Genomic DNA, 115,343 nt, shown 5'->3' with positions numbered 1-115,343 from the left:
CAATATTGACCAGTTTGGCGGCGATCCTGAGAATGTAACGATTTTTGGCCAATCGGGTGGAGGAGGTAAGGTAAGCACTTTAATGGCTACTCCGGCTGCATCGGGATTGTTCCAAAAAGCTATTGTACAAAGTGGTTCTATATTAACTACTATGGAAGCCGGTTATTCCAGAAAAATAGGTGTGGCAACCATGGAAGAGTTGGGACTGAAAGCATCACAAATAGATGAGTTAAGCGCTGTTCCTTATGAGAAACTTCTTGAGGCCGGTAATAATGCCATCAAAAAAATTGAGGTGGAAGCAAAAAATAATGGTTTCAACTCACTAATTTTTGGTTGGGCTCCAACAGTTGACGGTAATGTGTTGCCATGGCAGCCATTTGAGACAAAGGCGATCGAGCAATCGAAAGAAATTCCTTTGTTAGTGGGAACCACTCTGCACGAATTTACGGCCAGTACTTACAATCCTTCAATAAGAAATATAAGTATGAGCGGTGCAAAAGCAACGCTTGAAAAAAAGTATGGCGCTAACCTTAGTACTTTTCTTAATGCATTTGAAAAAGCATATCCCAATTATCAGGCGAAAGATCTGCTTGATGTAGATTTTATATTCCGGCCAGCCGCTTTAAAACACGCTGCTTTAAAGTACACGCAGCAGGGAGCGCCCGTTTATACCTACCTGTTTACCTGGGAATCGCCCGTTTTGGATGGTATGTTCCGCTCAACGCATTGTATGGAGTTACCTTTTGTATTCGACAATATTTCGCGCAGTAAAAAAATGACAGGTGGGGGAAAGGCAGCATACGAACTGGCCGAAAAAATGAGTTCGGCCTGGATAAGTTTTGCAAAAAACGGAAATCCGAACACAGGGAAATTGCCTCACTGGGAACCATTTTCTATTCAAAAAGGCGCCACAATGCTTTTTAATGAAGATTGTGAAGTCGTCTACAATCACGATAAAGAACTAATGGAAGTGGTGAACTCATTTCCAACATTACAGAACTAATACAAGAAACTAATAAAGAGAACTATTCAAATTTATAGTAACTAAAAATTAAATTATGAGGAATTACAACGTAAGCTCCGTACGATCTTTACTAAAATCGTATCGGCTTTTATCTAAAATGCTAATCATTGGGTTTTTAATGATTTCCACATTAGCATTTTCGCAAACAAATCTAGAGGTGTCAGGAACTGTGGCAGACAGCGGTGGCGAATTGCTACCCGGTGTTACGGTTGTTGTTAAGGGTACAACAAACGGTACCATTACCGATATAGACGGAAACTATATGCTTAAAAATGTACCATCTGACGGAACGTTATTGTTTTCGTTTATTGGTATGAATTCGCAGGAGGTTGCGGTAAATGGAAAAACCAGCATTAGTGTAACTTTAGAAAGTGCCAACATCGCCATCGAAGAGGTGGTTGCAGTTGGTTATGGTGTTCAGAAAAAAAGCTCGGTTACCGGTGCTATTTCGCAGGTTAAATCTGAAGACATGGAGAACCGTACCATTACGAACCCACTTCAGGCAATTTCTGGTAAAACAGCCGGTACGCAGGTTTATTCAAACTCTGCAGCGCCAGGTAGTTCACCAACTATCCGAATCAGGGGTATCAACTCCAATAACTCAAGTGATCCTTTGTACGTAGTTGACGGACGTATTGCTTCGTCGATTGCAGGTATCGAGCCAAACGATATCGAGAGTATGGAAATTTTAAAAGATGCTGCATCGGCTGCTATCTATGGTGCACAAGCCGGTAACGGTGTTGTACTTATTACTACTAAAAAGGGTAAAAAAGGTACAGGTACACTTTCTTATGATTTCCAATACACTATTCAAAGTATTGGTCAAACGCCTCACGTAATGAACTCGGAACAATTTATTGATTACTGGACCGAAGCCGGTAAATTCAGTATGGACCGTGTTTACCAGTATTGGGATTTTGAGCAAAATACCGATTGGGTGAACGAGATTTTCGAGTCGTCGGTAATGCAACGTCATAACATTAGTTTCCAGGGTGGTAACGAAAAAGGAAGTTATTATTTGTCGGGAAGTATTTTGGATAACAACGGTATGGTAATTGGCGATGCCGATACTTACAAACGTTACACCGGTATGATTAATACCAACTACCACATTAAACCATGGTTAGAAGTTGGTACAAACAATCAGTTGGAGTACTACGAAAGAAGATCGGTTTCTGAAGGTTCGGAATATGGTTCGCTTATTTTGAGTACACTTCAGCTGGATCCGATGACAGCGGTAACTTACACCGAAGATAATATGCCTGATATTATGGCAAATGCTTTGGCTAATTACAGGGCCAACGGTGTTGGCGAACTTTTAAGCGATGGAAACGGTAACTATTACAGTGTATCGCCATTCCTAACCAGCGAAAACCTTAACCCTTTAATTTTAAGAGATAAATCTTATTCGAAAAGTGCAGGTTTTAACATTAATGGAACAGCTTTCTTAAATCTGAAACCAATTGAAGGGCTTGTAGCAACTTCGCGTTTCTCGTACCTTCTGAGCGCCGGCGAAAGCTATGGTTATTCGCATGATTATTTCGCGAACTCAATGTCATATCAGAACTTTATGTCGTTAAGCGCATCAAGCTCTAACAATATCCGCATTCAGTGGGAAAACTTTGCCACTTACAACCGTTCTTTCGGTGAGCACAATTTATCGGCAATGGTTGGTACATCGTTTACCAAGATGCGTTACTTTGGCGTTTCGGGAAGCAAAACCGGTACCGACGATAACTTAGGTGTATTACGTGATGACCCACGTTACTACTATTTTGGTTATGCAACTTCGGAAGCGATTAAAGATGTTAGTGGTGGCGAGCCTACCTTACGCACTCAAAATGCATATTTCGGACGTTTGGGTTACAACTACAAAGAAAAATACCTGGCAGAAATTGTAATGCGTACTGATGCTTTCGACTCTGCTTACCTTCCGGTAGATAACCGTTGGGGATATTTCCCTGGAGGTTCGTTTGGTTGGGTAGCCTCTAAAGAATCGTTTATGCAAGATGCTTCATCGTGGATAAACTTTTTGAAATTGCGCGCCAGTTGGGGACAAAACGGTTCGTTGGCCGGTTTGGGAAGTTATGCTTACCTCACTTCGGTAACCAGTACCGGAAGTTATCCGTTTAGTTCTGATCCAATCTACAGTGTTGGTTATAAGCCGTCTACAACGGGTAACGAAGAGTTAAAATGGGAAACTGCAGAACAAACCGACTTAGGTATCGATGCCCGTTTCCTTGAAAGCAGATTATCGCTGACTTTTGATTACTTCAATAAAAAAACCAAAGATCTGATTGTAACAGGAATTACACCTTCTACAATTGTGGGTAACACCGCTTCACCAATCAACGCAGGTAACATCGAGAACAGAGGTTTTGAACTGGAACTTGGCTGGAAAGATATGAAAGGTGATTTCTCTTATGATGTTCGCGGTAATATCTCGTCCATTAAAAACAAGGTTACCAATATTCACGAATCATTGGATTACATTGCCGGAGCAGGTTTCCATACCACAAGTGGTATCACTCGTTTCGAAGTGGGAAAACCAGCATGGTACTTCTATGGTTACGAGTTCCAGGGTATAGATGCAGCTACAGGAGATCCTGTTTTTGTTGATCAAAATGCTGATGATCTCATTAACGACGATGATAAAGTTGATTTAGGTAAAGGTATTCCTGATCTTACCTACGGTATTACTTTAACTGCAGCTTACAAAGGATTCGATGCAATTGTGTTTGGACAGGGATCGTACGGAAACGATATTTTCACTTGTTTGAACCGTACCGATTATGCAGTAAACAGCCTGACTTATTTTACTGAAGACAGATGGACAACTGAAAACACAAACGGAATCAGACCACGCGCAGGTGCCAACGATATGGACAAATATTATACTTCATCGGCTGCTGTTTTTGATGGATCTTATTTCAAAATCAAACAAATTCAATTGGGATACACACTTCCGGGCTCACTTCTCAACAAAATGGGATTGAAAAAGCTAAGAGTTTATGCTTCGTTGGAAGACTACTTCACTTTTACCAAATACATTGGTTTCGATCCTGAAGTTACCGGTGTTGGAAACGCGCTGGGAGTGGATAAAGGAAGTTATCCGAACTCAAAGAAAATCATCTTTGGTTTTAATGTGTCATTCTAATCTTAACCAAAAATTCGAATAAAAATGAAACGAATAACATTAATATATTTAGCAGCCGTGGCCATGGTGTTTACCACGCTATCGTGCCAGGACCAATTGGAGATTGAACAAAAAGGAGCCATCAGTCTGGAAGAATATTATGGTTCCGACGAAAGTGCAGAGGGAGCAGTTACCGCTCTTTACAGCGAACTGATCGGCTTGCAGTACAATTATAAATTTCTGAAAAACATTTGCTCCGATGATGTTTGGGCAGGTGGTGCCGATCGCGGCGATAATAACGAACTGGAGAAAATGAACGAGTTTACCTTCAGTGCCGAGCATGGTTTCCTTTCGGGTTGTTTTCAGAGTTACTACAACATTATTTACAATGCAAATATTGTAATGCAATACATTCAGCCTGATACAGACGTTAAAAAGCAAATGATTGCTGAAGCGAGAGTATTTCGCGCTTTTGCATACATCGATCTGATTTCGTTGTGGGGAACTCCACCGCTAGTGGATCATCCGCTTGAGCCTTCTGAATATCAAATGGCAAATGGCGACCCTACAGAATTATGGGCCTTTGTTGAACAAGATTTAACTGAAGCGATTGCATCGGGTAATTTGGTTGAAAAATCAGGCGTGAACGATAAGACAGTTTACCGTGTTACCAAACAATTCGCACAGACTTTATTGGGTAAAGCTTACCTGTACCAGGAAAAATATTCTGAATCAGCTGCTGCATTTGAGTCGGTAATTAACTCTAATCTTTATGCGCTTTACGATGGTGAATACGAAGATATCTTGTTGTTCAGCAATAAAAACAACAGCGAATCGATGTTCGAATGTAACCGTGTTGTTGATGATAATAATATTTGGAACAACTTCGATTTTTACCATTTGATGATTCACTGGCGTACCGACCGTTTTACAAATACACCTGTAACAGCGTTAGGTTTAGCTGACCTTGGCTGGGGATTCTGTGCTCCACAAAAAGGTTTGTACGAGGCATTTGTCGCTGAAGAAGGTGCTGATGGTTATCGTTTGAACCAGAGTTTAAAAACCTATGAGCAGGTGCAGGAAATGGGTGTTAGCCTGGATGCCGGTAAAACAATCATTAATGAAGGTTATTTCTTTTGGAAAAACAGAATCACCAAAGACGGAGTTCCTGCAGCCGGTTACAACTACACATGGGATAACAACGTAAGACTTATACGTTATGCCGATGTATTATTAATGGCATCGGAAGCTAACCTGTTGGCAGGAAATCAGAGCAAAGCTGATACTTACCTGAATGAGGTACGTACACGCGCTAAACTGGGTAATAAAACCGCAACAATGGACGCTATTAAAACAGAACGTAGATTGGAACTTTGTTTCGAGGATGTACGTTACCAGGATTTAATTCGCTGGGGTGATGCAAAATCATTCCTCGACGGACAGGGCCAGACCTATCCTGTTATGTCGTCGAACGGTATTATTTCATACAAATCTACCGGAAACAGCGAAGGAAAATATGGTTTCCAGGACAAGAACTATTTGTTCCCATTCCCGTCAACCGAAATTCAGTTAAACAAAAATATTGTTCAAAATTCAGGTTGGTAATCACAGGATTTTATGCAGGATCTTAAATAGAATAATAAAATGAATCAGGTAAAACATAACATATTCTTACTGGCAACATGCTTCATTCTGATTTTTACGGCATGTAGCGAAGATGAAGAACCTGAAGTGGTAATAACCGATAATGTTAGTATGCTAATTGATAAGACGATAAACAGTACAGTATTAAGTCAAACCATGAAGTATAACATTATATTACCCAACGATTACTATACGAATACCGAACGGTATTATCCTGTATTATATCTTTTTCACGGGATGGGTGGCAATAATCGCGATTGGGCACTCCAAGGCAATGCACGACTGACTTTGCAGAATGCATTTAAAAACGGAGTTACAGCCCCAATGATTGTGGTTATGCCCGATGCATTCAACACTTTCTATGTCGACGGCTATCAAAACGGGTTAAAATACGAGACCTACTTTTGGGAGGAGTTTTTACCCTTTATTGAAAGCGAATACCGTGTTACTGCTTCGCGCGATACACGTTTTATTGCCGGTTTGTCGATGGGAGGTTTTGGTGCTTCGTATTATGCATTTACCTATCCTGAGAAATTTAAGTATTGTTATTCGATGAGTGGAGCTGTTGAGGGTGTTGGTGCTGCCAGTACTCCTTCAATTGCCGATATTATTAGGGCATACGATTCGTTCAGCGATCTACCGGCTTATACCATGGATTGCGGAACTGCCGACCCGTTGGTTTTTACTTCAAATCAATCGGTACACGCAAAATTGCTTGATGCCGGATTCGATCACGAGTATATCGAACGCGAAGGAACGCACGACTGGGTATTCTGGACAAAAGCACTCGAAATGGCTTTGGAACGCATCGGACAATACACCAACTAATTAGAACTAAAAAAATTAAAAAATAAAACATATGAAATGAGCATGTAAGTTAATTCACTCTTTTGATGATGACTTTAAATCATGCGAATTCCATATGATACCATTTAAAAACAAATAATAATAATCATATGAAAACTACATGGAAATTATTTATGTTTCTCCTTACCGCCACTATTGCGCTGGTATCGTGTGAGGATGATACACTTGACCCACTTACCGGGATGTATACACCTCCCGAAGTGTACGACGTTACTGTTCTGGAATCGCAGGACAGGGTAAAAGATGGTTCGCTTTATACATTCTCTATTAATTTGATGGATGAGAACGCGAATACACTGAGCATGAAACTTTTTGCAACTGATTATATTTTACCGGCTTCGGATTACACTCCAAGCGAGGAAGCCTCGAAAAAAACCTACCTGGTAGGTAACGACGGTACAACTTTTAACGGTCAGCAAATTATTGACGGAACCTTGAGTATTGCACTTCAGGACAGCAATTACACGATTAGTGGAATTCTTTACCTGGCCGATGCAACCGTACTTAAATTGAGCGGAGCTTTTACTTACGCTTATCAGCCTGATCCGTATATTCCGACTTACACTTATTCTGACGAAATGGTAACACCAGCAATGGGTGGTTCACAGGGAACAACACCTATCGAAGGAAGTACTATGCATAAAATTACAGTTTATGCTGATGATGTATTTTATGCTTATCTGGAGGTTGTTGCCGATGCAAGCGCAAGCTCGCTTTCGGGTACTTATTCCATCAAAGACGGACCGGATGCAGTTGGTCAGATCGGTAACGGTTACTACCTCGACTGGTCGTGGTGGGGAGGCGCCGGCGTAATGGAAGGTGGTTCTTTCTACATGAATGGCGATGAAAAAATGTTCCTGCGCGAAGGTGACGGAGCTGTGACAATTGCTGATAATGGCGGTGTACTTTCTATTACAGCTGATAATCTGGCTATTCTTGATCTGGAAACATTGATTTCTTCAAATGGAGCTACCTGGACTGTTCTTGGAACTGCCGGAACAATGAATATTGTAGAGGCATCAATTTTGGCCGGACCACAAAGCTATAGCTATACCAATACCATTACAGCACCTGCTACCTACGGTTGGGCTGGTACTGCAGTTGAAGGTTCTCAACTTAACGTGATCACTGTAACTAACGAGAACGACGAAGTAGTAGGTTCGTTTGAACTCATTACTGCTGAAGGAGCTACTGATTTGAGCGGTGATTACAACGTTCTTGACGGAAGTGCTACTGCCATGGCCATTGGCGACGCTAATAACGGAGCTTATGTTGATTATTCATGGTGGGGAATGGGTACCGATATCGCTCATACAGGATGTTGGTATGTAACCAACGGTACAAAAAATTACGTTCGTGCCGGAAGTACCATTCACGTGGTTGACAACGGTGGTGTACTTTCTATCTCAGGAAGTGGATTGGCGCTTCTGGATGTGGAAACACTTATCGGTTCAAGTGGTGCAACCTGGCAAAACCTGGATGCAACAGGAAGTTTCTCTTTCGCTGAAATAGCTGCCGGTGGCAGTGCTAATAACGGTATTGCATTAACCAGTGTAATTGCTGCCTCAGCAATGGATTTAAGCGCTTATGGCGGAACAGGCTATAACGTAACATTAAAACTGGCTACCGACGGAGTTACCGGTACATACAATGCTGCTACCTGGGGATACGACTTCGCAGGAACAGGTAATTACATTTCGCTTGATTTTAGCCGCGATGCTGCTTCTCTTACTGCAGGTACATACAATGTGGTAAGTAACGAAACTGCTGCTGTTGGCGATTGTATTGCCGGTTACCCAAATCCATACGGAGAAGGAACCTGGGGATCGATATGGAGCACTGTAACTGATGGAGCAACTGCTGATGTTGCCGTTACCGGAGGAACTGTTGATGTAGCGATAGATGGTGAAACTTACACCATAACAGTTGATATTACTACCGATGAAGGAGCTGTAAAAGCTACTTATACCGGAGCAATAACAATTGAATAAACGAACTCAAAGAATGAAACCCATCCTTCAAAGGGTGGGTTTCACTCTCCTCATAAAACGTATAAACAATTTTATTAAAATGAAATTAAAAATCTCAATTACAACTATTCTGATCTTATTGCTGGGGATGAACATCTATGCGCAGCAAGCCTTGTTTGGTGGTCAGAATATTATTTCACCTGAAATTAACAGCGATAACAGTGTAACATTTCGCTTTAATGCGCCAAGTGCTGATACGGTTTTAGTTACCGGTGATTTCTTACCAACTGAAAAAATTAAAACGCAGTGGGGTGTATTCGATGGCCCCGGAAAAGCCTTATTGACAAAAGATGCAAACGGAGTATGGAGTTTTACTTCGCAACCGTTGGAATCCGACTTGTACAGTTATTCATTTGTTGTTGACGGTGTAACTTCAACCGACCCGAATAACGTTTATATGATTCGTGACGTGGCCTCTATCACCGACGTATTTATTGTTGGTGGCGGAAAAGGCGATTTGTATAACGTGCAGGACGTGCCACACGGTTCGGTTACCCGTCGTTGGTACGATTCTCCCGGAAACGATATGAAACGCCGCGTTACAATTTATACACCTCCGGGTTACGAAGAAAGCAAGGATAAATATCCTGTTTTGTACTTGCTACACGGAATGGGTGGCGACGAAGAAGCTTGGATCGCTTTGGGACGCAGCTCACAGATTTTGGATAACCTGATCGCGCAGGGAAAAGCAGAACCAATGATCGTTGTAATGACGAACGGTAATGTTGCTCAGCAAGCTGCTCCTGGTGAATCGCCAAAAGGTTTGTACAAACCAAGCATGCAATTGCCACACACAATGGATGGTAAATTCGAAGAGACATTTACCGATGTTATAAAATTTGTAGAGAAAAGTTACCGCGTAAAAGCCGATAAAGCCGATCGTGCAGTTGCCGGACTTTCAATGGGTGGTTATCACTCAATGCACATTTCTCGCTACTATCCGAACACTTTTGATTACGTTGGTTTGTTTTCAGCTGCAATTATGCCAAACGAAGGTGTAACTGCTAAAGTTTACGAGAATATTGACGGAACATTAAAAGCTCAAATGGATAATGGTTACAAATTGTACTGGATTGGAATCGGTAAAACTGATTTCCTATACAAGAACAATACAGACTACCGTGCGAAACTGGATGAAATGGGTATGAAATATACTTATATGGAAACTGAAGGTGGACACGTTTGGACCAACTGGAGAGTTTACCTCTCGGAATTTGTACCACAGCTTTTCAAATAAATATTAGTGATCATTAAGTCAAAGGGGGAGTACTTCTCCCTTTGATTTTGTGAAAGCTGGTAAATGGAATTCAACGAATTATAAACAATCAAAAAACTACCTATGCAGCGTTTAATCTTATCACTTTTACTGATTTTAAGTCTTAACTCATTTGCACAATTTCCCGGAATGCCGGCTCAGGGCAAAGCTTCAATTGATAGTATTCAAAGCGAAGTACTTGGAGTTTCACGTCATTATTCCGTTTATCTCCCCAAAAGTTACACCACCGATACCGATAAAAAATACCCGGTGCTGTATCTTTTGCATGGAGTTTTTGATAATAACAATGGATGGATACAACGTGGACACTTACAGGATGTTGCCAATAAATTGATCGATGCAGGAGAAGCCGTTGAGATGGTAATTATTGTACCCGATGCAGGTCGCGAGTGGAATGGCTATTTCGATATGGAAGGATGGTCGTACGAAACGTTCTTCTTCACCGAATTTATGCCTTTCATCGAATCGAAGTACCGAATTATTGGCGATAAAAAACACCGTGCGGTTGCCGGACTTTCAATGGGAGGTGGCGGAACTACTGTATACGCTCAAAAACATCCCGAACTGTTCGCATCGGCTTATGCCATGAGTGCTTTAATGGGATTGGAAGAAGGAGGAGGTCTTTCTCCACAGGATCCAAAATTCGCACAACTGAATAAAACAGTTATCGAGAATCACTGTGTAAACTTTGTTGAGAATGCCGATGAGGCCACCAAAGAAAATCTGAAATCTGTAAACTGGTTTGTAGATTGTGGCGACGATGATTTTCTTTTCGATGTAAACATCGCTTTTTGTCAGGCCATGCGTAAAGCACAAATACCTTATCAGTTACGTGTTCGTGATGGAGGTCACGATTGGGAATACTGGCATTCGGCGCTGTATACAGCCCTTCCATTTGTTTCAAGAACCTTTCGTTAATAAATAGAATACAAATCTAATGTTGTTAGTTAAGTCAGTTACTTCAGAATCAGGTTGTCAGTCACCCTTCGACTACGCTCAGTGTGACAGTCAGGCTGAGCGTAGTCGAAGACTGATCTTGCCGATTCAACGACATCAAATACTAATCTTAAAATAACTTACTATGCATTTAAAAAAATTATTTACAGCACTAATGTTTCTGGCATGTTTCTCGATTGGCCATGCACAGGAATTGACCAACTTTATGAACCGGGAACCCATTATTTCACCGGAAATAGGGGAGACTGAAGTTACATTTCGTTTTATGGCTCCTAAAGCCGACACGGTAAAAATTACCGGAGGATTTACTCCAACAGTTAAAATGAAAACTGCCTGGGGAGAAATGGATGTTCCGGGAGCGTTAGACCTTACAAAAGATGATAAAGGTTTGTGGTCGATAACATTGCCATTACCCGAACCTGAATTGTATACCTACAGCTTTATTGTGGATGGTAACACTTTAAACGATCCGACCAATACTTTTATGCAGCGTGATGGTTCGCGTTACCTGAGTGTATTATTGGTACCCGGAGAAAAAACTGAAAACTATTTTGAAGCTGAAAAACGCGGAAATCTTCATCAGGTATGGTACGATTCTCCTACCTTGAAAATTAACAGGAGAATGTTTGTTTACACGCCGTATGGTTACGAAACCAGCAACAAAGATTATCCGGTTTTATACCTGCTTCACGGTGCCGGTGGCGACGAAGATGCCTGGAGCTCTATGGGACGCACCCGTCAGATACTGGATAATTTGATTCAAAAAGGTCTTGCAGAGCCTATGATCTGTGTGATGCCAAACGGTAATCCAAATCAAATGGCTGCACAAACTACTCAGTTGCCTGTAAGCGAAATGGATTACAGAGATCCTGCAAACAGAAATAACTATGTACACAGTATTGTAAACGATATCGTTCCTTACATTGAAAAGAACTACCGTGTTATTGCCGATCCTGATCATCGTGCTATCGCCGGACTTTCAATGGGTGGTGGTCACACCATTGCTGTTGCAAACGAATATCCGGGAATGTTCCAGTATATCTGCCCGCTAAGTATGGGAATTTGGGGCGAGCAGCCTGATATCGACGAGAAATTGCAGGGACTAAAAGAATCAGGTTACAAATTGTACTGGCTGGCTTGCGGTAATACCGATTTTGTTTATGAAAGCGCACAAAAGCTGGATGCAAAATTAACTGAGAACAAGTTGGAACACACTTTCTTTGTTACTGAAGGTGGTCATACCTGGGCCAACTGGCGTGTTTATTTAAACACTTTTGGTCCGCTATTATTCAAATAACATTGATTTATACTTAAGTAAAAAAGGCAGCAGCATACAAATTTATTAAACGATAAATTTTAATGAATTTGTTGTTGCCTTTTCTCTTATCAGGATGAATAACGGTTTAATTCACATATAGTAGTTTTTGTTAGTAGTTAGTTTATAAGATTCCCGGCAATAATGCCGGGAATCTTTACAATTATCAGGCTTTGTGTAAAATTAACACAATATTATACGAATTCAGTTCATTATTAAGGAGTACAAAAGCTTTATATCAAACATCTTTTATAAATTTACCATATTGACGAACCTAAATTAAGACTATGAAAATCCAATTTTTATTAATCATTGCATTTATTTCTGTTTCTCTATCTTCTTTCGCACAAAGCGATAAGGGAACAGTTGTTACCGATACGATCTATTCAAAAAACCTTGAAAACGAACTTGGCGAGAATCCAAATCGTGCAGTATCTGTTTATCTTCCTCCCAACTATGAAAACAGCGATCAACGTTACCCGGTAATTTATTTTCTACATGGTTTTATGGGCGATAATAAAATGATGGCAATGATGTCTGATCTGCTCGATTTTGCCATTGCCACAAACAGAATAAAACCTTTTATTATGGTTATTCCCGACGAAAAAACAACCTACCAGGGAAGTTTTTACAGTAACTCGGGAGTGTTTGGAAACTGGGAGGATTTTACTGCTTTTGATCTCGTAAAATACATGGACGAAAATTACCGCACTCTTGCTAAAAAAGAAAGTCGTGGAATTACAGGTCATAGCATGGGTGGATATGGAGCAATTAAAATTGCCATGCATCATCCAGATATTTTTAACACGGTTTATGCCATTAGTCCGGGCGCTTTAACCATTGTTGCCGAGTACGGACCAAACAGTACTACCTTCAGAGAATTGTCTACAATTAAAACTATTGAAGGTTTAAAAAAATCATATTTCGGTAGTGTGATGATGGCTTTTGGCCGCTCGTGGTCTCCAAATCCCGATAATCCTCCTTTTTACTGCGATTTTCCATTTGTGTATGAAGGCGATAAACTGATTGTTAATCAGGAGGTATTGCAGAAATGGTACGATAATATGCCGGTTCATATGATAGATGATAACCTAGAAAATCTGCAACAACTAAAAGCCATTAAACTCGACTGGGGAAGAAATGCAGGTGACCGGTTTACACTACAGTGCGATATGTTTAGCCAGCGTCTCGAAAATGTTGGTATCACTCACTTTGCAGAGGAATATATTGGTACACACGGAAGTGGAATTTACACCAAAGACGGACGTATTCCGCAGCAGGTGTTGCCATTCTTCGATTTCTATTTGGAGTTCGAATAAGAATGTTCGGACTGTTGAAATACGAAACCGACAGCTTGATTTTAACTATACGTAGTAAACTTTTAAAAGGAGATCGATTTTGATTTTATTCACAGGGATTTTTATAATTGTGGCGGTACTTGCTTTAATATTAAGCAAGAAAGTGTCAGCACTAACCGCATTAATTGTGGTGCCAATTGCAGGTGCTTTAATTGCCGGCTTTGGGCTTGAAACTGCAGATTTTGCCATCGCGGGAATTAAAAAAATCGCTCCGGTTGCTACCATGTTCATTTTTGCCATTCTGTTTTTTGGTGTACTCACCGATGCCGGAATGTTCGATCCAATCATCAATTTCATATTAAAAATAGTCGGGAACAGTCCGGTTAAAATTACTATCGGAGCTGCAGTTTTGGCAATGATCGTCCATTTGGATGGATCGGGAGCAGTTACCTTTTTAATTACTATCCCTGCGATGTTGCCTCTTTTCGACAAATTAAAGATGGACAGAAAAATACTGGCGGCAGTGGTTGCACTCGGGGCCGGTACAATGAACCTCGTTCCATGGGGAGGCCCAACGTTGAGGGCTGCTACCGCGCTTCATGTGGAGATTACAGAACTATACAATCCGATCATGATTCCTCAGTTATGCGGACTTCTGTTTGTTGTTCTAATAGCAGGAATGTTGGGACGAAAAGAGGCCAGACGATTAAAACTGGATTCAAAAAATATTGATATTGAAATCACCTCGAGGCAATTGAGCGAGGAAGAATTAAGAACAAGAAGGCCAAAATTATTTTGGTTCAATATTGTTCTAACAATAGCCACCATTGGCACTTTAATCTCAGGGATAATATCACCGGCTATCATTTTTATGCTTGGTGTTACCATTGCTCTGGTAGTAAATTATCCGAGTTTAAAGGATCAGCGCGAACGGATAGATGCACATGCAAAAGCATCGTTGTTAATGGCGAGTATACTTTTAGCAGCAGGTGTTTTTACGGGTATTATGCAGGAATCGGGAATGATCTCAACGATGGCCCAGGAAGCAGTTAAAGTGATTCCACCTGAGTTTGGGAAACACATCCCTGCAATTGTTGCATCGATAAGTATGCCGCTTAGTTTATTTTTCGATCCTGATTCTTATTATTTTGGTGTAATGCCGGTATTGGCAGAGGTCAGCAGCGGGCTCGGTGTCGATCCGATTTCCATTGCTCATGCATCTTTACTAGGACAAATGACCACTGGTTTTCCTTTAAGTCCGCTAACGGCAACCACATTTTTACTGGTTGGACTTACCGAAATTGATTTGGCCGATCATCAACGTTTTACATTTAAATATGCATTTCTAACCACCATTGTAATGGCTATTGTTTCCATTTTAATCGGTGTGTTTCCATTATAACTGATATGAATATGAAATCACAAACCATAAGAATAGGATCAGGTGCAGGATACTCCGGCGATCGGATTGAACCGGCTTTGGAGTTGGCAGAAAAAGGAAACATTCAATACCTCGTATTCGAATGTCTGGCAGAGCGGACCATTGCACTGGCACAGCTGGCTAAAAAGAACAATCCTGAAGCCGGATACGATCCACTTTTGGAAGAAAGAATGCGGGCTGTCCTCCCCACCTGTAAAAAGAATGGAGTAAAGATAATTACCAACATGGGAGCGGCAAATCCTGTTGCTGCAATGAATAAAACCATTGAAATTGCCCGGGAATTAGAGCTGGATGACTTAAAAATAGCGGCTGTTACGGGTGACGATGTGTTTGACCTGGTGAAAGAAAAGAATTACAAAATCCTTGAAACAGGCGAAGACTTATCGACGATAAAAGATTCAATGATTTCGGCCAACGCTTACCTTGGCATGGAGCCGATAATTGAAGCATTAAGCAATGGTGCGGATATTGTCATAACAGGACGAGTTGCCGATCCTGCCTTGTTCATGGCTCCTGTATTTCACGAGTTTGAATGGCCCCTGAAAAACTGGGATCTCGTTGGAAAAGGAACAGTACTTGGTCATTTGCTGGAATGCGCGGGTCAGGTTACCGGCGGTTATTTTACCGATCCGGGAGTGAAAGATATTCAGGATCTGGCACATTTGGGTTTCCCGATTGCCGTGGTGAAAAATGACGGTTCTTTCTTCATTACAAAAGTGCCGGGCACGGGTGGACAGGTCACACTGGCAACCTGCAAGGAACAGCTTTTATACGAAATTCACGACCCGGCTCAATACATTACACCCGATGTAATTGCAGACTTTTCGAATGTTACGCTGACACAAATTGGCAAAGATGAAGTGGCAGTGAAGGGTGCAACTGGTAAAAAGAACACCGGCAAATTGAAAGTTTCGGTGGGTTACAAAGACAGTTTTATTGGCGAAGGACAAATGAGTTACGGCGGTCCTGGTGCTGTTGAACGAGGTAAACTGGCGCTTGAAATTGTAAAAGAACGTTTGCGTTTGAAAGGTTTTGGTGAGAATGAAGCAAAATACGATTTGATCGGTAGCAATGCTTTACATGGCAACGAACGTTCGGTAAATAATGAACCTTATGAAGTTCGGGCTCGGGTAGCCGTTCGTACGACTACGCCGGAAGATGCTAAAGTAATTGGTAACGAAGTGGAAACACTTTACACCAACGGACCGGCAGGTGGCGGAGGCGCCACAAAATCGGTGCGCGAAGTAATAGCGGTTAAATCGGTTTTAATCGATATTGAAGAAGTAAAAACAGGAGTTGTATATAAAACAGTTTAAGATGAAGCTACGCGATATTGCACATTCAAGAACAGGCGATAAAGGAAATATTTCGAATATATCCGTCATCGCTTTTGATGAGAAAGATTATCCGCTTTTGCTTGAAAAAGTGACAGCGGAAAAAGTAAAACAGCATTTTTCGGAATTGGTACATGGTGAAGTTATTCGTTATGAATTACCAAATATCGGGGCGCTGAATTTCGTATTGTTCGACGCACTTTCGGGTGGCGTTACCCGCTCGTTGGCGCTCGATATTCACGGAAAATCTTACTCTTCGGCACTAATGGACATGGACATTTAAAATACTATCAATGAAAAATAAAATAAAACAATCAACTGAAGCGCTAAAAGTCGTAAAAGATGGAGACACCATCATGATTGGAGGCTTTTTGCAATGCGGTCAGCCCGAGCATTTGGTAAGAGAGCTTGTCGCCACCGACGTAAAGGAACTGACTACCATTTCGAGCGACACGGGGTCGATGGTAACGGCAAATCACGAACTTTTTAAAAGCGGAAAAGTAAAAAAACTAATGGCCTCCTACATTGGTGGAAATCCAATGGCCGGGAAGTTTATGCACACCGGTGAAGCTGAGGTAAAACTTTTTCCACAGGGAACGCTGGCTGAAAAAATCAGGGCTGGTGGTGCCGGTTTGGGTGGTTTCCTGACTCCGGTTGGTTTGGGAACTATCGTTGAAGAAGGAAAAGAAAAAATAACTGTCGACGGGAAAGAGTTTATACTGGAACTTCCGTTAAGAGCGAATGTCGCCCTTGTTAAAGCGGATAAGGCCGATAAAGCCGGAAACCTTTTTATCTCGGGAGCAGCACGAAATTTTAATGTGATGATGGCAACAGCGGCAGACCATGTAATTGCTGAGGTAAGCGAAATTGTGGAAGTGGGAGAGATCGATCCGAATCATGTAACCGTACCAGGAATTTTTGTTGACACACTTGTAAAAATATAACTATGGACAATAGAGAATTAATTGCACGGCGAATTGCAAAAGAATTAAAGGACGGCGATGTGGTAAACCTCGGAATTGGGATGCCAACATTGGTCGCAAACTATATTCCCGAAGGAGTCCAGGTTATTTTACAATCGGAGAATGGCTTGTTGGGACTTGGTCCGAGAGCCACTGAAGAAAACATGGATCCAAATATCGTGGATGCCGGCGGAGCACATGTAACGGTGTTAAAAGGAGCTTCGTTTTTCGACAGCGCAACTTCATTCGGAATCATTCGTGGCGGACACGTGAACGACACAGTTCTGGGAGCACTCGAAGTAGATCAGGAAGGAAACCTGGCCAGTTGGATGGTTCCGGGAAAAATGGTTACCGGAATGGGTGGCGCGATGGATCTTGTTGTTGGTGCCAAGAAAGTGATAATCGCCATGGAACATTTAAATAAAAAAGGTGCACCAAAAATCCTGAAAAAGTGTAACCTTCCGTTAACAGCCGCAAAACAGGTAAATATGATCGTTACCGAAAAAGCTGTTTTTGAGGTTGTAAAAGACAAGGGTTTGGTACTAAAAGAAATTGCTCCGGGACTGGAGATTGAAGATATTAAAAACACCACGGAAGCTGATTTTATTGTAAGTAAGAATTTAAAAACTATTGAAATTTAAGTCGTTATGAAGGAGGTTGTAATTGTAGGAGCGGTTCGTACCGCCATTGGAAAATTTGGAGGAACTTTGGCAAATGTTCCTGTTCAAAAGTTGGGAAGTACAGTCGTTTCAGAAGCGATTAAAAGAGCGGGATTAAAACCGGAAGATGTGGATGAGGTTATCCTTGGAAATGTTCTTCAGAGTGGTCTCGGTCAGGGAACAGCCCGCCAGGCAGCTGTTCAGGCAGGTATTCCGGACACGGTTCCTGCAATGAATATCAATAATATTTGTGGCTCGGGTTTAAAATCAGTTAACCTGGCTGCAGCAATGATCAGTGCAGGAGATGCCGATGTTGTTGTTGCCGGTGGTATGGAAAATATGAGCGCTGCACCTTATGTTCTCGATAAAGCAAGATGGGGCTACCGTATGGGAAATGGACAGTTGATCGATACCATGGTTTACGATTCGTTGACCGATGCTTTTGAAGGTTGTCACATGGGTATCACTGCGGAAAATGTAGCTGAAAAATACGACATCTCACGTGATGCTCAGGACGAGTTTGCAGCGTGGAGCCAGCAAAAAGCAGAAAAAGCACAGGCCGAAAATCGCTTTCAGGATGAGATCGTTCCTATGGAAGTTAAAATCAGCCGCAAGGAAACTGTTGTCTTTGATAAAGATGAATTTCCACGCGCAGGTGTAACAAAAGAAGGAATTTCAGGATTAAAACCGGCTTTTAAAGGCGATGGAACTGTGACTGCTGCCAATGCCTCGGGAATAAACGACGGAGCTGCTGCCCTGGTTATTATGAGTGCTGAAAAAGCCAAAGAGTTGGGCGTAAAACCACTTGCAAAAATTATTTCGTATGCATCAGCTGGTGTTGATCCGCAGTACATGGGAATCGGGCCTGTTTTCGCAACTCAAAAGGCATTGCAGAAAGCCGGGCTTTCAATGGATCAAATCGATTTGATTGAAGCAAACGAAGCTTTTGCTGCACAGGCGCTGACAGTTGGCAAATTGCTGAATTTTAATAACGACATATTAAATGTGAACGGTGGTGCGATTGCACTTGGTCACCCGGTTGGAGCAAGTGGAGCCAGAATTCTGGTAACCTTACTTCACGAAATGCAAAAACGCAAATCAAAAGTTGGTTTGGCAACTTTATGTGTTGGCGGAGGAATGGGCGTTTCAACGATTATAGAATTGATTTAGAAAAAGGTGCAATGAAAAAAATAATCTATTTAGTTCTGATTTCGGCATTTTTTGCCGCTTGCGGAGGCGCTGATAAAAGTCCGAACGATACGAAAGTAAAAACAAAAAGTGGAGAGCTATCCGGAGTTCTTGCGAACGATATTTATACCTATAAGGGAATTCCATATGCCCAGGCCGAACGTTTTATGCCACCGGCAGTTCCGGCACCCTGGACCGGCGTGAAGGAAGCACTGGATTATGGTCCTGCATGTCCGCAGTTGAAACAATCGATGGAGGGGATTTCAGCAAAAATACTTCCGGGAGAGAGTGAAGATTGCCAGACATTAAATGTGTGGACACCGGAAATTAACGGTAAGGAAAAACGCCCGGTAATCGTGTGGTTGCACGGTGGCGGTTACCGCACCGGTTCAAGCTTCGAACAACCTTGTTACGACGGTGAAAACCTCTCACGAAAAGGAGATATGGTGGTGGTTTCAGTAACTCACCGCTTAAACGCTCTGGGCTTTTTAAACCTGGCAGAATACGGCGAAAAATATGCAGCCTCGGGAAATGTCGGGCTTCTGGATATCGTTGAGGCGCTGAAATGGGTAAACCAAAACATTGAAAAATTTGGTGGAGATCCCGATAACGTAACCATTTTTGGCCAGTCCGGCGGAGGTGGAAAAGTTACCAATTTGGTGGCCATGCCCGATGCAGTTCCGTTATTTCACAAGGCGATTGTGGAAAGCGGATCGTTAAATACTTCGATGGCTCCGCGTTATTCGGGAATGATTGCCGACAGCGTACTAAACCGACTGAATATCTCTCCGGATAATATCGATGAGATTCAAAACGTGCCTTACGAGCAGTTAATGATGGCAGGTGAAGCTGTTATTCCAAAAATCAAGCAGATTGCCGCACAGGAAGGATTTGTGATTTACCAGTTTGGCTGGTGTCCGACAGTTGACGGTACAATTATTCCTGAACAACCTTTTGATGGGAGTGCGCCGGAAATTAGCAAAGACATTCCGATGATTATCGGTACTGCCAAAAATGAATTCAACTCGTTTTATTCGCAAGCCAAAGATACAACTTTGGAAAGTGTGCGCGAGGTGCTGGTCCAGCTGTATGGAGACAGAGCAGATGAATATATTGAGGATTTTGCCAAAGCTTATCCTGAATTTAAACCGATGGATTTGATTCAGCAGGATCTGATTTTCAGGACAGCAGCAGTTGATGAAGGCTTGTGGAAAGCCGAACAGGCTGAAGAAGGTGGAGCGCCGGTTTACATGTACATGTTTAACTGGGAATCGAAAAATAATCCGTTACGCGCGTTTCACTGTCTTGAACTGCCGTTTGTTTTTTACAATACCGACATGGATACCTCTTTGGTAATGGGGCCTTTCAATGTTAAAATTGATGACTCGGAGAAGACACAGCAACTGGCTGAAAATATGAGCCAGGCATGGATAAACTTTGCACGTACCGGTGATCCGAATGTTCCCGGCAAATTACCGGAGTGGGATCCTTACACTCCCGAAAAAGGAGCAACCATGATGTTCGAAAGGGATAGTAAAGTGGTGTATCATCACGACAAACAGCTGATGGAATTTATGAAGGATTTTCCTTTTGCGGGTTTCGATTAATTTGACTTGTCTGTCAATTCTTCTTAGGAATAAAGAAGGAAACAGCAGACTACGAAACAAGACATTAACTAACTAAAATAGATCTAAACTTATGAAACGAATCGTATTTTTCTTATTCATTTTTGCTGCTTTTATTTCAGCAGGACAATCCGGTGTTGGTCCAACAGTTAAAGTAAAAAATGGTAGTCTTCAAGGTATTAACACTTCAGGAATTGGCATTTTCAAAGGAATTCCATTTGCCGAGCCTCCTGTTGGAGAACTTAGGTGGAAGGAACCACAACCGGTAAAAAACTGGGAGGGCATATTAGATGCCACTAAATTTGGTCCGTGCCCGATGCAGGCAAAAGTGTACGGCGATATGTTCTTTCGTGCCGATACCATGAGTGAAGATTGTTTGTATCTGAATGTGTGGACACCGGCAAAAACGTATGAAGAAAAATTACCTGTTCTGGTTTATTTCTATGGTGGTGGTTATCGGGCAGGAGATGGTTCAGAACCAAGGTACGACGGCGAAAGTATGGCCCGAAACGGCATTGTTTCCGTGACTGTGAATTATCGCCTGGGAGTATTTGGATTTTTGGCACATCCCGGCTTGTCGGCAGAAAATGATTACAAGGGCTCGGGTAATTATGCTTTGATGGATCAATATGCAGCCCTAAAATGGGTACAAGAAAATATTGCAGCGTTTGGTGGCGATCCTAATAGAGTGACAATTGCCGGAGAATCTTGTGGATCGCGTTCAGTTTGTGCACAAATGGCTTCTCCATTGTCGAAAGGATTAATTGCCGGAGCAATTGGTGAAAGCGGAGCTTTAATGAATTCTACTTTAGTTCCGTCATCATTAAAGAAAGCTGAAGAAACAGGTCTTCAGTTTCAAAAACTGGCCGATGCCGGTTCCATTGCTGAATTGCGGGCTATTCCTGAACAAGAATTACTTGAAATAAGTGGCAAGCCCGGTGCGCCTTATTTTGTTCCGAATGTTGATAATTATTTCTTACCTGATTTTCCACTCGCAATATTTGAAAATGGAGAGCAGGCAGATGTTCCGTTCTTAGTTGGCTGGAATTCGGAAGAGATGAATTTCCGTTTTATTTTTGGTATGAAGGAACCAACTTTGGAAAATTTCAAGGAGGTTTTAGAAGGACTTTACGGCGACCGTGCAGAAGAGGCATTTGAGCTGTATCATCCGGAATCAGATGCAGATGTAGAACAAATTGCAACCGATTTGGCCGGTGATAGATTTGCCGGATTTAACTCGTGGAAATGGATGGAACTACATCATAATACAGCATCGAGCCCTCTTTATCGGTATTTTTATTCACGTCCCCGTCCGGCAATGCGAGCAGAAATGGGAAATGCACAAGCTGGTTTTGCCGGAGGTATTACACGAAATGCCGAAGTGGTTGTAGAGAAGAAAAGAAAAACTGGCGCTGTACATTCTGCCGAGATTGAATATGCGCTGGGAAATTTGCCAACCAACCGTGTTTACGACTGGCAACCAGAGGACTATAAGGTTTCTGAGATCGTGCAGGGCTTTTTTATAAACTTCATAAAAACAGGTAATCCAAATGGTTTTGGTGTGCCTTACTGGCCATCAACAGAAAAGGATATGAATGTGCAAATGCATATTGATGTGGAGTCAAAAGCAGAGATCGATCCAAGTGCGAAACGCTACGAATGGCTTAATCAACTTCCCGATGAATTGGTAGGGATAGAATAGATCGGGAAGTATAAATTTAAGCTTGAATAAGTTAGTCATCTTTTTTTCTTTTATCAGTGCCAACATTCGACTTGTCGGCCAAAAGGCTTTTAGAGAGAACACAAATTAATTAAATAGTATAATATGAAATTGAAAAGATTTTTGAAATCAGGAGCGGTTGCTGTTGGTATTGCTGTGACACTGGCAAGTTGTACACAGACACAAACAACATCACCACAGGATATCCTGACAATTCATGATGAAGAAATCAACCAGATCATTTCGGGGATGTCCCTTGAAGAAAAAGTTGAAATGCTTCATAGTAAGACAATCATGTCTTCAGAAGGTATTCCACGGCTTGGTATACAGGAGATCAGATATGCTGATGGTCCTTTTGGAATTCGCGAAGAAATTGGTGACATGTTCAGGCCTAAAGGCTGGACAATCGATTCGGCCACATATTTTCCAACCGGATCGGCCTTAGCAGCTACGTGGTCGCCGGACCTCGCCTATAAATATGGTACAGGTATGGCACATGAAGCAACGCGTCGTGGAAAAGATATGGTTTTAGGACCTGCAATGAATATTCAACGAATACCGGTAGGTGGACGTACATACGAATACTTCAGTGAGGATCCATTGCTGGCCGGCGCATTGGCAGTTGGTTATGTAAAAGGTGTTCAGGATGAGGGAAGAGCTGTTTGTTTAAAGCATTTCGCTGTAAACAACCAGGAAAACGACCGTGGAACTGTTAATGCCATTGTAGATGAACGAACTTTGCGTGAAATCTATCTGAAACCTTTTGAAGTTGCCGTAAAAGAAGGTGGCGCCTGGGGAGTAATGACTGCTTATAATAAAGTGAATGGAAACTGGTGTAGTGAAAATCCTTACCTGAACAATAAAATATTGCGAGGCGAATGGGGTTTTAACGGTATGACTGTTTCTGACTGGGGAGGAACGCATAGCACAATGGGAGCTGCTTTAGGTGGACTCAACGTGCAAATGACCGGTGATACTTATCTTGGTCTGGCATTAATCGACTCGGTTAATATTGGTAAAGTTCCGGAATCAGTTGTTGATGACAAGGTTCGCGAGATATTGAGAGTTCGTTACACTGTAAGGGCCATTCCTGAAAACGAAGCAAATATTGAAATGGCATCGCAACCGGAAGAACAACGCATTGCATACGAAGTGGCCAGCAAATCTGTTGTTTTGCTCAAGAATGAAAATAACATTCTTCCAATCGACCTGAACAAGGTAAAAAACATTGCAGTTATTGGGCAAAATGCTGTTTTATCTACAGCTGCAGGAGGTATGGGAGCCGGTGTAAAAACAATTTATGAAATTTCACCTTTGCAAGGCTTGCAGAATAAAATTGGGAATGCTGCCACAATTAATTATGCTCCCGGCTATAAAAACTATGTACGGTCTTGGGGACCTCCCGTGCCAAATCCAAACAACGCCGAAACAATCGACGAAGCTGCCGATCCGGCATTTGTAGCAGAAGCGGTAAAAATTGCAAAAGAAGCTGATTTGGTTCTGTACTTTGCAGGTACTAATAAATCAATCGAGACTGAAGGTAAAGACAGAGAAAATATTGACCTGCCGGTTGGACAAAATGAAATTGCAGAAGCACTCATTCAAGCTAATCCAAACCTGGTAACAGTAATTATCTCTGGTGGACCTTGTGATTTGAGGAAAGTGAATAATTTGTCAAAAGCGATGGTCCAAGGCTGGTGGAATGGTTTAGAAGGTGGAAATGCACTGGCCGATGTTTTGCTTGGTAACATCGCACCATCAGGAAAATTACCATTTACTTTTCCTTTAAAACTGGAAGATTCGCCAGCTTATGCAATGGGAACTTATCCACAGAAAAAAGAAGTGGTAAAGGAAGAGGATGTTTTTGTATCGCAGTACAGGAAAGATGATATCAAAAAAGACTCTGATGATAAGAAAGAAGTTGATTTTAGTGCATTCTTCCGCCGTCCGGTGAATGGTCCGGATGCTCCTTACTCTGAAGGTTTATATGTAGGCTATCGCTGGTTCGATTCAAAAGATCTTCCGGTTCTTTATCCGTTTGGCTACGGCCTTTCATATGTCGATTTTAATTATTCAGAATTAGAAACGAATAAAAAATCATACAAAGCTGACGATGTGATTGAAGTTAGTTTCAACATTCAAAATAATGGATCGATGGAAGCAGATGAAGTTCCGCAAGTTTACCTTCACCGCGTTAATCCTTCGATTGACTGGCCGAATAAAGAATTGAAGGCATTTTCGCGTGTAACGCTTCAACCTGGAGAAGTGAAGACAGTTTCGCTCGAAATTCCTGTTAAGGATTTGCGTTATTGGGATGAAGAAAACAAAACCTGGCAAAACGATATGTGTGATGTTGAGCTTTTAGTGGGGTCTTCAGTAAACGATATTCTACTGACAAAGAAACTTTCGTTGATTGAATAATAAAAAATAATAAGCCGGAACCATTTGATTTGTTCCCTTATCATTTTTGAACAAGCCGTAACCGATATTTGATTGGTTACGGTTTTTTTGTTTTTACACAAAAAATTACGCTAATTAGCTTTACAACAGATTAAAACTGTTATCTTTTGCTTTGTTTGGATAAAATTGAACCTAAAGAAAATATATGAAACCTAAACTTTTATCCTTCGCGGCAGCCGTCTGCCTGTTTCTGGTTGCTTGCACAAGTACCCAAAAGGAAGAAAGACAAGAACAACCCAAACCACGTGTTATAGTTACCTGCGATCCTGAGCTGGATGATAACAATTCACTGATCCGCTTCTTGCTTTTTAGCACCGACTTTGATGTTCAAGGACTCATCTATGCAAGTAGCCGCTTTCATTGGAAAGGAGATGGAAAAGGAACAACCCAGTATATTCCCGGTAGAGAATATTCTTCTAATGGACGCGATCTTGGTCCTCAAACTTCATGGAGATGGGCCGAAAGCGAGCGGTTTATTGATGATTTGGTTGAAGCTTACGCGTCGGTTTATCCAAATCTAAAAGTTCATAATCCAAATTATCCTATACCTCAGGACCTCAAATCAAAAATATACGTCGGCAATGTAGAGTTTGAAGGGGATATTTCTCATGACTCTCCCGGCTCCGACAGGATAAAGGAAATTCTTCTTGATGATGATCCCAGACCTGTTTTTATCCAGGTTTGGGGTGGACCTAGCACAGCTTCAAGGGCGTTGAAATCAATTGAGGAAGAATATAAAGACACGCCCGAATGGGAAAGTATTAAAGCAAAGGTTTCGGCAAAGGCAAAATTCTGCCTTTCCGGTCTGCAGGACTTGTCTTTTCAGGAATATGTACAACCAAACTGGCCGGAGGTTGAGTCTGTTTTGCTCAATGCAGGGGTAGCAAGTTTGGGGTATGGTGCCAAACGTTCAGTTGCCGGTACTAAAGATACCCTCTATTTTTCTTCAGCATGGACATTGGAAAACGTAAAAAGCAAAGGTGTTTTTGGCGAACATTATCGTGTATGGGGCGATGGCCGTCAAATGGCACCCGGCGATTTTACCGACTACTTTGGTGAAAAAGGATATACAGCAGACGAACTTCGTGAGATGGGTTATTGGGTATGGACACCGCCTCAACAGGAAGGTAATTTTATTAGCGAAGGAGATACGCCAATGTATCTGAACCTGATCGGTAACGGATTAAGGGCTCACGAGGGGCAGGAGTATGGAGGATGGGCCGGACGCAAAAAAGAGCTTTCGGAAGAGGAGAAGGCTGCCGGGTACACTGCGCCGTATGCAATGAGGAGAGAAAAAGATGAAGTACTTCCTGATTTTTTGCCGGCCATCCAAAATAGCTTTGCAGCACGTTTAAACTGGTCAGTTACTTCGGAGTATGACGATGCAAACCACGAACCCATCATTGAAGGGCCTCTCGAAATGTCGGCAACTGCGGGCAGTACAGTTAAACTTAATATCACAGTTTCTGATCCTGATAACGATGCGGTTTCAACAAACTGGATGCAATTCAAGGTAGGGAGTTACAAAGGTGATGTTTCATTTGCCGGTATTACTGATGCAACTACGTCCGTAACCATTCCGGCCGATGCGAAAGCGGGCGAAACCATTCATTTGGTACTTCAGGTAGTTGATGATGGTAGCCTGGCACTTACAAAATATCTGAGAACTGTAATTACAGTTTTATAGTTGAATTCCTGCGGTTGTTATTGCCAATATTTCCGTTAATTTTATAACTGTTTATTAAACTATACTAAATCAGCTAAAAAACTAAAAATGAGAATCAAACCTACTTCTCGGAATGTTCTTTTATGGGGCGTGTTACTGGCTATTGGTTTTGCCTGTACCAACACAACAACTCAAGAAGAAACCAAACAAAAACCAAACATCATTTTAATTTTTGCCGACGATATGGGTTATGGCGATGTGGGTGTTTTTGGCCACCCAACAATTAAAACGCCTAACCTCGATCGCTTAGCTTACGAAGGCCAAAAGTGGACCAACTTTTATGTGGCAGCACCGGTGTGTACACCATCACGTGCTGGTTTAATGACAGGCCGCTTGCCAATTCGCTCTGGAATGTGCAGCGACCAACATCGGGTTTTGTTCCCCGACTCAAAAGGAGGACTTCCGGAAAATGAAATTACCATTGCTTCAGCCTTAAAAAAAGCAGATTATTCAACGGCTATGATCGGGAAATGGCACCTGGGTCACTTATCATCCTTCGATCCAAACGCGCATGGTTTCGATTATTATTTTGGTATTCCGTACAGCAACGATATGGATCAAACTTTACCGGAGGGTGTAGGTTATTATGAGGCTTGTGCCAATCCGAAAGTGAGTTATTTTAATGTGCCTTTAAAACGAAACCGCGAAACGATAGAGCAGCCTGCCGATCAGAATACGATTACAAAACGATATACCGAAGAAGCTGTAAATTATATAGCCGCGCATAAAGACCAGCCGTTTTTCCTGTACATGGCTCATTCTATGCCACATGTACCGCTGTTTCCTTCAGCTGAATTTAAAGGGAAAAGCCTGAGAGGAATTTATGGAGATGTAATTGAAGAGATTGACTGGAGTGTGGGGCAGGTAATTGATGCACTAAAAGAAAATGGTTTGGATGATAACACACTGGTGGTGTTTACATCGGATAATGGTCCGTGGTTGATTTTTAATGAAAATGGCGGAAGTGCAGGTTTGCTTCGTGGAGGAAAAGGCGGAACTTATGAAGGCGGAATGCGTGAACCGACCGTTTTTTGGGGACCGGGTATGGTTGCTCCCGGCGTTGTAACTGAATTGGGAACAACAATGGATTTACTTCCAACTTTCTGTAAACTAGCTGGTGCCGAACTTCCTGACGATCGTGTTTACGATGGTTACGATATTTCGTCAGTGATTTCGGAGAAAGGTAAATCGCCACGGAATGAAGTATTTTACTACCGGGGTCAACAGGTTTATGCGGTTCGGAAAGGGGCTTTTAAAGCGCATTTTATTACTCAGCCCGCTTACGGCTCGGAAGGACCAACCACAAATGAAACTCCTGAACTTTATAATCTGAATGTTGATCCATCGGAAAAGTACAACATTGCAGAGCAGCACCCCGATGTAATTGAAGAGTTAAGAGAATTGATGGAGGAACATAACGCTACAGTGGTTCCGGTTGAGAATCAGCTTGAAAAAAGATAGAAGGTCCGGTACTTTTTTAATTTGGTTCAAATTGATACCAGATAAAATCTAAATATTCTAAACTAAACCAAAATGCAAAAATTGAATAAGATAAGAATCAGACGGATAATATTATTATTTGCGCTATTGTTGAGTGTTCAGGTTAGAGCGCAACAAGATCGGCCAAATATTTTGTGGATCACCAGTGAAGATAACAGTCCTTTTTTAGGGTGTTACGGCGATGCCTTTGCAACTACACCAACGCTTGACAAACTGGCCTCTGACGGATTTCGTTACACAAATGCTTATGCGAACTGCCCGGTTTGTGCTCCTGCCCGAAATACAATTATTACGGGTGTTTATGCTGCCTCGAACGGGAATGAACAAATGCGGAGTACTTATCCAAAATCGGAGTCGGTAATTCCTTATCCCGAGCTGTTACGAAAAGCCGGTTATTACTGTACCAACAATGTAAAAACCGATTACAATTTTGCAGGCGATTACAACAGCATGTGGGACGAATGTAGCAGAACTGCACATTGGAAAAACAGTCCTGAAGGTAAACCGTTCTTTGCCATTTTTAATTTACTGACGACCCACGAAAGTCAACTCTTTCCTTATACGCCTGATGCGGAATTGAGACACAAACCTGAAGATGTGGTTTTACCGCCTCATCATCCCGATACAGAAGAAATGCGTCACGACTGGGCACAGTATTACGACAAAATAGAGGATATGGATGCGCAGGTTGGCGACTTGTTAAAAGAGCTGGAAGAAAGCGGATTGGCTGACAATACTATCGTCTTTTATTATGCCGATCATGGCGGAGTGTTGGCGCGCAGTAAACGTTATGTTTTCGAAACCGGAACATGGGTGCCATTTATTGTTCGTATTCCTCAAAAGTACAAACAATATTTTCCGGCCGAAAGACCGGGCGATGCAGTTGACCGCAACATTAGTTTTGTAGATCTGGCTCCAACCTTGTTAAGTATAATCGGAGCCGAAAAACCGGATTACATGCAGGGTAACGCATTTCTTGGAAAAGCGGTTGAGCCGGAACCTGAATATGTACACTTAACAAAAGGCCGGATGGATGAACGAATTGACATGAGCCGTGCCGTGCGCGATAAAAAGTATCGATACATTCGTAATTATATGCCTTTCCGGATCTATTTGCAGCATTTGGCTTATTTGTTCAATGCCCGTTCTGCCCGGTCGTGGGAAGATTATTACCTGGCCGGGAACTGTAACGATTTGCAAAGTATTGCCTTTCAAACCAAACCTGTTGAAGAGCTTTACGATACAGATAATGATCCGAACGAACTTTATAACCTTGCCGACGATCCGGCTTATAAAGAGGTGCTCGAGCGCATGCGAAAAGAGAATGTACGCTGGATGAAAGAAATCAGGGATGTAGCGCTGATTCCGGAAACAGAATATATGGAAAGGGCAGGAGAAGGCTCGATGTACGATTATATGCGATCGGAAACTTGTCCGTTTGATGAATTGCTGGCGGCTGCTGAGCTGGCAACACAGTCCGGAAACGGAGCAATTCCGGATTACATTGAGTTACTAAAAAATGAAGATTCAGCATTACGTTACTGGGGTGTTACAGGTCTGCTTATTCATATTGAAAATGCTAAATGTGCATTGCCGGCTTTAAGAGCCGCGGTCGACGAGGATGCAACAGCGACAGCCGTTTTAATTGGTGAGACACTGTATCGTCTGGGAGAAAAAGAACTGGCAGAAAAGATCTTCCTACGTATTTTAAACGACGAAAACCGTACGATGATGGAGCGCAACTGGGTGTTAAACAGTGTTGATGCAGTAGATTTCAGAACTCCAGCAATTGAAAAGTGGATTAAGGACTTTTACGATAGCAAAAGTGAAGAGCTGACAGGTTTTCTAATTTTCAGTAACTACGATTTCTCGATGTGCAAAATCATCTTGGAAAGATGGAGTGTAATTTAGAAACTTAAAACAGAGCTCCCTAATATTGAGTTATATGTCTTTCTAATAAATGAGTTCTGTTAATGGCACAAAATCCTTTACGATTTATCTATTAGAATTTTAAACGAAGAGTTATTCCGGGGGTGTAGTTGTGTGTTTGCGTACAATACAAACCTCCGGGAAGTAACTCCAGTTGCATTGCATAAGTTCGTCGGACTTTATTTATTCTGTCAACACGGGTAGATCCTGCCATAAATAGCGTAAATCCAATTATTGATGCTGCCGACCCTACGGCCATTAATGTAGCCGATGTAGCTACTAAAAAGTCTGAATCTCCACCTCCGGCTAACGAACCGGCTACAATTCCCACAAGTGCCATGGGTACACCGATAAAAGCCACATATTGTCCCTTGTCTTGCAGGTTTAGCGATTTTTGATAATACAGAAACAGCTCCTCGCTCGAAAGACGCTCCAAATTTTTTGTAGAGTAAGTTCTTTGTGCATTGGCTGAAAACATTGCCAATATTAAAATCAAGCATAATACAATGTGTCTAGACATGGTTGTTCATTTTTGGTTTACTATACAAGTTACAAAATAACATGCTGATATTCAATGCGAATTTTGTGGGTAATGGATTGACATTGGATCTTCGTGATTTTTGATTTAAATTGATCGTAGAAATATACTATATGAAGTGTAGTTGATCTAACTATAGTGTATTATGAAGGCTTGTGTCCGTTAGGATATGATTGTTAACTCACTGAACAAGGTAATGTCAGGTAGTTAAATTATCAATTTGTTCTGAAAAAAGTGGAGCTGGCGGGAGAGGTGTCGAACTCATTGCAAAAAGATTTTGATGCTATTTTTAATCATTTGCAAAGTGAAAACCAAAAGAGAGCATTGAAATTGTAAGGAGCCCTGATGGACAGTTCTTATTTCCTTTTTACCATAAAGATTTAATTCATTCTCGATAACTAGTTAATGTTTTTCTACTGAATTTCCGTCAAACTTTTCAAAATTTACTACCAATTCTTTTGGGATGATATGAAAGTGCCTATCTCTTAATTCATTAACATTTAACTTTGGTTCTTCTAGTTTTTGACAATATGTGCTAAAAGTTTTCTCCTTGCTAAGCTTTGGAATTACCTATAATAATTATTTAATATCTGAAGCTTCTAAAACATAAACATTATCATTGCCATTCTCCTGGATCAATGAAATTGATTGCTCAATAAATGCTCCTGGGCTAAAATCTTTGTTACCGATAATTAATAATATACAAAAGTCATCACTTGAGTCAGCAATTTCATTTAAAGATTGTAAATCTTTGATGCTTGGAGCAGGTATCACCTCAGGGTGCGTATGCCATTCTCCTAGATAACGGAGTTGACACTTAGAGTTTGCAACTTCCATATCAATGAACATATCAATAAAATTGGGATCAGCTCTAAAGTAGAGTAATTCGTGAATTGCGTTTGTACCCCCATTTGATGCTTTCTCAACATAAATAGTATCTTCCGACGTGTTACCAATAAGGACTCCTCCCGTTTCTATTCTACCATATTCAAGTATTTCTGAGTTGAATAAGTTAAGCGCTTGGGAGCTAAACTTAATTCTTGTTAGTGGCATATTGGACAATCTTTATGCTTTTTAATGTTTTTCATTTCCCAAGTAAAAGGTTCTTTTTCTGATGAGCCATGAGGACCATGCCAGTAATATTGCTTATTTCTTAAACTAGGATAAGTTGATTTTTCTCCTTTAAGCAAGCATTGCATTGCAACACGTGAAACCTGAAGTGCAATTTCTTTCGTATCTATTTCTGACCCAGGAAGAGCAGGACTGGAACAACTTCCATACTCAGGAGGTAGTTCGGCTAACTTTATTTTACTAATTGGTTTCGGCAGCGTATCGGCGTTATAAAGACTTAAACATTTTAAACAAGCACTCTGAGAATCGACTACTTGAATCGCTCCGGAAAAAGCTCCCATTGATGCTCGCGAAAAGATAAACGGAATGTTATAATTCTTTTGATAATAATCATTGATAAGATATTCAACAGAATCTTCAGCCGTTAAAATAATGCATAAGTCACTTTTACTAAAGCTATTTTCTAATAAACCCGTATCATTTAACACATCTACGTTAAAAGTATTAACTGTGATATTGGGGTTAGAGCGAAGAATCAATTGTTTTGCAACATTAACTTTATGCTCTCCAATATAAAATAGGTCGGCGGCATGTCGAACAGAATTCCCAATTTCAAATGTATCCATATCGAATAAGTTGAAATGGCCAACTCCATTTTTTGCTAATGACAAAGCAACTTCGCTTCCAATGGCTCCGAGCCCAATAATTGTAACTCTTTTTTGAGATAATAGCTCATTATCAAAAATGTCTTTAGTTCTTAGATATAATTCATTACTTACAGTTCGACCAATGAAATATTGGTGAACGATGTTAACCTGAAGACCATTTTGTTGAATATTTAATTTGAAAAAGTGCCATGGATTCTCATCATCAGGTAAATAAAATGCAATATTTCTATTTTGACCTTTTTCCACTATATTCAGACCAAAAAAATTACTAAAAATATCTACTAACCGTTGTGCGTTGAAAACAGGAAACAACTTCTTAAAAGTCATCCCAGCTTCAAAAGCATACCAACGAAATGATTCGACTCCAAGGCTAAGTTTAAAAGTTGATTGTACAGACTTATTTTGCTCAAGGATGTAGTAGTTGGGTTTAAATTGTGTGAGAAAGAAGTCACCAGATAGCGCATTGTCAGGCATTGAAATTTCCGTAGGAATGATAACTTGACCAATAGGTCTTATTGGCGGAAGGTATTCTTCTACAACTTCGTCAGGTTTAAATCCTTCTTTTGTATTTGCAGAACTTAGCCATTTTTGCGCTCTACGAAGTGTCCACCCAACATTATGAATTTCTTTATTCCAAAAATCTTTGCGAAACAAACACATTGAGCCATCATCATATTGGTTTCCTTTTCCAAAATGATGAACCTGCATTAGAGCGGGTAGTTTATTATCTACTAATTCCCCTTGAATTGAAATTACTTTAGGAGGCGCGAATGGATATTTAGGCGGAAAAAGAATTTGTACTATCTGTTTTTGATTTGTTCCAAATTTTAATTCGCCTATTGCAGTTACCTTTTCATTTGGATGTGTTGGAATATGATACTCAATTAATTCAAAATCCCCTTTCAAGCCTCTCTTTAAAATATCAATTTCACTTTCAAAAAGGTTCTTGAAAGAAGGATGCTTGTGCCATTCGTGTGTCTCCATTATGCAAATCCTTTATCACGGTCAGGTTTTGAACTTTTTTTGAAAAAACGAAGTGTTTCTTCATTTTCAATTCCGGCTTCAGCAAGTGTCTGATTGAAGTCGGTAATTGGAGTTCCGTCTTCGTGACGTAATTCACGACCTTCGTCATCTATTTTTAAGTTAGTTAAAGTTTTGTTTAGAATAACTTGTACTTTCTGATTCGGATTATATTCTTCCAAATAAACTTTGTCGTTCTCTATCAGAACTTTTACTGTTAATTTCCCTCCTTGTGGTTTCATAATAATTTACTTTAAATGATTAAACACTTTCACTATGCAAATAAAATACAGCATCACGAAATGGAATTTCGTGATGAAAAAAAGTCCAGACTTGCTGAAAAGATTAGCTATAATTATCAGACATGTTTTTAATTTTTTCCTTCATTTCATCATATACACTTTGTGGAGAGATTACTTTAACAGTATTACCATAACCTAAAATCTTTTCATAAAACTCCCAAGAAGGTTTGACAAAAACAGAGATGCGAAATTCTTTTTCATTGTCAATTAAGGTTTGTTGACTGTGATGAATTTTTAAGGTTTTTAAATAGTTCCCCTGAAAAGGAGTAAATGATAAAATTATCTGAACAGGAGCTTCTTCAATTACTGTTATCCCAAATGAGTATTTATAATATTCTTCAAAATCGAATTTTATTGGTACAAATTTCTCATCAAGAATTCGAATGTTAATAATTCTGTCTAAGGCGTATGTAGTTGTCGGTTGACTATATTTCTTTTTTTTACCAATAATGTACCAACGATGTCTATCTTCTTTTAATAAATAGGGTTCAAGTTTTACAATCTTGGATTCTGCATCATCAAATTTCTTATATTCAAATTCAATTATCTTTTTATTATCTACTGCTTCTACTAATAGCGGTATTAATTCGCTGCCGGTCAGTTTAGGTGTTATTTCTGTCTGAACAACTGTTCTGGCTTGTTCTTTATTGGAGATTCCTTTTCGAATATTGACAGCATCCAAAATCTTTTCTATTGCGTTTGAAAAGTCTTTAAACACTTCATATTCCTTATACTGATTAATGGTTTTAGCATAAAACATTAGGGCATTAATATCATTGTCACGAAGCCCAAATGCTTTTATCGTATAAGTTGGATCCTTGTAATAATATGCTTTGTGAATTTTGTCATCACCAATTGGGGCATAATAGCCTAGCAACGAGTCATAACGCATATCGTTGATGTCATTATTTATAGTTTTTTCGGAGACAGATATTGACAATTCATCCTCAATAATTTCTTTAAGTTCTTTAGTTTTAACCCAGTCTCTTCGGCAAAGTTCCCGGTCGATAATCTGGTATCGTCCAAATGGATGTTTTATCATCGCCATAGCTTTAGTTTCTTTTAATTTTTTTTGAAATTCACTAATATCATTACCAATGCTAACTTTTAGAAATCGCAATATTTTAAAGAACTTTTGTTAATTCATCTCGTTCTTTATCATCCATGTCCATATATCGCAATTAACCATAAGAGTCAATGTCGCACTACCATCTGCAGTATCCGCAACTTTAGAAGGATTATTTTCAATATGGTCTTTTGACCAATACTGAGACCAGGGATGAAGGAAATATTAGGTATAAATAATACAATTATTCTTTTCAATGATTTCGCACCAGATGTACTTTTTTAATCATCCTTACTGCTTAACTGCCAGCACCAGCTGCACAATCCGCCATTAAATTCAACTGCCGACATTTCGCACCAAGGAACCTCGCAGCCACATCGTTTACACTCTGAAACAACATATGGATCAATTGAATTTTCAAATACATAGCCTTGTTTGTCGGATAATGCTTCGAAACCTTTATCAACAACTAATCTGGCAATACCTTCTTCTTTGCTATCAGAAAATCGATGACTATCTATTAGTTCTTCTATGAAGGCAGCAAAATCATCTCCTGTATAATTTAATTCTCTCATATTTCATTCTCACCTTATAATTCAATAATCTGCTCTTTGTGTTGTGTAATATTCTCAAAATAGTTGCTTTAGGGCGTTCTCTGAACTATAAAGTCCGTATGTAATAATCCCGTTTTCCCTGACGAATGAACAGAGGTAGTATTAAAAGGGAAATCATTTCTGTACTCAGTATTTAATGGCGGCTTATGCTCAAATATGTATGCTGCCTCTACTCTGATTCTGTCGTTACTTTCAACAGGACCAGTAGCAAAGCACAGTGTATTGCCATGACGAACCAGGTTTGCCCATTCTACATATTTCTCATGATCCTGTATCCTCTCATTTACATTCTGCGATTCTCCAATATAAAGCAGGCGCTTTAAGGTAACTGTACCTTTTCCGTCTTTACTTGGATTATAAGTGCATTCGTACACAAAATATACACCAGAGTGAGCTGGGATACTTCCTTTATTCACGTCTCTCCAGTAGCCGTCAATTTTTACATTAAAAGTTTTTGCTGCCATATAAATGTATTTTCATAATAAAATTCAGCAACAAATATATATTAAAAATATATGGATAGAAAAAATACTTATTTTTTTGTTGAAAACTTGTTTTGACTTTCTCAAAACCACTTGATTGTTGCACAGGAATTATTCTGAGAAGTAAAGGGATTACATCGAATGTATTGGGTTGAAGTTAGACCTTATTTGAGGTTTAAAGTTGATTTATTAAGAGCGTAGTGAAAAAAATTACCCCTGACTATAAAAGTCAAGGGCAATAATTTTATATAATGAATTGATTTTAGATTCTGCCTAAAACAGCAAACCCACAATTCCAATTCCGATAGCAAAAATATTTCCGCTGTAGGATGTGTCGGATTCCTTTTCTTTGATATCCATCATATGGTAGCCGGCTTCGAAGGTGATTCCCAGATGAGATTTAACCGGTACAACAATGCCGGCACCAAGAAATATGTCTGTCCCGGAACCTTCTGAATTACCTGAACCATAATCAACACTCATACCATAGTACCTTAAGCCCACATCAAAATAGGGGAATGCAGTACTGTTCTCGTTACCAAAGGCATAACCTATTTGCGGTCCAAGGCCGATGTTATTGCTTGTGTAATCGCCTTGTTTCTCATGGGCAAACTCAAGCCCACCACCTATGAAAAAATTCTTGGCTACAAAAAAGTTAACACTTGGCGAAAGATTAAATATACTGGCATTATTGCCATCGTAATCTTCGAAAAGTTCGCCGCCCTGACTGGTGAAACTTGCCACACCGGATATGAAAGTTGCACCTTTGTCTACGGCAAATTCTTGTGCGAATAAAGTGCTTGTACTTATTAAAAATACAAATGCAAAAAATAATGATTTTAATTTCATTTGATAATTTTAAAGTTAATTGCGTTTAGTTTTTATTGAAGAATGCGAACAAGTACGTGCCTGTTCACATTCTTTGTATTATGAAGAGAAAGTTACTCCTTCAACCTCATTAAAATATTCCTCCTTTTCATAGAATTTATGAAGATTTTTCCCACAAAAAGGGCAAAAATCTATATTCATTAAAGGTGCTAATAATTTAAATGTATTATAACCTGGTGTTATAAAGAATTTTATATCCTTTCTTTTTGATTTAACTCGTGTAATTGATTTCTTAGAGACCAAATATTCAGAATTAAATTTAACAATTCGAATATTTGGAGCAAGTTCATTTTTAACAGAGTAAAATCCTTCAAAATCTGAGCAACAAAATTTCATCTTAATTATCTTTAAATAGTTTTAAAATGTCGGGTACTACGCTTGGCGAAAATTGATATTCCAAACCAAACGAGCTACCATGTATACCCTTAAAGATATTTAAATGTCCATTAAATTGCATCTTTTTGTGAGATAGTGGCCTTTTTAATAGCTCCTCCATTCTTAGCATAAGTTGCTGCATGGTCTATATTGTCCTTCATTAACAGAGAACCTCTGTAATAATTCCTTCACCATATAGGCTTGAGACTTCACCAAATTTAAATTTCGAGCCTATTTCTACAAATGGAGATACTAAATTGCCATATGGAAATTTTATAATAGCTTCAATATCCTTTTCACCTGCATAAACTTCTTCCTTATTCAAGAATTGAATTTCTCCAGAGTTATGCATATCTTCTCTAATTTTAAAGTCCGTAATGAGGTAGGTTCGGAACTTCCTTTTTGAATGAGTTTCACCTTGTGGGTAAAATGATATGGTCGCCTTAATGATTAAAGATCTCATTTGTTATTTTTTTAGTCTTAAAAGATACAGATTTTCACGATTTATACGTATTACGTTAAAACCATCCATGTACCCATTGTTATAAATTGAGGAATTTCCAGGCCCCCTTAACTGAATTATCCTAGATTTTTGACCGTAAGCTGCATCATATGCTGCTGTATTTTCAATTGCATCAGTTCTTGATCGATAGAACAATTTTTCATGCTGATAACCTTCTCCATTTGGATTATTTCTCACGCCATGGTTTTGAATATCAATATATTCATTTTCTGAAACAGCCCTAAAAAGGATTTTTTCTCCTGTTAATGGATCTAATCCGTTAGATTTGGCATAATTGTATCCTCTTACACCTCCATTCATAACCCCCACGCCTAGTCCCCATAGTGCATTTTCCCTTCCTGCTCTCCATGATTCTTTCCAGCTTTGACCGCTAAGCTTGGATGTTCCAACCCCTAAAACAAAACCTGTCGATGAATTAGTTAATCCATCAGTAATGGCACCTTGCAGAACAGGGCTATTTGAAACACGTGAGCTTAAATTGGAAAGGGGTTTTGATAGTTGATTTCCAAGTTGACCGCCAAGGTAACTTGTTGCCATACTCATTGCTGTCGCTCCCCCAACTTGCCACCAGTCAATATTTTGCCACCCATTTTGTGAAATCTGTGTTGTTAGATTATTCCCTGCACCTAATACTGCAGCTCCGGCCAATGGACCACCATACATTGTTGCTATGGTTGCACCTGCACCAGTTGCAAAGTATCCACCTGCCGCTCCCCATGATTTCACATTTCCTTGAATAGCATTAATTGTTAAGTTAACGACGCCTCCAACGATTGCGGCAATTGCATCATCTATCCCAAAGTATTCACCAGTCAGGTCGTTATACCTAAGTGGATTATTTAAACAATAACTATATCTATTAAAGTTTTGCGTAAAATCAGGCAATTGCACATTCTCATCAGGACTCAGAAACCTACCTACCAACGGATCATACAACCTCCCGTTCATATTCACAATATTAAAATACGAAAGGTGTTCGTGCCCTGTAAAGCCACGATCTGCCGTTAAATCCGGTTCGCTGTTTAAGGTATAGCTCCAGTCGTCTTTATCTCTTCTTCTTCCCCAGGCATCAAAACTGTACTCGGCAGTTACCGTATTCGATGTATTTACCTTATGGGTAATATTGCCAAGGTAATCACGCAGTAAGTAATAGTAGTTAGTGGTTGAGCCAACCTTTTCGGCAACTACGGGTGCAGAGTAAGCATCTCCACCAATCCATGTAAATTCTGTAGTTGTACTTCCCTCCGTTTCTTTGATATAGCGGCTGCCTATATACCATCGGGTAAGTACGGTACTTCCTAAATCGGTAATCAGCATTTTGCAACGTTGGTTGTCGCTGTTATAAGTGAATGCAGCGTGATAGTCGTCTTCGTCGATCGTACTTACCTGCTCAAATGAGTTGTAAGTTGCCACCTGGTCGGCCGATGGTATAACCTGGTTGCCCGAGTTAATTTCGGTAACGGCAAAAGGTTTGGTGGCATGTCCGTAGGTATAAGTGCCCGGCCCCAAATCGCTTTTGGTCGATATATTGCCATTACTTTCGTAGGCCATGGTAAGGTTTTGCGGCCCGCTAACCCCTGTTAACCTGTCGAGGTTATCGTAGGTAAAGGTTTCGGTTTTACTGCGCAGGTAATTTTGCCGCGAGTAAAGGTTGCCGGTGGAAGCCGTAAAGCTGTAGCGGTAATCCTGCCGGTAAGTAGAACTGACCTTGGCTTTTGAGTAAGTCGGGTAACCGTAACTATCGAAACCAAACTCGCCAACTAAGCTGCCTCCATAGGTTGCGCCTGTAACCTGCTGACGAGCATTCATGGTATTGATGGTATACCGGGTTGAACCACCTGCCGAAATTGAAGCCAGGTAACCATAGCTGTTGTAATTATTGGTTTCTACAATGCCCGAAGGGTGGGTGCGTGTGCTTAAACGCCCTTTTGTATCGTAAGTAAACGAAGTTGACAATGCCGATTGCCCCGGAATGGTTTCGCCAATGGTTGAAACCCTGCCTTTGCTGTCGTATGTATAACTGCGGCTTACGCTGCCCGGCGAAGAAATTCCGGTTAATTGTTCGTTACTGTTATAGGTGTACGAAGTGGAACCTTCAGGTGTAACCTTTGAACTTACACGGCCATCGGTATGATAGTTATAGGTTGTGGTCTGGTTACGTGCATTCTTTTGGGTTTTTAAATTCCCAAAAGCATCGTAAGTATAAATTATTGTTCCGGCACTTGGATCAACTAGTTTGGTTTGGTTGCCTGCTACATCGTATTCCATACTTGTAACTGCCCCGCCCGGCGAATTAATCGTTTTCAACTTCCCGTTGGGGTAGTAGGCATAGGTAATATCGCCTCCGTTATCGTGGGCTGTGGTCAACAAACCCTGGCTGTCGGTTTCTTTCCAACTGCTTTTTCCACCGGTTGTCTCTGTCACCCGGTTCGAAGAGTAGGCATAGGTTGTATTCTTTCCTGATGGACGGGTAATTCCGGTAATCCTGCCATAACTATCGTACGAATGGGTATTCCATTGCGAGAGTGAAGTAGAAGTACTGGGTTCAGAAACACGGTACAACTGGCCTTTGGTATTGTATTCCGTAGCAGTATAAATGTATGAGCCACTAAAACCACGCACATCGCTCCTGATTTCACGCCCCAGTTTATCGTGCCATATTTTACTCAGGGAACCATCGTTGCCCGATTGTTGAACGTAGTAGCAAGCATACGACGGGCCACCCGATAAGCCCCAGGGGTAACTGGTTGTGGAAACAAAACCATCGGCCTGCGTTTCGGTAAGCTGCCGCCCCATGTTATCGTAAGTATAAGAGGTGGTGTTGTCCAGGTAATCTTCTTCTGACGATAACCTGCCATAACTATCGTAAGACATCGTTGTAACATGGCTCATAGGATCAGAAATGGTTTTTACCCTGACTCCGTTGGTTTCGTAAGTGTAATTGGTCTGTTGGGCTCCAACACCACTGGCATACACATACAATTGTTTCAGGTTACCATTACTGTAATAATCATGGTTTTTATAAGAATACTTGTCAGTTCCCTCATGATATCTTATGAAGTCTGGTTTTAAAATACCGTCGGTGTAATACGTGTAAGTTACCGTATTAGTAATCGTTGTTTCACCTGATTTTTGATATTCAACTTCTGAGCTGTTCAGTTTACCGATATACCAGTTAGTGGCATCGTTGGTGTAATTGTTTGTTGTAGTTTCAGTGACACCATTGTTGAAACTCTTCTCAATTTCTGTTGCATTACCATAAGTATCGTAGGTAAACGAGGAAGTTGCACTATGACCTGTTAAACTGTTTGTTTGGGTTGATGAAGAAATGTATGGTAATATAGCGCTACCCGTTGTGGTTTTATAAGTCCAGGTATTCGACACTGAATTTAAGGTAGTACTACCGGCTTTATTAACAGTTGATGTCAGGGTGGGGAAAAATTTACTGGTATTGTAACCGTAACTGGTTTCAGTACTCATATTATTGGCCACATCAGTAACAGTTTGTTTGGTGTGGCACAAGAATCCTTTTCCCTGACGGTGTATTTTCGCTCCCTCAAATTTGTAGGTTGTCGTATTTTGTGAGCCTCTGCCGTTATCAGATAATACTGATTTTACAACCTGCAGTGGTCCCTGAAAATCCATGACCGGAAAGGATGCCCCTGAACCTTTCACATAGGTTGTCCCATATTCTGCAATCGATTGGTAACTGATCTCTGTTAACTGATCGAGGCCATTACCAACCTTTTCTAATAGAATATTGTTTTTGCTTCCCGATTTATAAATCTGATAACCGTTCCACCATGCTGGTTCTCCATCGGTACAGAGGAAGTCAGTCCTTCCGTCCCCATCGTAATCTGCAAGGTAATAATTATGAGTGGCCAGCGGATAGTTGGATAAGGAATGAGAATAAAAATCAGACCCTTCATCTTTAGAAATATAGTAATAGGAGCCATCCCAGCTGTCATCCGCAGATGTTACCATTAAATCTGAAGCTCCATCGCCATTAAAATCTCCAATTCTTAAATAGTCATCTTTCAGGTTGCTTCTCTTTTGTGGGATTGAATTGATCTGAAAATCAGTACCGGTTGATAACCTGACCTGCCAGTTTGACCAATCATATTCTGTGCTGCCATTATCATAACCATAAACAAAAATATCAACTTTGCCATCTGCATTAAAATCACCGAGAGTAAAAAAGTGATTTTTTGTTGGAATGGTAGAACTGTATATTTGTACTAAGGTTGATCCGTTAAATTCCCAGATTTTTACTCCGTTATCATCAAAACTCCATATGTCTGCTTTTCCATCACCGTTAAAATCTCCACTAATAACTTCTCCCGATAGTGAGCTGTTGGTTCCTGATGCTTTAAGGGACATTGTTAATGTCAATTGACCTGAAGAGTTGGCAAAGGAATAGATCCTCCAGTTACCGTCAGGGTCATTGATAAATGCGTCATTTATACCATCACCATTATAATCTGCTCCCGATAATTGGTTGTCATTTTCTTGTTTTGAAATCCATCTTTTTAGCTTGCCTATAAAACCGGTTTCGTTCCCATTTGCCATTGTCCCAAAAGCTAATGAAGACGTAAATGCAGAACCAGTTGTAGTAATAAATCGATATGTAGACGTAGTAGATCCTTTGGTCTCATAGAGAATATCGTCCTTTCCATCAGCATTTAAATCAACAACTGTTAGGTCACCTACGGTACCAAAATCAAATAAACTATTACCATATTCATAATTGAAATTGTCATTTCCATCTCCATAATACATTTTGTATCCAGTCCATGATGTATGTTCATTTGGCAGACAAAGAAAATCTGCTTTCCCATCACCATTAAAGTCACCATTGAGCATGGTCGATTTGTAGCTTACATCGTGATCTGATGTATTATACTCTGTTCTACTGAATGAAACATCATCAGGAGTTTGATAACTAAATGCTGTAGAGTTGTACCTGGATGAACCTATACCATATTCAATTATTTCATTGAGTACAGAATGTCTGTTATAACTGCTGCTTGGATAATTGTATTTAAATTCATATTTCTTAACAACACTGGAATTGTATTCAATCTCAACTTTATCAAGAATGAGTTTTTGCTCCAGCGTTGCACCAAGAAGATACGAAGTGCTTATGTCAGATCTCTCTTTGTAAAAGAAAGTAATAGTATTGGGACCGTAGGTAATTTCACCTATATAATTATGGCCATTTTGTTTGAAGTAGGAATAATTCATTGTGTTGCCATAAACATCCGTCGCTTTATTGATGTACCAGCTAACAGTTTCGTCGTAGCCATCAATCGTTTGGTCCGCATCACTATCGTATCCATACTGACAGGTAATACCTCCTTTTGTTTTTACTTCAAATTTGTCTGCTCCGTAAGAACCGGTATAACATGTAACTTTACTTATGGCGTCATTCTCCGTTCTATACTGCGAGCCGTTTCCTCCATATGTGCCGGAAGTACATACCATTCTTTGACCGTCAAGTGAAAATCGATCAGTTAGTGTTAAATCCACTCCTTCAAATGCCGAGTCATAATAATAAGTTTTCGGGCTTCTGGTAATAACCGAAAGTCCATTGATCTGCCATCCATAGCCTGCAATACCAGATCCGGCCAGGCTATTGTAATTTATAGAAATGGAAGGCTGTAGTCCTGCTACTCCGGGAGGTACATCTAAAGGAATAGAATAAGTTGCTCCACCTACAGGATTTACATTGAAGCTTCCATTTGTGGTTCCAACCATGTAGGAGGTATTTAATGACCTGGTTTCCGGATCAACTACTGTATAGTTGTACGAAACGCTTCCTGTCACCACTGGATCAACAATTTCAGCAGTCATAGTGCCACCACTCGGGGTGTAAGAATAGTTCGGGCCAAATGTTATGCTGTTCCTGGCCTGATGGGTTTGAGTACCGGATTCGGAAGAAGTTAACGTAATGTCAAACTCTTGCGCATAACCAGTGCTAATACCCATCATTAATATGATGAATAAAACATGTATTTGCTTCATTTTAATTGAATAAATGTTTGTTAGGTGATTTAGTCTTTAATGATTTTCCAATCCAGCGATTCTGCTCCGTTTACAATTTTCATGATGTACATTCCCGGAGGTTGCTCGGAAAGATTGATTGTACTGATTTGATTGGAAACAGTTTTATTTACAAGCTGTTTTCCTTGCAGGTTATAAACGACCAGTGTAGGTTTAATATCTCCAATTTCAGGAATTTCAACTTTTAATACACCTTTTGTCGGGTTTGGATATATCTTAATATCAAGGCTGGACAGTTCGGCTTCAATTAGTTTTTCTTCACTTAAAGAGGAAGAACTTGCTGTAATTTCAGCACTTTTTGTTAGATCAATAATCCGTTCCGTGCGATTACCGCTGGCATCGTAGGTAAAAACAAATGTAGTATCACCAATACCATAAGAAGGGCTAATCTTTAGCAGGAACAATAAAGATATTGCGAGAATTATGTAGTATTTTGACTTCATGACTCATCCTCCTTTATTCTTTTGATTCAAGTTTTTCTATCCTGTCAATTAGGTCGTCGATGGTCTTTTGTTGATCTTGATAAGCTTTAATCAAAATAGTAATGAATTCATTATACTTAATCCCCAACGTTCCTTCATCATCTTCAGAAACTAATTCAGGATAAACCTTTTGTACTTCCTGAGCTATTAATCCAATATGGGTGGCTTCCGGATCATAGTTCTTTTGGTCCGTTATGTTCTCTCCTTCACTCAAGCGGGGGATCATTTTATATTTAACAGGCCGAAGTTCCAGCAAGCGATTGTCAGCATCGCTTAGATCCAGAATGTCCTTTTTTAGTTTTTTGTCAGAATACTGAATTGGTGTATAGTAATAGAAAATGTAACGTGCGTACAAATAACCCCAGAAGTAACTTGACGTTCCAAGATATGAGGAACTTGATGTTGAATAGAGATTTCCTGAAGAATAATACATGGGGTAAGAACTGTTTACCTTAAGATTTCCATTCACATCTAACTGGTAGGATGGACTGCTGTTGTTTATACCAACTTTTCCTGTACTATTCACATTAATCTGTGAAAAACTGTTTAAAGACAGGGCCAAAAAGCCCAATACGAAAAGAAATGAAATTTTTTTCATAATTTTGGTTTGTTTTAGTGTAGCATTATGGGTTGCCGCCCAGCTACGTTATTAACTAAGTTTAAAGCCCGGAATATTCCGGGTTTTATTTTAAAAAATAAATTACGTCCTAATACATATGAGAAGTGTATGTACTACTCAAATATATAAAATGTTTTTGCATTTATTCTTCAATATGTTTTTAAAAATAGAATTATAATTACGTACTTTATTTATATACAATTTTAAAATCTTTATGTGTTTGTATATTTATAAGAATATAATCAAACATTAATAGTATCTTTATGTTTACAATAGTAAGACATGACAAAATCAATCATAAGGATTTATTTCGGCAAGGATTAATTTATTACAATATGAAAAAGTTTAGAAAAGATTTGATGGGAGCGTCCTCGATTCCAAGCATTCTATCCATCTTAAGAAATGGAGATACTTATGGATATGATATCAATAAACAATTGAGGGAAGCATCAGAGGGTAGAATCGATTGGAAAGAAGGTAGCCTTTATCCCATCTTAAAAAAGATGGAAGATCTCAAATATATTAAATCCTATTGGGAGATGGGAGATTCGGATCGTCCTCGTAAATACTATAAAATTACGGCAACAGGTAAGAAAGCGATGGATGAATCCAGAGAAGAGTTAATCGACATGGTTGCAATAATGAATAAATTATGGAATCCACAAACAGATTCGATCTAATTACCTATGTTGATCAATGGTTGGAGTTAAATTGTCAAAATGATGAATTCTTGCCGGAAGATGTGCTGCAAATTAAGAGTGATTTACTTTCCTCCATAGATGACATAATAGATGAGTTTGAAGTCTCTGAAGAGGATGCTTTTGGTATTGCCTGTGAAAGAATGGGGAGTAGGTTTGAGTGGCAGGGGGAAATGAAACAAGTAAATGAAGACAATTTTCAGTTGAAGAAAGTTGTTTTGTTATTTGGAGGAGTCATTTTTTATATTTTCAGCTATCATTTTATTCTTAGTCTTAACCGGTTGGTACTATTGATGAGTATTGCGATAAATGGTAATATAGCTGATAATGTTGCAAACTCTTCTACATTTTTTAATCTGGTTTACTTTATTACAATATCAGGTTTAGCGGCAGTTTACTTTTGGCATAAGCCCATCAAGATATTATTTTCAAGAATTACGGCAAGCACAACGTTGAATGTTATTATTGTTATTGCAACCCTTGCTTCAGTTGTTTTGGAACTATATTTAGGCCCAAAAGTTAAGCTCTCCATTGAAGATATTTATAGTAATACTTTGTTTTTCAACAAGGAGATAACTTTTAAATATATGTATTTTTGTATTTTTCTAATTGGATATATTCTTTTATTTAAAAAATATACTAAAAAATTCTATATGTAATTGTAATATGTATATATTATTTGTTTATTTGCATGAGTTTAATATAGACAAGTAATATCTATGAAAAAAATATTTTTCCTTTTAGGAATCCTGACCATATTTTATGCCTGTTCAGATGAAGACATAATTTACTCTTGTGATCCCGATGTTGATGCGATTGTAAAGTTTGGCGAAATCAATACCGCCGAAATTACTCTGGTCGAATTTCTCGAATACGATTTGACCATGCAAAAGGCGTTATTCAGAAGTTTCTCCATTGAAAAACAAAAAGCTTTTTGGTTGGAAAAATTAGATTCGGTGATGGTAAACGAAATTGAAACACAATTGGAATTTAATCACGTGGATAGTTTAAAAACTTTTCTTAATGATAACTATGGAGTAGTGGAGCCAGTTCTTCAGCAAACTTTTGAAAATCAATGGATAAATTATGCACGAGATACGTTGCTTTGGGAAGACCAAAAAATCTATTTTATTATTAGTTCTTTATGTATTTATGAAGAACAATATGAACTTTTAATGCAAGTTCAGACTTCTACCAGGTACATTCAATCTGATTGCGGATGTAGCACTTCTTCTGATTACTGTTATCAGCAAGGTGGTACATGTATGGGAGAGGGAGGCTGTGCTACTGTTGAAGGTTGTGGTTGGTTATGGCAATATGATTGCAATGGAGGTTGCGGTTAACCAATTCTAACACAGATACTGATTTTATCTAGATAAAGAGGCTGCTTACGCAGCTTTTTTTTTGTTCTTTTGTTTCAGCATTAATTTCAAAGTTGGTTACTATTTCGTATGTATTTTTCCCTCTCAACATCTATAGTGAACCGAATTGAAAATTCAAAAAATATGTTTGTCATAAGTATATAATTTTTCAGTAATTTTGTATTGATTAAAATATTAGCGGAAGCCTTATTGTCAACCGATAAATCTACCAATATTTATAAAGACAAGTATAGTAAGGAATCGCGCCCGGATTGGGCGTGGGACGGTCTGTACTTGTAAGTGCTTTGGTAGAGCCTTTCGGTTGGCAGGCTTGATTCCACGCCTCTTTTTTTTCATCCGTATTGTCTGGAATCGCAATGCACAAGACGAAACAATGAGAAAACTTTCCAGATCGTTGAGCGGTGCACTATTTGAATACTTAATTCTTTCCGTTTTATCACAGGGGCCCAGCTATGGATATGAACTAATAAAATCCATAGAAAACATTAGTGAAGGAAATATAAAACGTCAGGCTGGAAGTGTCTATCCATTATTAAACAAAATGGAATTGAAAGGATGGATAAAATCAGAATGGGATACCACTAAAGAGAGACCCAAACGAATATATAAAATTTGTAAGAAAGGATCTCAAGAATTATTATCTAAAAAGGAAGAGTGGGAATTTTCTTATAAAATATTGAATGAATTCTTATAGTTGCTTGATCGATACAAATATTTAACTATTAAATTATTTTGTGGTACGTAATAACAACGGCAAATACACCAGAATCGCCACCATAGAAAACAATAATCCGCCCATTGCGCCAACGGCAAAAGCAAACCAGAAAACTTCCTTTTGGCCACCCCAGATAAATGGAATAAGTCCTAAGACCGTGGATAGTATGGTTAAGGCAATGGCGACAATTTTGTTGTTAAAAGCTTTCAGGTAAGTTTCTACGCTGTAGCATTTGTTTTTCCCTCTTACCAGGTTATTAAAGTCGTTGATGATGTAAATGGCGGCATTCACCACCAAACCACTTAAAAGAATGAACGATGCAAATCCTCCCTGATCGAAATTAAAATCAAAGAGATAAAAAGTGAGGAAAACGCCAATAAACGAAATCGGAATCAGGCTGATTACCGCCAGTGGTTTTAATAAGGATTCGAATAAGATGGCAGTTACAAAATAGATGATCAGGATAATGAGCAATAACAACCAGTATTGTTTTTTATCATTTTTATCCCAGCTCCACCAATTGCGCTCCGGTTTTTGGGCTTTATAACCCAGAGGTAATACATGGTTAATGGCCTCAATTTCGCGTTCCTGAACCATTTCTGCCAATGGTCCGGGGCCAATAAAATTGTAGTTCAGATACATTTGGTAAACCTGGTTCTTTTTGAAAACGGACTTCCCACTTAACCGTTTTTCGATATCTCCGGCTTGCGACAGTTTTTTCTGTCCCCGACTGGTTTGAACCGGAATATTGTAAAAGTCCCAGTTATTATACTCGCTGTTTTTCGATGATACCAAAACCACAGGTTGCAACTCAGTTTGGTTATAAAATGCATCAAGGTTGCGCGAGTAAAGCTGTGTAAACAACGATCCGGTGTAATCTGAATAACGCAGACTATAGGCCGCTAACAAGTTCTTATCCACATTCAATTTGTATTCGTAACGTGCATTCGACCCCCAATTCATTGAGCTGGTAATTTCCGTTTTCTCCACTCGCGGATTTTCAAGCAATTTTGCTTCCAGTTGTTCAGCATATTTATACAGTTGATCGTAATTGTATCCGGTAAGCAAAATATGGCTGTTTTTGTAATCCATATTCAGCGAATTGGAAAATCCTTTTCCAACGCCGTAAACACTCCAGTCTATTCCTCCCAAAGAAATTGCTTTCGATTCAATCTGACTTTTAAGCAAATAGGGGAACGATGATCTTTCCGCTTCATCGGTAAATTGTATGGTAACCGACGAGTTTTTGTAACCCGTTATTCGTGTTTCAAATTGCGCCACTTCATCAAAAAGGCTAATGTATTGTTCCATTTTCCTGACCGCTTCATTTAACTGATGAATGGTGCAACCTTCCGGCATTTGTCCTCTCACGTATAATGTTGTTTTCCCCGGATCTGAATAAAAACTTCCCTCAAAAACGTGTTCGGTAAACAGGCGCAAACTTCCTCCCATTACTTTGCTTAACACCGGTTTTATTTCCGATTTAAACAGGTCAGTCCCCAAGGTTTTATTGTAGAATTCAGCCGTTTTTGTAGTGCTGTCTATTTCATCAGGTAATTTCCCGATTGGAATGCCAAACCCAAGAATGGCCAGTATAAAAAAGGCCCAGCGGAAACGTTTCTCGAAACGAATAAAACGAAGGTAGAAGTGGTTCGAGCGGATTATTCTTTTTAGTGTTTTTACAGGTATCAGTTTGGGTTTGGTGTGATAAAGCTGTTCCATCAGTGCCGGGACCAGAAACAAAGCTATAACCAGCGAAACACTCAGGTTGATAAGCATTACATAGGTAAAATCAATGAGCATCAACTTCTGGTTTTCTTTCAGAAAAAATACCACCGATAAAGCGCCAAGCGTAGTGAGCGTAGCCGCCAGCAAGGAGATAAAAACACGCATTCCCTTTTGCCGCTGCAGGTGACTCACCATTATAATGCTGTTGTCGATGATAATACCAAACGATACGGTGATTCCTGCCAGTGAATAAATATGAATTTCAACTTTAAAGAGGTAATAGAAAACAGCAGCAATAAGCAGGTTAGCCGCCAGCGAAATAGACAACACTGCCAAAACGCGAAACGATCGGCTGGCAACTAAAACAAAAAGTAAAAGGATGAGCAACGAGAAAAGAGTTCTGTACCCGATTTTTTCCAGTTCTTCTTTAATGTATTCGGTAGAATCGGAAGCGATCATTACCGAATAACCCATCGGGAGTTTTTCTTGTATTTGCAGAAGCTGGTTTTTTATTTCACCGCCCAGTTTGAGCTGGTTTTCACCCTGTGCAGCATAAACCACCAGGTTAATGGTGTTTTTTCCGTTTATGCGGTAGTAAGAGGTAGGCGGTTTCTCCTGAAGTTTCACTGTGGCAATGTCGGAGAGGCGGATAATACGGCCATTTTTATTGGCTACCGGCAAACTTATCCATTGCGAAGGCTCAATAAATTGCGTGGAAGCCAACACCGGAACCGAAACATTTGCCCCGTCGTTTTGATTACCTAAAAAGTTTTGATCACCCAAACGGTTGATTACCTTACTGATTTCCGCCGGTGTTATTCCATAGAGTTTTAGTAACTCCGGATCGTAACATATTTCCCATTGGTTAGGCGAGGCACCATAAAGCGAAATATCGGCAATACCTTTAATTTTAAGCAGCTCGGGGATTACCAGCTGTTCGGCTTTGTTTTTTATGTAATAAGTTGACGAGTTGGCGTTAAGCGTAAGCACCATAAACGAAACCTGGTCGTCTTCATCCGCTGCGTTAGTGGTAATTTCCGGGTAGCTCATTTCTGTAGGCAGATTACTGCGCAGTTGCCGGATTAGCGTTGATACCTCGTAACGTTTTTGGTTTAGGTTAACCGATTTGTCGAACTCAATAACAAAACTACCCGAACCTACCGAAGAAGTGGATTCTATGGATTTAATCCGGCTGACTTTCCCCAGTACACCTTCAATTTTTGAGGTTTCCTGCTCAATAACTTTTGGTGATGCATTGGGCCAGTAAAAGCTAATGTTTAATTGTGGCAAACTACGGCTGGGTTTAAACCGGATATCCAACTGTGGAATAAAGGCCATGCCGATAATTATAAAGGCAAGAAACACCACTATAATGGAGAAGGATGAAAAGGCTTTTTGTTTTGGTGTTTTTTGTTGCACGTGTTTGATTTTGCCTGTTGCAATTTAACAAAAAATATGCCTGTCTAGTATTCTGAACTTTGCTTTGACTAGTAATTATTGTCTTTTTACCGATTAAATCTTAATGTTGAAGAATGATTCGGTTGCTCTTAGAAAAAAGTTTACGGTCAGGATTCAAATATTGAATTTAATATAGCAAGAGTGAGTTCTGGAATTTCTTTAACTGAAAAAAATTTGTTTAATGAATCCTTATTTTCATCGTAAAACAAAAAGAAAGGCGAGTATACCTCAAATTCGGCATTTAATTCTTCAGTGCATAACAAGATTATATTCTTGTCTATTATTTGGACGTAACGGTTAACCTTTTCGTAACTGATATCATTTGTTAAAAAATATAAATTAAAATTAGGATAATTTTCTTCTAGCAAATTTACTTGGTTTGATACACAGTCCATGCATGCTTTGTTATCAAAACAAAGTATGATGTTGTCTCCAGAAATTATTAAATCCAACACATCTGTTAAGCTTCCCGATTCGTTGATCGCAGCAATGTTTTCTGGTAAGCTACATTTTTGCTTTAAATGCGAAATGGCAAAATCAATAAGTATTTCTTTTTGAATCCTTAAGGATGTGTGATTTTGTTCTGATACACGTAATTGATTTTTATAGCGACTATTAGAAATTAATAAATAAGTAAATGAAATGGTGACAAAAAGAAAAATCAAATAAGGAGTAATTATTCTGAGTTTTTTCATAAATGGTTATGTGAATTGTTAAATGATGACTTATATATTGGGCTTTGGTTGGAATATTAGAATGGACGGATTTTCTAACGTCCCAACTTTTAAACATTGTTCCTTTATTTGCTGGTAAGATCTATTGTCCTTGTATTGTCCATCCATGGTTCTTATTCTCAGATCCAATCCACTTCTTTCCGGGAAATAGGTATTTAGAACATAAATCATGTCTCCTTTAGGAGTTGAACATGTAAAACCGCCATTTAGTATATCGCCAATATTTTTCCCGTTATAGTAATATGTTTTCCGAGTTGTTTTGCTATAAATAACCGTGTTCAGCAGATTCTTTCCTTTTACATATATTGCATAGCATAAATTTTCTGTTTCCAAGTAATTGGAAATATACAAGACTTTATTGCGTTTTTCCATTTCCTTGATTATATCAAACTCATCAGTATAGTTACAATAAATTTCATCAGCTAACTTTTCATTCTCGAAGTCAAAAAAATATTTTGGGTGTAAATCTTCTTCATAATAGCTATAAATTGTATCATTCAGAGGGAAACACATCGTATACTCACTTTTAAGTTCGCTAATTCCTGAAATCAAGCTGAAACTACTTTTGATATTCTTTTCTGCAAATGGAATTCGTTCATCAATAACCTTTCCATTTTTATTTACAACATAAAAAAACATATATCTTCCATAATTTGAAGCAGTTGAGATTAAAAGATAAGTATTGTTCTCGCGTAGCACAATAAAACTAGCATGAACTGGGATGTCAATTTTCTCGATAAACTCACCATCAAGTTTATATCGTAGTATCTTCTTTTCATTATCAAGAATATGTACTTCTTCGGTTGTTGTATCAACACAAAAATCTATTGCGTGAACAAATTCCTTTGGGCCTCCTCCTTTTTGCCCGATAAAGTTTAAAAACCTGCCTTCCAAATCAAAGCGGTAAACGGTATTCCGAATGTTGTCGAAAATGAAAATATTGTCGTCAACAACTTTTATTCTTTTTATTTTTCCTATAACCTTGTCCGGTTCAGTCTTCAACTCAACAATATTTTTTAGTTCAAATAAGTCTAAAATTGACTTTGCTTCGTTGGTTCTATTGAGAGAATTAATAATGGTAACATGCTTGTTTGTTGATTTGTATTCTTTATTCGGTTCACAGGAAAAAAATAGACATGAGATGATTATAGTAAAAAAAACAATGCTACTATGTCTAATCTTTATTATTTGCATATTATATATTGATTAAGTAAAATAATAATGTATTGATTGCCTGGATGTTTTAAAACGTATTTTCAGTATTGATGACCAATATTCTATACCAATATCCAACCAGAATTTATTAAATGAACCTGCACCGATTTAAATTATTTTGTAAAAATTTTATCAATACAGGCTCATTATATTTTAACAGTTATATGATAGACATCCTGTTCCATCATTTTCACAACAAACGGAATAATCGTCTAAGCCTGCATTAACGACTTTCTTTGGGTATCTTGGAGGGATACTGTCATCAGCGTTCACTGATGAAAAAGACCCAATAGCGATTAACATTACAAAACACATACTTGATAAAATTAAAATTTTCTTTTTCATAATACTTTGATTCAAAATTATTCTTAATTTAAATTTGGTGGGAGGATTCCATTAGTATCAGATTATTTGCTCTGATATTGTTTCTATATTAGTTTATCTTTGTCACATCACCTCCTTTCAAAGTTGGTGGTACAGTGGGCAGCAAACTACGTTTACTTTAGCGGGTAAAAGTTTGCTGCCCTTTTTGTACCGTATAGATATTGATATTTATTAAATTCAATAGAAAGTCAATCGATATTAACTTTGACAAGGTTGTATTCCATAGGCTTGGCAATGCAATAAATCTCACCTTCAGGATTAATAGCTATTCTTGTGATTGGTACATCTGTCCTATATTTTGCCAAAGGTTCACCATTGTTAAGGGAGAACTTCATAATCGTTTCAGGACTTTCTTCTGCATTCTTAGATCTTATTGCATACATTTTTTTACCATGGTAAATAGCATAAACATTATCGCCGTCAATAGCTACATCCATAAAACCAAGAATATTATCGCTTTTTAAATAGATTTTACCGTTACTTACACTATATTGGGGTTCTGTTATCCAATGTTCCCAGATCTTTTCTAATTGGTTATTATTAATCTTATAGCAGCATAAATATCCAAAATTAATTGTCGAGTAAATCAAATATTTTTTGCATGGACTTATTCTAATTCCACCATTATTTATATCGGATAAGATATAAGGATCTACATCCGAGGGATTTAATGGAAATTCACCATAGAAATTAAGTTCGTTATTATTTTTAAGATTTATTGTAGCAAACAAACCATTTTTCATCATTCCGGTAACCGCTACAAGATCGGGATTTATTAATTTTCCATCAAAAATGAATTGTAAATCAGTTTCTTTAAAATTGATTATTTCACTTGGGGTACTATCGAAGGAATTTAGATCACATATATGTATCTTTTTCATATTAGGATCAAAAAGATAATATTGTTCATCATCAGTACTTAAACCATTGAAAAGGGGGGTTGAAAGTTCTGTTGGACCGCGTCCCGTTTCCCCAAATTGTATAAATGTATTATCCCTTTTATAGTTAAAAATTTTCATATAATCTTCTCTTGCTCTAACATCTTGTGTTATCATTAAAGAATCGGTAAGATGAAGAAATCCAAGTGTCATTGCTGGTATATCTTTAATAATTGTGGTTGTTGTTACCTGCTTGGTTTCTTTAAATGTAGTTAAGAAATTTTGTGGTGAGATGAAAGTTGAAAGGATTATTAATAAGAAGTTGATTTTATTCATAAGAAAATGTATTATTTGAAAGGATTATCCGCCAAATCCCTTTCTCAAGAAATAAGGAAGATAATCCTGAATTGAATTTTAATATTGAGGCATTACTCCACAGGATCTATTGTCCCGCAATTGTATGAAAAGAGAGTTATTCCACCTCCACAGTCTAGGCATCTTGAGTCATGCTCTGTGTAGCAACACTCGCAAGGAGCTGGAAGTGATGATTTTGATTCTAACGTAATGAGTACTGCAACTAAAATGAATATACTTGAGATTAAGAATTTCATACTATTTTTTTTCATAATTATCAAATTATATTAAACAAATTTTTGTTTTCTGATGTATCATTTCACAGAACAGAAACCGTAGTTTCTACAAAAGGGTTATTTGATTATCTTTGTCACATCACCTCCTTTCAAGGCTGGTGGTACAGCGGGCAGCAAACTACGTTTACTTTTGCGGGTATGAGTTTGCCGCCCTTTTTGTACCCGGTTTTTTAGTTTTTGTAAGTGCTAATATAATATAATACAAAACGATTTAAATGATGCATACATAGAAATAAAATATAATTAATAATGTGTTTATATAGAGGTGTGACATCACGTTTCATGATTTCGATTAAGGCAAAAAAATGGAAAGGCTACATTAATAGTATTAAGCTTAGCCATTTTTCAAACCAGTTAAACTAGAAGTAAGACTTCTAATATTTTTATAATAGATAGAATTTATTAAAGCTGGATACTTTACAACACACCTTTAACTTTTTATGTTACCTGCTCAATAATTTTTGGCGATCCATAGGGTAGGGCTCGTAAAGGCTAATGTTTAACTGCGGCTGAGTTTAAAACTGATATTCGTCTGCGCTATAAAGGGCTAGCCGATAATTATCAGTGCGAGAAACACTGTTATTTCTGAGAAAGCAGAATTTCGATTTACTTTTATTGTATACTTGCAATTAAATGGTTTTTATTTTGACTTCCGGTGAGCGCATTCCCCAATGGCTTTGCCTCGGGGTAAGCGAACAAAACAATAAAAAAGCCCTTAACGGAATCGGATTCCTCGTCAGCTATGCTGCGAGGAGTTTCAATTAAAATTCCATAATAAATATAAAAACTAATGCATTTAAGATACCCTATCAAATCTCTCCAAAATTTGTAAAAAGTATAGAAATTTAAGAGTATCCTTTTACTACAACCTTCTATTTTTCAAAGAAGAATCGAGAAGAAAAATTCATTTTGGAATGTGTTATATAGTCATTTGTCAATTCCGGTTTTTGTTTTTCAGGTATAAAGATATTTCTTAAACATAAATCTTCACCTATTGTTGCGTAATAAGGCACACTGAGGTCTAAAAATGTCTCTTTAAATTTGTAATAAAATAGTTCAATATCGTATTCAATTTCTAATTGTTGAATTGTGTTTTTTACAATATTTAACTTTCGTTCATTATTAAAGTCATATAAAATTAAAATTGTACTGTATTCTTCAGAATTCATTTCTTTTAAATGTTCCAAGGCAAATAATATGCATTCCATACAATGATGATCCGTTATCATAAGGACAAAGTGATTGTGATACAAGGATTCATCACTTATTTCAAAAGATAACTGCATTGTTTTTTGTTGAAGAAAAAAAAAGCCCCATAAGCTTTCATTGAACTTACGCAACTTATCAATTTCTATCTTATTCATTAGCTTCTCTTTTTTGATTTCATTGTTCATTTGTAATCTCTGTCGAATAGAAAAAAATTGACTTGCAATCAAAAATATGATGCACCCCAATAATAGATATATAGTTCTATTCTTATTCATCCGATGAAGATTTTATACTAGTTATAAAAATTAACGGATTGTCATCACTTTTAACTTTATTAGCTAGTTCGTTTACTAAATTATAATCTGCTTCATTACGATTTTGCACTAATTTTCCATTATTTTTAAAATTGGTAAGCAACTTAAATGGATCCGCGACACATATTAAGTTATTTTTATATATTCCATAAGGCATTAATGAAGACAATAAATCAAAAGAATTCGAATGATTAATTGTCATTTGGTTTTGTGTATTTTGCGACTGAATATTAGAATATATTTTTCTACCTTTTGAGTAATTGGTGATATAACAATTGTCAACTTGATAAAACTTCATCAAAATGCTAAGATTGTTCTTTTCAACCTCCGAAATGAGTTTTGCTGTATTCCCCCCAAAACTGGTTAACATTTCTTTAGTAATTTCAGAGGATCCAAAATCTATTTTAATTAGTCTTGAATAATCTTCACTTTCAAATTGATAAACACTATTTGTGAGTGTAGATAAAAAGCAATCAGTATTATTAATTTTGGGGAATGCATCGTAACTTAATATGTTATACCCCTGATGTTCTTTTGAAAAATTAATTTTTTGATGAATTTTTCCACTTTTGATATTGAATTCACTAATACAAAAAGATTTATCTTCTTGAATTTCAAATTCTGTATCGAACTGAAATATGTTGTTTTTATGCCAATTAAAATTTGTCACCCTTCTAACATTGGGAGAATAACTGCTTTGATATCGCCCATCAATATTATAAATATTCAATTTTCTCCTAATATTATCCCAAATTGCTAATTGTTCATTATTTGGAGATAAATCAAAATCTGATGGTTTTATCATTTCATTTGGACCATTACCTAACTTGCCTATTTTACATATATAATTACCTCTACGATCAAAACAGTAAACCTGATTATTTGATAATATAAATATATTCTCATCTGTCAACTCCACTTTAAAGATTACATTAATCAAGCAACTGTCCGTAGTTTCCAGGTTAATAACTTCATCAATATTGAAAATATTCGAAAATGAAATAGGATTCTTTTCTGTAGAAATCTCAATAAGATCCGTGGTGATTGGTGCAGGTTTACATGAATGTAGTATTATTAATACTAAAATAAAATACTCATTTAATTTATTCATAAGACTAGTATTGATATAGCCAGCAGGTTAAGCTGGCTATATAATTTTTATTAGCAATTAAGAGGTATACAGCCTGTACTGCCATCAAAGCAGCACCATGATTGTGTGCCAATATAATAATGCGGTTCAAAACCTCTAGGTTCAATCTCTTCAGAATCTGAAGGATCTGCTTGAACAGAAGTTATACTCATTAAATTAATAGTAACCGTTAAAAAAGTTACACTACAAATTAAAAATGATATCTTTTTGATTGATTTTTTCATTGTTATCGAAGTTTAAGTTAATAATTATCATGTTATGGTTAACATCTGCTACGTAAAGAATTTTCAATTTATTTTATCTTTGTCACATCACCTCCTTTCTCCCTAATATTCGGATTGGTGGTACAGTGGGCAGCAAACTCTGTTTACTTTAGCGGGTAAAAGTTTGTTGTCCTTTTTTGTACCATAGTGTAAAACTAATTCCCACTAATATAATGAAATTTATTAATAGAAAGAGAAGTGTATATGTATTAATGTTATATACAATGTTGATATGTATTATGTTTAAGTTGTAATGTTTAAACTATTTCTTCAGCAAATAATACATTATCGGAATAAAATACAAACTAACCAGTGTGCCCAGCACCATTCCTCCAATAATTGCCAGTGCAAGTGGTTGTTGCAATTCGGCACCCATTCCTTTCTGGAAAAGGAAAGGAAGCATAGCCAGAATGGTGGTTAAACTGGTCATAATAATTGGTTTTAAACGCCGGTGGCCGGCTTCCATCACCGAGCGGATCAACGAATAACCTGAATCGTGCAACTTGTTCATCGTGTCGATTTTCAGGATGGAATCGTTAATGATAATTCCGGCCATCACAATAATTCCGATGGCTGACATAATATTGATTCCGGCACCAAAAAGCTTCAGTGCCAGAAAGGCACCAAACAGGTCGATTGGAACTTCCAGCAATACAATTACAGGTAAAACAAACGACTCGAACTGTGCGGCCAGAATAAAATAAAGCAAGAGTAAACTAACGCCGATAATCATCAGTAATTCTGTAAGCATGGCCCGGTTCGAAAGTATGGAGCCCCCAAACGAAAGATCGAAGGAGGAGTGATTTGCAGCGATCGTCTTTATATCCGCCGAAACCGTTTTAAAATCGCCGGGATTGATCTCAAATTCCACCGGAAAGTATTCGTTTTCCTTGCCGGCAACAATGGATTTTAGTCCTGAGCCGCTGTTTACTTTAACCAATCCCGACAGAGGGATTTCTTCATTGTTCTGATTCCGGACCTGGATATTTTGAATGATCTGATAAACCGATTGGTAGGAGTTGCCAATGCTAACCGGAACAAACATATTGTTGTTGTTAATGGTAAATACCGTATTTACGTTAAAAGCACTTTTTACTTCGCGGTAAAGTTCGTCGTTGTCTACCTCGTAAAACATCAGTTTCTCCGGATCGGTTTCCAGCAAAATCAATTGTCGCGTTATTAGTTTCGATTGCAAACTGTTGTGATAGTTTTTATCCAGATCGGCTAACAATGCAGAAAGCTCATCGAGGTAATTTTTATTGCCCGGATTAAAATGCGAAAAACGTGCAATAAGTGGTGCCTCCGACTTTCCGAAGGCCAGATTAAACAGGTTGTCCGCTTCAGTAAAATTATAATCTGCAGCGGGAAAATGATTGGCGAAATACGTGCTTAACGTCTTGATCATCTTCGATAAATGTGCCGGTGATTCTGCTTTTATAATCAGTTTGTTTTCAGTTGTTCCGGCATCTTCGCCACTGTTTAACAAGTATTGTTGTTTCCCTGCTTCTTCAATAACATAAACTGGTTCTGTTGATAATGAAGCCATTAATTCGTTTACGCGCTTGTTATTTTCTTCGAGAGTCAGCGGTTCGTTCCAGTCGATTTTTAAAACAATTTCATCCTGACTTACTTCCGGAAATCGCGAAGTGGTTAACATTCGAGCTAATACAGCTGCTCCTGCCAATAGCAATAACACAAAAACAATAGTAGCGCCCTGGTTTCGTAGTACAAACTTTAATCCACGTTCGTACCAACGATAATAGCCGGGATCTTTTTGGCGCTTTTGTTTTTCTTGTTTCGCTTTTGAATAAAACAGCCGGTAAAGTGTGGGGAGGAGTGTGATTGAAACCAGCAGCGAAATGCCTAAGCCGATAGTTACTGCAATTGCCTGATCGAAGAACAGAGCACCGGCCATTCCTTTCATAAAAATTAAAGGAATAAAAACAGCACAGGTGGTAAGCACCGAACTGATTAAGGGCCTGATAACTTCGTTTGTTCCCACTTCGCAGGCCCGCGACAAAGTAAAATGCCGGTCGCGGTATTGCGTAATATTATCGATTACAATAATCGAATTATCGATCATCATTCCAACACCAAGTATTAATCCGGAAAGTGAGATGATATTGATGGAGAGTTTAAACAGGTAAAAGAAAAAGAGGGAAAGCAACAGCGAAACCGGAATGCTGATACCGATTAACCAGGGAGCTTTTCGTTCGCGCAGAAAAACGAACAGTATAAGAAAAGCAAGCAGTCCGCCGATTAACAAACTTTGCCCCAGGTTATTGATGGAATACTCCAATAGCTTCGACTGATCGCGGGTGATATTAAATTCCAGTTCGGGGTAATCGTCTTTGAAATAACCGACCAACTCATCCAGCTCGTCTTTTAGGTCAGCCATTTTTGCATCCGATTGTTTAATCACTGCCAGGCTAATTGCACTTTCTGAGTTGATCTTTATGTTCCCCTGTGGTTTTTGTGGCTGAAGACTCACATCGGCAATTTCCGATAGCGACACCACTTTCCCGTTCAGGTTTACCGGAATTTCGGCAATCTCTGAAACATCGCGAAGCCGGGTGTTAAAACGAATGTTGTATTGGTATTGACCATCGCGTATTAAGAGGTTTCCCAAATCAATGTTGTTGTTATTCAACTCCTGCTCCAGTTGCGATATGGTAAACGTACCGTTTTGCAGGTAGGCAGTGTGCGGCGTAATTTTTATTTCGGGGTATTGCAAACCACTTATATCCACCAATGCAACTTCCGGAAGCTGCTCCAGGCGCTTTCGTATCACCTGGCTGGTAAAATTACTTAGCTGCAAAAATTCCTCTTTGTTGCCGGTAATTCGTTCCTGCTTTTTATTTACCATCAGGTAGAAAACAGGAATGTCAGATGCGCTGGCTCTTATCACTTCCGGGCGGCTCATATCGCGCGGAAGATAATTCATGGCCTTGTCCACTTTTTCGTTCACTTCAATAGAGGCCAAATCTATGGAAGTTCCATGTTTAAAGCGCAGTTCAATCCAGGCTGTTCCGTCGCGTGTTTCGCTTTTCATCTCTTCAATGTGGTTCACTTCTTTCAACACACTGCGGATTTGTTTCACTACCGAATTTTCCAGCTGGCGGGCCGGCATTTCGTTTGATGGTACCCGAATTGAAATAACCGGAATATCAATATCAGGCATTAACGATACCGGAATTTGCACGGTAGTGGCTATCCCAATAAATAGGAAAGCTAAAAATGCCATTGTTACAGCTATCGGGCGATGGATCAGGAATTTTACCATATTCGGAGGTTTGTTTAATTCGTAATTTCCACTTCCGATTCGTGTGCCAGATTTAGATTATTCGAAACAATCACAGTATCGCCGGCTGAAAGTGTTGCACCTTCTGCAGCCGCCACTGCATATTCATGCTCGTTTTCGTTAAGTACCTTAATGTAGGTCCAGTAAGCAATACCCTGCGTATAGCGGAATAGTACTTCCCGGTTTTGACGTAGCACAACGGCTTCTTTAGGCACAACCAATTGATCAGATATCGCTTGTTTTATGCTTACTTTTACATTCATTCCCTGCAGATATTGTCCGGGATTGTCTACCTCCGCTTTTAACCAGATCAGTCCATTCTCATCGATTTTTGGATCAATCTCGCAAATTTTACCGGTGGTATTCGTGGCGCCGGAAATAGGAGAGATGGTTACATCTTGTCCTAATTTTACTTTTGAGATTTCGGTTTCAAGCAATGGAAAATCGATGTAAAAACGACGATCATTGATCAGTGTACAAAATGGTTCTGACATATTCGCCTGCTCAAAAGGCTTTTGTTTAATACCCGAAACTTTTCCCGAGAAAGGAGCTTTAAGTTCCGTTTTTGCCAATTGCAACCGGGCTTCTTCAAAAGTTACCTGTGCCTGGTTATATCCGGAGCGGATATCGGCGATCGCTTCATGTTCTGCGGAATAAACCGTGTCGGTAGTGGAGTAGCCCATACCAATCAAAGCATCCAATTTGTCAATTTTTGCCTGCTCCATGGTAAGGTCCGCTTTTTTCATGTTCAGGCGGTAGGTCTCATTATTCAACCTGGCAATTACATCATTTTCATTAATGGTATTACCATTTTGCACATTTATTGATGCAATAGGGCCGGAGACTTCGAAATATAGTTCTGCCTGCTGCGAAGCCGATAATTTGCCATTGCTGACAATCTCTTTTAGGAAATCTTTTTCTGCGAGGGTAACGACTTCTACTGTATTTTTTTCTTCAGGAAGGATTTCCTTGTTCACTCCAGCTAAAGCATCGGGCTTGTTTGTACATGAAGATAAATATAATATCAGAAATAAAATCGTTGCTTGAAATATTTGAGAAATGATACGATATGAGAGCATAGGGTCTATGAGTTTATTATGTATATGTAATAAAATAAAGGTCTGACTTTTGGAAAGTATATTTTTATATTCCGTTTCTATGTTTATAAAATGTAACTTCAACCAATCATTGGAAATGTTTAGTACCCAATAATCATCCGATCCCAACTACTTATGTTTTTGTGAACTCAAATTTGTAGTTACTAGAATGATAGCTTTATACTTATTAACATTAAAAAATGAAGTTTTAAATATATATTAATAAATAGTATAGTGCAATAAAGTATGTAGGTTAAAATTACTATAAAAATGTTTTCATGTTGCCTAATTAGTTATTCTGCTATCAGTCTTCGACATTATTAATATAGAATTCACATCTCATGGTCTAACAACTTAAAAAATTTTAAAAAAATGTAAAGAATCCAACCGGCTAAATGGAATGCGCCAAAATTTATTGGCGTGCCAGAAGCTGCAAAAAATCTCAAGGCATGGGTGGATTCAATGGTTAAATCAGGTATTTATGAATTAGTAACTAAATTGGTTTGGAGAATGTACTGAAACATTTGCAATAATTCACTGCAAACGTTCAACTTTTTCGGATTGTTACTTAGAAATCAATTTTCTGAGACTGTTTACATTCCAAATAATTTGATTTATGAGACTGGAAGTTGAGTTAAGTGATTGTTGTATTTAAGATACTACTATTGAAAACAGTATTTCTCCTTTATATGCTAACTATAAAAGCTTAAGAAGAATGGACCCCTTATTGTGGTAGCTTTTTTATCTGAATATGTTGGTGATTAAATATGAACCGTTACGTTTTTGTTAGACAAGCTTTATTTATCAAAAATGCTCTCCAAAAATCCACGACTTCGGAGTGGATTTTCCCCGTAGGGGCAAGTGGTTTTCAGTTACTTAAAACGTTTTGAGTTACTCAAAACACAACTTGCCGTGTTCCTGTGAACACAAGACATTTAATAGTCTGTTAGTATTACTTTATTTCTATAAATTCCTCATCACCCAAAATGATATTAGCTTAATGAAATATGAGGTTCAGGGATATGCTTCAGAAGCATATCATGCTGATTTTATAGTCAGGTTTTTAACAGTTAATATCTCAATCAATCATTGTTTGTATATCTGGTGAATGGTTATTCAAACTGATTGTTTATTTAAAACAAGTTCCATTGGTTTATTTAAACATTGCAATGTTGCAACATTCAAACTTTGAAACACCTAAAATTACAAATCTTCAGAAGTGTTTTTAATTAGCTGTTGAATTCTGCGTTACTGTAAATCATTATTCATCTGATTAATCAATACCTATGCGGATTCCAGAGGGGAGGGAGTTGGAAGTTTCATTAAAGCTTTAATCAAGAATCTGATAGACAATATTTATTTCAGAAAAAACGGCTAATGATATGCGTCTTTCATCGGATCGGTCGTTGTTGTTTTAGTAGTGATCATTGAAAGCCTGCGGCAAACAAGTTTTTTTTGAAAAATACTATCCGGAGATTGGAGATTTTTTGAAAAACCTTTGGCTTGAACTTGTTTGTCCGCAAGGCTGGAAAATATTTTTACTACTAAAAAAACAATGATCGATTAAAGGTGCATTCATTATTCTTCTAGAAATGAATAGTGCATTTAAATTATCCGAATTTAATATTCCGACTAAAGGAGGTTATTATTTTGGGATTATTAAATTGCGCAGGCAAAACAAGTGTAAGGCTGAATTGAAATACAGTGAGGTCTGAGGATTCAGGGTGAACGGAATGAAAAGAAGGCCATACTCTTGTTTGTGGTGTCGGAGGTTACAGAATGAAGGGAGTTTTCCGCATATGGTCGGAAGAACTACCCGGAATGAGGTTCCCGCAGGCACTGGAACAATAGCATTAATTTTATTAGGAAGTGCAAAAGATTCCTTTGCTACCTATATCAAAAATAATATCTTTAAAAATTTACATTAAGGATTAAAAATCACTAATCACAAGCAAATGTCTGAAGACCAAAAGAAACAATTGGAGGCCCAACTTTGGGGAATTGCGAACTTGTTAAGAGGAAAAATAAGTGCCGACGACTATCGCGATTATATTTTGGGTTTTATCTTCTATAAATACCTTAGCGAGAAACAATATTTATACGCGAACGAGTTATTGGTGGGAGAGAAGATTACCGATTACACCGAAGTAACCGACCCGGAAACACTGGAAGCAATTAAAGAAGAATCTCTTTTAAAGTTAGGGTACTTTTTGCTTCCAAAAGAACTATTTTCGGAATTGGCTAAAAAGGGAAATGCCGACACTGAGAGTGAAAGCAATTACATTATTGAAGATTTGCAGGCCGTAATGAATCACATTGAACAAAGTACAATGGGAACAGAATCGGAAGATGATTTTACGGCTTTGTTTGAAGACCTGGATTTGACATCCACGAAAATTGGCAGAACGGTTGGTGCAAGGAATGGGATTATTGTAAAAATTCTTAATCATCTTGATAGTATTGATTTTAAGCTACGGGATGTTGATTCTGACGTACTGGGCGATGCTTACGAATACCTAATTGCAAAGTTTGCTGCCGGAGCAGGTAAATCAGCCGGAGAGTTTTATACGCCCCAACAGGTAAGTAAAATTTTAGCCAAGGTGGTTACCACCGATAAAACAAAACTAAAGTCGGTATACGATCCAACTTGTGGTTCAGGCTCATTGTTATTACGTGTTGCCAAAGAGGTTGATGTTGTTGACGAATACTACGGACAGGAACTCAACCGTACTACCTATAACCTGGCACGCATGAATATGATCTTGCACGATGTGCACTATCGAAATTTCGATATTCGCCAGGAAGATACTTTGGAAAATCCACAACATCTGGAAATACGTTTTGAAGCTGTTGTTGCCAACCCTCCATTTTCGGCACATTGGAAAAGCGATACTAATCCGTTAAATAGTACAGACGAACGTTTTAGCCAATACGGGAAACTCGCACCCAAAACCAAAGCTGATTATGCCTTCGTATTGCATATGATTCACCAATTGGCCGAGAATGGAACCATGGCTACGGTATTGCCACATGGAGTTTTGTTTCGTGGTGCAGCCGAAGGAGTAATTCGAAAATACCTTATAGAAGAACTAAATTACCTTGATGCGGTAATTGGCCTGCCCTCCAATATTTTTTACGGCACATCTATTCCAACTTGTATTTTGGTTTTTAAGAAATGTAGAGAAGCAGACGACAATGTTGTTTTTATAGATGCAAGTGGTGTCGACAACTTTATTAAAGTGGGTAATCAAAACGAATTAAGAGATATAGATGTCGATAAAATTGTCAGGACCTATCGAAACAGGGAAACTATTGACAAATACAGCTATGTTGCCACCCTGAAAGAAATTGCTGAAAACGATTACAACTTAAATATCCCCCGTTATGTCGATACTTTTGAGGAGGAAGAACCTGTGGATATAAATGCGGTTATGCAGGAAATAAAAACGCTGGAAGCCAAACGTGCCGAGCTGGACACTGAAATTAACGGCTATTTTCAGGAATTAGGATTGTCGTTTGCTTAACGTTCAATTGAAATACGATGAATATCGAAATTGAAATTACATTCATAACACTGAACTGTAGCAAAATATGCGATAGTTCAGTTGTTTGGAATTTCCCAATAACAGCATAACTATGCAAGCAAAAAATGAAATAATCATTTATCAGCCTGATGCTTCAATAAAGGTTGAAGTTAAAATTGAAGATGAAACAGTTTGGCTTACACAAGAGCAAATGGCTGACCTGTTTGGTAGAAATAGGGTTGCAATTACACAACACATTGGTAATATTTTCAAAGAAGGTGAACTTCACAAGGAAGTGGTATGTAAGGATTTCTTACTTACCACTCAACATGGTGCTATAGAAGGTAAAACACAAACCCGCAAAATCAAAATTTATAATCTCGACGTTATAATTTCAGTTGGATATCGTGTAAAATCAAAGCAAGGTACTCAATTCCGTATTTGGGCAAATAAAATATTAAAAGACTATTTGCTAAAAGGATATTCTTTAAATACGCGAATGAATCGTATTGAAGACAATGTTCAGGCCTTAAACGAAAAAGTTAACCAAATTGATTTGCAACTTCATACCAGCTTACCACCTAAACATGGCATATTTTTTAATGGCGAAGTTTACGACGCCTATACTTATGTTTCAGATATTTTTCGTTCGGCAAAAAAGGCAATTATTATAATCGATAATTACATTGACGATTCGGTGCTTACTTTGCTTTTGAAAAGAAACGAAGGAGTTTCCGCAAATATTTACACAAAAAACATAGACAAAACATTAAAACTCGACCTGAAAAAGCACAACGAGCAATACGACAAAATAAATATGAAGCAGTTCAACAATTCGCACGACCGCTTTATAATAATCGACTACACTGAGCTATATCATTTTGGAGCATCGCTAAAAGATTTAGGTAAAAAGTGGTTTGCTTTTTCGCGTATGGATACCATGGTTACCGATGTACTAAACAAACTCAACGAACATGAAAAGTAATAAGAACCTTAATGTTCCAAATTTGAGATTCCCTGGATTTGAAGGGAGTTGGGAAGTGAAGAATTTAGATCAATTAGCCAACATTTATGATGGAACTCATCAAACTCCCAAATATGTTAGTTCTGGTATTCCTTTTGTAAGTGTCGAAAATATTGAAAACATTGAAAATTCAAATAAGTATATTTCGGAAGACGCTTTTGAAAAATTTAAAATAAAGCCTCAGAAGGATGACATATTAATGACGCGCATTACTGCTGGGATTATTGGCGCAACAGCAATTGTTAGAAATAACAGTCCATTAGGATTTTATGTTAGTCTTGCATTAATAAGGAAAAAGGATGATGCGACAAACGTTAATTTTCTTGAGAAATATATCAATACCAATTATTTTAAGCATGAATTACATAAACGGATTATCCATATTGCTTTTCCTAAGAAGATAAATTTGGGGGAAATAGGATATTGTAAAATCAGCTTTCCAGACTATTTTGAACAGCGTAAAATAGCATACCTCCTCAATGCTATCGACTCAAGAATCTCAACTCAAAACAAAATAATTGAGGATTATAAATTGCTCAAAAAAGGTATGATGCAGAAAATCTTTAATCAGGAACTACGGTTTAAAGATGAGCACGATAATTTTTACCCAGAATGGAAAGAAAAAAGGCTTGAAGAGGTCTGTAATTTAATCAAAGATGGTTCACATGGTACTCACAAAGATGACAATAGTAGCTTTTGTTTTCTGTTAAGTGCAAAGAATATAATAGGCAATAAAGTAACTTTTGATTCTACAGATAGAAAAATACCTCAGATAGATTATGATTCTATTTATAAGAATTATCAGTTGTTACAGGGGGACATATTATTGACCATAGTAGGAACAATAGGACGTGTTGCAATTTGGAAGGACACATATCCCCAAATTGCATTTCAAAGAAGTGTCGCAATATTAAGGTTTACGAAAGAATTACCCACTTTTATTGCCCAACTTCTTAATTCCGATTCTTTTCAAAAGGAATTATTGAGGAAACAAGTAGTATCCGCACAGCCAGGTCTTTATCTTGGCGATATTGCAAAACTCCGTATAAAATTGCCTTCAATTCCTGAACAATATAAGATTGCATCAGCTTTATTCTCAATTGACAAGAAAATAGAACTTGAGACAGAGTTTTTGAAAATGCTAGAAACTCAAAAACAACATTTTTTACAAAACCTGTTTATATAAACAGGTTTTGTAACAGGTGTTTCTTCTGTTGTTGATATTGCTCCAATACTTGCTTTTCATTCTCAAGCTTTTCATCAAGCGATGAAAGGAAGTTGGCGATTTTGTTTTGTTCGGATAATGAAGGGAGTTTAATTATACATTCACCAATCTCTCCGAGATTTATTTTTTGAGGGAATGCTACATGAATTGTCCTTTTCCATAGCTCCTTTTGAAAGTCTTGATGATTTATCATAAAACTTAAAAACTGACTATTGAAACAACCATTACTTTTAATTAGTGCTAAACTAACATAAAAAGATGCACTTACATCCCAATCAATAAATTTTGCAACACCGATACTTCCGATGCGTGTCATCAAAATATCTTCCTTTTCAAGCTTCACTCTTTCGTTTTCCTTCTCAAAAACTTCAGGAGATATAAATTTAGTTTTGGAGAATTGATTGGCCGTGACGTGTTCAACACTGTAAAAAGGCACTCCTTTTTCAACATATTTTGGAGTTTGATGAGTTCCATCGTAATATTTAGCGATTTCACTTAATTTCTTCTCCTCCCAATCTGGGTAATCGTTCCCTTTTTTATCCTTGAATTTTATTGTTCGAGTAACTATCTGCTGTATCAAACCTCTCATTAAGGATTCTTGATTCTCAATTATTTTGTTTTGGGTTGAAATTCGTTCATCAATCCTTTGAAGAAATGAGGCAACTTTATTTTGTTCTTCAATTAAAGGAAAGTAAATCTTGAAACTTTTAATGCTCTCAAAATTCAATCCTTCTCTACCGCTTCCGGTCATACTTTGAAAAATTAATTTTTGGCCACGCCAAGAACTTAATATCGATTGTAAGAATTTTGGATTGTCTTGGTTCAATCTAATAATGGATACATGCTGATTTACATTACCTTCAATAAAATCTTTTGGGACAACACATGAACGACCGATGGAACCACCAGTTATATTTAGTAAAATATCATGCGGCAATACCTTGCTTCCATTCATGTTCTTATGAACTTCTTGTGGAATGTGGGTAGAATCCATTACAAGACAATCATTTATAACATTCTGGCTGCGAATAAAAGGAATTCCTTCTAAAGTATATACATCTTCTCCTCCTTTAGGTGTTTTGCCACTACCAATTTTGCTTGTTACTTGTGCCAAACTCTTTTCGTCCCATTCCTTACTAAACTCCGGGAATCTCAAATTTGGAACGTGTATGACCACTAATTCTCGAGGCCAAAAATCCTGATTCTTTTTCTTAAAGGTTGTAAATCAGCATTACTTTCTTTGGGCTTTTAAATTTCAAACAATCAAAAATGAAAAATCAAAAAGACATTAGAACCATTAGTGAATTATGGATTAACGACAAAAAGCAGTATGTAAAGAAATCAACTATCTCCGCTTATATGGTATTGGTAAAAAATCATTTATCACCGGCCTTTGGTCTGTGCTGCCAGATTAGCGAGGATGAAGTTCAAAGTTTTGTATTTCAGAAATTGGAAGAAGGGTTGAGCAAAAAAACTATTCAGGATATGCTTATTGTTTTAAAAATGATATTGAAGTTTGGTGCGAAACACAACCATTTACATTATGAACCCTTTGACGTTCGTTTCCCAACAGAACAAAAGAATCAACCGATAGAAGTTTTAAGCCGTGCCGATCAAAAAATAATTATGAACTATGTACAGGAACATTTTACTTTCAAAAACCTGGGGGTATATATTTCTCTCTGTACCGGAATACGTATTGGAGAAGTTTGTGCACTAACCTGGAACGATATAGATACCGACACCGGTTTAATAAGTATAAACAAAACCATTCAGCGTATTTATAGCCTGGAAAACGGTATTGGTAAAACGGAGCTAATTATTGACACACCAAAAACTAAAAACTCGATACGCGAAATTCCAATGAGCCGCGAACTTTTACGGATTATAAAACCCATAAAAAAGATTGTAAACCACTCATTTTATGTATTAACCAATGAGGATAGACCAACTGAGCCAAGGACTTACCGTAACTACTACAAAAGTTTTATGCAAAAACTTAAAATGCCCGATTTAAAATTTCATGGCTTACGACACAGCTTTGCCACGCGTTGTATAGAAAGTAAGTGCGATTATAAAACAGTTAGTGTTTTGTTAGGACACTCCAACATCAGCACCACGCTAAACTTATATGTCCACCCCAATACGGAACAAAAAAAGAAAGCAATTAACCAAATGTTCCGTTCGTTGAAATAGTTTTTTATTGGCTGACACTTTCGGTTACGTATTTCCGGTAGATTTATAAAGTACCGTAAAAAAATATATATTTACATATAATAGAAAAAGATAACCGAGATTAACGACAAAACAGCACCCGTGTAGCATGTGTCATAAGAGCTGCTCTCGGGTTGTTTTTATTTTAATATGACTGCACAACCTGAACAAATACTGGAAAATAACCTTGTTGCTCAACTCATTCAACTGGGGTACAAAAAAGTAGAAATTAAAGACGAAAGCGATTTACTGTCAAACTTCAAACAACAATTGGAGGTTCACAATAAAACTTCCCTTTCGGAGAATGATTTCAGACAAATCCTTAACTACATTAACAAAGGGAATATTTTTGAACGCTCTAAAATTCTACGCGACCGTGTGCCATTCACTAACGAAAAAGGTGAATTTAAAACCATTGAACTAATCAATCAGATTCATTGGTGTCAAAATCAGTTTCAGGTAACGCAACAGGTTACAATGGAGGGGAGCTACAAAAACCGTTATGATGTTACCATTTTAATTAACGGTTTGCCCTTGGTTCAAATTGAGTTAAAACGCAGGGGCTTAGAATTAAAGGAGGCTTTTAATCAAACCAATCGTTACGAACGGCATTCTTATTGGGCAGGACAAGGATTATTTCAGTTTATTCAGCTGTTTATTATCAGCAATGGAGTTAATACAAAATACTATGCCAATAATCCGATAAAAGCACGTTCGTTTAAACAAACTTTTTACTGGAGTACTGCCGAAAATAGGCTAATAACACAGCTTTCACAGTTTGCCGATGTGTTTTTAGAACCTTGCCACATTGCAAAAATGATTACCAAGTACATTGTACTTAACGAATCGCAGAAGGTTTTAATGATTTTGAGGCCTTATCAGTTTTATGCGGTTGAAGCAATTATCGAACGCGTTCAAAATACAAAAAAGTACGGTTATATCTGGCACACTACGGGGTCGGGCAAAACGCTTACCTCGTTTAAGGCAGCCCAAATTCTTACGAACTATCCAAAGGTTTATAAAGTCGTTTTTGTGGTCGACCGTAAAGACCTGGATTACCAAACCACCAAAGAGTTTAACAGTTTTAGCAAGGGTAGCATTGACGGCACAAACAATACCCATACATTGGTTAAGCAATTTACCGGCAACAATAAATTAATAGTTACCACTATTCAGAAACTTAACAATGCAATTAGCAAAACCCGGTATTTGGGTAAAATGGAAGAACTAAAAAGCAAACGTATAGTTTTTATCTTCGACGAATGCCATCGCAGCCAGTTTGGCAAAACACACAACGATATAAAAAGCTTTTTTACCAATTGCCAGATGTTTGGGTTTACCGGAACACCAATTTTTGAGGATAACGCCGGATCAAACGAATTTGGTAAACGAACAACGGCAATGCTTTTTGGCGACAACCTGCACAAATACGTAATTACTGATGCCATTCGCGACGAAAATGTTCTAAAATTTTCAGTGGAATATATTAGTACCTTCAAAAAGAAAGATCATATTCTGGATATTGATGTGGAAGCCATTGATGAAGCCGAAGTTATGAACTCTCCTGAGCGGATGAGTAATGTAGTTGATTACATTATAAACAATCATAAACGTAAAACTCATAACAAAGAATTTACAAGTATTTTTGCTGTTTCAAGCGTTGATCCACAAACCGGATTGACACCGGTTGTTGAATATTATAAACTGTTCCGTCAGAAGAAAGAACTGGGATTGCACAATTTACGTGTAGCAACAATATTTTCGTACAATGCCAACGAAGCCGATATGGATGCCTTGGGTATTACAATTTCCGATTTTGACGAAGTGGATTTAAATGAGGTAGCCGAGCCTCATCCCAAATACCACAATCAGCATACCAGAGACTGTCTGGAAGAATTTATCGGAGACTACAACCGAGAATTCAGTACAAACTATACAACAAAAGACAGCCAGAGTTTTTACAATTATTACAACGATGTTGCAAAACGAGTAAAACACAAGCAGATTGATGTTTTATTGGTCGTGAACATGTTTCTTACGGGTTTCGACAGTAAAACACTAAACACTTTATACGTTGATAAGAATTTGAGATACCATGGTTTAATACAGGCTTATTCTCGTACTAACCGTATCTTAAATGAGCTTAAATCGCAAGGCAACATTGTTTGTTTTCGTAATCTGAAAGGTGCTACTGATGAAGCCATTTCTCTATTCTCAAACATAAATGCAAAGGATGAAATAATAATGCAACCCTATGAAGAATACGTTTCAAAATTCAACCAGGCATTTATTGAGTTGTTGAAAATTGCTCCAACGGTAAACGCTGTTAATAATCTGCAGGATGAAGAAAAAGAACTCGAATTTATTAAAGCTTTCCGCGAGCTGATGCGCCTGAAAAACGTATTGGCAACTTTCACCCAATTTACGTACAACGATGTGTCGATGGCTGAACAATCGTTCGATGATTATAAAAGCAAGTACCTCGATTTATACGATAAAGCAAGAACGAACCGACAAAAAGAAAAAGTGTCGATACTCGACGATATCGATTTTGAATTGGAATTGATTCACCGGGATGAAATCAATGTTTCGTATATTTTGAAATTACTTGCCAAACTAAAAGATGCAACATTAGATGAACAGGAGAAACAGAAAAAAGCTATCGTGGATTTAGTTTCCGGCGATACCCAGCTACGGAGCAAACGTGAGTTAATAGAGAAATTTATAAATCACAATTTACCCCATATTGCTGATTCTGACGATATCCCGGAAGAGTTTGAATCATTCTGGAGCGAAGAACGCCAAAATGCCATTAGAACTTTAAGTGAAGATGAAGGCCTGGATTCAGCAAAACTGGAAAAGGTAATTGGAGACTATTTGTTCACTGAAAAGAAACCTATGCGCGACGATATTATTGACATGTTAAATAATCGCCCGGCATTAAAAGAGCGCGGCAAAATTGCCGAACGCTTAACTGATAAAATATTGGCATTCGTGGAAACCTTTATTAATGGCATAAGTGGGAAATAAAGGTGTCAATTTGAGAGTAGAACTAAACGAACAACAACATGAATCTTTTATATGTATTTGGACTCTTGATTCTGAGTTTTTTACTTGGACTTTTATGTCAAAGAAAAACAGCAAGAATGATTGGTTCTTGGTTAGCGACTATACGTAGGCGCTTGTATTTTAAAAAGGATATTAAAATGAATTGGTTTAATGTCTTTGTTGCTGTCGTTTGCATCCTTGTATTGGCTTGCGCAATACAATTTTTAAGAGCTTCCGGTAGTTTGTCTTGGAATATAAATCCTGAAATATGGGCATGGTATGGTTCCTTTATAGGAGCTTTTCTATTGGCGGCAACTCTTATTTTTCAAGCACGGGCATTTCGAAAGCAGCAAATAGAGGCAAAGTTTTTTGAAATGGTCAGATACTACAGAGACAATATCACCGAGATGAGGTATCGTAATCCATTTTACTATAAAAACGATAATGAAAGAGAAGTTGATGAAGAGTTTGTTACAGGTCGGCGTGTACTGAAAACGATTTTTGAGCAATATAAGGTTGGAATTAAGGTTGCCGAAAAACGAGTATTTAATACAAAAGTTAATGCTTTCTTAGAGGAAATTTTTACTAAAGTTAAGATAAGTTATATAGAAAAAGGATGGGGTGATGATATTGATAAAACAGATTGGTTAAGGAAGTTCAATGTCAATGAAGTTGCTTATTTAATAACCTTTTGGGGCATTCCTTTGGATACAGATATTGAGTTAAAAAAATATTTAGAATCAATTCTATCTAATACAGAAAGAACAAACCTTTCAAACGAAATAAAATCAATAGTGGCAGTTTATGAATGTAGTAAAGATAGTCAGTCTGTGTATTCCGGCAATTTAAAATTTACAGATCGCGAGATATTTGACGATCTAAAGCAACCATCAGTAAAAAATAAGAAACTAAAATTTTTTGGCGGACACCAGTATCACCTTGGGCACTTTTTTAGGCATTTATACCAGGCAGTAAAATATATTGATAGTCAACCGTGGTATTTGCTGTCTTTTAAGGAAAAATATAATTACGTAAAAACCTTGAGAGCTCAAATGTCGAACTATGAGCAAGCGTTGCTTTTGGTAAATTCATTAACTAAAATGGGGCGGAAATGGGAATATGATTCTAAGAATGAAACTGCTCTTATCTCAACATATAATCTTATCACAAACCTTCCCGAAAGTTTTATCCCATTGTTTGAGCCACAACTATTTTATCCCAAGGTAAAGTATGAATGGAATGAAAAATAAAAACTATGCCACGAGATAGAGTTTTCTTTTATTCAAGACACGACGGAGCCTGTTACAGCGAAATGATAAAAGCAAAAAAAATATTACAAAGCTTCTCGGTAGATAAAGATTACAACGTTAACGATATAATTGAATTGTATCAAGTTAAACTGTATATCGATAATGAGATTTACCTACAGGAATGGACTGAACATGAACTTGAACAAATAAAGAACAAGGTCAAAGATATTTGGGCACTTATAATTGAATTTTGGAATAGAATCAACAATAGTAATTTGATTGATACTTTTAATCAACTGGAATGCTGGACGCTGCAAGATTCGTTTTGGGAAATCACCTCAATTTTATCTACCTATAAGAACTTCAATAAACCAACTTTTGCGGAACTTTTAAATTCTAAAGATTTTAATATTAGGGCAGTTTTAGCTCAGCAAAAGCTTGTAAAATGTTTTGGCTCAGAGATTCGCATCTACTTGTTGAGCTATAACAAAACAGCCGAATTACTCTTGTCTCAATATGTAGAGAAACACGATAGAGATAAAAAAGAATTGTATTTCCCAAAGAATCTAAGCCTTGCTGACAAAGAAGATATTATCTCCCGATATATCGACTACAAAGATGTGAACTTGAACTTTGTTCGTTTAGTATTAAATATTCGGAAACAGCCTGAATTGGATATATCGGATAAGACCCGCTTAAAGGCTCAAAAACTTGAGGATAAATTAAATCGTGAGCTCCTTGATAAGAATGGAGGTGTTGCTTTCGGGCTTAGTGTTGGCTTTAGTGAATCCTTAGAAGAGCCAGCTAAAATAACTAAGGAGGGAACCACTTATGTTTATGAGTATAGTACAAAACTTATTCTGCAATCAGATACGCCCTTCAAATTACTTACCTTCTTTAACTCATTGTTTTGTTATCTCGATGAACAGCAGTGTATCTCGTTAGTTAGCAAGAACTCTGATTTTTGTACAACTGAAAAGGTATTTATGAGTTCTAAAAACGAATACCCAACAAGCTGGGTATTTGGAAGAAAAGAAAACTTATCCCTAATGCAGATTCTTGCATATGATGATTTACTTCAAAAGAAGCAGAATAGTAATATTGAAGAGATAATTGAATATTATATTGTGGAGCATCTTAATAAATTGGGATTAAAAGGTTTTCGATTTAAACTACCATCAAAAGGTACAACTTACTTTGAGAAAATTAGAACTTTATTAGCTGAATATGATGCTTTGCTAAAGCAGTATAAACTGTTTAAAGAAGATGGAGAGATTGATTTTGACCTCTTACGTATGAGTTCCCGTTCGTATAGCTTAAGTCAAATTCCAAGCTTCATTTCTAAAAAATATTTCTATCTGAATGAGGATAAATTATCACTCCCCTTGTATCTTTTGTTTTCCGACCAATCAGGATTAATATACCTTGAAACATTCAAAAGATGTAAACATAGCTGCCTTTATGATTTATTGGATAAGGAAGAAGTTTTATATGGTGATTATTTGCCACATCAAAGAGATAGATTGCACCATTTATTTGAACAAGGGTATCTTTTCGTTGACCACAATGGTTATATAAGGGGGAAAGATGTAAATCAGTTGTTCATCCTAAAGCAGCTTTACACAGAAGAAGTTCTAAGCTATTGGCATTACGATAAAGAATGCAGAGGTATTATTGAGCAAATGGCACATGATGGAATTTTGTATTCCGAAAGCACCCTTTTTAATAAGCTTGAACAGAGCTATTTTAATTATTACTTAAACAAAAAGGAGTTTACGAATGGATTAGATATTAGAAATAGTTTCATGCACGGCACAAATCCTGATTCTGAAAACACATTGGTTAATTTGTATTATATACTTTTAAAACTGATTGTATTAACTGTACTAAAAATACACGACGACCAATATTTGAAGTTTAAGATAAAAGCACAGAAACATGTTGTTAAAACAGAGTATAAACATTAATTATTTTATTCAATAGCCATTTTTACTATCTACCAGTAAGATACAGCTTGTAGTCAAAGCTTCACAAGAAAATTTTTATCGCAATCAAAGACACATAAGGCCTTATCCCGCCATAAAGGCCTAGCTTCTTACTACTTGTGTGAAATTGTATACGTTTGATATGACTCAATAGCCATGATGTAAAATGGTCATATTAAACAATGCAGGAAAACGAAAATAGAAATATAGAAGAGGCAACAGCAAGGGTGAAAAAGAGGCTCCCTTTGGAAAAAATCCGCTCTATACCCAAGTATAAACATTTGAGTTCTGATGGTTATGAGAAGCTTATGAAAGATTCTGAAACAATTGCTTTGCTAATACTAAAAGCTTTCATGTTGAAAAAATAACTGCACCTGTATTGGATATTTTTGTAATTTTCAAAGATTATTATCCCTGTCCAATATAAAATTCTTCAAGCCATGTATGATTTAAGCCTGTTTAAACAATTTGCTCCACAAGCTCCAAAGAAATTTCATGAGGGAAACAATGCTGTAATTTACACACGTGTATCATCAGCAGACCAAGAAGATAATACCAGCCTTGCCTCACAAAAAAGATTTTGTGAGATGTATGCAAACAAACGCGGCTTAAATGTGGTTGGCTATTTTGGTGGTACTTACGAATCGGCAAAAACCGACGACCGAAAAGAATTCAATCGGATGCTAACCTTTGTAAAGAGGTCAAAAAATATCAGCTACGTGATTGTTTATTCATACGAAAGATTTTCTCGTTCCGGAATCAACGGTGCTTCTATTGCCGATGAACTGCTTAAAAATTACGGCGTAATTACTTTAGCAACAACCCAGGAACTAGATCCAACAACACCATCTGGTTCTTTCCAACAAAAAATACTATTCTTGTTTGGGCAAATGGATAATGAACTCAGGCGCGATAAGGTTGTTACCGGCATGCGTGAAATGTTAATGAAGGGTTATTGGGTTTGGAAACCACCTCGTGGGTATGACGTTTTAAATAAGGGAAGTAAAGCCACAGAACGCCAAATTGTCATTAATAAAGAGGGAGAAATTCTCAAAAAAGCATTTGAGTGGAAAGCGTATTCTGAATTGCCTAATATTGAAATTGTACGAAAGCTTCAAAAACTTGGAGTAAATATCACTGATAAAAAACTACATGAACTATTTATTAATCCTTTCTATTGTGGTTTGATTGTAAGTAAGCTCATTCCAGATAAAGTAGTAGAAGGCAAACATACTCCACTTATCTCAAAGAAATTATTTTTGGCAGCGAATAATATCAGGAATGAGAAACGGGTCCATGGCTTTGTTCATGATATGGATAGAGAAAACCTGCCTTTAAAGGTGTTTACAAAGTGTGAAAAATGTGGTAGCTCGATTACAGGTTATAAGGTAAAAAAGAACGATTTATATTATTATAAATGCAGATCAAAAGGATGTAATGTAAATAGAAGTGCAAAAACTATGCATGATCTATTTCGTAACGTATTAAACATGTTCCAAATTGATCCCGAAACGACCTCTATTATTAAAGTTCAATTGGAAGAACAGATGTCGGGTTTCTTCAAAAGTCAATTAGAAGATGCCAGAGCGTTAAAATTGAGATTGGCAGAAACAAGAAGAAGGGTAGATGCTATTGAAGAACGTTTCGTTATAGGTGAAATAGATCGAGCTCTATACGATAAATTTAGAAATAAATACGAAAAGGAATGTTTTACAATTGAACAAGAATTAAACAAAGTTGGTGGCTATAGTTCGAACCTTAAAAATGTAGTAAATTATGCGGTCGATTTATGTCGGAATCCCATGAAAATGTGGGATTCCAGCGATTTAAACGGGAAGAAGATTTTTCAAAATCTTTTATTCCCTGAAGGAATTTACTACAACCGAGAATTAGACCGAGTTCGAACAACAAGAATCAATTCCTTTTTTACCCTAATCCCTGAAATAGCAAAGGATTTGAGAGAACACAAAAAAAGGGATCACAACAAAATTGATGAGATCCCCCGTTTAGTGGAGCTGGCGGGAGTCGAACCCGCGTCCAAACGAGGAAGCTATAAGCTTTCTACATGTTTATCCCCGACTTAATTTTCGAATAAACGCCGGATCAGGGCCACCAACGTTTACCTTATCTCTTTTAATTTCGCAAAAACGCCAGAGCCTCGTTTATGCTAGCTTCGATTTATTTGCACCACCTGATCGGACCGCTTCAAAGCATTAGCATCCGGGCGATGTCTTGTTCCAAAACCTTGTTTCGGAATTAAGTGTAATCTAAACTGTTAGATTACGCAGCAAGAGCGTAATTATTTTCGCCAATTAAAATTTTGATCATTATTTTCAACGGGTCAACAACCAAAACCCGACATGCTTACTTATCTCTTCTACCCGCTGTCAAAACCAGTCAGCCCCATAGAAGTGGTGCAAAAGTATAAAAATATAGCTAATTGTAAAACGTAAAATCGCGTCCTAAAGTTGCCGGGCAAATTCTTTTATCCAGCTTTTTAATGCTTCGCTTATTTCCGGGTCTTTTAATCCAAACTCCAGGTTGGTTTTAAGGAAGCCCATTTTATCACCAATATCGTATCGTTTTCCGTCGAATTTTAAACCATACATCGGGTGTGTTTTTACCATTTCTCGCATGGCGTCGGTAAGTTGAATTTCGTTGTTTTTACCCGGTGTTGTATTTTCGAGGTAATCGAAAATCTCAGGAGTAAAAATGTACCGGCTTGCAATTGCCAGGTTCGATGGTGCTTCTTCGGGCGATGGTTTTTCAATCCAGCCTTTTGCTTTATAAACGTTGTCATCAACTTTATCTCCATCGATAATACCATAGCGGCTTACCATTTCGGGTTGAACTTCTTCCATAGCAACAACCGATCCACCGTGCTGGTTATATACTTCAACCAATTGTTTCGTTATAGAACCTTTGTTTCCCTGCACCAGCGTGTCGCCCAATAGAACTGCAAAAGGCTCGTTGCCAACGTGGTATTTCGCATGAAGAATAGCGTCGCCCAAGCCGTTCATTTCTTTTTGCCACACAAAGTGAATGTTTGCCAGATTCGAAATGGCTTTTAATTTTTCGAGCATTTCGTAATTGCCCTTTCTTTCCAACGATTCTTCAATAATCGGATTCCGGTCGAAATGCTCCTCAATGGCGCGTTTACCTTTTCCAATGATCATTAAAATGTCGGTAATTCCGCTGGCAACCGCTTCTTCAACAACATATTGAATAACGGGCGTGTCGATGATCGGAATCATTTCTTTGGGTTGCGATTTGGTGGCCGGTAAAAAACGGGTTCCGTAACCTGCTGCGGGTATTACTGCTTTTTTAACCATGTTCTAATTGTTGACAATATTTGGTTTTATAACTTCTATTCCTTTGCTGTTGAGCGTGTTTTGGAGTTTGCTGAACATCGCTCCATCGGTGTAGGTGCCAATTATTGCGCCGCCTGAGCCGGTAAATTTTGCACTTGCTCCAACCGAACGTGCCAGTTCTACCATTTCGATGTTACCCTGCGATACGCGAATGGTTTTTCGACGAAGATCAAAATTCTCATTCATAAGATCGTGCATGCTCTGGTAATCGTTTTTATCGAGCGCAGCTTTAAATTCTTCCGTTATCTGTCGCCAGCGAATCATAGCTTGTAATACTTTTGGGTCGCCAATTTCGAAACGTGCTTTCAAATTATTATGAACCACTTCTGTCCCTTCTGACAGATTTTTTCGATAGGCAATATAAAAGTGAGGAAGATTTTTGGCATTCAATTCTTCGTAATGTCCGTAGCCACGACTTTCCATTAAATCACGGTCAAAATCCATACAAACCGGGCATTGGTATGCCTGTGCAACGCGATCCTGAAGTCCTGCAGCAATGCCTAGTTCTTCGGTTTCAACAGATAGAACCAGGTTGGCAAAAACAGGCTTAGGAATTTCAACATCGTAAAAAAGGCACAAGGCACGCAAACAAGCTGTTATTATTGCACTCGAGCCGGCCAATCCCAGACGAAAAGGAATGTTTGATTTATATCGAATAGTAAAATTCCGGTCGTCGATTTTTATGTTGTTTGCGGTACAGTATTCATAAAAAATCTTGATCATGGCTTTTAGCAAACGCATGCCGCCATAATATCCGGCCAGGTTTACATCGGCCACCAGTTCCTGTATGCTGTTAAAATTTGTTCCGTCTAAACGTTCCGGAAGTATTTGTAATTCGGGTGTTTGATAGAGCTGTACTTTAGCCTCAAAATTTGAAAAAACAAAAGCTATCGTTTTTCCAAAATAACCATCCGATGGATTACCAATAACTGCGGCTCGCGGGTATGAATATGTTTCGAAAATCATTCAGGTTAATTTTTGCCGGTAAAACTAACACTTTTTTAATTTTTTGCGAATGACAACAATTCATACGTTTTGTGTTTGCCTTTCTTATTGAGTTGAAATCAAAATTTCAATTTATCAGGATTTTATTGAGAATGAGAACCAAACGAATGAAGGACATAAAAACACCATCTAAAACCACTTCAACAGTACACTATCTGAAATAAAAATCTTCTACTGTTTTGGATATAGCTGGAGAGAAAAATAGGGTAGGACATAATGGACGCTTTTTTTGATGATGATTGATAATATACAAACCCCTTAACACAAAACCAATCTGATACTAGGTCCTACCCTTAAATTTATCTTTTGTTTTACTAAGCATTGATTGCTTAATTTATAAACAAGTTACAAAATAAAAAGACTAAAAGGAATTCTATTATTGATTTTAACATATTCTGAAACCTGTATATGTCAGTTGAATAAAGGCATTCAGATGAATACTTAAGAAATTGATTTAACAAAATAGATTCGTAAAAAGTGTTAGGATAAAAGGTTATTTAAAATATACTAACAGCCCTATTCCATCAAAAAATATCAATCTACTGTATATCTGTAAAAAGTGGTTTTGCTTAATGTTCCAATGTAAACTTTATCTAAAATCAATCCAGATAAGCTTGTATTTATCAAAAATCAATTTATATTTGCGTCAAACAAATTCGGCAAGAATGAACATTGACAAAAGAAATACTACTTCTTCTATCGCAGCAATCCGTTGCGGAGCAATGTTTATGTCGTCTATGTTTATGTCTATGCGATAGCCTTCATTCGATGGTTATTCGTTGTTTGAAGGCATCTTAAGAAGCGTACTTTTCACAAAAGAAAATTTCAAAAAAAAATATTTTATGTCGGATACAGTTATTCGATTTGGTGGAAGCCATATTGGCAACCAAATAGCGTTACAAAATTTAAAAGTTTATTTAAACGAGAGCAAAAGCCGCAATTTTATTGTGGTTTCGGCAATACCCGGGTTGCTTAGTCTTGTGCAATACAACCTTGAACAGGTATTTCAAAAAGAGCTGGATGAAGAGGAGTTGTTAAATGAAATCTACGGATTTTATATCGGGACAGTCGACGAAAGCCCGTCTGAAGCGTATTTAAAATTGGCCGATCAGCTGGTAGGCTTGTTAAAAGGAATTGGTCTTATTGGCGACTATTCGCGGGCGTTAAAAGACCAGGTGTTGTGTTATGCCGAAAAATTGTCGGTTGAGATTCTGTCGTCGCTTTGGAATGAAGCAAGTATTCTCCATCCCGAAGATATTGATTTGTTGGTGTCTTCCGATTTTGGAAATGCAACTTTCCTTTCGGTCGATACAGATAAACTCAATAAACTGGATGAAGGTGTCTTCCTTGTTCCCGGTACGTTTGGAGTCGATGAGAACAAAAAACTGGCACGAACCGGTAGAACCGCTGCCGATTATACAGCTGCATTTTTGACCAAGGAATTGGGTATCGATACCTTAAAACTTTGGGGTCTCGACAACGATTTTCAGCGGGCTAATCCGGCTATCATCGAGAATCCTGAAATCATTAAGCGACTGACGTATTCAGAGGCCAGTGAGTTGGCATATTTCGAGCACTATTCGTTTCACCCGCGAACCGTTGAGCCGCTGGAACATGCGCATACTCCAATTCTGGTACTGAGCCCAAAAACAGAAGCCGGCGAAGTTGAAACCGTTATTAATACAGAGACCTACGTTGAGGAGCAGATTGTAAAAAGTGTTGCCTGCACCGACGATATTTCGTTGTTAAAACTGGATGGACCGGGTGTTGGTTTAAAGCCGGGTATTCTGGCAAAAGTTACTAACCAATTAAACGATGCCGGATTAAACATTAAGTCGGTAATCACCTCGCAAACGTCAATCAATTTTATCTTAAGTAAAGAAAATGGCGCCAAAGCACTAAAACTCGTGCACAAATTGGGCTTTTCGGCTGTTACAGATATCAAGGTCGTAAGCGACGTAGCGTTGATTGGGATTGTGGGGCACGGAATGCAGCAAGCTTACGGTGTGTCGGCAAAGATATTCGCTGCAGTGGCCAACAACAAAATAAATGTAATACTCAGCGGCTCCGGAGCATCCGACTTAGTAAGTTATTTGGTAGTACAGGAATCCGACAAAGAAAAAAGTGTACGCGAAATTTATAAGGCATTTTTTTAACCCGAAAGATTTTCTTTAAAAGAAAATCAAGTCCCCTTTAGGGGATTTAGGGGTAACAAGTTTTTAACTCAAAAAATTATAACAACATGACTACTCAAAAATTGAATTTCGAAACGCTGCAGTTACATGCAGGACAACAACCTGATTCGGCAACCAACTCGCGTGCAGTGCCGATCTACCAAACATCATCCTATGTTTTTAACGACGCCGATCATGCGGCCAATTTGTTTGCCTTAAAAGAATTTGGCAACATTTATACCCGGATTATGAATCCAACTTCCGATGTGTTCGAGCAGCGTATAGCAGCGCTCGAAGGGGGAGTGGCCGCACTTTCTGTGGCGTCGGGACATGCAGCACAATTCATTGCATTAAATAATATTCTTGATATTGGTGATAATATCGTTTCATCGCCTTATTTGTATGGCGGAACCTACAACCAGTTTAAAGTCACGTTTAAACGACTGGGAATTGAAGCGCGTTTCACCGAAGACCTTGAACCTGAGTCGTTCGAAAAACTGATTGACGAGAATACAAAAGTTATTTACCTGGAAACCATTGGAAATCCGGGTTTTGTAATTCCTGATTTTGATGCGATAGCAGCGGTAGCGAAAAAATACGATATCCCGTTTATTGTTGACAATACGTTTGCCGGCGGTGGTTATTTATTCCGACCTATCGAGCATGGTGCTGACATTGTTGTGGAATCGGCAACCAAATGGATTGGAGGCCACGGAACCAGTATTGGCGGTGTAATTGTTGATGCCGGAACTTACAACTGGGGCAACGGTAAATTTCCCGGTTTCACCGAACCTTCTGAAGGTTACCACGGATTGAAATACTGGGACGTGTTTAATTTCGACGGGCCATTCGGAAACATTGCATTTATTATTAAAGCACGTGTTGAAGGACTGCGTGATTTTGGATCGGCAATCAGTCCGTTTAACTCTTTCCTGTTGCTTCAGGGACTGGAAACACTGTCGCTAAGAATGGATCGCCATGTGGAAAATACACTGGCTGTGGCCAAATGGCTTGAAGCGCATCCAAAAGTGGAGAGCGTAAATTACCCGGGACTGGAAAGCAGCCCGTCGTATGCCAACGCGCAAAAATATTTGCCGAAAGGTGCCGGTGGTGTGCTGTCGTTTAACGTAAAAGGAGATAAGGAAACAGCAAACAACGTGGTAAATAATCTGGAGCTTGTAAGTCACCTTGCTAACGTTGGAGACGCAAAAACCTTGGTCATTCAACCGGCGGCTACAACACACCAGCAATTGTCGGAAGAAGCTCAGGCTGCAGCAGGTGTAACTCCTACTCAGTTGCGAGTAAGTGTTGGTTTGGAACATATTGATGATATTATTGCCGACTTTGAACAAGCTTTAGCTAAAGTTTAACCAGAATAATTCACCTGCTGAATTAAAGTCAGCAGGTGAATAAATATTTTCCAACTTGATAATGTTGGTTAATTTTGCACAAACAGAAAAAAGAAGCGACCAGATTTAAAGTTGGTTCGCCAGCTACGAAAAAAACGACTATAAAATGCCATTAAATATAAACGATAAACTACCGGCAGTTGAAATACTTCGCGAGGAGAATATTTTTGTTATGGATTCTTCACGCGCATCACATCAGGATATACGACCGCTAAAAATCGTGATCTTAAACCTGATGCCACTTAAAATTAATACCGAAACCGATTTGCTTCGTTTGTTGTCAAACTCTCCATTACAAATCGAGATCGACTTTTTAAAAATAAAGGGGCATACACCTAAAAATACACCATCGTCGCATATGGCCGAATTTTACCGGACTTTTGATGAGTTGAGAAACAAAAAATACGATGGAATGATTATTACAGGAGCTCCGGTAGAACAACTCGATTTTGAAGAAGTGACCTATTGGGATGAAATGAAAGAGATCTTCGATTGGGCGGAACATCATGTAACATCATCTCTTTTTATTTGCTGGGCTGCGCAGGCTGCTTTGTTTCATTATTACCAGGTGCCCAAATTCCCACTCGATAAAAAAATGTTTGGCGTTTTCGAACATCGTTTGTCGGACAATACATTGCCGATTTTCAGAGGTTTCGACGATGCCTTTTTTATTCCTCATTCGCGACATACCGAAATTAGAAAAGAAGATATTGAAAAAGTTGATGGTTTGCAGATAATTTCGAGTTCGGAAGAAGCCGGTGTATCAATCGTAAAAGCCAAAAACGGCCGGCAGCTGTTTATTACCGGGCATTCTGAATATTCACGAAATACGCTCGATGGAGAATACAAACGCGATCTGGCTAAAAATTTACCCATCGAAATTCCCAAAAATTACTACCCTGATGATGATGCCTCGCAAACTCCGGTTATGCGCTGGAAATCAACAGCAAATCTGTTGTTCTCCAACTGGTTGAATTATTACGTTTATCAGGAAACACCTTACGACCTGGAACAAATAAATTAAGAACTGAGTGTAACCGGGCTTTCTGTTTCTCTTTTTATCTTGTAACTTTGAAATACGAATTAAAAAATCGAGATAAAATGAAAAATATAGCAGTAGTATTGGCCGGAAACGGTGTTTATGACGGTGCCGAAATTCACGAAGCAACATTAACTTTATTAGCAATTGCGCAGCAGGGGGCAGCCTATCAGTGTTTTGCTCCCGATGTGGATCAGGCACATGTGGTAAACCATATTTCAGGCGAAGAAATGCCTGAAACCCGTAATGTGATGGTTGAAGCTGCCCGTATTGCACGTGGAAACATTAAAGCTTTGTCGGAATATAATGCTGCCGATTACGATGCCATCATTTTTCCGGGTGGATTTGGTGCTGCCAAAAACCTATGCACTTTTGCTTTTGATGGCCCCGATTGTAAAGTAAATCCTGATGTTGAAAAGGCTATAAAAGCCACTGTTGATGCAGAGAAGCCCGTTGGAGCGCTGTGTATTTCGCCGGCAATAATTGCCAAAGTTTTAGGCGATGTAAAACTTACCATTGGCCAGGATAAAGGAACCGCTGATGCGCTGGAATCGTTGGGAGCCACACATGTTACTACAACACATGGCGAAATTGTTGTTGACGAAAAATATAAGGTGATCACAACACCTTGTTACATGCTGGATGCAACTATCACTCAAATTGCTGATGGTGCTTCGAATGTAGTGGCTAAAATTCTGGAGATGGCTTAGTAGAGAAGAGGTTAGTTTACAAAACTGGTTTATGAGTTCAATTCCCTATATCGATATTCACACACATCCGTTTCATAAAGAAGCGGACACTATTACGGTACAAAATATATTTCCGGGCGATGGTTTTGCAGCTTTTAACGGTCGTAATTTTTATTCGGTGGGACTTCATCCCTGGCACATTGGCACGAAAGAGGAAAACAACGAAGCGCTGCAAATGGTGGAGGAAGCGCTCGAATTTGATCATGTAATTTTTGTGGGCGAAGCCGGTCTCGACAAAATTAACGGCGGTGATTTTATTGAACAGTTGAGGGTTTTTGAGGCTCAGGCAGTAATTGCTGAAGAATACCAATATCCGCTGATCATTCATTGTGTTAAAGCAATGAATGAAGTGATGGTATTGCGTGCGAAAATGAATCCGGTAATGCCCTGGATTTTGCACGGGTATAATGGCAGTCTCGAACAGACCAAACAATTGATGGACAAGGGATTTCTATTTTCTTTTGGTAAAAGCCTGTTTCGCGATAATGCAAAAGCAATAGAGTCGTTTAAATACCTTCCTCTAAACAAAATATTCTTCGAAACCGATGAAGTAGACACAAGTGTGGAAGAAGTGTACAAGCAGGCAGCATTGTTAAAAGATACTACCGTTGAGCAACTTCAAGCGGCCGTTTGGAACAATTTCAACCAGATAGAAAATTCGTTGCTGCCGGGAAAAATGTAACCACAATTTCTTTTCTTTGCCACTGTAATAAAAAGCATTAAATAGCATGCACTGGTTAGAACGTACAGAGTTATTATTGGGAGAAGAAAAACTTGCCAAATTGAAGAATGCCAATGTGTTGGTGGTTGGTTTAGGAGGTGTTGGGGCCTATGCGGCAGAACAATTGTGCCGGGCTGGCATTGGAAAAATGACTATCGTGGATGGCGATGTGGTGGAAGAAAGTAACCGAAACCGTCAGCTACCGGCGTTAATTAGTACCAAAGGTTTACCAAAGGCCGAAATTCTGGCCAAACGTTTTTACGATATCAACCCTGATCTGGAATTAATTGTGGTAAATGATTTTATCCGCGATGAAAAAACAATAGAACTGTTACAAAGTCAGCCGTTTGATTATGTAGTTGATGCTATAGACACACTTTCTCCGAAAGTATTTCTGGTTTACCATGCGGTGCAACTGGGATTAAATGTGGTGAGTTCGATGGGCGCCGGTGGAAAAATGGATCCTTCAAAAATAGAAATCACCGATATCAAAAAATCGTACAATTGTAAACTCGCAAAAATGATGCGAAAACGCCTTGGCCGCCTGGGGCTCAAAAAGGGAGTGAAAGTTGTTTTTTCTTCCGAGGAGATTGACGAAAGTGCAGTTCGCCTGGAAGAGGGTCAAAATAAAAAATCGACGGTTGGAACAATTTCATATATGCCGCCACTGTTCGGATGTTTTATTGCGAGCGCCGTTATCCGCGATTTGACAACATAATAATTGTATGTTAAAGAAATATGTTTTTTTTAGTTTGTTAGTTCGAATAAAGGATTACCTTTGGGCTGTTAATTATCGGAAAAGTCTGACAATTAGCATTTTGGTCTTTTTTTATTGATTTTTTAAACCGGACAGATTCTCTTTCTTGTGTTTTTCTCGCGTTATTTCAATCGTTATTTAAGCTTCTTTAATACTGTATTCGAGTAACTCCTGAATGAAAACCATGTTGATAGGTTCCTTCTGGTAGTCAGTAAGAGGATATATTAACTTTAAATTATAGTATTAAAATGAACATTTACATTGGAAATTTGCCTTTCAACATGGGCGAAGAAGATTTGAGAGAAATTTTTGAAGAGTATGGCGAAGTTGCTTCAGCTAAAATTATCATGGATAAATTTACTGGTAGAAGCAAAGGTTTCGGTTTCGTTGAAATGGAAGACGATGCAGAAGCTAACAAAGCTATCGAGGAATTGAACAACGCTGAAGTTGCAGGTCGTAACATCAAAGTTAACGAGTCAAAACCTCGCGAAAACAACAACCGTGGCGGTGGTTACAACCGTGGTGGTGGTGGTTACGGACGTCGTGACCGTTACTAGGATCAGAAAAGAAATTTTTGATAATATAGAAAAGGGATTCAATTTATTTGGATCCCTTTTTGTTTTTATAAGTGCAGAATACAATCTTTTTCTATTTTTGAAATTCAATTCAATCCGATTATAATTATGAGCAATATCGTTTATCTGAACGGAGATTTTATCAATGAGGAACAAGCCAGCATTTCGCCAAACGACAGGGGATTTCTTTTAGCTGATGGTGTATATGAAGTTGCAAAATACTACAATGGAAAGGCTTTCCGTTATAAGGATCATTTGGATCGTTTAAACCGAAGTTTAGATGAAATTGGTATTGATTACGATACTGCTGAGTTGGAATCGGTTTTTATGGAATTGATTAGCCGTAACGATAAGCTTGAGAAACATGCAGGGATTTATCTGCAGATAACCCGAGGTACAGCCAAACGTTCGCACCATTTTCCTGATGATATTAAACCAACTGTGTATGCATATGCATTTGATCTGCCATCGTTTACGGATAAACTGGAAAATGGCATTAAAGTGATCGTGCGCGATGATATTCGCTGGCAACGTTGCGATATCAAGTCGGTATCGTTACTGCCAAATACAATGCTTTATAACGAAGCACACAAAAACGGGGCGGGAGAGTGTATTCTCATCCGCGATGGCCAAGTTACAGAAGCAACACATTCAAGCGTTCTTTGTGTAAAAAATGGAGTGTTAGTAACAAGGCCATTATCGAATCTGATCTTACCCGGAATCACTCGCAAAGTTATATTAGAACTGTGTGCTACAAACAATATTCCGGTTGAAGAACGTCTGTATACAAAAGAAGAACTTTATGAAATGGACGAAGTTTTTGTTGCCGGAACCGGAAGTGAGATCTGCCCTGTTGTCAAAATCGAAGATAAATTGGTTGGTAACAGGAAACCAGGAGAAACAACTCGTTTGCTTCAAAAACTATTTTTTGAGTTGGTGTAATTAGATTTCCAGCTTTAACTGATTAAGATGATGTGCAATTTGTTTTTCGTCGTTTTCTGTGAGCAGCACATCCATTGCTTTAATATTTTCTAAAACTTGTTTTTCATTTCGGGCACCGGCCAGAACGCAAGTGATTCCGGGCTGGTTTAGCGTCCATTTTAAAACCAATTGTGCTAAGGTTGCGTGTTTGGCTTCAGCAATCGGTTTTATTTTATCCAAAAATGTATTAATCCGCGACAAATTAGGCTCTTTAAAAAACGGGGTGGTCGGTCGGTGATCTCCTTCGCTGAATTTATAATCAGCGGTAATCTTTCCTGTTAAAACACCTCTTTGCAGTGGACTGTAAGCAATAATTGCCTTGTAGTTGGTAATACAGTACGGAACCACTTCATCTTCAATATTGCGGTTTACCATACTGTACGGAACCTGGTTCGATGAAAGCTTGAAATACTTCTCAGCTTTTTCCATTTCACTCATGGAATAATTGCTAACGCCACCGGCACGAATTTTCCCCTGATCTTTCAGAATTTCCAGTGCCTCCATGGTTTCTTCCACTGGTGTAGAACTATCGGGCCAGTGTTGCTGAAAAAGATCGATATAATCGGTTCCCAAACGCTTTAGACAATCTTCACACTCCTTTATCACACTTTCTTTGCTGCCCAGACGGTACAGACTGACTTGATTTCCCTGGTTGTCAAAAGTCTTTTCATAATGAACATGACCGGATTTTCGATCCCATACCAATCCAAATTTAGTTAACAGCTCAACTTTACTTCGTTTGCCTTTTATGGCTTTCCCAACGAATTCTTCACTCTGCCCAAAACCATAAACCGGTGCAGTGTCAATAGTAGTCATTCCGTTTGCAATGGCTGCTTCAATGGCTTTTACCGACTCCTTTTCCTCGGCTCCGCCCCAAAACCATCCGCCAATGGCCCAGGCTCCAAAAGTTATTGGTGTAATTTTTACGTCTGATGAAGGTAACTGTACTTTATCCATTATTTTGACTTTTCGGGTGACAATATCACGGGAAGTTAGGGATAAAATTTAACTTATCGAAGACCAGTCGAAACTCGTATCTTTCGACGAAAGTAAGTTGTTTAATAAGAGCTGGTTCTGTTCTTTTTGTAAAAACGGATCGTCGTCGAGAATATCGTTGGCGGTATTTCGGGCAAGCTGTAAAATTTCACCGTCTTTACCGAGGTTGGCAATTTTCAGGTCGAAACCCATGCCACTTTGTTGCGTGCCTTCCAAGTCGCCGGGACCACGTAATTTCATGTCAACTTCCGCAATTTCAAAACCATCGTTGGTGCGTACCATTGTTTCCAGTCGTTTGCGGCTTTCGGTGCTTATTTTGTACGACGACATTAAAATACAATACGATTGTTCGGCTCCACGTCCCACACGACCACGTAACTGGTGTAACTGCGACAATCCAAATCGTTCGGCACTTTCAATTACCATAACCGCAGCATTTGGCACATCAACACCGACTTCAATAACCGTTGTGGCAACCATAATCTGGGTATCGCCACGTTTAAATGCCTGCATGGCATTCTCTTTAATATTGGGTTTCATCTTCCCGTGAACCATGCTGATTTTATAATCCGGGAATGTCTCCGAAATATGACGATAACCTTCTTCCAGATTTTTCAGGTCCATTTTTTCCGATTCGGAAATAAGCGGATAAACTATGTAAACCTGAGTGCCCTTTTCAATTTGTTGCTGCAAAAAACGGTTTAACTGTGCTCTTCTGTTCTCGAAAAAGTGCATGGTTTGAATCGGTTTACGTCCGGGAGGAAGCTCATCGATAATCGATACATCCAGATCGCCGTATACCGTCATAGCCAGGGTTCGCGGAATTGGAGTAGCTGTCATTACCAAAATATGAGGCGGAATCAAATCATTCTTTTTCCAGAGTTTGGCACGTTGCGCTACACCAAAACGGTGTTGCTCGTCAACGATGACAAGTCCCAATCGTTTAAAATTAACCGTATCCTCAATTAGCGCGTGTGTGCCGATTATAATTTGCATGGCTCCCGATTGCAAAGCCTCGTGTATTTCCCGGCGCTGCTTAACTTTTGTCGACCCTGTTAACAAGCCTACATTTATTCCCATGCCGTCCACCATTCTGGAAATCGACTGGTAATGCTGCTGTGCAAGAATTTCGGTTGGTGCCATTAAACAACTCTGAAACTCGTTGTCCATCGCCAGTAGCATCGTCATCAGTGCAACCAGCGTTTTTCCGCTTCCCACATCGCCTTGCAACAGGCGGTTCATTTGCGATGTTCCGTTAACATCACGGCGGATTTCTTTTATCACCTTTTTCTGCGCATTGGTGAGATTAAATGGCAGGTATTTCTCGTAAAACGTATTAAAATTATACCCAACCTTTTCGAAATGAAAACCTTTAAACTTCTCATTTCGGTTATGTTTTATCGCAAGAATTTTTAACTGAATGAAAAACAGTTCCTCGAATTTTAAACGGAACGTTGCGTTTTTTAGCTCCATAGTTTTTTCCGGCTTGTGAATGGCCGAAAGTGCCTGCTCAAGCGGCATAAGTTTAAGTTGCGTGGTCAGATAATCTGGCAAGGTATCTTTAATCTTACCTTTTACCAGCCCCAAAAGCGTCAATTGGAATTTATTGATCGTTTTCGAGGTAAGAAAATGTTTTTTCATTTTCTCTGTCGTATTGTAATGCCCCTGAAACAGTCCGATTGGTTTTAACTGAATTTCTTCTTCAGTTTCCATCTCGGGGTGCACCACACTAATTCTTCCGCCAAACAAAGCCGGTTTGCCAAAAACGATGTACGTTTTTCCGGCCAGGAGATGCTCTTTTTGCCATTTTATTGCTCTGAACCACACCAGTTCAATGGTGCCCGTATCATCTGAAAAACGCCCCACCAGACGTTGTTTTGCTCCGGTGCCAACGGTTTCCATTGCTCGCAAGGTGCCTTTCACCTGGATGTAAGCCATTTCTGTATTAATATCCGAGATCTTATAAAATTTGGTACGGTCGATGTATTTATACGGATAATAATAAATCAAGTCTCTGAACGTTTTAATCTTCAGTTCCTTGAACAATATATCCGCACGTTTTGGGCCAACGCCGGGTAAGAATTTTATTTCCTGATCGAGAAAATCTGGCATGCAGCAAATATACATAATCACCGAAAGTGCAACAACAAGCCGTTAAAATGAAACAATAAAAAATATTGACTTAGCCGGGATCAAATTAAAAATCGGAATAATTTTTGTTAACAATTGAAAAGTATTTTATGATAATAAATCTTAAAAAATCATATAACCTATTATTTAGCAAACGGAAAACTTTATATTTACTCATCGTTCTGTTTCACTATTTGTAATGAAGCAGAATTGAAAACTACCAATACATTAAAACAAAGCCAATGAAAGAGAAAATTATCCATGTTGAGAACATCGTAAAAACTTATAAGGTCGGAACGCAGGAAGTTAAAGCACTTCGTTCAGTTTCCATTGATATTTACAAGGGCGAGTATGTTGCCATTATGGGAGCCTCGGGATCGGGGAAATCAACACTGATGAATATTATCGGTTGTTTAGATACCCCAACCAGTGGAAAATATGTGCTGAATGGGAAAGATGTAAGCAGCCTGTCGGACGATCGTTTGGCCGAAATCAGAAACTCTGAGATTGGGTTTGTTTTTCAGGTATTTAACCTGCTTCCCCGAAACTCTGCACTCGAAAATGTAATGCTACCGCTTGTTTATGCCGGCAAACGTAAAGCCGAACGTAAAAAAATGGCCGAAGCAACCTTGGTTGATGTTGGTTTGCAAGACCGTATGGAGCACAAACCAAATGAACTTTCCGGTGGTCAGCGTCAGCGTGTGGCAATTGCAAGAGCATTGGTGAATAATCCTGCCTTGCTTTTAGCCGATGAACCTACGGGAAACCTCGATTCAAAAATATCAGAAGAGATTATGAAACTGTTTGCCGATATACACCGAAAAGGAAATACGCTGGTTATGGTAACACACGAAGAAGATATTGCCATGCACGCGCATCGTATTATTAGGTTAAAAGATGGGGAAGTTGAGTCGGATGTGATTAATGAGAATCCGATTTATTAACTTTGCAATTGTTTACAACAGCATATCCCGAATGGTAAACATCTCGGGATTTTTTATGTTTCAAAATTTGTAAAAGAACGATAAAATGTCAGGAGAATTTAAAATATATACAAAAACCGGCGATGATGGAACTACCGGCCTTGTTGGTGGCAGTCGTGTAAAAAAATACGATCTGCGTTTGGAAAGTTATGGTACCGTTGATGAATTGAATGCATGCATCGGAGTTATTCGATCGTTCGAAATTGGTGCCGACGTTCAGGAATTGCTTCTGAAAATTCAGAATAAACTTTTCAACATAGGTTCGCGGCTGGCTTCGGATGAAAAAGGGGAGGAATTTACAGCACAACTGATTATAAAAGCAGAAGATATTGAAATGCTTGAAAAAGCAATCGATGCCTATCATGAGGAGCTTCCTGAATTACGAAACTTTATACTTCCCGGCGGAGAACTGTCAGCAGCTCAATGCCATATGGCGCGAACAATTTGCAGAAGGGCAGAACGCCGAATTGTAGAATTTTCGGAACAAACACCTGTACAACCTGAATTGATAAAATTCATTAATCGTCTTTCTGATTATCTTTTTGTTCTGGCACGAAAACTTAGTCACGACAAAGGCGTAGACGAAACAAACTGGGAGTATTAATATTTTTTTTTACTGAAAGTTTTTTCGTATTGTTTTTTTGTTATATTCGCGCCAAATAAAAAAATCGAGTTTAACCACGTAAAATTTAGGCACATGTATTGGACTCTGGAATTAGCATCGAAATTGGAAGATGCGCCCTGGCCGGCAACAAAAGACGAATTAATTGATTATGCAATACGTTCAGGCGCTCCGCTTGAAGTAATTGAAAATTTGCAGGAGATTGAGGACGAGGGGGAGATGTATGAAAGCATCGAGGATATTTGGCCGGATTATCCTAGCAAAGATGATTTCTTTTTTAACGAAGATGAATATTAAGAATTGAAAAAGATATTAAAAAGCACGCGTCGGATGACGGGTGCTTTTTTTGTCCTTTTCTACAGGCTTAACGTTTTCCAGCCGTCCTTGAGATAGTCTGATAACGGAATTCCCATCCCTTTCACATCAACACCAAGTTCAGCCAGTTTCTCGTCAACTCCATACATTTTAGCACAGTATAAACAGGCTTCTGTTTTAACACCTGCTTCCTGCATCTTTTTTATGTAATCCTGAATCATTTCATTTTCAGCGGTAAGTTTAGCCGACGGTCCCCAGATAATCAGAACTACTTCATCAAACCAACCTTGTTTTTTGGCGTTGTAAGTGTACATAAATGCCATTTTTTCGGCCACTTCCGGATCGCCACTGGTCCATAATACCGCCAGTTTATTTTTATTTTCTTCCATCGATTTGTTATTTGTTGCCATTGTTACACTGCAAAGCAGGATTAAAAGTAATAGTACTACATTACGTTTCATAATATTAGGTTTTAAATGTGTTTTGCTATTTCTTTAATCGGAATTAAATCGAATTCCGAGTACTCGGTCAACTTGCTTTTCGCGATAAATTCTTTATTCAATAAAAACAGTTTACTGTTGAATTTATCTTGCGGAAAAGTGTTTTCTTCCGAGAACTCTTCCATGTCAAATTCGGTAAAATTGAGTTCGCAAGCCGATAATTCCCAGCCATTTTCTTCGTTCATGAATAACAACGGCAAACCGTGTGTTCTGCAGATTATAGGACGTTCTTCATAAATCTCACATTTGTGATTATTCAGAAAAATACAACTCGATTCATCGTTGTTACTATTTATAACCGGTTTCTTTTCGCCCTTTTTCAGAGCTTCAACAATGCTGTAAAATTCTACAGGAAAGATACTGTAATCCATACAGCACAGGTCGCAACCCGCTTTACACATCATGTGATTTTTGTGTTGCTCTTCCAGTTTGTTTGATAAGGTATCAATGTCGTTTCGTAATGTTTTGTAAGCTCTAAATTCCATAATATTTCAATCATTTTCACAATTACAAAGGTAAGGAAACAAAAGAAAGGTCGGGAACACCGATATTTGTTTATCCGAAAAGAGAAGTCTGCATTTAGTAAAACAATTTCAGCAAATAGTAGTATATTTGCTAAATACCACAGAATAGAACAGAACAGTAATTTGTAACATGAAAAAATCAATTTTAAACCTAATCCTAATTTTTTGTGCTTTTGCTGTATTTGCACAGAATGAAAATCTCGATTTTTTAGATCCTTCACTTCCCACAGATGAGCGTGTTGATATGCTGGTATCGCAAATGACGCTTCAGGAAAAGATCGATCAGCTGGAATTTACATCAAAAGCAATCGACCGTTTACAGGTGCCTGAATACAACTGGTGGAACGAATGTTTGCACGGTGTGGCCAGAGCAGGTTATGCAACGGTTTTTCCGCAGTCGATAAGTATTGCAGCATCGTGGGATGCCGATTTGTTAAACCGGGTGGCTGTGGCCATTTCGGACGAAGCCCGGGCAAAACACCATGAGTTTGTTCGGCGCGATAAACGTGGAATTTACCAGGGACTTACTTTTTGGTCGCCAAACATTAATATTTTCCGCGATCCGCGCTGGGGACGGGGCCACGAAACCTACGGCGAAGATCCTTATCTGACCGGAATTCTGGGAACCGAGTTTGTAAAAGGACTTCAGGGCGACGATCCAAAATACCTGAAAGTGGTTGCCACTGCAAAACATTATGCCGTCCATTCAGGTCCCGAACCGTTGCGCCACGAATTTAATGCCTTGGTGAGCGAACGCGACCTTCGCGAGACCTATTTGCCTGCCTTTCGTATGTTGGTGAAAGACGGTGGTGTTTATTCCGTTATGGGAGCGTACAATCAGTTTCGTGGCTATCCGTGTTGTGCCAGCGACGAGTTATATAACATTCTTCGTAACGACTGGGGATTTGATGGTTACGTCGTTTCTGATTGCTGGGCCATTTCTGATTTTTATACTTTCCAGGATTTCTCAGAAGATGCCGCAGAAGCAGCAGCCGTTGCGGTTAAAGCCGGTACTGATTTAAACTGTGGAAGTTCTTACCGCCATCTTAACGAGTCGGTTGAACGTGGTTTGATTACAGAAGATGAGATTGATATCGCCGTGAAACGCTTGTTTACCGCACGTTTTAAGCTGGGGATGTTCGATCCGGACGAAGAAGTGCCTTATGCACAAATTCCTTTCTCAGTAAATTCTTCGGAAGAAAACGATGAGCTGGCGTTAGAAGCCGCTCGTAAAAGTATTGTTTTGCTCAAAAACCAGGATCAAACACTGCCGCTTTCGAAAGACATTAAAACACTTGCTGTTATTGGCCCAAACGCCGATAACTGGGAGTCGCTGGTTGGAAATTACAATGGTATTGCCAAAAATCCGGTTACCGTTTTGAAAGGATTACAAAATAAATTACCAAACACCAAAATCCTTTATGCTGAAGGTAGTCATTTGGCAAAAGGAGTTAGTAACCTGCATGCGATTCCATCCGCGTTTTTACAAACCGAAGATGGTAAACAAGGCGTAAAAGGAGAGTATTTTAATAATGCCAAATTTGAGGGAGAACCGGTTTTTACCAGAATCGATGAAAACATAAATTTTTACTGGGAAGCTAACGCTCCAACTCCTGAAATGAATGACGATGACTTTAGTGTGCGCTGGACAGGCTACATCGTTCCGAACGTATCGGGTGAGTATAGAATCGGGAGTTGGGGAATGCCAAAACTCGATATCTGGGTTGAAGGAGAAAAATTATTAAGTCATAACTCAGAACATCATGCCTTTCATCACGAGAAGGCTGTAAAAATGGAGGCGGGCAAAAAGTACAAATTTGTATACGAATATGCCAACGATCACGGCGATGGCGATGCCAAACTGCTGTGGGCCATTCCAAATAAAAACCTTAAACAAGAGGCCGTAGAAGCGGCTCAACAAGCCGACGCTGTTGTTTTGGTACTTGGCCTTTCTCAACGTCTTGAAGGCGAGGAGATGCAATTGAAAGTTGATGGTTTTGAAGGAGGCGATCGCACACATTTAAAACTTCCTGAAACGCAGCGAGAGTTGATGAAAGCTGTAAAAGCCACAGGAAAACCTGTAATTCTTGTTTTATTAAACGGAAGTGCACTGGCTGTAAACTGGGCCGACGAAAACCTGGAGGCCATTCTATCTGCAGGTTATCCGGGGCAGGAGGGAGGAAACGCTGTTGCTGATGTATTATTGGGTGTTTATAACCCGGCAGGACGTTTGCCGGTTACCTATTACAAATCGGTTGATCAGTTGCCGCCGTTCGAAAATTATGATATGGAAAACCGTACTTACAAGTACTTTAACGGCGAGCCACTTTACCCGTTTGGCTTTGGATTGAGTTACACTTCATTTACATATTCCGATATTAAATTGGCCAAAAAAGCCAAAATTGGCGATCCGATTGAAATTACTGCAAAAGTTACGAATAGCGGAAAAATAAACGGCGAAGAGGTTGTGCAGTTGTATTTAAAAGATCTGGTCGCATCAACACCCCGTCCGAAATATCAGTTAGAGGGTTTTCAGCGAATAAACTTGAAAGCCGGCGAATCAAAAACAGTAAAGTTTGTTCTGGAGCCGCGTCAGTTTTCAATTATTGGGGCAGATGAAAAGCGTGTTATCGAACCCGGAGATTTTACCATTTTTGTGGGCGGAAGTCAACCGGAAGGAAAAGGCAAAAACGGAATTTCAAAAACGATTGAACTGAAAGGAAATGACACTTTTATTGATTAGGATAGAAATACATTAAATATAAATAAGGTCTGCTACTCTCTGATTAGCAGGCCTTTTTTAATTTGATTCTATCAAGACACACTTTTTCATAGAGAAATATGATCTGTATTAAAAGTACCGTATTTACTGGTAGTTTGTCATCATAATGAACATATGGGTGATTGTAAAGGAAGACGATTATAGGATATAATGAAATTATGTCATAAATTGATGTAAAACCAATCGCTGTTTAATTGTTAAAACCTTTATTAATCATGAAAAAGTATTTAGTTTTAATTGTAATGGCACTGGCCATTGTGATTGTTTCTTGTGAAAAAACGGAAGAAATTTCTGTAGTAAATCCCGATCAGGTTGAGTTTATTACACATTCTGAAGTGGTAATCCCGGGGCAATATATTGTATTGCTCGAATCCTCTAATTTAAAATCCGCTTATAAAACTAAGGTTGAAGCAGATCATGCAGTAGCTCTAAAAGCGATTAAAATAAGCAATGCAGCTCAAATTAATATTGGTGAACCTAAAATGGTTTACAGCCAAACTATTGAAGGAGTTGTTGTAAATATCAGTGAAGAGGAAGCCAACACATTGATGTCGGCAGATGGTGTTCACGGTGTTTATCCTGATAAAATGGTAACATTGAAAAAACCGGGTACAGACCCTGATGATTTGCCCGAAGAGGTTGTTCCTTATGGAATTATCAGGGTTGGAGGGGGAGCCACTTATTCCGGAACTCATAAAGCCTGGATAATTGACACAGGTATTGATATGGACCATCCTGATCTTAATGTTGATCAGACACTGGGTGCTACTTTTATCACCAGGACTACAACTCCGGAAGATGATAATGGTCACGGATCGCACTGTGCTGGTATTGTTGCCGCAATTGACAACGAAATTGGAGTTGTTGGAGTAGCAGCAGGTGCAACGGTTGTCCCTGTAAAAGTTCTGGATAAAAGAGGCTCAGGAGCATATTCGGTAATCATTGCCGGTGTTGATTATGTTGCAGCGAATGCAGAAACCGGTGATGCCGCTAATATGAGTTTGGGAGGCGGTGTTTATGAACCAATTGATGATGCTGTTATTGCATTAGGCGAAGCAGGAGTTATGGTGGCACTGGCCGCCGGTAACGAAAGCGATGATGCTAATAACCATTCGCCTGCCCGTGCAAACGGTACAAATATTTATACCGTTTCAGCAATGGATGTAAACGATGAATTTGCTTATTTTTCAAATTATGGAAATCCACCAATTGATTATTGTGCTCCCGGAGTAAGCATCCTGTCTTGCTACAAAAGTGGTGGTTTTGCAACAATGAGCGGAACATCAATGGCTGCACCACACGTTTGTGGATTGTTATTGGCAACCGACGGAGATTTAACCACAGATGGTTACGTAATTGGCGATCCTGACGGAGATTCAGACCCAATTGCGCATATGTAATTAAATTAATTAAATGAAAACCCCGATTGGTACAATAAAGGCGCAGCAATTAGCTGCGCCTTTTCAATTACCCTTCGCATAGATAATCTATCTTCCAATGCGATATGAAAATTTCACAAGGAAGACGTTATGTGGTTTCTCATCAAAAAGATCACTTATGTCGTTACCAAAATCAAATTTACCCATGTTGTTATAACAGCCGCGGTTTTGCGACCACACCAGGTAGATCATCGAACCAGGGCGATATTCCCATCGAACAACCAGGTTCGACAGAAATTCTTTCACGTTAAAATCGGGATTGTTGAAACTATAGTCGGTTGTACCGTTTAACGTTTCATCAATGTTGTATACACTGTTTTGGGCATCGTATGTAATTTGTTCTCCGGTAAATAAAGCATAACGGTTGTCAATATCTGAGGCTTTACTATCAGTTATATACTTAAAGGCATCATAATCGCCTGTTGCAATAAAAGGCTGTCCCCAAAACTGTACCGTAAGATCTGGCGTAATATTGTAGTTTACTCGAATCGACGTACTAAATGTTTTGCGATTAATGGTACCCATGATGTAACGTTTGTCGTTACCGTAATCTTGCTGTGTAATGTACTGAAGCCGGTTGTCGCTTACCCCGAATTCCGGACTAATCTCAATTTGCATTGCTTTTATCGGGCGATAACCAAATTCTATCTCAAAACTTTTACTTGAGAAATAACCATTTTCGTTGCTCCAGTTCATTCCTCCATCGGCACCATAGGTAAATTTCTTCTGAGGATTTGAGAATACACCGGCATAAAAACTGTGGTTTCCCGAAAGTTTTAACGACGGACCACCGCGCAGTGCCGAATGCGAAAGCTGCTCGCCATTAATATTTACACTCGAAAAGGCATTCCAAAAGTTTTTAAACTGCGCATGTCCGTTAATATTACCACCGGCTCCAACTAAATCGCCACCAAAATCATAATTGGTCCACTGGTTAAAATTAAGCCCCATACTTCTGAAAATGGAGAATGGTTCGTACCAGCGATATCCGGCCCAAAATGCCTGCATAATATCGTCAACTTCAGGGGTGTAACCAATATCGTTTATTTCCAGTCCCGGGGATTTCCAGCTAAATATTCCGGCAAATTTGAATCTACCTCCTGTTTTCCCCAATGTGAATTTACCACCTGTTCCGGCCAGCGAAGTTCTTGTTGAATCGAGTGTCACATAATCGGCATCAGGGCGCTGATAGGTGCGCGAATATGATGTTTGAGTATTAAGAATTGCTTCTTCGCTACCCTCAACACGACTAAAATAAACTCCGGCGTCAACAAACCAGTCCTTGTTGTGCCACTTGTGTACAAAATCGATTCCACCGGTGTAGGCACTTTTATGAAGGAAATCCAGGTGACTGTCATCGATTTTTCGGTTGACGGCTGTAAACATTCCTCCAACGTAGGTATTTCCTTCATCAAAATCTTTTTGAACCCTGCCCACAAAATAATTGGTTAAGGGCTCAACCACTTGTTTACGGTCGGCACCCGGTCCTTTAATTTTTGCTTTTTCTTCGGCGGTAACACTTTCAATAACACCAACCGACCAACCGTTTTTAGTTTTTCCGGTGACTTTTGCTGCTCCCAGAATTCGGGTAAAGTCAGGATTTTCGGCATATTCATTATCATTTAAGTCAGCCGAATAATGCGGGCGACGTCCGATTCTGCGTGAGTAAAACAGGTTATTGGCCGACTGGTTACCGTCGCCAAACGCAAGTTTATACGACAGGATATTATTTCCTTCAATAAAGAATGGTCGTTTTTCACGGAAAAAGGTTTCGTAGGTACTTAGGTTAACCTGCGATGGGTCGGCTTCAACCTGGCCAAAATCAGGGTTGATCGTGAGGTCCATGGTGAGGTAGTTGGTAAGACCAATTTTTGCATCCAAACCGGCATCAAAACCACTCGATTTCCCCGACTCCAGAAATGGGTTTTCAGGTACCTCTTCAAAACGCTCGGTGCGGGCAACCATGTATGGTGTAACATTCATCGAATTTTTGGGCTTAATATTTTTAATGCCCCGCATAATTCCAAACTGTGAAGTAAAACCGGCTGTTTCGCGTTTCATTGGTTGCCATGATGATAATTCGTCTTCGCGAAAAATGTAACGAAATATATTCAGTCCCCATACCTGTTCCTCACTTTCTTCAAAACGAAGCTGGGTGAGTGGAATTCGCATCTCTGCGTTCCATCCTTTTTTTGTAAGCGATGTTTTTGCATACCAGATCGGGTCCCAGGTATCGTCTTCGTTATCGCCATCGTTGGTGCTAACCATATCCGATCGCACTCCTGCGGCCGAAACGATAAATGCAAACGAGGTTCGTTTATCAAAATAAGAGTCGATATATAAACCGGCCAGATCGCCTTCTGTTTCATCGCGGCGTGTCATTCGCATTGAAATGCTGTCAGGGTCATCTAACGAACGGATGGCCACATACAGGTTGTTGGCGTCGTATAGAATGGCGTATTCTGTTTGTCGGGTTGGCGCTTCTCCTTCGTTGGGTTCATGTTGAATAAAGTTGTTTTCCCAGTTGGCATTTTGCCACTCGGGTTCGTCGAAAACACCGTTAACAGTAATGTTGAGATTTTCGGCTGTTGTAGCTGTGTACGTTCGTTTTTCCTGTGCCGAGATGAATTGAAATAAAAGTAAAAATAAGAGAACAGTTGCTTGTTTCATTGACATGGTTTTCCAATAAGACTGCTAAACTTGCGATCTGTTACAGATTTTATTTAACTTTTTTAGGTTAATTTTTTAGTCTGCTACTTTCCATAATAATATTGATTGCCCCGAGATAGAAAAACCAGGCAGCAGCAGCCATTAAAATATGACTGACCGACAAATAATTAAACCATTGGTGAATGGATAACTGATTCATAAAAACAAGTGCCGCAATTGCTGCAAACAAAACTCCTATGAGAATAAATTTACTGGATTTATTTCGTGTTTTTAGGTATAAAAATCCTTCGAGCGAGAGAACAATAAACATTAATCCGTATCCTGAATGAAACTCAACATAAAAGAAATTGAGGGTAACTACGGTTAGGGTTAAAAAGATTAAAAACTCAACAATATTCAATATACTTAATAGCTGCACGATTTTATTCGAAAGCTGAATGCGGGTATGTTCAATGGCTGCACGTTCAACAAACATTATCGAAAACATGCTGGTTATCCAGCCCGGCAGTTTCCAGTAAAAATTAAAATGGTACAAAAAGGCATGTCCGATCAGTCCGCCAAAGGCCGTGGCAATTCCCATCAATAAAAAATAAAGTTTGAAGTAGATGAATACCTTTTCGGTTTTGTTCTTTCTGTGAATTTTGTAGGCGAAAATAAAACACAACACCGAAACAAGAAGGTCGGTAAGGGTTACAACAGGTTCGTCGATTTTGATTCCGAAAAGGAATATCGTGTTTATTTCTTCCATTAACAGATTTGTGTTTCAGTAACTAACACGCATATTAGAGAATAAAAAACTGGTTTAATTTTTGTTTAAAACCGCAGAGATATTTTATTTAATGCGTAGTTTTATCAAAATTCCAAATAAGCATCGAGAAATCCAAATTATGAGAACGGGTGACCTTATGGTTCTTTTTTTTGCAGTGTTTTCACTTATCTCGGTTAATGCCCTTAGCCAGGATAAAATTCACACTGTCTATCTCATTCCCGGTCAGGGAGCCGATGCCCGTTTGTATAAAAATCTGGAGCTCGACACGGCGTATCAGGTGAAACATATCGATTATTTCACTCCCGAAAAAGATTGGGATATGGAAACCTTTGCGCGTCAGTTGGCGAAACAAATTGACACCACTGAAACTTATTCGATAATTGGAGTGTCGTTGGGTGGGATGCTGGCCACCGAAATGACCGATCTTTTGCACCCTGAAAAGGTGATCGTTATTTCGAGTGCGAAAAGCAGGAAAGAGTTCCCGGGGCGGTACCGTTTTCAAAAGGTAATTCCGGTGCATCGGCTGGTTCCCGGTTTTGCTATTAAAATGGGCGCAAAAATATTGCAACCTATTGTTGAACCTGACAGAAGCAAAGACAAAGCAACTTTTAAAAGTATGTTGCGAAATAAGGATCCTGAGTTTTTGAAACGAACTACGACTATGATCCTAACCTGGAAACGTGAAACTTACAATACAAAAATTGTACATATTCATGGTGATTTGGATAAAACCTTACCTCCTCGTTTTGTTCAGTACGATTACCTGGTGGAAGATGGTTCGCACATGATGGTGTTGACACGCGGAGAATTAATCAGCGAAATTGTAAATAATATTATGAAAGAATAAATTGCGCAACTTATCGGATTCTTCTTTGGTTTTCCTTAACTTACCATCAGAAACAGAAATAGTCGATTATGCACAATACTTTAAAACTCCTGACCTTTATTTTAGCAAGCATTATTTTGCCAACACAAGTAATAGCACAGATAGAAACAACTATTTTTGAAGTGGGCAAAAAAGATGATAAAAATGTTGTCTCGTTTTTTACCAACCGAGTGATAGAAGTTAACGCAGATAATTCATACACATTTAAAAATAGTAGTACACAACAAACTAACACACTTTATTTTTGTAATTACAATTACGATAACGATTCCATTGGATTAAATTTAAGGGCCGTTAACCTTTCTGATACGTATCCGACCGAAAAGTTAAAGCATAATATTATGTACGATATATACGAGTATAATCGTATGCAAAAAGGAATCAAGAACTTTTATATTGTTGTTGGCGGATACGGTAAAACTTTTGATAAACAGATACATGAATACATGCATCGTTTAAAAACAAATTACGGTGATTCGCTTTTCCATCAGGCTTCAATAACTGTTTTTGCATGGGGAACGGAAGATAAAGTTTATAAGTATTATAATGCGCTACGTGTGTCGAAAAGGGGAGCAGCCGATTTTGCTATATTTCAGCACATGCTCGATGAGTTTATGGGGGATACGGAATTTTGGGAAGTTCATCCCAAAGACATTAACATAAGCATTCTTTTTTCGTCGATGGCAAACGAAATGTTCCGAAGTTATATTCTCGAAAGAGAAAAACAGAATATTCCCCTGGTAAAAACATATAATGGAATAATATTCGTTGGAAGTGTCGCTCCCCGCAATGTCTTTGAAGAAGGTAAAGCCTTTCATAATCTTGGAGAAATGACTGATACGGTTCGTTTGGTTGTTAATTCAAAAGATATTTTACTAAAAATGTCGAGTTTGGCCCACCTGAAGAATCGCATTGGAAACAAAGGACCTAAGAATCCCGAAGAATTACCTGACTTTGTAAAAATGTCGAATATCAAGGCATTAATTACAAAAGAAGATATGAAACGTATGGGGCACGATTATGTGCTTACCAATCCTGTGGTTCAGGATGCTTTGCTTGAAATGGCTGAAAATAATATTTCCGGCAAAAAGTCAGACTAAATTACCTCAATCTTGTTTTTTGTTTGAATGGAGAAGTCGAAACAGGTGGTTTTGGAATAAATCCTTAGTTTTGGCACTCCAATTAAATAACTATGGCTAAAAAGAAATTATTGTGGGGAGCCGTGATGGCTATTTTTCTGGCCTCGTGCGGAGCTCCAAAAGTATTGACCACCCAAAAAACTGAAGCAACAAATTTTGAAGCAACAGGAAATTATTCGCAGGCTGTAACGGCCTGGGCGAGTTATTTCGAAACAACAGCGAATGAAGAAGTAGCAGGAGCCGATTTTGCTCAGGCAGCAAAAACAGCATTTAAAGCTGAGAATTCGGCGCAGGCAATTAGTTGGTTTGATCAGGCACGTTATAAAAATTATGCCGATGCTGAAATGTATCAAACACTGGCAGCTATTTACAAACAAGAGGATAACTTGTCGAAAGAATTGTCGGCACTGGAATATATCATCGAAAATTACGGAACTGACAATAATGATGTAAATTCGCGTTTACTGGCCATTTACACCGAAATTGATGCAAACGATAAAGCATTGGCAGTTTGGGAAACCCTGGATAGCGAATCGAAGAATACGGAAGCAAATCTGGATAATTATTTTACAGTGAACAAGGCTCTGGAAAATGAAGCCGTTTGCGACAGTCTTGCTAAGGTATTACTTGAAAAAAATCCTGAACATTTAAACGCTTTGGATTGGAACGCCAGGAAATATTACTGGGCCGGACAAAACCGCTACGAGCGTGAGATGGCGATATACAATGCGAACAAAACCCGTAAAAATTACAATACTCTTTTAAAAGAACTGGATTTGGTTACAGCCGATTTCAAAAAAGCTTTACCTTATCTGAATAAACTGTGGAAGGCAAAACCCGGAAAAGTTTATGCCGGTTATCTGGCTAATATTTACGCCCGGTTTGGCGACGAAGAAAAGACAGATTATTATAAAAACTATATGAAGTAAAAAAAAAGGCTGCTAATCAATTAGCAGCCTTTTTTTTGGATTTACCATCCTCCGCCAAGTGCTTTGTACAAGTTTATATTGGCTTCCAAACTTTTTTGCAACAACTCGGAATAATAGAGCTCGATATTAAAAAGCGCACGTTCTGCATCCAGCACTTCCAGGTAGCTGGTAACACCGCCGTCGTATCGTTGCCGCGAAAGTTCTGCTGCATTTTGCGATGCTTCCAATTGTTGACGTGTAAATTTCAGTTCATCGGCAAGAGTAGTTATGTATATCAATGCATCTTCAGTTTCCCTAAATGCTGAAAGTACCGCTTTTTCATAGTTGTATTTCATTTGGTCTCTTACTTCCCACTGTGCTTCAACGCGGCGTTTGTTTTTCCCGAATTGAAATATCGGCCCAAACAGGTCAGCACCGGCCGAACCAATAAAAGCATCATCCGAATTAAAATCAGCCAAATCGGCGCTGGCAATCCCCAATAATCCGGTTAAACTGATTGACGGAAAACGCATTGCCTGTGCCACACCGATTCGGGCATTTTGTGCTTTTAGCATCTGTTCAGCTTGAAGCACATCCGGGCGACGTTCCAGTAATTCCGAAGGTAATCCAGTCGGAACAATCCCTGGCAACTGAAGATCTTCAATTGTCGTTTCAGTAATAATAGGCGCCGGGTTTTGTCCGATTAATACACTAAGTGCGTTTTCAGTAAACGCGATAGAACGCTGGTAAACCGGAATAGCAGCTGCTGCAGTAGCCTCCTGAATTTGTGCCTGGTTAAGGTCAATCTCAGGGACGATACCTTTATCAAAACGTTCCTTGATGATTCGGTGCGATTCTTTTCTTGATTCAAGCGTTCGTTCTGCAATTACCAGTCGGTTTTTATAGTCGAGCAAGGTATGATAGGAAATGGCTACCTGCGAAACCAAACTTAACTCCAAAGCTTGTAATCCATATTCCGAAGCCAATAAATCTGCTTGTGCAGCTTCGGTTGCTCTCCGGTATTTGCCCCAGAAGTCAATTTCCCAATTCAGGTTTGTAGTTGCCGTTAACGACGACATTGCCGAAAGGGCAGGAGCCTGCGTATTTCCATAAGCAAATGATGCTGAATAAGAAAACTGGGGATAAAGATCGGCTTTGGCCATTCCCAGGTAAGCTCGTGCTTCATATATACTTGATACAGCCATTAAACGGTCTAGGTTTTTTGCCAGTGCCGAGTCGATAAGATTGGCCAATACGGGATCATTAAAAAGTACCTGCCAGTTTATGGTATCTGCTTCTGTTGCCTCACTATTCTGAAAACGATAATTTTCCGGTGTCTGCATTTCAACCTGTTGGAATTTCGGACCAACCATGCAGCTGCTTACGAATAGCAGCAGTGTCACACTCAATAAACTGTATATTTTATTTCGTTTCATTTTCATCATCTTTAAGGTTAGCTCTGTTTCTTTTGTTGGTCTGCCGCCGTCATTGCCTCTCGTTTCTTTTCGTAGCCGGCAATTTTTCCAATAAATACAAACAACATCGGGTAGAAGAATACGCCGAGTAAAGTGGCAACACTCATACCTCCCAGTAGCGCCATACCCATAACTTTACGTGCTTCGGCACCGGAACCGGATGCAACGACTAAGGGGAAAATACCCAGAATAAAAGAAAAGGCAGTCATAAGAATCGGGCGGAAACGAGAGCGGGCAGCTTCAATTGCCGCATCAAAAAGGCTCTTTCCTTTATCAAATTCATCTTTGGCAAACTCAACGATCAGAATCGCGTTTTTGGCAGCCATACCAATAAGCATTACAAAACTAACCTGTGCGAAAATATTGTTCTCGAAAGTTGGGCTTACCAGGCGGCCTAACCAAAGCGCGAATAAAGCTCCAAAAATAGCAAACGGTGTTCCCAGTAAAATACTAAATGGTAATGACCAGCTTTCGTACTGTGCAGACAGAATCAGGAATACAAAAAGCAATGAGAAGATCATGATAACTCCCAACGATCCGGAAGCTTGTTTTTCCTGGTACGACATGGCATTCCATTGGTAGCCCATGTCGGCCGGCAATACTTCTGCTGCAACTTCTTCCAGTGCCTTTATTGCTTGTGCTGATGTATATCCCTGGGCCGGAGCACCGGTAACTTCCACCGCACGATATAAATTAAAGCGGTTGGTATATTCCGGTCCGGAAATAGGTTCAACTGTGGCAAGTGTTGCCAACGGAACCATATCGCCGCTACTGTTTTTTATAAAGAAACTGTTGATGTCTTTTTCCGATACACGATACTCGTGTTCGGCCTGAATATAAGTTTTATATAAACGGCCAAATCGGGTAAAGTCATTCACATAGGCTCCACCCATAAATGCACCTACTGTGGTGTACAAATCGTTTAGTGAAACGCCCATTTTTAGCGCTTTTTCCTTATCGATATTTAAATAACGCTGCGGAACGTTAGCCTGGAACGTAGTGAAAGCGTTAGCGATCTCTTCACGGGCATTTGCGGCCTGCATGAACAGTGCTGCATTTTGCGCCAGGTAATCAGGAGTGTTTCCTCCCCGGTCTTGCAGCATAATGCTAAAACCTGATCCGTTACCCAAACCAGGAATTGCCGGAGGACCAAAGGCGAAAACTTGTGCGGCATTTATTTCTGTTACCAGGCGAATGTTGATCTCGCGTATAAGGTCATCTGCTGTTTTTTCACGTTCGTCCCAGTTTCGAAGACCGACAAACATAAATCCGGTATTGGTTGCCATTGCTCCCGATAACATACTAAATCCGGTTGCATTGGTAACATATTCAATTTCCGGGAATTCTTCCAGAATGCCTTCAATTTTTTTCGCCACAACATCCGATCGTTGCAAGGAGGCAGCATCGGGTAATTGCATGTTAATAAAGAGATAACCCATGTCTTCTGCCGGTATAAAACCTCCCGGAACCAATTTCCCGAAAACGGCCATTCCAACCGTAAGAACCAAAATGAATACGACTCCTCGTTTAATTTTTCGGGTAAAAACATTTGTGAGCTTCATGTAACCATCGGTTGACTTGCCCATAAATTTGTTGAACTTGCCAAAAAACCAACCAAGAGGACCTTTGTATGGTTTGGGCTCTTTTAGTAATAGCGATGCCAATGCCGGACTCAGCGTTAATGCATTTACCGAAGAAACAATAACCGAAACCACAATCGTAATTGCAAATTGTTGATATAATCTTCCGGTAATTCCGGCCATACCTGCAACCGGAATAAAAACTGCCACCAACACCAATGTGGTTGCCACAACCGGTGCCGATACTTTTCTCATGGCATCGAGTGTTGCTTCTTTTGTACCCATTCCGTTTGAAATATTCACCTGAACGGCTTCCACAACTACAATGGCATCGTCAACCACTATCCCGATGGCAAGAACCAAACCCAGCAGCGACAATACATTTATCGTGAATCCCAAAAGCGGAAAGAAAATAAAAGCTCCAACCAATGAAACCGGTATAGCTATGGTTGGGATAAGTGTAGCGCGCCAGTCCTGAATGAATATAAACACCACCAGAATTACCAGAATCAAAGCAATGATCAAGGTTTCTACAATATCGTTTATACCTGCAGTAATTGCAGCGGTAGTATCTAATGAAATATCGTATTTAATACCTTCAGGGAAGGAGCCTGAAAGACGTTCAATTTCTTCACGAACCTGGCTGGCCAATTCTGTTGCATTCGAGCCGGGTGCCTGATACAATGCAATGATGGAACAAGCTTCACCATTCATCCGGGTAAAAGCGCTGTAGGTTTCAACACCTAAGCTGATCTCTGCAATGTCTCTCAATCGTACCTGCGATCCGTCGGATTGCGTGCGAACTACGATCTCTCCAAATTCCTCAGGCGAATTAAAACGCTCCGGCATACGAACGGTATAAGTAAACTCTGTGCCCGGAGGTGAAGGTTCCGCTCCGAATTTTCCGCCCGGAACAACTGCATTTTGTTGATTGATTGCATTTAATATTTCAGGAATTGTCAATTCCATAGCAGCCAGTCGATCGGGTTTTACCCAAATACGCATGGAGTAATCGGATGCTCCAATAACATTTACCCGTCCGATTCCTTTAATACGAGCCAGCTGATCTTTAATATTGATCAAGCCATAGTTCCCAAGAAAATCCTGATCGTAACGTCCATCAGAAGTTAATGCGATTAACATTAAAATATTTGGTAGTGACTTTTCAGTTGTAACACCAAGTTTTTTTACTGATTCAGGAAGTTTTGCCGATGCTGCCGAAACACGGTTTTGCGCCAACACCGTGTTCATATCAGGATCGGTTCCCACATCAAACGAAATTTGAATATTCATAGTTCCGTCGTTGGCATTGGTCGACTTCATGTAAATCATATTGTCAACACCATTAATTTGCTGTTCCAACGGTGTTGCCATCGATTCTTCAACAGTAAGCGCATTGGCTCCGGTGTACGATCCTCGAACCTGAACGATAGGAGGGGTAAGGTTCGGATATTGCTCAATTGGCAAACCACTGAGCATTACAAAACCGACGATAACAATTACAATGGCGATTACCATTGCAACGATTGGCCGGTGAACAAAGAAATTTCCTTTATTATCTGACATAGCTGTGGTTTAAAGGTTTGCGAACTGACTTTTAAATTCAACGGTTTCGGCCACAACCGGCATGCCGTTTCGTACTTTCTGAAGCCCCTCAATAAGTACTTTATCTCCGGGGTTTAAACCATCTGTAATCAGCCACATATCGCCAACTTTGCCACCCGAAACAATTTGTCTTGTTTCAATTTTATTCTCGCTGTTAACAATAAACACTGAATATTGTCCCTGCAATTCTTTTACACATTTTTGAGGAATGACTATCGCATTTTGGTGTCTTAGTGGAATCCGAACTTTTGCGTATTGTCCCGGACGAATAATCAAATCAGGATTCGGGAAGCGTGTCTGAATAAGAATGGTTCCGGTGTTGCTGTCAACTCCGCGATCAATAAAATTCACTGCTCCTTTATATTTGTGTATCGAATTATCAGCTAAAACCAATTCCAGAACGTTTAAATGTTCTCCGCTTTCCTGGTACAATTTTTCGGTACCACCCAAATAGTTTACCACTTGTAAATACTGGTTTTCGGGTAAGAAAAAATCAACGTGAATTACATCGGTTTTCGAGACGGTATTTAGTACCACGAGCGGTGCCTGGCCAACCAAATCGCCTACTTTCGCAATCGACTTACCAATTATTCCATCTATCGGAGAATAAACTTTAGTGTATCCCAGTTGGATTTGAGCGATTTCTAGATTCGCTTCTGCCGCTTTTACCTGCGATTCAGCCGCTTCAAATTGTACCTGTGCGCCATCAAGATCGGCCTGACTAACAGCATTGTTTTCTGCCAAAGGTTTGTAGCGGTTTAAATCGCTTTGTGCTTTTGCATAAACCGATTTGGCCTCAGCTACCTGGCTTTGTTTTGCCGCAACTTCGGCTTCATATGGTTGTGCATCGATGGTGTACAACAACTGACCTTTTTTAACGGGCAGACCTTCATTAAAATGTATTCCTTCAAGAAACCCGGCTACACGGGCGCGAATGGAAATGTCCTGGTAACCGTAAACCTGACCAACATAATCAACTTTTTCAACAACATCTTTTTGAACAACATCAACAACTTTAACTTGCAGCGACGTTGCCTGATTTTGCTGTTCCTGCGCACACGAAAAGAACAGAACTGCTACTGTTATGACTAATAAAATTCTCATAGGAAATGGTTTTAGATAATTCATTCTCACGCATTTTGGATTTTACGAATAAATTGACTCTACAAGTTATAATATTTCGGGTGATTATTGTTAAGTCCTTTGGGATTAAATTTTATATGATTGGGAATGAGGTTTGTAGAAGTGTTGGTCTGAGTGAAATTTGGCTAATTGCATCGATAACTCTTCTTAGTATGCTTTGCTAGCAGCGTTAGTTAGTCAGATTTATGCATTTAACCTGGCTGCGTAAAATTCGTAATTCATCCCTCAATACGCATAAAAAAAGGTCCCTGCAACCAGAGACCTTTTTCATTATTGGATAACTATTTATTATTCCATTAAATTGTTTTTTAGGAATTTAATCATTTTGGTGTAAAGGTGCATACTCGTGTTACCTCCTCTAATGCCATGGTTTCGATTGGTGTACATGGCCATTTCGAACGGCACGCCTGCCTGCACCATTTTTTCTGTCATTTCAAATGTGTTTTGGGCGTGTACATTATCGTCGGCAGTTCCGTGAACAATCAGTAAATTCCCTTTAATATCTCCGGCGTGAGAAAGTGGCGAGTTATCGTCGTAACCTTCAGGATTCTCCTGTGGTGTACGCATAAAACGTTCGGTGTAAACCGTATCGTAAAAACGCCAGCTGGTTACCGGAGCAACCGCAATACCTGCTTTAAAAAGATCGCCGCCTTTTTCCAACGTGAGCAAGGTCATAAAACCACCATAGCTCCAACCGAAAATCGAGATGTTTTCGGCATCAACATAGGGCAGGGTAGTCAGGTATTTTGCTGCCTCAACCTGATCATCCGATTCGTATTTACCCAACTGCATGTAGGTAACTTTTCTGAATTCTTCGCCACGTGCACCTGTTCCGCGCGGATCGACACAAACCACCAGAAAACCTTCCTGTGCGAGGTATTCATTCCAGCTAACGCCACCCCACGAGTCTCTAACACTTTGTGAATTCGGGCCGCTGTATTGCGTCATAAAAACCGGGTATTTTTTCGAAGTGTCAAAATCATTTGGTTTTAGCAACCAGCCATTCAACTCAATTCCTTCAGAAGTAGTAAAAGTGAAAAACTCCTTTTGAGGAATTTTCATACTCTTAATTGTATTTTTCAATACCGTGTTATCCTGTAGGAATCGGATTTGTTCGCCTTTTTTATTTTCGTGCAAGGTAATGTAATTCGGTACTTTTGCGCTGCTGTAATAATTGATGAAGTACTTAAAGTTTGTACTAAAAACAGCACTGTTTGTGCCTTCAAGTGTCGACAGTTTTCCTTTTTCTTCCTTATCCTGACTTACAAAGTAAACTTCGCGGCGTAATGGTGATTCGGCTGCAGCCTGGTAGTAATAAAGTTTTTTCTCAGCGTCGTAACCATAAAAGTCGGTCACGTCAAATTCGCCTTCGGTAAGTTGTGCAATTTCAAATCCTTGCTTGTCGTATAAATACAAGTGCGACCAACCATCGCGTTCGCTTTGCACCACAAAATTTCCATTGTCAAGATAGGTGAATGCATCAAGGAAATTCTCCGCTATATAACGGTCGTTTTTTTCGGTCAGGAAATTTCGCGAGTCGCCGGTGTAAGGATTTGCGTATAAAATGTCCATTTGGTTTTGATGACGATTTAAACGCATTACAACCAGCTCGTTGGCATCGGGAGTCCAGTTTAAACGCGGAACATAAATATTCGTTTTTTCGCCAATATCAACTTTGATGGCAATTTTTGATTTCACTTCGTACGAGAAAACTTCAACTATTGAGTTGGCTTCACCAGCTTTCGGATATTTATAGTTATATGCACCGGGATATAATTTATTGTCGTTAAGTGTTGGTGCAGCTCCGGCATACATTGGCATACTAAACTCACGCACTTCGCTTTCGTCGAATCGGATATAAGCCAGAAATTTACTGTCGGGCGACCACCAGAATGCTTTGTTAAAACCAAATTCTTCCTCGTAAACCCAGTCGGGAGCACCGTTGATGATCTCGTTAAACTTACCGTCTTTTGTTGCCTGGTGCGTACTTCCAAATTTCAGGTTTTTGATAAAAATGTTGTTATCGCGAACATAAGCTACATAATTACCATCGGGCGAAAAAGTTGCCAGCTGTTGTGCTCCTTTATCCGAAAGTTGCTCTATTTCTTTGGTTACCGAGTTCCATACATAAAATTCGGCTGTGTACGAATGGCGATAAATTGATTTACGCTCCGTAGTCAGTAATATTTTTGTTTCGTCATCACTCAATTCGTAGGCCAAAAAAGAGGAGATAGGGGCATCTTTTACTTTCGTGATGTCAAAAAGAACTTCAACTTCGTCACCCGTTTTGTAGCTGTATTTTACAATTTTTGTTTGTGCCTCCAGCGTGGTGTAATGAATGCCATCATTCATCGATCGCAGTCCGTAAACCGATTGCGCCCGAAATGTGCCTTTCTGAAAAATGTCTTCTAATGTAATTTTTTGCGCTTGCTGCGCCTGTGCTGTTAAAATCGTCAAAAATGCGACCAATAAAATAAGCAGTTTCTTCATTGTTTCTTTTCCTTTTGTATGGTGAACAAAAATAGAAAAGTTTAATTTATTGCCTAATGCCATATTTCACTTATAAATCAGAAATATGCTTTAAATCTCAATAGAAAGTAGGGTGGTTCAGCACCAGGCTGTATACTTATCAGAATCATTTGGAAGATATTAAGGGATTGGATTCTTGAAGCTTTAACACATTAAATAACTTGGTCGTCTGAAGTTTGGTTATAGCGTGAAGCTAGCCGGGTAAAGGTTTGACTTAACGTGATAACATAAATTCTCCATATAACATTTTTTCATACCACTGAGTCCTGTTTTTACAGGTATTGTTACAAGTTTCTTAATAAACTAACTGTTTGTAAGGTAGAAGATTATGCAAATATGTAAACGGTTTCTGGTTGTCGGACTTGTTGTTCTTCAGGTAATTATATCGGGAATAAGCTACTCACAAAACATACAAAATCTGGGTTTCGAAAATGGAAATTTTGATGGTTGGGTAGGTTATCAGTGGCGGTATAGCGATAAAACTCCGAGCATTAATACGCCTCCTTCCATCGTTTCTTTGCCTACTTCACGAAGGCATGTTATCATTTCCGACCGTTCGGCTTATGATTCGAATACCGGAGGAAAACTAAAGATGGTTCCCGACGGATATAAATATTCTGCCCGGCTTGGCGACGAAATAAATCAAAGTACCGACGGTATGCCGCGGTGTTGGCATCAAAGTCTGCAGTATACCATGAAGGTCGATTCTTCGAATGCATTTTTATTGTTGAAATATGCTTGTGTGCTACAATATTCAACCAGCCATGATAATGTAACAGAAATGGAACCGCGATTTCAGCTCAATCTGCTGGATGAGAATGGAGATTCAATTTCTTCTTGTGTGAATTATGAGGTTTATTCTGAATCAAATATCGAAGGATTTCAAACCTACTCATCAGGTGGTACGGGGGCAAATAATAATGCTACAGTAAAGTGGCGCGACTGGACTACGGTAGGTGCCGATTTAACTACTTATATCGGACAGGAAATTACAATTGAATTTTTAGCTGCAGATTGCACTGGCCAGTATCACTATGGTTACGCCTATTTTGTAGTTGATTGTATGCCCTTGTATATAACTGTTGATTATTGCCAGGGCGACAACGAGGCGATTTTAGAAGGCCCTGATGGTTTTGAAAGTTACAGTTGGAGTTTTGTGGGCGGCGAAGATCTGATTTTTGTCGATACCACAAAAAACCTGGTGGTTACTTCACCAAACGAAGGAGATACTTATTTGTGCGAAATGCAATCGGAGACCGGTTGTGAGATTAGTCTTTCGGCCGAGATTGTACAGTATAATCCCATTGCCGCTTTTGAAT

The 115,343-nt window shown here is 38.9% G+C and carries 85 protein-coding genes, 1 other RNA gene and 1 pseudogene (2 of these 87 running past the window's edge); 51 read left to right on the top strand and 36 right to left on the bottom strand.

All coding sequences use genetic code 11. From position 1 onward, the window contains the following. The 21 genes from SLH46_RS11380 to SLH46_RS11280 form a co-directional block, all read left to right on the top strand. Nucleotides 1–1,003: the 3' portion of a carboxylesterase/lipase family protein gene (locus SLH46_RS11380; protein WP_320281308.1), read on the top strand. 641 nt of this gene lie to the left of the window's left edge; 1,003 of the gene's 1,644 nt are visible here — the last part of the coding sequence; its start codon lies off the left edge, out of view; it ends in the stop codon at nt 1,001–1,003. 139 nt (nt 1,004–1,142) lie between these two features. After that, nucleotides 1,143–4,181 (top strand): SusC/RagA family TonB-linked outer membrane protein, encoded by a 3,039-nt coding sequence (locus SLH46_RS11375; RefSeq protein WP_320281307.1) that lies wholly within the window; start codon nt 1,143–1,145, stop codon nt 4,179–4,181. Nucleotides 4,182–4,205: 24 nt separating this feature from the next. After that, nucleotides 4,206–5,765, top strand: coding sequence for a RagB/SusD family nutrient uptake outer membrane protein (locus SLH46_RS11370; RefSeq protein WP_320281306.1), 1,560 nt, complete (start codon nt 4,206–4,208; stop codon nt 5,763–5,765). A 39-nt stretch (nt 5,766–5,804) separates the two neighbouring features. After that, nucleotides 5,805–6,632, top strand: a complete 828-nt coding sequence (locus tag SLH46_RS11365) for an alpha/beta hydrolase (protein WP_320281305.1) — start codon at nt 5,805–5,807, stop codon at nt 6,630–6,632. Nucleotides 6,633–6,760: 128 nt separating this feature from the next. After that, nucleotides 6,761–8,662 carry a hypothetical protein gene (locus SLH46_RS11360; RefSeq protein ID WP_320281304.1) on the top strand — a complete coding sequence of 634 codons (1,902 nt, stop codon included), beginning with the start codon at nt 6,761–6,763 and terminating at the stop codon, nt 8,660–8,662. Between the two features lie 79 nt (nt 8,663–8,741). Further along, a complete protein-coding gene (locus SLH46_RS11355) occupies nt 8,742–9,938 on the top strand; it encodes an esterase (RefSeq protein ID WP_320281303.1) in 1,197 nt (398 codons plus the stop codon). Between the two features lie 102 nt (nt 9,939–10,040). Further along, entirely contained in the window at nt 10,041–10,895 is an 855-nt protein-coding gene (locus SLH46_RS11350; RefSeq protein ID WP_320281302.1) for an alpha/beta hydrolase, read from the top strand. Between the two features lie 163 nt (nt 10,896–11,058). Then, nucleotides 11,059–12,231, top strand: a complete 1,173-nt coding sequence (locus SLH46_RS11345) for an esterase (RefSeq protein WP_320281301.1) — start codon at nt 11,059–11,061, stop codon at nt 12,229–12,231. A gap of 305 nt (nt 12,232–12,536) precedes the next feature. Continuing rightward, on the top strand, nt 12,537–13,568 hold the full coding sequence (locus SLH46_RS11340) for an alpha/beta hydrolase (protein WP_320281300.1): 1,032 nt from the start codon (nt 12,537–12,539) through the stop codon (nt 13,566–13,568). Between the two features lie 79 nt (nt 13,569–13,647). Further along, the gene (locus tag SLH46_RS11335; RefSeq protein ID WP_320281299.1) at nt 13,648–14,949 is read left to right on the top strand and encodes a CitMHS family transporter; all 1,302 of its coding nucleotides are present in this window, start codon (nt 13,648–13,650) and stop codon (nt 14,947–14,949) included. Between the two features lie 11 nt (nt 14,950–14,960). Continuing rightward, nucleotides 14,961–16,304 (top strand): acyclic terpene utilization AtuA family protein, encoded by a 1,344-nt coding sequence (locus SLH46_RS11330; RefSeq protein WP_320281298.1) that lies wholly within the window; start codon nt 14,961–14,963, stop codon nt 16,302–16,304. Between the two features lies 1 nt (nt 16,305). Continuing rightward, nucleotides 16,306–16,605, top strand: a complete 300-nt coding sequence (locus SLH46_RS11325; protein WP_320281297.1) for an AtuA-related protein — start codon at nt 16,306–16,308, stop codon at nt 16,603–16,605. A 10-nt stretch (nt 16,606–16,615) separates the two neighbouring features. After that, entirely contained in the window at nt 16,616–17,266 is a 651-nt protein-coding gene (locus SLH46_RS11320; RefSeq protein WP_320281296.1) for a CoA transferase subunit A, read from the top strand. A gap of 2 nt (nt 17,267–17,268) precedes the next feature. Further along, the gene (locus tag SLH46_RS11315) at nt 17,269–17,925 is read left to right on the top strand and encodes a 3-oxoacid CoA-transferase subunit B (protein ID WP_320281295.1); all 657 of its coding nucleotides are present in this window, start codon (nt 17,269–17,271) and stop codon (nt 17,923–17,925) included. Between the two features lie 6 nt (nt 17,926–17,931). Further along, the gene (locus SLH46_RS11310) at nt 17,932–19,113 is read left to right on the top strand and encodes an acetyl-CoA C-acetyltransferase (protein ID WP_320281294.1); all 1,182 of its coding nucleotides are present in this window, start codon (nt 17,932–17,934) and stop codon (nt 19,111–19,113) included. A gap of 11 nt (nt 19,114–19,124) precedes the next feature. After that, nucleotides 19,125–20,738, top strand: coding sequence for a carboxylesterase/lipase family protein (locus tag SLH46_RS11305; protein ID WP_320281293.1), 1,614 nt, complete (start codon nt 19,125–19,127; stop codon nt 20,736–20,738). A gap of 91 nt (nt 20,739–20,829) precedes the next feature. Continuing rightward, nucleotides 20,830–22,458 carry a carboxylesterase/lipase family protein gene (locus SLH46_RS11300; protein ID WP_320281292.1) on the top strand — a complete coding sequence of 543 codons (1,629 nt, stop codon included), beginning with the start codon at nt 20,830–20,832 and terminating at the stop codon, nt 22,456–22,458. A 123-nt stretch (nt 22,459–22,581) separates the two neighbouring features. Beyond that, nucleotides 22,582–24,897 (top strand): glycoside hydrolase family 3 C-terminal domain-containing protein, encoded by a 2,316-nt coding sequence (locus tag SLH46_RS11295; RefSeq protein ID WP_320281291.1) that lies wholly within the window; start codon nt 22,582–22,584, stop codon nt 24,895–24,897. Nucleotides 24,898–25,081: 184 nt separating this feature from the next. Next, nucleotides 25,082–26,623, top strand: coding sequence for a DUF1593 domain-containing protein (locus SLH46_RS11290; protein ID WP_320281290.1), 1,542 nt, complete (start codon nt 25,082–25,084; stop codon nt 26,621–26,623). A gap of 87 nt (nt 26,624–26,710) precedes the next feature. After that, a complete protein-coding gene (locus tag SLH46_RS11285; protein ID WP_320281289.1) occupies nt 26,711–28,123 on the top strand; it encodes a sulfatase family protein in 1,413 nt (470 codons plus the stop codon). Nucleotides 28,124–28,195: 72 nt separating this feature from the next. Beyond that, entirely contained in the window at nt 28,196–30,073 is a 1,878-nt protein-coding gene (locus SLH46_RS11280; protein WP_320281288.1) for a sulfatase, read from the top strand. Between the two features lie 91 nt (nt 30,074–30,164). Here the strand turns inward: SLH46_RS11280 and SLH46_RS11275 are convergent, their stop codons facing one another. The 13 genes from SLH46_RS11275 to SLH46_RS11215 form a co-directional block, all read right to left on the bottom strand. Beyond that, entirely contained in the window at nt 30,165–30,611 is a 447-nt protein-coding gene (locus SLH46_RS11275) for a hypothetical protein (RefSeq protein WP_320281287.1), read from the bottom strand. A gap of 597 nt (nt 30,612–31,208) precedes the next feature. Further along, on the bottom strand, nt 31,209–31,682 hold the full coding sequence (locus tag SLH46_RS11270; protein ID WP_320281286.1) for a Mov34/MPN/PAD-1 family protein: 474 nt from the start codon (nt 31,680–31,682) through the stop codon (nt 31,209–31,211). Then, complete coding sequence (locus tag SLH46_RS11265) at nt 31,673–33,352, bottom strand: ThiF family adenylyltransferase (protein ID WP_320281285.1); 1,680 nt, start codon at nt 33,350–33,352, stop codon at nt 31,673–31,675. The genes SLH46_RS11270 and SLH46_RS11265 overlap by 10 nt, the downstream gene beginning before the upstream one ends. Then, nucleotides 33,352–33,630 carry a DUF2604 domain-containing protein gene (locus SLH46_RS11260; RefSeq protein ID WP_320281284.1) on the bottom strand — a complete coding sequence of 93 codons (279 nt, stop codon included), beginning with the start codon at nt 33,628–33,630 and terminating at the stop codon, nt 33,352–33,354. The genes SLH46_RS11265 and SLH46_RS11260 overlap by 1 nt, the downstream gene beginning before the upstream one ends. Nucleotides 33,631–33,733: 103 nt before the next feature. Next, nucleotides 33,734–34,810, bottom strand: a complete 1,077-nt coding sequence (locus SLH46_RS11255) for a helix-turn-helix transcriptional regulator (RefSeq protein ID WP_320281283.1) — start codon at nt 34,808–34,810, stop codon at nt 33,734–33,736. A 227-nt stretch (nt 34,811–35,037) separates the two neighbouring features. Next, entirely contained in the window at nt 35,038–35,331 is a 294-nt protein-coding gene (locus SLH46_RS11250) for a hypothetical protein (RefSeq protein WP_320281282.1), read from the bottom strand. 68 nt (nt 35,332–35,399) lie between these two features. Continuing rightward, nucleotides 35,400–35,834 (bottom strand): hypothetical protein, encoded by a 435-nt coding sequence (locus SLH46_RS11245; protein WP_320281281.1) that lies wholly within the window; start codon nt 35,832–35,834, stop codon nt 35,400–35,402. 291 nt (nt 35,835–36,125) lie between these two features. Further along, nucleotides 36,126–36,701 (bottom strand): outer membrane beta-barrel protein, encoded by a 576-nt coding sequence (locus SLH46_RS11240; protein ID WP_320281280.1) that lies wholly within the window; start codon nt 36,699–36,701, stop codon nt 36,126–36,128. A gap of 78 nt (nt 36,702–36,779) precedes the next feature. Further along, the gene (locus SLH46_RS11235) at nt 36,780–37,076 is read right to left on the bottom strand and encodes a hypothetical protein (protein ID WP_320281279.1); all 297 of its coding nucleotides are present in this window, start codon (nt 37,074–37,076) and stop codon (nt 36,780–36,782) included. A gap of 199 nt (nt 37,077–37,275) precedes the next feature. After that, nucleotides 37,276–37,578, bottom strand: coding sequence for a hypothetical protein (locus SLH46_RS11230; protein ID WP_320281278.1), 303 nt, complete (start codon nt 37,576–37,578; stop codon nt 37,276–37,278). 3 nt (nt 37,579–37,581) lie between these two features. After that, nucleotides 37,582–43,662: an FG-GAP-like repeat-containing protein gene (locus tag SLH46_RS11225; RefSeq protein ID WP_320281277.1), complete on the bottom strand. Its 6,081-nt coding sequence runs from the start codon at nt 43,660–43,662 to the stop codon at nt 37,582–37,584. 29 nt (nt 43,663–43,691) lie between these two features. Continuing rightward, a complete protein-coding gene (locus SLH46_RS11220) occupies nt 43,692–44,144 on the bottom strand; it encodes a T9SS type A sorting domain-containing protein (protein WP_320281276.1) in 453 nt (150 codons plus the stop codon). 13 nt (nt 44,145–44,157) lie between these two features. Beyond that, entirely contained in the window at nt 44,158–44,781 is a 624-nt protein-coding gene (locus SLH46_RS11215; RefSeq protein ID WP_320281275.1) for a tail fiber domain-containing protein, read from the bottom strand. A 284-nt stretch (nt 44,782–45,065) separates the two neighbouring features. Between SLH46_RS11215 and SLH46_RS11210 the strand changes: the two genes are divergently transcribed. From SLH46_RS11210 to SLH46_RS11195, 4 genes are all read left to right on the top strand, one after another. Then, nucleotides 45,066–45,482, top strand: a complete 417-nt coding sequence (locus SLH46_RS11210; RefSeq protein ID WP_320281274.1) for a PadR family transcriptional regulator — start codon at nt 45,066–45,068, stop codon at nt 45,480–45,482. Continuing rightward, the gene (locus SLH46_RS11205) at nt 45,455–46,159 is read left to right on the top strand and encodes a hypothetical protein (RefSeq protein WP_320281273.1); all 705 of its coding nucleotides are present in this window, start codon (nt 45,455–45,457) and stop codon (nt 46,157–46,159) included. The genes SLH46_RS11210 and SLH46_RS11205 overlap by 28 nt, the downstream gene beginning before the upstream one ends. 60 nt (nt 46,160–46,219) lie before the next feature. Then, the gene (locus SLH46_RS11200; RefSeq protein ID WP_320281272.1) at nt 46,220–46,843 is read left to right on the top strand and encodes a bacteriocin fulvocin C-related protein; all 624 of its coding nucleotides are present in this window, start codon (nt 46,220–46,222) and stop codon (nt 46,841–46,843) included. Nucleotides 46,844–47,255: 412 nt separating this feature from the next. Continuing rightward, the gene (locus tag SLH46_RS11195) at nt 47,256–47,576 is read left to right on the top strand and encodes a PadR family transcriptional regulator (protein ID WP_320281271.1); all 321 of its coding nucleotides are present in this window, start codon (nt 47,256–47,258) and stop codon (nt 47,574–47,576) included. Between the two features lie 33 nt (nt 47,577–47,609). Here SLH46_RS11195 and SLH46_RS11190 read toward each other — a convergent pair whose 3' ends face one another. From SLH46_RS11190 to SLH46_RS11150, 9 genes are all read right to left on the bottom strand, one after another. Beyond that, nucleotides 47,610–50,744: an efflux RND transporter permease subunit gene (locus SLH46_RS11190; protein ID WP_320281270.1), complete on the bottom strand. Its 3,135-nt coding sequence runs from the start codon at nt 50,742–50,744 to the stop codon at nt 47,610–47,612. Nucleotides 50,745–50,890: 146 nt separating this feature from the next. Further along, nucleotides 50,891–51,478, bottom strand: coding sequence for a hypothetical protein (locus tag SLH46_RS11185; protein ID WP_320281269.1), 588 nt, complete (start codon nt 51,476–51,478; stop codon nt 50,891–50,893). 30 nt (nt 51,479–51,508) lie between these two features. Continuing rightward, a complete protein-coding gene (locus SLH46_RS11180; RefSeq protein WP_320281268.1) occupies nt 51,509–52,711 on the bottom strand; it encodes a 6-bladed beta-propeller in 1,203 nt (400 codons plus the stop codon). A gap of 593 nt (nt 52,712–53,304) precedes the next feature. Further along, nucleotides 53,305–54,330, bottom strand: coding sequence for a BF3164 family lipoprotein (locus SLH46_RS11175; RefSeq protein ID WP_320281267.1), 1,026 nt, complete (start codon nt 54,328–54,330; stop codon nt 53,305–53,307). Nucleotides 54,331–55,516: 1,186 nt separating this feature from the next. Next, nucleotides 55,517–56,008 (bottom strand): hypothetical protein, encoded by a 492-nt coding sequence (locus SLH46_RS11170; protein ID WP_320281266.1) that lies wholly within the window; start codon nt 56,006–56,008, stop codon nt 55,517–55,519. Between the two features lie 112 nt (nt 56,009–56,120). Then, nucleotides 56,121–57,278 (bottom strand): 6-bladed beta-propeller, encoded by a 1,158-nt coding sequence (locus tag SLH46_RS11165; protein ID WP_320281265.1) that lies wholly within the window; start codon nt 57,276–57,278, stop codon nt 56,121–56,123. A gap of 50 nt (nt 57,279–57,328) precedes the next feature. Next, on the bottom strand, nt 57,329–57,541 hold the full coding sequence (locus SLH46_RS11160) for a hypothetical protein (protein WP_320281264.1): 213 nt from the start codon (nt 57,539–57,541) through the stop codon (nt 57,329–57,331). A 301-nt stretch (nt 57,542–57,842) separates the two neighbouring features. After that, a complete protein-coding gene (locus tag SLH46_RS11155) occupies nt 57,843–60,863 on the bottom strand; it encodes an efflux RND transporter permease subunit (RefSeq protein ID WP_320281263.1) in 3,021 nt (1,006 codons plus the stop codon). Between the two features lie 14 nt (nt 60,864–60,877). Further along, nucleotides 60,878–61,960 carry an efflux RND transporter periplasmic adaptor subunit gene (locus tag SLH46_RS11150; RefSeq protein ID WP_320281262.1) on the bottom strand — a complete coding sequence of 361 codons (1,083 nt, stop codon included), beginning with the start codon at nt 61,958–61,960 and terminating at the stop codon, nt 60,878–60,880. Nucleotides 61,961–63,933: 1,973 nt separating this feature from the next. On the opposite strand from SLH46_RS11150, the gene SLH46_RS11145 reads away from it, so the two are divergent. The 3 genes from SLH46_RS11145 to SLH46_RS11135 all read left to right on the top strand — a co-directional run bounded on the left by SLH46_RS11145 (nt 63,934) and on the right by SLH46_RS11135 (nt 67,712). Then, entirely contained in the window at nt 63,934–65,502 is a 1,569-nt protein-coding gene (locus SLH46_RS11145; RefSeq protein ID WP_320281261.1) for a type I restriction-modification system subunit M, read from the top strand. A gap of 112 nt (nt 65,503–65,614) precedes the next feature. Then, nucleotides 65,615–66,487, top strand: a complete 873-nt coding sequence (locus SLH46_RS11140) for a virulence RhuM family protein (RefSeq protein ID WP_320281260.1) — start codon at nt 65,615–65,617, stop codon at nt 66,485–66,487. Further along, nucleotides 66,477–67,712 (top strand): restriction endonuclease subunit S, encoded by a 1,236-nt coding sequence (locus SLH46_RS11135; RefSeq protein WP_320281259.1) that lies wholly within the window; start codon nt 66,477–66,479, stop codon nt 67,710–67,712. Before SLH46_RS11140 ends, SLH46_RS11135 begins: the two co-directional genes overlap by 11 nt. On the opposite strand, the gene SLH46_RS11130 is transcribed toward SLH46_RS11135, so the two are convergent. Then, nucleotides 67,705–68,928 (bottom strand): restriction endonuclease subunit S, encoded by a 1,224-nt coding sequence (locus SLH46_RS11130; RefSeq protein ID WP_320281258.1) that lies wholly within the window; start codon nt 68,926–68,928, stop codon nt 67,705–67,707. The two genes, SLH46_RS11135 and SLH46_RS11130, sit on opposite strands and share 8 nt — an antisense overlap. Nucleotides 68,929–69,020: 92 nt before the next feature. On the opposite strand from SLH46_RS11130, the gene SLH46_RS11125 reads away from it, so the two are divergent. From SLH46_RS11125 to SLH46_RS21695, 6 genes and pseudogenes are all read left to right on the top strand, one after another. After that, nucleotides 69,021–69,947 carry a tyrosine-type recombinase/integrase gene (locus SLH46_RS11125; protein ID WP_320281257.1) on the top strand — a complete coding sequence of 309 codons (927 nt, stop codon included), beginning with the start codon at nt 69,021–69,023 and terminating at the stop codon, nt 69,945–69,947. 168 nt (nt 69,948–70,115) lie between these two features. Beyond that, nucleotides 70,116–72,995 (top strand): type I restriction endonuclease subunit R, encoded by a 2,880-nt coding sequence (locus SLH46_RS11120; protein WP_320281256.1) that lies wholly within the window; start codon nt 70,116–70,118, stop codon nt 72,993–72,995. Nucleotides 72,996–73,033: 38 nt separating this feature from the next. Beyond that, entirely contained in the window at nt 73,034–74,263 is a 1,230-nt protein-coding gene (locus SLH46_RS11115) for a putative phage abortive infection protein (protein ID WP_320281255.1), read from the top strand. A gap of 5 nt (nt 74,264–74,268) precedes the next feature. Further along, nucleotides 74,269–76,230, top strand: coding sequence for a hypothetical protein (locus SLH46_RS11110; protein ID WP_320281254.1), 1,962 nt, complete (start codon nt 74,269–74,271; stop codon nt 76,228–76,230). Nucleotides 76,231–76,430: 200 nt separating this feature from the next. Further along, nucleotides 76,431–76,616, top strand: a complete 186-nt coding sequence (locus SLH46_RS11105; protein WP_303925669.1) for a hypothetical protein — start codon at nt 76,431–76,433, stop codon at nt 76,614–76,616. A 72-nt stretch (nt 76,617–76,688) separates the two neighbouring features. Continuing rightward, nucleotides 76,689–77,522 (top strand): annotated as a pseudogene (locus tag SLH46_RS21695) (recombinase family protein); the annotation flags it as partial. Between the two features lie 733 nt (nt 77,523–78,255). Here the strand turns inward: SLH46_RS21695 and ssrA are convergent. The 3 genes from ssrA to SLH46_RS11090 form a co-directional block, all read right to left on the bottom strand. Continuing rightward, nucleotides 78,256–78,653: a transfer-messenger RNA gene (ssrA, locus tag SLH46_RS11100) on the bottom strand. A 57-nt stretch (nt 78,654–78,710) separates the two neighbouring features. Next, entirely contained in the window at nt 78,711–79,580 is an 870-nt protein-coding gene (galU, locus tag SLH46_RS11095) for a UTP--glucose-1-phosphate uridylyltransferase GalU (protein WP_320281253.1), read from the bottom strand. 3 nt (nt 79,581–79,583) lie between these two features. Further along, a complete protein-coding gene (locus SLH46_RS11090) occupies nt 79,584–80,585 on the bottom strand; it encodes a mevalonate kinase family protein (RefSeq protein WP_320281252.1) in 1,002 nt (333 codons plus the stop codon). A gap of 881 nt (nt 80,586–81,466) precedes the next feature. Here SLH46_RS11090 and SLH46_RS11085 point away from each other — a divergent pair. The 8 genes from SLH46_RS11085 (at nt 81,467) to dat (ending at nt 88,990) form a co-directional block, all read left to right on the top strand. After that, nucleotides 81,467–82,780 (top strand): ACT domain-containing protein, encoded by a 1,314-nt coding sequence (locus tag SLH46_RS11085; protein ID WP_320281251.1) that lies wholly within the window; start codon nt 81,467–81,469, stop codon nt 82,778–82,780. 86 nt (nt 82,781–82,866) lie between these two features. After that, nucleotides 82,867–84,168, top strand: coding sequence for an O-acetylhomoserine aminocarboxypropyltransferase/cysteine synthase family protein (locus tag SLH46_RS11080; RefSeq protein WP_320281250.1), 1,302 nt, complete (start codon nt 82,867–82,869; stop codon nt 84,166–84,168). Between the two features lie 145 nt (nt 84,169–84,313). Then, on the top strand, nt 84,314–85,231 hold the full coding sequence (gene metA, locus SLH46_RS11075) for a homoserine O-acetyltransferase MetA (protein WP_320281249.1): 918 nt from the start codon (nt 84,314–84,316) through the stop codon (nt 85,229–85,231). Between the two features lie 77 nt (nt 85,232–85,308). Further along, entirely contained in the window at nt 85,309–85,956 is a 648-nt protein-coding gene (elbB, locus tag SLH46_RS11070) for an isoprenoid biosynthesis glyoxalase ElbB (RefSeq protein WP_320281248.1), read from the top strand. A 31-nt stretch (nt 85,957–85,987) separates the two neighbouring features. Next, on the top strand, nt 85,988–86,677 hold the full coding sequence (locus SLH46_RS11065; protein ID WP_320281247.1) for a TatD family hydrolase: 690 nt from the start codon (nt 85,988–85,990) through the stop codon (nt 86,675–86,677). A 46-nt stretch (nt 86,678–86,723) separates the two neighbouring features. Next, nucleotides 86,724–87,434 (top strand): tRNA threonylcarbamoyladenosine dehydratase, encoded by a 711-nt coding sequence (locus tag SLH46_RS11060; protein WP_320281246.1) that lies wholly within the window; start codon nt 86,724–86,726, stop codon nt 87,432–87,434. A gap of 287 nt (nt 87,435–87,721) precedes the next feature. Continuing rightward, nucleotides 87,722–88,030 (top strand): RNA recognition motif domain-containing protein, encoded by a 309-nt coding sequence (locus SLH46_RS11055; protein WP_320281245.1) that lies wholly within the window; start codon nt 87,722–87,724, stop codon nt 88,028–88,030. A 126-nt stretch (nt 88,031–88,156) separates the two neighbouring features. Continuing rightward, entirely contained in the window at nt 88,157–88,990 is an 834-nt protein-coding gene (gene dat, locus SLH46_RS11050; RefSeq protein WP_320281244.1) for a D-amino-acid transaminase, read from the top strand. Here dat and SLH46_RS11045 read toward each other — a convergent pair whose 3' ends face one another. Next, nucleotides 88,991–89,986: an aldo/keto reductase gene (locus SLH46_RS11045; RefSeq protein WP_320281243.1), complete on the bottom strand. Its 996-nt coding sequence runs from the start codon at nt 89,984–89,986 to the stop codon at nt 88,991–88,993. Between the two features lie 48 nt (nt 89,987–90,034). Continuing rightward, on the bottom strand, nt 90,035–92,137 hold the full coding sequence (gene recG / locus SLH46_RS11040; RefSeq protein ID WP_320281242.1) for an ATP-dependent DNA helicase RecG: 2,103 nt from the start codon (nt 92,135–92,137) through the stop codon (nt 90,035–90,037). Between the two features lie 260 nt (nt 92,138–92,397). Here recG and SLH46_RS11035 point away from each other — a divergent pair, with 260 nt between their 5' ends. The 3 genes from SLH46_RS11035 to SLH46_RS11025 all read left to right on the top strand — a co-directional run bounded on the left by SLH46_RS11035 (nt 92,398) and on the right by SLH46_RS11025 (nt 94,057). Beyond that, the gene (locus SLH46_RS11035) at nt 92,398–93,099 is read left to right on the top strand and encodes an ABC transporter ATP-binding protein (protein WP_320281241.1); all 702 of its coding nucleotides are present in this window, start codon (nt 92,398–92,400) and stop codon (nt 93,097–93,099) included. Between the two features lie 85 nt (nt 93,100–93,184). After that, the gene (locus SLH46_RS11030; RefSeq protein ID WP_320281240.1) at nt 93,185–93,742 is read left to right on the top strand and encodes a cob(I)yrinic acid a,c-diamide adenosyltransferase; all 558 of its coding nucleotides are present in this window, start codon (nt 93,185–93,187) and stop codon (nt 93,740–93,742) included. Nucleotides 93,743–93,835: 93 nt separating this feature from the next. Beyond that, nucleotides 93,836–94,057 (top strand): DUF2795 domain-containing protein, encoded by a 222-nt coding sequence (locus SLH46_RS11025; RefSeq protein ID WP_038562297.1) that lies wholly within the window; start codon nt 93,836–93,838, stop codon nt 94,055–94,057. Nucleotides 94,058–94,116: 59 nt separating this feature from the next. Here the strand turns inward: SLH46_RS11025 and SLH46_RS11020 are convergent, their stop codons facing one another. Together SLH46_RS11020 and SLH46_RS11015 are read right to left on the bottom strand one after the other, a co-directional pair. Continuing rightward, nucleotides 94,117–94,536, bottom strand: coding sequence for a DsrE family protein (locus tag SLH46_RS11020; protein WP_320281239.1), 420 nt, complete (start codon nt 94,534–94,536; stop codon nt 94,117–94,119). 11 nt (nt 94,537–94,547) lie between these two features. Further along, nucleotides 94,548–95,060 (bottom strand): YkgJ family cysteine cluster protein, encoded by a 513-nt coding sequence (locus tag SLH46_RS11015; RefSeq protein ID WP_320281238.1) that lies wholly within the window; start codon nt 95,058–95,060, stop codon nt 94,548–94,550. A gap of 169 nt (nt 95,061–95,229) precedes the next feature. On the opposite strand from SLH46_RS11015, the gene SLH46_RS11010 reads away from it, so the two are divergent. Together SLH46_RS11010 and SLH46_RS11005 are read left to right on the top strand one after the other, a co-directional pair. Beyond that, on the top strand, nt 95,230–97,842 hold the full coding sequence (locus tag SLH46_RS11010) for a glycoside hydrolase family 3 C-terminal domain-containing protein (RefSeq protein ID WP_320281237.1): 2,613 nt from the start codon (nt 95,230–95,232) through the stop codon (nt 97,840–97,842). A gap of 254 nt (nt 97,843–98,096) precedes the next feature. Next, nucleotides 98,097–99,281, top strand: coding sequence for a S8 family peptidase (locus tag SLH46_RS11005; protein WP_320281236.1), 1,185 nt, complete (start codon nt 98,097–98,099; stop codon nt 99,279–99,281). An 87-nt stretch (nt 99,282–99,368) separates the two neighbouring features. On the opposite strand, the gene SLH46_RS11000 is transcribed toward SLH46_RS11005, so the two are convergent. After that, nucleotides 99,369–101,990: a DUF5916 domain-containing protein gene (locus tag SLH46_RS11000; protein ID WP_320281235.1), complete on the bottom strand. Its 2,622-nt coding sequence runs from the start codon at nt 101,988–101,990 to the stop codon at nt 99,369–99,371. A gap of 67 nt (nt 101,991–102,057) precedes the next feature. Next, nucleotides 102,058–102,738, bottom strand: coding sequence for a DUF6962 family protein (locus SLH46_RS10995; protein WP_320281234.1), 681 nt, complete (start codon nt 102,736–102,738; stop codon nt 102,058–102,060). A gap of 139 nt (nt 102,739–102,877) precedes the next feature. On the opposite strand from SLH46_RS10995, the gene SLH46_RS10990 reads away from it, so the two are divergent. From SLH46_RS10990 to SLH46_RS10980, 3 genes are all read left to right on the top strand, one after another. Then, nucleotides 102,878–103,606 (top strand): alpha/beta fold hydrolase, encoded by a 729-nt coding sequence (locus SLH46_RS10990; RefSeq protein ID WP_320281233.1) that lies wholly within the window; start codon nt 102,878–102,880, stop codon nt 103,604–103,606. 68 nt (nt 103,607–103,674) lie between these two features. After that, on the top strand, nt 103,675–104,745 hold the full coding sequence (locus SLH46_RS10985) for a hypothetical protein (RefSeq protein WP_320281232.1): 1,071 nt from the start codon (nt 103,675–103,677) through the stop codon (nt 104,743–104,745). A gap of 92 nt (nt 104,746–104,837) precedes the next feature. After that, nucleotides 104,838–105,713 (top strand): tetratricopeptide repeat protein, encoded by an 876-nt coding sequence (locus SLH46_RS10980; protein ID WP_320281231.1) that lies wholly within the window; start codon nt 104,838–104,840, stop codon nt 105,711–105,713. A 41-nt stretch (nt 105,714–105,754) separates the two neighbouring features. Here the strand turns inward: SLH46_RS10980 and SLH46_RS10975 are convergent, their stop codons facing one another. The 4 genes from SLH46_RS10975 to SLH46_RS10960 all read right to left on the bottom strand — a co-directional run bounded on the left by SLH46_RS10975 (nt 105,755) and on the right by SLH46_RS10960 (nt 113,985). Beyond that, nucleotides 105,755–107,128, bottom strand: coding sequence for an efflux transporter outer membrane subunit (locus tag SLH46_RS10975; RefSeq protein WP_320281230.1), 1,374 nt, complete (start codon nt 107,126–107,128; stop codon nt 105,755–105,757). A gap of 17 nt (nt 107,129–107,145) precedes the next feature. Beyond that, on the bottom strand, nt 107,146–110,313 hold the full coding sequence (locus tag SLH46_RS10970; protein ID WP_320281229.1) for an efflux RND transporter permease subunit: 3,168 nt from the start codon (nt 110,311–110,313) through the stop codon (nt 107,146–107,148). A gap of 9 nt (nt 110,314–110,322) precedes the next feature. Beyond that, entirely contained in the window at nt 110,323–111,456 is a 1,134-nt protein-coding gene (locus SLH46_RS10965; protein WP_320281228.1) for an efflux RND transporter periplasmic adaptor subunit, read from the bottom strand. A 327-nt stretch (nt 111,457–111,783) separates the two neighbouring features. Then, nucleotides 111,784–113,985: a S9 family peptidase gene (locus SLH46_RS10960; RefSeq protein ID WP_320281227.1), complete on the bottom strand. Its 2,202-nt coding sequence runs from the start codon at nt 113,983–113,985 to the stop codon at nt 111,784–111,786. A gap of 367 nt (nt 113,986–114,352) precedes the next feature. On the opposite strand from SLH46_RS10960, the gene SLH46_RS10955 reads away from it, so the two are divergent. Next, nucleotides 114,353–115,343: the 5' end (the start) of a T9SS type B sorting domain-containing protein gene (locus SLH46_RS10955; protein WP_320281226.1), read on the top strand. The gene runs 1,136 nt beyond the window's last position; the window shows 991 of its 2,127 coding nt (coding positions 1–991); its start codon is at nt 114,353–114,355; its stop codon lies off the right edge, out of view.

The organism is Draconibacterium sp. IB214405, assembly GCF_033963885.1.
GTDB lineage: Bacteria > Bacteroidota > Bacteroidia > Bacteroidales > Prolixibacteraceae > Draconibacterium.
The sequence above is the reverse complement of the archived record's forward strand: the minus strand, read 5'-3'. Positions and strand labels throughout refer to the sequence as shown.

Bases quoted from the DNA above. Each gene is read 5' to 3' on its own strand.
- SLH46_RS11375 (WP_320281307.1), top strand. From the start codon at position 1,143: ATGATTTCCACATTAGCATTTTCGCAAACAAATCTAGAGGTGTCAGGA.
- SLH46_RS11370 (WP_320281306.1), top strand. From the start codon at position 4,206: ATGAAACGAATAACATTAATATATTTAGCAGCCGTGGCCATGGTGTTT.
- SLH46_RS11365 (WP_320281305.1), top strand. From the start codon at position 5,805: ATGAATCAGGTAAAACATAACATATTCTTACTGGCAACATGCTTCATT.
- SLH46_RS11360 (WP_320281304.1), top strand. From the start codon at position 6,761: ATGAAAACTACATGGAAATTATTTATGTTTCTCCTTACCGCCACTATT.
- SLH46_RS11355 (WP_320281303.1), top strand. From the start codon at position 8,742: ATGAAATTAAAAATCTCAATTACAACTATTCTGATCTTATTGCTGGGG.
- SLH46_RS11350 (WP_320281302.1), top strand. From the start codon at position 10,041: ATGCAGCGTTTAATCTTATCACTTTTACTGATTTTAAGTCTTAACTCA.
- SLH46_RS11345 (WP_320281301.1), top strand. From the start codon at position 11,059: ATGCATTTAAAAAAATTATTTACAGCACTAATGTTTCTGGCATGTTTC.
- SLH46_RS11340 (WP_320281300.1), top strand. From the start codon at position 12,537: ATGAAAATCCAATTTTTATTAATCATTGCATTTATTTCTGTTTCTCTA.
- SLH46_RS11330 (WP_320281298.1), top strand. From the start codon at position 14,961: ATGAAATCACAAACCATAAGAATAGGATCAGGTGCAGGATACTCCGGC.
- SLH46_RS11325 (WP_320281297.1), top strand. From the start codon at position 16,306: ATGAAGCTACGCGATATTGCACATTCAAGAACAGGCGATAAAGGAAAT.
- SLH46_RS11320 (WP_320281296.1), top strand. From the start codon at position 16,616: ATGAAAAATAAAATAAAACAATCAACTGAAGCGCTAAAAGTCGTAAAA.
- SLH46_RS11315 (WP_320281295.1), top strand. From the start codon at position 17,269: ATGGACAATAGAGAATTAATTGCACGGCGAATTGCAAAAGAATTAAAG.
- SLH46_RS11310 (WP_320281294.1), top strand. From the start codon at position 17,932: ATGAAGGAGGTTGTAATTGTAGGAGCGGTTCGTACCGCCATTGGAAAA.
- SLH46_RS11305 (WP_320281293.1), top strand. From the start codon at position 19,125: ATGAAAAAAATAATCTATTTAGTTCTGATTTCGGCATTTTTTGCCGCT.
- SLH46_RS11300 (WP_320281292.1), top strand. From the start codon at position 20,830: ATGAAACGAATCGTATTTTTCTTATTCATTTTTGCTGCTTTTATTTCA.
- SLH46_RS11295 (WP_320281291.1), top strand. From the start codon at position 22,582: ATGAAATTGAAAAGATTTTTGAAATCAGGAGCGGTTGCTGTTGGTATT.
- SLH46_RS11290 (WP_320281290.1), top strand. From the start codon at position 25,082: ATGAAACCTAAACTTTTATCCTTCGCGGCAGCCGTCTGCCTGTTTCTG.
- SLH46_RS11285 (WP_320281289.1), top strand. From the start codon at position 26,711: ATGAGAATCAAACCTACTTCTCGGAATGTTCTTTTATGGGGCGTGTTA.
- SLH46_RS11280 (WP_320281288.1), top strand. From the start codon at position 28,196: ATGCAAAAATTGAATAAGATAAGAATCAGACGGATAATATTATTATTT.
- SLH46_RS11275 (WP_320281287.1), bottom strand. From the start codon at position 30,611: ATGTCTAGACACATTGTATTATGCTTGATTTTAATATTGGCAATGTTT.
- SLH46_RS11270 (WP_320281286.1), bottom strand. From the start codon at position 31,682: ATGCCACTAACAAGAATTAAGTTTAGCTCCCAAGCGCTTAACTTATTC.
- SLH46_RS11265 (WP_320281285.1), bottom strand. From the start codon at position 33,352: ATGGAGACACACGAATGGCACAAGCATCCTTCTTTCAAGAACCTTTTT.
- SLH46_RS11260 (WP_320281284.1), bottom strand. From the start codon at position 33,630: ATGAAACCACAAGGAGGGAAATTAACAGTAAAAGTTCTGATAGAGAAC.
- SLH46_RS11250 (WP_320281282.1), bottom strand. From the start codon at position 35,331: ATGAGAGAATTAAATTATACAGGAGATGATTTTGCTGCCTTCATAGAA.
- SLH46_RS11245 (WP_320281281.1), bottom strand. From the start codon at position 35,834: ATGGCAGCAAAAACTTTTAATGTAAAAATTGACGGCTACTGGAGAGAC.
- SLH46_RS11240 (WP_320281280.1), bottom strand. From the start codon at position 36,701: ATGAAATTAAAATCATTATTTTTTGCATTTGTATTTTTAATAAGTACA.
- SLH46_RS11235 (WP_320281279.1), bottom strand. From the start codon at position 37,076: ATGAAATTTTGTTGCTCAGATTTTGAAGGATTTTACTCTGTTAAAAAT.
- SLH46_RS11230 (WP_320281278.1), bottom strand. From the start codon at position 37,578: ATGAGATCTTTAATCATTAAGGCGACCATATCATTTTACCCACAAGGT.
- SLH46_RS11225 (WP_320281277.1), bottom strand. From the start codon at position 43,662: ATGAAGCAAATACATGTTTTATTCATCATATTAATGATGGGTATTAGC.
- SLH46_RS11220 (WP_320281276.1), bottom strand. From the start codon at position 44,144: ATGAAGTCAAAATACTACATAATTCTCGCAATATCTTTATTGTTCCTG.
- SLH46_RS11215 (WP_320281275.1), bottom strand. From the start codon at position 44,781: ATGAAAAAAATTTCATTTCTTTTCGTATTGGGCTTTTTGGCCCTGTCT.
- SLH46_RS11210 (WP_320281274.1), top strand. From the start codon at position 45,066: ATGTTTACAATAGTAAGACATGACAAAATCAATCATAAGGATTTATTT.
- SLH46_RS11205 (WP_320281273.1), top strand. From the start codon at position 45,455: ATGGAATCCACAAACAGATTCGATCTAATTACCTATGTTGATCAATGG.
- SLH46_RS11200 (WP_320281272.1), top strand. From the start codon at position 46,220: ATGAAAAAAATATTTTTCCTTTTAGGAATCCTGACCATATTTTATGCC.
- SLH46_RS11195 (WP_320281271.1), top strand. From the start codon at position 47,256: ATGAGAAAACTTTCCAGATCGTTGAGCGGTGCACTATTTGAATACTTA.
- SLH46_RS11185 (WP_320281269.1), bottom strand. From the start codon at position 51,478: ATGAAAAAACTCAGAATAATTACTCCTTATTTGATTTTTCTTTTTGTC.
- SLH46_RS11180 (WP_320281268.1), bottom strand. From the start codon at position 52,711: ATGCAAATAATAAAGATTAGACATAGTAGCATTGTTTTTTTTACTATA.
- SLH46_RS11175 (WP_320281267.1), bottom strand. From the start codon at position 54,330: ATGAATAAAATCAACTTCTTATTAATAATCCTTTCAACTTTCATCTCA.
- SLH46_RS11170 (WP_320281266.1), bottom strand. From the start codon at position 56,008: ATGAATAAGATAGAAATTGATAAGTTGCGTAAGTTCAATGAAAGCTTA.
- SLH46_RS11165 (WP_320281265.1), bottom strand. From the start codon at position 57,278: ATGAATAAATTAAATGAGTATTTTATTTTAGTATTAATAATACTACAT.
- SLH46_RS11160 (WP_320281264.1), bottom strand. From the start codon at position 57,541: ATGAAAAAATCAATCAAAAAGATATCATTTTTAATTTGTAGTGTAACT.
- SLH46_RS11155 (WP_320281263.1), bottom strand. From the start codon at position 60,863: ATGGTAAAATTCCTGATCCATCGCCCGATAGCTGTAACAATGGCATTT.
- SLH46_RS11150 (WP_320281262.1), bottom strand. From the start codon at position 61,960: ATGCTCTCATATCGTATCATTTCTCAAATATTTCAAGCAACGATTTTA.
- SLH46_RS11145 (WP_320281261.1), top strand. From the start codon at position 63,934: ATGTCTGAAGACCAAAAGAAACAATTGGAGGCCCAACTTTGGGGAATT.
- SLH46_RS11140 (WP_320281260.1), top strand. From the start codon at position 65,615: ATGCAAGCAAAAAATGAAATAATCATTTATCAGCCTGATGCTTCAATA.
- SLH46_RS11135 (WP_320281259.1), top strand. From the start codon at position 66,477: ATGAAAAGTAATAAGAACCTTAATGTTCCAAATTTGAGATTCCCTGGA.
- SLH46_RS11125 (WP_320281257.1), top strand. From the start codon at position 69,021: ATGAAAAATCAAAAAGACATTAGAACCATTAGTGAATTATGGATTAAC.
- SLH46_RS11120 (WP_320281256.1), top strand. From the start codon at position 70,116: ATGACTGCACAACCTGAACAAATACTGGAAAATAACCTTGTTGCTCAA.
- SLH46_RS11115 (WP_320281255.1), top strand. From the start codon at position 73,034: ATGAATCTTTTATATGTATTTGGACTCTTGATTCTGAGTTTTTTACTT.
- SLH46_RS11110 (WP_320281254.1), top strand. From the start codon at position 74,269: ATGCCACGAGATAGAGTTTTCTTTTATTCAAGACACGACGGAGCCTGT.
- SLH46_RS11105 (WP_303925669.1), top strand. From the start codon at position 76,431: ATGCAGGAAAACGAAAATAGAAATATAGAAGAGGCAACAGCAAGGGTG.
- galU (WP_320281253.1), bottom strand. From the start codon at position 79,580: ATGGTTAAAAAAGCAGTAATACCCGCAGCAGGTTACGGAACCCGTTTT.
- SLH46_RS11090 (WP_320281252.1), bottom strand. From the start codon at position 80,585: ATGATTTTCGAAACATATTCATACCCGCGAGCCGCAGTTATTGGTAAT.
- SLH46_RS11085 (WP_320281251.1), top strand. From the start codon at position 81,467: ATGTCGGATACAGTTATTCGATTTGGTGGAAGCCATATTGGCAACCAA.
- SLH46_RS11080 (WP_320281250.1), top strand. From the start codon at position 82,867: ATGACTACTCAAAAATTGAATTTCGAAACGCTGCAGTTACATGCAGGA.
- metA (WP_320281249.1), top strand. From the start codon at position 84,314: ATGCCATTAAATATAAACGATAAACTACCGGCAGTTGAAATACTTCGC.
- elbB (WP_320281248.1), top strand. From the start codon at position 85,309: ATGAAAAATATAGCAGTAGTATTGGCCGGAAACGGTGTTTATGACGGT.
- SLH46_RS11065 (WP_320281247.1), top strand. From the start codon at position 85,988: ATGAGTTCAATTCCCTATATCGATATTCACACACATCCGTTTCATAAA.
- SLH46_RS11060 (WP_320281246.1), top strand. From the start codon at position 86,724: ATGCACTGGTTAGAACGTACAGAGTTATTATTGGGAGAAGAAAAACTT.
- SLH46_RS11055 (WP_320281245.1), top strand. From the start codon at position 87,722: ATGAACATTTACATTGGAAATTTGCCTTTCAACATGGGCGAAGAAGAT.
- dat (WP_320281244.1), top strand. From the start codon at position 88,157: ATGAGCAATATCGTTTATCTGAACGGAGATTTTATCAATGAGGAACAA.
- SLH46_RS11045 (WP_320281243.1), bottom strand. From the start codon at position 89,986: ATGGATAAAGTACAGTTACCTTCATCAGACGTAAAAATTACACCAATA.
- recG (WP_320281242.1), bottom strand. From the start codon at position 92,137: ATGCCAGATTTTCTCGATCAGGAAATAAAATTCTTACCCGGCGTTGGC.
- SLH46_RS11035 (WP_320281241.1), top strand. From the start codon at position 92,398: ATGAAAGAGAAAATTATCCATGTTGAGAACATCGTAAAAACTTATAAG.
- SLH46_RS11030 (WP_320281240.1), top strand. From the start codon at position 93,185: ATGTCAGGAGAATTTAAAATATATACAAAAACCGGCGATGATGGAACT.
- SLH46_RS11025 (WP_038562297.1), top strand. From the start codon at position 93,836: ATGTATTGGACTCTGGAATTAGCATCGAAATTGGAAGATGCGCCCTGG.
- SLH46_RS11020 (WP_320281239.1), bottom strand. From the start codon at position 94,536: ATGAAACGTAATGTAGTACTATTACTTTTAATCCTGCTTTGCAGTGTA.
- SLH46_RS11015 (WP_320281238.1), bottom strand. From the start codon at position 95,060: ATGGAATTTAGAGCTTACAAAACATTACGAAACGACATTGATACCTTA.
- SLH46_RS11010 (WP_320281237.1), top strand. From the start codon at position 95,230: ATGAAAAAATCAATTTTAAACCTAATCCTAATTTTTTGTGCTTTTGCT.
- SLH46_RS11005 (WP_320281236.1), top strand. From the start codon at position 98,097: ATGAAAAAGTATTTAGTTTTAATTGTAATGGCACTGGCCATTGTGATT.
- SLH46_RS11000 (WP_320281235.1), bottom strand. From the start codon at position 101,990: ATGAAACAAGCAACTGTTCTCTTATTTTTACTTTTATTTCAATTCATC.
- SLH46_RS10995 (WP_320281234.1), bottom strand. From the start codon at position 102,738: ATGGAAGAAATAAACACGATATTCCTTTTCGGAATCAAAATCGACGAA.
- SLH46_RS10990 (WP_320281233.1), top strand. From the start codon at position 102,878: ATGAGAACGGGTGACCTTATGGTTCTTTTTTTTGCAGTGTTTTCACTT.
- SLH46_RS10985 (WP_320281232.1), top strand. From the start codon at position 103,675: ATGCACAATACTTTAAAACTCCTGACCTTTATTTTAGCAAGCATTATT.
- SLH46_RS10980 (WP_320281231.1), top strand. From the start codon at position 104,838: ATGGCTAAAAAGAAATTATTGTGGGGAGCCGTGATGGCTATTTTTCTG.
- SLH46_RS10975 (WP_320281230.1), bottom strand. From the start codon at position 107,128: ATGAAACGAAATAAAATATACAGTTTATTGAGTGTGACACTGCTGCTA.
- SLH46_RS10970 (WP_320281229.1), bottom strand. From the start codon at position 110,313: ATGTCAGATAATAAAGGAAATTTCTTTGTTCACCGGCCAATCGTTGCA.
- SLH46_RS10965 (WP_320281228.1), bottom strand. From the start codon at position 111,456: ATGAGAATTTTATTAGTCATAACAGTAGCAGTTCTGTTCTTTTCGTGT.
- SLH46_RS10960 (WP_320281227.1), bottom strand. From the start codon at position 113,985: ATGAAGAAACTGCTTATTTTATTGGTCGCATTTTTGACGATTTTAACA.